This is a genomic window from Actinomadura atramentaria DSM 43919 (assembly GCF_000381885.1).
Taxonomy (GTDB): Bacteria; Actinomycetota; Actinomycetes; order Streptosporangiales; family Streptosporangiaceae; genus Spirillospora; species Spirillospora atramentaria.
The window spans coordinates 56388-166830 of record NZ_KB907212.1; the positions used below are offsets into that span (position 1 = coordinate 56388).

Annotated in this window: 112 protein-coding genes, 2 tRNA genes and 1 other RNA gene (2 of these 115 only partly in view); 64 read left to right on the plus strand and 51 right to left on the minus strand. The window is 74.1% G+C overall.

Annotated features, from left to right (window positions below; all coding sequences use genetic code 11):
• From rpsF to G339_RS39830, 5 genes are all read left to right on the plus strand, one after another.
• Positions 1-262: the 3' portion of a 30S ribosomal protein S6 gene (gene rpsF, locus G339_RS0113595; RefSeq protein WP_026341419.1), read on the plus strand. Its footprint begins 29 nt before the window's first position; only the last 262 of its 291 coding nucleotides appear in the window; its start codon lies beyond the left edge, outside the window; the stop codon is at positions 260-262.
• 37 nt (positions 263-299) lie between these two features.
• Entirely contained in the window at positions 300-878 is a 579-nt protein-coding gene (locus tag G339_RS0113600; protein ID WP_019631632.1) for a single-stranded DNA-binding protein, read from the plus strand.
• Between the two features lie 69 nt (positions 879-947).
• Positions 948-1184, plus strand: a complete 237-nt coding sequence (gene rpsR / locus G339_RS0113605) for a 30S ribosomal protein S18 (protein ID WP_019631633.1) — start codon at positions 948-950, stop codon at positions 1182-1184.
• A gap of 16 nt (positions 1185-1200) precedes the next feature.
• Complete coding sequence (rplI, locus tag G339_RS0113610) at positions 1201-1647, plus strand: 50S ribosomal protein L9 (protein WP_019631634.1); 447 nt, start codon at positions 1201-1203, stop codon at positions 1645-1647.
• Positions 1648-1790: 143 nt separating this feature from the next.
• Positions 1791-2891 carry a peptidoglycan recognition protein family protein gene (locus G339_RS39830; RefSeq protein WP_240489807.1) on the plus strand — a complete coding sequence of 367 codons (1101 nt, stop codon included), beginning with the start codon at positions 1791-1793 and terminating at the stop codon, positions 2889-2891.
• A 371-nt stretch (positions 2892-3262) separates the two neighbouring features.
• Here the strand turns inward: G339_RS39830 and G339_RS38760 are convergent, their stop codons facing one another.
• On the minus strand, positions 3263-3451 hold the full coding sequence (locus G339_RS38760; protein WP_157407646.1) for a hypothetical protein: 189 nt from the start codon (positions 3449-3451) through the stop codon (positions 3263-3265).
• 91 nt (positions 3452-3542) lie between these two features.
• Positions 3543-4877 carry an MATE family efflux transporter gene (locus G339_RS0113625; RefSeq protein WP_019631637.1) on the minus strand — a complete coding sequence of 445 codons (1335 nt, stop codon included), beginning with the start codon at positions 4875-4877 and terminating at the stop codon, positions 3543-3545.
• 333 nt (positions 4878-5210) lie between these two features.
• On the opposite strand from G339_RS0113625, the gene dnaB reads away from it, so the two are divergent.
• Positions 5211-7811, plus strand: a complete 2601-nt coding sequence (gene dnaB / locus G339_RS0113630; protein ID WP_019631638.1) for a replicative DNA helicase — start codon at positions 5211-5213, stop codon at positions 7809-7811.
• 74 nt (positions 7812-7885) lie between these two features.
• Complete coding sequence (locus G339_RS0113635; protein WP_019631639.1) at positions 7886-8365, plus strand: nucleoside deaminase; 480 nt, start codon at positions 7886-7888, stop codon at positions 8363-8365.
• Positions 8366-8443: 78 nt separating this feature from the next.
• Here G339_RS0113635 and G339_RS0113640 read toward each other — a convergent pair whose 3' ends face one another.
• Positions 8444-8899, minus strand: a complete 456-nt coding sequence (locus G339_RS0113640; RefSeq protein ID WP_019631640.1) for a MarR family winged helix-turn-helix transcriptional regulator — start codon at positions 8897-8899, stop codon at positions 8444-8446.
• Positions 8900-9168: 269 nt separating this feature from the next.
• Here G339_RS0113640 and G339_RS0113645 point away from each other — a divergent pair, with 269 nt between their 5' ends.
• Complete coding sequence (locus G339_RS0113645; RefSeq protein ID WP_019631641.1) at positions 9169-10068, plus strand: LysR family transcriptional regulator; 900 nt, start codon at positions 9169-9171, stop codon at positions 10066-10068.
• 350 nt (positions 10069-10418) lie between these two features.
• On the opposite strand, the gene G339_RS37715 is transcribed toward G339_RS0113645, so the two are convergent.
• The 6 genes from G339_RS37715 to G339_RS0113670 form a co-directional block, all read right to left on the minus strand.
• Positions 10419-10877 (minus strand): DUF3515 family protein, encoded by a 459-nt coding sequence (locus G339_RS37715; protein WP_084693235.1) that lies wholly within the window; start codon positions 10875-10877, stop codon positions 10419-10421.
• 25 nt (positions 10878-10902) lie between these two features.
• Positions 10903-11127, minus strand: coding sequence for a helix-turn-helix domain-containing protein (locus tag G339_RS0113650; protein WP_026341420.1), 225 nt, complete (start codon positions 11125-11127; stop codon positions 10903-10905).
• Complete coding sequence (locus G339_RS0113655; protein WP_019631643.1) at positions 11128-11748, minus strand: DUF2975 domain-containing protein; 621 nt, start codon at positions 11746-11748, stop codon at positions 11128-11130.
• Between the two features lie 83 nt (positions 11749-11831).
• Positions 11832-12098: a DUF6295 family protein gene (locus tag G339_RS0113660; protein WP_026341421.1), complete on the minus strand. Its 267-nt coding sequence runs from the start codon at positions 12096-12098 to the stop codon at positions 11832-11834.
• 1 nt (position 12099) lies between these two features.
• On the minus strand, positions 12100-12843 hold the full coding sequence (locus tag G339_RS0113665; protein WP_019631645.1) for a dienelactone hydrolase family protein: 744 nt from the start codon (positions 12841-12843) through the stop codon (positions 12100-12102).
• Positions 12844-13116: 273 nt separating this feature from the next.
• Positions 13117-14070 (minus strand): lytic polysaccharide monooxygenase auxiliary activity family 9 protein, encoded by a 954-nt coding sequence (locus G339_RS0113670; protein ID WP_019631646.1) that lies wholly within the window; start codon positions 14068-14070, stop codon positions 13117-13119.
• A gap of 230 nt (positions 14071-14300) precedes the next feature.
• On the opposite strand from G339_RS0113670, the gene G339_RS0113675 reads away from it, so the two are divergent.
• Complete coding sequence (locus tag G339_RS0113675; RefSeq protein WP_205625552.1) at positions 14301-15659, plus strand: ferric reductase-like transmembrane domain-containing protein; 1359 nt, start codon at positions 14301-14303, stop codon at positions 15657-15659.
• Between the two features lie 2341 nt (positions 15660-18000).
• Here G339_RS0113675 and G339_RS0113680 read toward each other — a convergent pair.
• Positions 18001-19419, minus strand: coding sequence for a sensor histidine kinase (locus tag G339_RS0113680; protein ID WP_019631648.1), 1419 nt, complete (start codon positions 19417-19419; stop codon positions 18001-18003).
• 79 nt (positions 19420-19498) lie between these two features.
• Here G339_RS0113680 and G339_RS0113685 point away from each other — a divergent pair, with 79 nt between their 5' ends.
• Complete coding sequence (locus G339_RS0113685; protein ID WP_019631649.1) at positions 19499-20002, plus strand: hypothetical protein; 504 nt, start codon at positions 19499-19501, stop codon at positions 20000-20002.
• Between the two features lie 4 nt (positions 20003-20006).
• On the opposite strand, the gene G339_RS0113690 is transcribed toward G339_RS0113685, so the two are convergent.
• Positions 20007-20684, minus strand: a complete 678-nt coding sequence (locus tag G339_RS0113690; protein WP_019631650.1) for a response regulator transcription factor — start codon at positions 20682-20684, stop codon at positions 20007-20009.
• Positions 20685-20821: 137 nt separating this feature from the next.
• Positions 20822-21490, minus strand: coding sequence for a TetR/AcrR family transcriptional regulator (locus G339_RS0113695; RefSeq protein ID WP_019631651.1), 669 nt, complete (start codon positions 21488-21490; stop codon positions 20822-20824).
• A 137-nt stretch (positions 21491-21627) separates the two neighbouring features.
• Between G339_RS0113695 and G339_RS39420 the strand changes: the two genes are divergently transcribed.
• Both G339_RS39420 and G339_RS33615 read left to right on the plus strand, forming a co-directional pair.
• Positions 21628-21960: an effector-associated constant component EACC1 gene (locus G339_RS39420; protein ID WP_019631652.1), complete on the plus strand. Its 333-nt coding sequence runs from the start codon at positions 21628-21630 to the stop codon at positions 21958-21960.
• On the plus strand, positions 21960-22931 hold the full coding sequence (locus tag G339_RS33615) for a caspase, EACC1-associated type (RefSeq protein WP_019631653.1): 972 nt from the start codon (positions 21960-21962) through the stop codon (positions 22929-22931). The genes G339_RS39420 and G339_RS33615 overlap by 1 nt, the downstream gene beginning before the upstream one ends.
• Here G339_RS33615 and G339_RS0113710 read toward each other — a convergent pair.
• The 5 genes from G339_RS0113710 to G339_RS0113725 all read right to left on the minus strand — a co-directional run bounded on the left by G339_RS0113710 (position 22887) and on the right by G339_RS0113725 (position 31460).
• Entirely contained in the window at positions 22887-23954 is a 1068-nt protein-coding gene (locus G339_RS0113710) for an ATP-binding protein (RefSeq protein ID WP_019631654.1), read from the minus strand. The genes G339_RS33615 and G339_RS0113710 overlap by 45 nt on opposite strands.
• Positions 23951-28312 carry a hypothetical protein gene (locus G339_RS39425; protein ID WP_169514733.1) on the minus strand — a complete coding sequence of 1454 codons (4362 nt, stop codon included), beginning with the start codon at positions 28310-28312 and terminating at the stop codon, positions 23951-23953. Before G339_RS39425 ends, G339_RS0113710 begins: the two co-directional genes overlap by 4 nt.
• A gap of 407 nt (positions 28313-28719) precedes the next feature.
• On the minus strand, positions 28720-30132 hold the full coding sequence (locus G339_RS0113720) for a sensor histidine kinase (RefSeq protein WP_019631656.1): 1413 nt from the start codon (positions 30130-30132) through the stop codon (positions 28720-28722).
• Positions 30129-30212, minus strand: coding sequence for a helix-turn-helix domain-containing protein (locus tag G339_RS40850; RefSeq protein WP_084693257.1), 84 nt, complete (start codon positions 30210-30212; stop codon positions 30129-30131). Before G339_RS40850 ends, G339_RS0113720 begins: the two co-directional genes overlap by 4 nt.
• A gap of 93 nt (positions 30213-30305) precedes the next feature.
• Positions 30306-31460, minus strand: a complete 1155-nt coding sequence (locus G339_RS0113725) for an RNA-guided endonuclease InsQ/TnpB family protein (RefSeq protein ID WP_019631657.1) — start codon at positions 31458-31460, stop codon at positions 30306-30308.
• A 23-nt stretch (positions 31461-31483) separates the two neighbouring features.
• On the opposite strand from G339_RS0113725, the gene G339_RS33620 reads away from it, so the two are divergent.
• The 3 genes from G339_RS33620 (at position 31484) to G339_RS33625 (ending at position 33696) form a co-directional block, all read left to right on the plus strand.
• Positions 31484-32377 (plus strand): ferredoxin reductase family protein, encoded by an 894-nt coding sequence (locus tag G339_RS33620; RefSeq protein WP_084693238.1) that lies wholly within the window; start codon positions 31484-31486, stop codon positions 32375-32377.
• Between the two features lie 91 nt (positions 32378-32468).
• Entirely contained in the window at positions 32469-32924 is a 456-nt protein-coding gene (locus G339_RS0113735; RefSeq protein WP_019631659.1) for an FMN-binding protein, read from the plus strand.
• Positions 32917-33696, plus strand: coding sequence for an FAD:protein FMN transferase (locus G339_RS33625; protein ID WP_019631660.1), 780 nt, complete (start codon positions 32917-32919; stop codon positions 33694-33696). Before G339_RS0113735 ends, G339_RS33625 begins: the two co-directional genes overlap by 8 nt.
• 344 nt (positions 33697-34040) lie before the next feature.
• On the opposite strand, the gene G339_RS0113745 is transcribed toward G339_RS33625, so the two are convergent.
• Positions 34041-35315: an aspartate kinase gene (locus G339_RS0113745; RefSeq protein WP_026341422.1), complete on the minus strand. Its 1275-nt coding sequence runs from the start codon at positions 35313-35315 to the stop codon at positions 34041-34043.
• 120 nt (positions 35316-35435) lie between these two features.
• Here G339_RS0113745 and G339_RS0113750 point away from each other — a divergent pair, with 120 nt between their 5' ends.
• Positions 35436-35840: an ester cyclase gene (locus tag G339_RS0113750; RefSeq protein ID WP_019631662.1), complete on the plus strand. Its 405-nt coding sequence runs from the start codon at positions 35436-35438 to the stop codon at positions 35838-35840.
• A gap of 4 nt (positions 35841-35844) precedes the next feature.
• Here G339_RS0113750 and G339_RS0113755 read toward each other — a convergent pair whose 3' ends face one another.
• The 5 genes from G339_RS0113755 to ffs all read right to left on the minus strand — a co-directional run bounded on the left by G339_RS0113755 (position 35845) and on the right by ffs (position 40021).
• Positions 35845-36390 carry a DUF5063 domain-containing protein gene (locus tag G339_RS0113755; RefSeq protein ID WP_019631663.1) on the minus strand — a complete coding sequence of 182 codons (546 nt, stop codon included), beginning with the start codon at positions 36388-36390 and terminating at the stop codon, positions 35845-35847.
• A complete protein-coding gene (gene recR / locus G339_RS0113760; protein WP_019631664.1) occupies positions 36383-36982 on the minus strand; it encodes a recombination mediator RecR in 600 nt (199 codons plus the stop codon). The genes G339_RS0113755 and recR overlap by 8 nt, the downstream gene beginning before the upstream one ends.
• A 27-nt stretch (positions 36983-37009) precedes the next feature.
• On the minus strand, positions 37010-37363 hold the full coding sequence (locus G339_RS0113765; protein WP_019631665.1) for a YbaB/EbfC family nucleoid-associated protein: 354 nt from the start codon (positions 37361-37363) through the stop codon (positions 37010-37012).
• Positions 37364-37503: 140 nt separating this feature from the next.
• Positions 37504-39849: a DNA polymerase III subunit gamma and tau gene (locus G339_RS0113770; RefSeq protein ID WP_019631666.1), complete on the minus strand. Its 2346-nt coding sequence runs from the start codon at positions 39847-39849 to the stop codon at positions 37504-37506.
• A gap of 76 nt (positions 39850-39925) precedes the next feature.
• An RNA gene (ffs, locus tag G339_RS37730) (signal recognition particle sRNA small type) lies at positions 39926-40021 on the minus strand.
• Between the two features lie 57 nt (positions 40022-40078).
• Here ffs and G339_RS0113775 point away from each other — a divergent pair.
• Both G339_RS0113775 and G339_RS0113780 read left to right on the plus strand, forming a co-directional pair.
• Entirely contained in the window at positions 40079-40423 is a 345-nt protein-coding gene (locus tag G339_RS0113775; RefSeq protein ID WP_019631667.1) for a DUF952 domain-containing protein, read from the plus strand.
• A gap of 10 nt (positions 40424-40433) precedes the next feature.
• Positions 40434-40521, plus strand: a tRNA-Ser gene (locus tag G339_RS0113780).
• A gap of 103 nt (positions 40522-40624) precedes the next feature.
• Here the strand turns inward: G339_RS0113780 and G339_RS38765 are convergent.
• Both G339_RS38765 and G339_RS39430 read right to left on the minus strand, forming a co-directional pair.
• Positions 40625-41446 carry an NYN domain-containing protein gene (locus G339_RS38765; protein ID WP_157407652.1) on the minus strand — a complete coding sequence of 274 codons (822 nt, stop codon included), beginning with the start codon at positions 41444-41446 and terminating at the stop codon, positions 40625-40627.
• Positions 41447-41835: 389 nt separating this feature from the next.
• Positions 41836-42150: a nucleotide-binding domain-containing protein gene (locus tag G339_RS39430; RefSeq protein ID WP_338028924.1), complete on the minus strand. Its 315-nt coding sequence runs from the start codon at positions 42148-42150 to the stop codon at positions 41836-41838.
• 323 nt (positions 42151-42473) lie between these two features.
• Between G339_RS39430 and G339_RS0113795 the strand changes: the two genes are divergently transcribed.
• Entirely contained in the window at positions 42474-43826 is a 1353-nt protein-coding gene (locus G339_RS0113795; RefSeq protein ID WP_019631669.1) for a hypothetical protein, read from the plus strand.
• Positions 43827-43920: 94 nt separating this feature from the next.
• On the opposite strand, the gene G339_RS33635 is transcribed toward G339_RS0113795, so the two are convergent.
• Positions 43921-44346, minus strand: a complete 426-nt coding sequence (locus G339_RS33635; RefSeq protein ID WP_169514739.1) for a nucleotide-binding domain-containing protein — start codon at positions 44344-44346, stop codon at positions 43921-43923.
• A gap of 727 nt (positions 44347-45073) precedes the next feature.
• Here G339_RS33635 and G339_RS0113805 point away from each other — a divergent pair.
• Both G339_RS0113805 and G339_RS0113810 read left to right on the plus strand, forming a co-directional pair.
• Positions 45074-45343: a type II toxin-antitoxin system prevent-host-death family antitoxin gene (locus G339_RS0113805; RefSeq protein WP_019631671.1), complete on the plus strand. Its 270-nt coding sequence runs from the start codon at positions 45074-45076 to the stop codon at positions 45341-45343.
• The gene (locus G339_RS0113810; protein WP_026341424.1) at positions 45333-45815 is read left to right on the plus strand and encodes a type II toxin-antitoxin system VapC family toxin; all 483 of its coding nucleotides are present in this window, start codon (positions 45333-45335) and stop codon (positions 45813-45815) included. The genes G339_RS0113805 and G339_RS0113810 overlap by 11 nt, the downstream gene beginning before the upstream one ends.
• 230 nt (positions 45816-46045) lie before the next feature.
• On the opposite strand, the gene G339_RS33640 is transcribed toward G339_RS0113810, so the two are convergent.
• Together G339_RS33640 and G339_RS0113820 are read right to left on the minus strand one after the other, a co-directional pair.
• Positions 46046-47503: a glycoside hydrolase gene (locus G339_RS33640; RefSeq protein WP_157407654.1), complete on the minus strand. Its 1458-nt coding sequence runs from the start codon at positions 47501-47503 to the stop codon at positions 46046-46048.
• Between the two features lie 103 nt (positions 47504-47606).
• Positions 47607-48134: a 2TM domain-containing protein gene (locus tag G339_RS0113820; protein WP_019631674.1), complete on the minus strand. Its 528-nt coding sequence runs from the start codon at positions 48132-48134 to the stop codon at positions 47607-47609.
• Between the two features lie 68 nt (positions 48135-48202).
• On the opposite strand from G339_RS0113820, the gene G339_RS0113825 reads away from it, so the two are divergent.
• From G339_RS0113825 to G339_RS0113845, 5 genes are all read left to right on the plus strand, one after another.
• Positions 48203-48802 (plus strand): TetR/AcrR family transcriptional regulator, encoded by a 600-nt coding sequence (locus tag G339_RS0113825; RefSeq protein WP_019631675.1) that lies wholly within the window; start codon positions 48203-48205, stop codon positions 48800-48802.
• Positions 48803-48839: 37 nt separating this feature from the next.
• A complete protein-coding gene (locus G339_RS0113830) occupies positions 48840-49274 on the plus strand; it encodes an RrF2 family transcriptional regulator (protein WP_019631676.1) in 435 nt (144 codons plus the stop codon).
• 69 nt (positions 49275-49343) lie between these two features.
• Positions 49344-50537 carry a globin domain-containing protein gene (locus tag G339_RS0113835; RefSeq protein ID WP_019631677.1) on the plus strand — a complete coding sequence of 398 codons (1194 nt, stop codon included), beginning with the start codon at positions 49344-49346 and terminating at the stop codon, positions 50535-50537.
• Positions 50534-50959: a hypothetical protein gene (locus G339_RS0113840; RefSeq protein ID WP_019631678.1), complete on the plus strand. Its 426-nt coding sequence runs from the start codon at positions 50534-50536 to the stop codon at positions 50957-50959. Before G339_RS0113835 ends, G339_RS0113840 begins: the two co-directional genes overlap by 4 nt.
• Positions 50960-51022: 63 nt before the next feature.
• Positions 51023-51328, plus strand: a complete 306-nt coding sequence (locus G339_RS0113845) for a type II toxin-antitoxin system VapB family antitoxin (RefSeq protein WP_019631679.1) — start codon at positions 51023-51025, stop codon at positions 51326-51328.
• On the opposite strand, the gene G339_RS0113850 is transcribed toward G339_RS0113845, so the two are convergent.
• The 7 genes from G339_RS0113850 to upp all read right to left on the minus strand — a co-directional run bounded on the left by G339_RS0113850 (position 51329) and on the right by upp (position 57412).
• On the minus strand, positions 51329-52582 hold the full coding sequence (locus G339_RS0113850; RefSeq protein ID WP_019631680.1) for a CynX/NimT family MFS transporter: 1254 nt from the start codon (positions 52580-52582) through the stop codon (positions 51329-51331). It lies immediately after the preceding gene.
• A gap of 336 nt (positions 52583-52918) precedes the next feature.
• Positions 52919-53599 carry a FadR/GntR family transcriptional regulator gene (locus tag G339_RS0113855; RefSeq protein ID WP_019631681.1) on the minus strand — a complete coding sequence of 227 codons (681 nt, stop codon included), beginning with the start codon at positions 53597-53599 and terminating at the stop codon, positions 52919-52921.
• 132 nt (positions 53600-53731) lie between these two features.
• Positions 53732-55162 carry a helix-turn-helix domain-containing protein gene (locus G339_RS0113860; protein ID WP_019631682.1) on the minus strand — a complete coding sequence of 477 codons (1431 nt, stop codon included), beginning with the start codon at positions 55160-55162 and terminating at the stop codon, positions 53732-53734.
• Between the two features lie 288 nt (positions 55163-55450).
• Positions 55451-55984, minus strand: a complete 534-nt coding sequence (locus tag G339_RS0113865) for a PH domain-containing protein (protein WP_019631683.1) — start codon at positions 55982-55984, stop codon at positions 55451-55453.
• 10 nt (positions 55985-55994) lie between these two features.
• On the minus strand, positions 55995-56153 hold the full coding sequence (locus tag G339_RS38770) for a hypothetical protein (RefSeq protein ID WP_157407658.1): 159 nt from the start codon (positions 56151-56153) through the stop codon (positions 55995-55997).
• Between the two features lie 74 nt (positions 56154-56227).
• Entirely contained in the window at positions 56228-56488 is a 261-nt protein-coding gene (locus G339_RS0113875; protein ID WP_019631685.1) for a hypothetical protein, read from the minus strand.
• Positions 56489-56773: 285 nt separating this feature from the next.
• Positions 56774-57412, minus strand: a complete 639-nt coding sequence (gene upp / locus G339_RS0113880) for a uracil phosphoribosyltransferase (protein ID WP_019631686.1) — start codon at positions 57410-57412, stop codon at positions 56774-56776.
• A 95-nt stretch (positions 57413-57507) separates the two neighbouring features.
• Between upp and G339_RS0113885 the strand changes: the two genes are divergently transcribed.
• The 5 genes from G339_RS0113885 (at position 57508) to G339_RS0113905 (ending at position 59454) form a co-directional block, all read left to right on the plus strand.
• Positions 57508-57747: a hypothetical protein gene (locus G339_RS0113885; protein ID WP_019631687.1), complete on the plus strand. Its 240-nt coding sequence runs from the start codon at positions 57508-57510 to the stop codon at positions 57745-57747.
• Positions 57748-57897: 150 nt separating this feature from the next.
• Positions 57898-58383, plus strand: a complete 486-nt coding sequence (locus G339_RS0113890; protein WP_019631688.1) for a tRNA adenosine deaminase-associated protein — start codon at positions 57898-57900, stop codon at positions 58381-58383.
• 49 nt (positions 58384-58432) lie between these two features.
• Positions 58433-58876, plus strand: coding sequence for a tRNA adenosine deaminase-associated protein (locus G339_RS0113895; RefSeq protein ID WP_019631689.1), 444 nt, complete (start codon positions 58433-58435; stop codon positions 58874-58876).
• Between the two features lie 45 nt (positions 58877-58921).
• A complete protein-coding gene (locus tag G339_RS0113900) occupies positions 58922-59359 on the plus strand; it encodes a nucleoside deaminase (RefSeq protein ID WP_084693258.1) in 438 nt (145 codons plus the stop codon).
• 10 nt (positions 59360-59369) lie between these two features.
• Positions 59370-59454: transfer RNA gene (locus tag G339_RS0113905), tRNA-Ser, on the plus strand.
• A gap of 184 nt (positions 59455-59638) precedes the next feature.
• On the opposite strand, the gene G339_RS0113910 is transcribed toward G339_RS0113905, so the two are convergent.
• The 3 genes from G339_RS0113910 to G339_RS0113920 all read right to left on the minus strand — a co-directional run bounded on the left by G339_RS0113910 (position 59639) and on the right by G339_RS0113920 (position 61816).
• The gene (locus G339_RS0113910) at positions 59639-60157 is read right to left on the minus strand and encodes a hypothetical protein (RefSeq protein WP_019631691.1); all 519 of its coding nucleotides are present in this window, start codon (positions 60155-60157) and stop codon (positions 59639-59641) included.
• A 115-nt stretch (positions 60158-60272) separates the two neighbouring features.
• Positions 60273-61133: an EamA family transporter gene (locus G339_RS0113915; RefSeq protein ID WP_033323139.1), complete on the minus strand. Its 861-nt coding sequence runs from the start codon at positions 61131-61133 to the stop codon at positions 60273-60275.
• Positions 61133-61816, minus strand: coding sequence for a B3/B4 domain-containing protein (locus G339_RS0113920; RefSeq protein ID WP_033323141.1), 684 nt, complete (start codon positions 61814-61816; stop codon positions 61133-61135). The genes G339_RS0113915 and G339_RS0113920 overlap by 1 nt, the downstream gene beginning before the upstream one ends.
• Before the next feature lie 72 nt (positions 61817-61888).
• On the opposite strand from G339_RS0113920, the gene G339_RS0113925 reads away from it, so the two are divergent.
• Positions 61889-62464: a helix-turn-helix transcriptional regulator gene (locus tag G339_RS0113925; protein ID WP_019631694.1), complete on the plus strand. Its 576-nt coding sequence runs from the start codon at positions 61889-61891 to the stop codon at positions 62462-62464.
• Here G339_RS0113925 and dnaN read toward each other — a convergent pair whose 3' ends face one another.
• From dnaN to G339_RS0113940, 3 genes are all read right to left on the minus strand, one after another.
• Positions 62465-63610: a DNA polymerase III subunit beta gene (dnaN, locus tag G339_RS0113930; protein ID WP_026341427.1), complete on the minus strand. Its 1146-nt coding sequence runs from the start codon at positions 63608-63610 to the stop codon at positions 62465-62467.
• A gap of 62 nt (positions 63611-63672) precedes the next feature.
• The gene (locus G339_RS0113935; protein ID WP_019631696.1) at positions 63673-64161 is read right to left on the minus strand and encodes a methylated-DNA--[protein]-cysteine S-methyltransferase; all 489 of its coding nucleotides are present in this window, start codon (positions 64159-64161) and stop codon (positions 63673-63675) included.
• Positions 64158-65633 (minus strand): AlkA N-terminal domain-containing protein, encoded by a 1476-nt coding sequence (locus G339_RS0113940; protein WP_019631697.1) that lies wholly within the window; start codon positions 65631-65633, stop codon positions 64158-64160. The genes G339_RS0113935 and G339_RS0113940 overlap by 4 nt, the downstream gene beginning before the upstream one ends.
• A 135-nt stretch (positions 65634-65768) precedes the next feature.
• Between G339_RS0113940 and G339_RS0113945 the strand changes: the two genes are divergently transcribed.
• Positions 65769-66128, plus strand: coding sequence for a nuclear transport factor 2 family protein (locus tag G339_RS0113945; protein ID WP_019631698.1), 360 nt, complete (start codon positions 65769-65771; stop codon positions 66126-66128).
• A 34-nt stretch (positions 66129-66162) separates the two neighbouring features.
• Here the strand turns inward: G339_RS0113945 and G339_RS0113950 are convergent, their stop codons facing one another.
• Positions 66163-66534, minus strand: coding sequence for a YrdB family protein (locus G339_RS0113950; protein ID WP_033323075.1), 372 nt, complete (start codon positions 66532-66534; stop codon positions 66163-66165).
• 63 nt (positions 66535-66597) lie between these two features.
• On the opposite strand from G339_RS0113950, the gene G339_RS0113955 reads away from it, so the two are divergent.
• Complete coding sequence (locus tag G339_RS0113955) at positions 66598-67719, plus strand: methyltransferase (protein ID WP_019631700.1); 1122 nt, start codon at positions 66598-66600, stop codon at positions 67717-67719.
• Positions 67720-67727: 8 nt separating this feature from the next.
• Here G339_RS0113955 and G339_RS0113960 read toward each other — a convergent pair whose 3' ends face one another.
• Positions 67728-68459 carry a M15 family metallopeptidase gene (locus G339_RS0113960; protein WP_019631701.1) on the minus strand — a complete coding sequence of 244 codons (732 nt, stop codon included), beginning with the start codon at positions 68457-68459 and terminating at the stop codon, positions 67728-67730.
• Positions 68460-68619: 160 nt separating this feature from the next.
• Here G339_RS0113960 and G339_RS0113965 point away from each other — a divergent pair, with 160 nt between their 5' ends.
• Positions 68620-69834, plus strand: a complete 1215-nt coding sequence (locus tag G339_RS0113965) for an RNA-guided endonuclease InsQ/TnpB family protein (protein WP_019631702.1) — start codon at positions 68620-68622, stop codon at positions 69832-69834.
• A 110-nt stretch (positions 69835-69944) separates the two neighbouring features.
• A complete protein-coding gene (locus tag G339_RS0113970) occupies positions 69945-70346 on the plus strand; it encodes a hypothetical protein (RefSeq protein ID WP_019631703.1) in 402 nt (133 codons plus the stop codon).
• Positions 70347-70350: 4 nt separating this feature from the next.
• Here the strand turns inward: G339_RS0113970 and G339_RS0113975 are convergent, their stop codons facing one another.
• Positions 70351-70809: a MarR family winged helix-turn-helix transcriptional regulator gene (locus tag G339_RS0113975; protein ID WP_019631704.1), complete on the minus strand. Its 459-nt coding sequence runs from the start codon at positions 70807-70809 to the stop codon at positions 70351-70353.
• A gap of 165 nt (positions 70810-70974) precedes the next feature.
• On the opposite strand from G339_RS0113975, the gene G339_RS0113980 reads away from it, so the two are divergent.
• The 5 genes from G339_RS0113980 (at position 70975) to G339_RS0114000 (ending at position 76215) form a co-directional block, all read left to right on the plus strand.
• A complete protein-coding gene (locus G339_RS0113980) occupies positions 70975-71985 on the plus strand; it encodes a pirin family protein (RefSeq protein WP_019631705.1) in 1011 nt (336 codons plus the stop codon).
• A 45-nt stretch (positions 71986-72030) separates the two neighbouring features.
• Positions 72031-72663 carry an NAD(P)H:quinone oxidoreductase gene (wrbA, locus tag G339_RS0113985; protein ID WP_019631706.1) on the plus strand — a complete coding sequence of 211 codons (633 nt, stop codon included), beginning with the start codon at positions 72031-72033 and terminating at the stop codon, positions 72661-72663.
• Positions 72664-72738: 75 nt separating this feature from the next.
• Positions 72739-73893 carry an NAD(P)/FAD-dependent oxidoreductase gene (locus G339_RS0113990; protein ID WP_019631707.1) on the plus strand — a complete coding sequence of 385 codons (1155 nt, stop codon included), beginning with the start codon at positions 72739-72741 and terminating at the stop codon, positions 73891-73893.
• Positions 73894-73912: 19 nt separating this feature from the next.
• Entirely contained in the window at positions 73913-74800 is an 888-nt protein-coding gene (locus G339_RS0113995; RefSeq protein ID WP_019631708.1) for an RNA polymerase sigma-70 factor, read from the plus strand.
• Positions 74801-75021: 221 nt separating this feature from the next.
• Positions 75022-76215, plus strand: coding sequence for an AAA family ATPase (locus tag G339_RS0114000; protein WP_019631709.1), 1194 nt, complete (start codon positions 75022-75024; stop codon positions 76213-76215).
• Positions 76216-76325: 110 nt separating this feature from the next.
• Here the strand turns inward: G339_RS0114000 and G339_RS0114005 are convergent, their stop codons facing one another.
• The gene (locus G339_RS0114005; RefSeq protein ID WP_019631710.1) at positions 76326-77171 is read right to left on the minus strand and encodes a MauE/DoxX family redox-associated membrane protein; all 846 of its coding nucleotides are present in this window, start codon (positions 77169-77171) and stop codon (positions 76326-76328) included.
• Positions 77165-78127: a hypothetical protein gene (locus G339_RS0114010; protein WP_019631711.1), complete on the minus strand. Its 963-nt coding sequence runs from the start codon at positions 78125-78127 to the stop codon at positions 77165-77167. Before G339_RS0114010 ends, G339_RS0114005 begins: the two co-directional genes overlap by 7 nt.
• A 307-nt stretch (positions 78128-78434) precedes the next feature.
• Between G339_RS0114010 and G339_RS0114015 the strand changes: the two genes are divergently transcribed.
• Positions 78435-78938, plus strand: coding sequence for a SigE family RNA polymerase sigma factor (locus G339_RS0114015; protein WP_019631712.1), 504 nt, complete (start codon positions 78435-78437; stop codon positions 78936-78938).
• Positions 78939-79025: 87 nt separating this feature from the next.
• Positions 79026-80648, plus strand: a complete 1623-nt coding sequence (locus tag G339_RS0114020; RefSeq protein WP_019631713.1) for a long-chain fatty acid--CoA ligase — start codon at positions 79026-79028, stop codon at positions 80646-80648.
• Positions 80649-80669: 21 nt separating this feature from the next.
• Here the strand turns inward: G339_RS0114020 and G339_RS40405 are convergent, their stop codons facing one another.
• Positions 80670-80918 (minus strand): GntR family transcriptional regulator, encoded by a 249-nt coding sequence (locus tag G339_RS40405; RefSeq protein ID WP_019631714.1) that lies wholly within the window; start codon positions 80916-80918, stop codon positions 80670-80672.
• Positions 80919-81033: 115 nt separating this feature from the next.
• Here G339_RS40405 and G339_RS0114030 point away from each other — a divergent pair, with 115 nt between their 5' ends.
• Positions 81034-81237 carry a hypothetical protein gene (locus G339_RS0114030; RefSeq protein WP_019631715.1) on the plus strand — a complete coding sequence of 68 codons (204 nt, stop codon included), beginning with the start codon at positions 81034-81036 and terminating at the stop codon, positions 81235-81237.
• Between the two features lie 218 nt (positions 81238-81455).
• Positions 81456-82790, plus strand: coding sequence for an RNA polymerase sigma factor (locus tag G339_RS0114035; protein ID WP_019631716.1), 1335 nt, complete (start codon positions 81456-81458; stop codon positions 82788-82790).
• A 10-nt stretch (positions 82791-82800) separates the two neighbouring features.
• Here the strand turns inward: G339_RS0114035 and G339_RS0114040 are convergent, their stop codons facing one another.
• On the minus strand, positions 82801-83559 hold the full coding sequence (locus G339_RS0114040; RefSeq protein WP_019631717.1) for a MerR family transcriptional regulator: 759 nt from the start codon (positions 83557-83559) through the stop codon (positions 82801-82803).
• 90 nt (positions 83560-83649) lie between these two features.
• Here G339_RS0114040 and G339_RS0114045 point away from each other — a divergent pair, with 90 nt between their 5' ends.
• Entirely contained in the window at positions 83650-84666 is a 1017-nt protein-coding gene (locus G339_RS0114045) for an adenylate/guanylate cyclase domain-containing protein (protein WP_019631718.1), read from the plus strand.
• A 4-nt stretch (positions 84667-84670) separates the two neighbouring features.
• Here G339_RS0114045 and G339_RS36655 read toward each other — a convergent pair whose 3' ends face one another.
• Together G339_RS36655 and G339_RS0114055 are read right to left on the minus strand one after the other, a co-directional pair.
• Positions 84671-85444 (minus strand): class E sortase, encoded by a 774-nt coding sequence (locus G339_RS36655; RefSeq protein ID WP_051107836.1) that lies wholly within the window; start codon positions 85442-85444, stop codon positions 84671-84673.
• A 263-nt stretch (positions 85445-85707) separates the two neighbouring features.
• Entirely contained in the window at positions 85708-85965 is a 258-nt protein-coding gene (locus G339_RS0114055) for a hypothetical protein (protein WP_019631719.1), read from the minus strand.
• Positions 85966-86418: 453 nt separating this feature from the next.
• Here G339_RS0114055 and G339_RS0114060 point away from each other — a divergent pair, with 453 nt between their 5' ends.
• The 12 genes from G339_RS0114060 to G339_RS0114130 all read left to right on the plus strand — a co-directional run bounded on the left by G339_RS0114060 (position 86419) and on the right by G339_RS0114130 (position 102281).
• Positions 86419-86943: a hypothetical protein gene (locus tag G339_RS0114060; RefSeq protein WP_026341429.1), complete on the plus strand. Its 525-nt coding sequence runs from the start codon at positions 86419-86421 to the stop codon at positions 86941-86943.
• Positions 86944-87308: 365 nt separating this feature from the next.
• Positions 87309-88886, plus strand: coding sequence for a sugar transferase (locus tag G339_RS33655; protein ID WP_240489809.1), 1578 nt, complete (start codon positions 87309-87311; stop codon positions 88884-88886).
• Complete coding sequence (locus tag G339_RS0114070) at positions 88883-90277, plus strand: O-antigen ligase family protein (protein ID WP_019631721.1); 1395 nt, start codon at positions 88883-88885, stop codon at positions 90275-90277. The genes G339_RS33655 and G339_RS0114070 overlap by 4 nt, the downstream gene beginning before the upstream one ends.
• A 43-nt stretch (positions 90278-90320) precedes the next feature.
• Positions 90321-92066 (plus strand): lipid II flippase MurJ, encoded by a 1746-nt coding sequence (locus tag G339_RS0114075; protein ID WP_019631722.1) that lies wholly within the window; start codon positions 90321-90323, stop codon positions 92064-92066.
• A complete protein-coding gene (locus G339_RS0114080) occupies positions 92063-92836 on the plus strand; it encodes a polysaccharide deacetylase family protein (protein WP_019631723.1) in 774 nt (257 codons plus the stop codon). The genes G339_RS0114075 and G339_RS0114080 overlap by 4 nt, the downstream gene beginning before the upstream one ends.
• Positions 92836-94029, plus strand: a complete 1194-nt coding sequence (locus G339_RS33660; RefSeq protein ID WP_019631724.1) for a glycosyltransferase — start codon at positions 92836-92838, stop codon at positions 94027-94029. Before G339_RS0114080 ends, G339_RS33660 begins: the two co-directional genes overlap by 1 nt.
• Complete coding sequence (locus G339_RS36660) at positions 93966-96305, plus strand: hypothetical protein (RefSeq protein ID WP_157407660.1); 2340 nt, start codon at positions 93966-93968, stop codon at positions 96303-96305. The genes G339_RS33660 and G339_RS36660 overlap by 64 nt, the downstream gene beginning before the upstream one ends.
• On the plus strand, positions 96302-97696 hold the full coding sequence (locus tag G339_RS33670; protein ID WP_169514734.1) for a glycosyltransferase family 4 protein: 1395 nt from the start codon (positions 96302-96304) through the stop codon (positions 97694-97696). Before G339_RS36660 ends, G339_RS33670 begins: the two co-directional genes overlap by 4 nt.
• A 10-nt stretch (positions 97697-97706) precedes the next feature.
• The gene (locus G339_RS33675) at positions 97707-98939 is read left to right on the plus strand and encodes a carboxylate--amine ligase (RefSeq protein ID WP_019631727.1); all 1233 of its coding nucleotides are present in this window, start codon (positions 97707-97709) and stop codon (positions 98937-98939) included.
• On the plus strand, positions 98936-100174 hold the full coding sequence (locus tag G339_RS0114120) for an FAD-dependent oxidoreductase (protein ID WP_019631728.1): 1239 nt from the start codon (positions 98936-98938) through the stop codon (positions 100172-100174). Before G339_RS33675 ends, G339_RS0114120 begins: the two co-directional genes overlap by 4 nt.
• A 352-nt stretch (positions 100175-100526) precedes the next feature.
• Positions 100527-101006 (plus strand): hypothetical protein, encoded by a 480-nt coding sequence (locus G339_RS0114125; RefSeq protein ID WP_026341433.1) that lies wholly within the window; start codon positions 100527-100529, stop codon positions 101004-101006.
• An 81-nt stretch (positions 101007-101087) separates the two neighbouring features.
• Positions 101088-102281 (plus strand): homogentisate 1,2-dioxygenase, encoded by a 1194-nt coding sequence (locus G339_RS0114130; protein WP_019631730.1) that lies wholly within the window; start codon positions 101088-101090, stop codon positions 102279-102281.
• A 1-nt stretch (position 102282) separates the two neighbouring features.
• On the opposite strand, the gene G339_RS0114135 is transcribed toward G339_RS0114130, so the two are convergent.
• The gene (locus tag G339_RS0114135) at positions 102283-103662 is read right to left on the minus strand and encodes a DUF1266 domain-containing protein (protein WP_019631731.1); all 1380 of its coding nucleotides are present in this window, start codon (positions 103660-103662) and stop codon (positions 102283-102285) included.
• A gap of 246 nt (positions 103663-103908) precedes the next feature.
• On the opposite strand from G339_RS0114135, the gene G339_RS0114140 reads away from it, so the two are divergent.
• From G339_RS0114140 to G339_RS0114165, 6 genes are all read left to right on the plus strand, one after another.
• Entirely contained in the window at positions 103909-105498 is a 1590-nt protein-coding gene (locus G339_RS0114140; RefSeq protein WP_051107837.1) for an N-acyl-D-amino-acid deacylase family protein, read from the plus strand.
• An 80-nt stretch (positions 105499-105578) separates the two neighbouring features.
• Positions 105579-106628, plus strand: coding sequence for an ABC transporter substrate-binding protein (locus G339_RS0114145; RefSeq protein WP_019631733.1), 1050 nt, complete (start codon positions 105579-105581; stop codon positions 106626-106628).
• A 2-nt stretch (positions 106629-106630) separates the two neighbouring features.
• Positions 106631-108139 (plus strand): sugar ABC transporter ATP-binding protein, encoded by a 1509-nt coding sequence (locus G339_RS0114150; RefSeq protein ID WP_019631734.1) that lies wholly within the window; start codon positions 106631-106633, stop codon positions 108137-108139.
• Positions 108132-109076 carry an ABC transporter permease gene (locus G339_RS0114155; RefSeq protein ID WP_019631735.1) on the plus strand — a complete coding sequence of 315 codons (945 nt, stop codon included), beginning with the start codon at positions 108132-108134 and terminating at the stop codon, positions 109074-109076. Before G339_RS0114150 ends, G339_RS0114155 begins: the two co-directional genes overlap by 8 nt.
• Positions 109076-110029: an ABC transporter permease gene (locus G339_RS0114160; protein WP_026341435.1), complete on the plus strand. Its 954-nt coding sequence runs from the start codon at positions 109076-109078 to the stop codon at positions 110027-110029. Before G339_RS0114155 ends, G339_RS0114160 begins: the two co-directional genes overlap by 1 nt.
• Positions 110029-110443, plus strand: partial view of a M20/M25/M40 family metallo-hydrolase gene (locus tag G339_RS0114165; RefSeq protein ID WP_019631737.1) — the 5' portion only. It continues 728 nt past the right edge of the window; only the first 415 of its 1143 coding nucleotides appear in the window; the start codon lies at positions 110029-110031; its stop codon lies off the right edge, out of view. The genes G339_RS0114160 and G339_RS0114165 overlap by 1 nt, the downstream gene beginning before the upstream one ends.

Consider the following 110443-nt stretch of genomic DNA (forward strand, 5'->3'; position numbering starts at 1 on the left):
CGACCCGGCCATCGACGAGCGCACCGCCGGTGCGGCCCTCGACCCGTTCCTGAAGGTCGTCAAGGACGGCGGCGGCAGCGTGGAGAAGGTCGAGATCTGGGGCCGTCGCCGGCTGGCGTACGACATCCAGAAGAAGTCCGAAGGCATCTACGCGGTGGTCGACCTGTCGGCTGAGCCTGCCACGGTCAAGGAGCTCGACCGTCAGCTCAACCTGAGCGAGTCGATCCTCCGCACCAAGGTCATCCGCCCCGAGGTCCACTGAGTCTGGCTCAGCCCTCTCATCAGCCGGAGCGAGCCCCATGGCAGGCGAAACCGTAATCACCATCGTCGGGAACCTCGTCGAGGACCCGAACCTGCGCTTCACCTCGAGCGGCGCGGCGGTCGCGTCGTTCCGCATCGCGTCGACGCCGCGCAGCTTCGACCGCCAGACCAACGAGTGGAAGGACGGCGAGTCGCTGTTCCTGACCTGCAGTGTCTGGCGGCAGGCCGCGGAGAACGTCGCCGAGAGCCTCACCCGCGGGATGCGCGTCATCGTGCAGGGCCGGCTCAAGCAGCGCTCGTACGAGACGCGCGAGGGTGAGAAGCGCACCGTCTTCGAGATCGACGTCGACGAGGTCGGCCCGTCCCTCCGCAACGCGACCGCCAAGGTCAACAAGGCGCAGCGGCAGGGTGGCGGCGGCGGGTTCGGCGGCGGTCCGGGCGGTGGCGGCGGCGGTTTCGGCGGCGACCAGGGCGGCGGCTTCGGCGGCGGTCAGGGCGGTCCGGGCGGCGGCTTCGGCGGGGGCCAGGGCGCTCCCGCGGGCGGCGGCCCGGCGAACGACCCCTGGTCCTCCGGTGGGGGCGGCGGCGGAGGCTACTCCGACGACCCGCCGTTCTAACCGGCGAACCACATTCCAGTAATCACGTCCATTCCCGCGTGAGCGGGGCTCTCCCAAAGGAGCACCACGATGGCGAAGCCACCTCCCCGCAAGCCCAAGAAGAAGGTCTGCGTCTTCTGTCAGGAGAAGATCTCCTACGTCGACTACAAGGACACCGGGCTGCTGCGCAAGTTCATCTCCGACCGCGGCAAGATCCGTGCCCGCCGCGTGACCGGCAACTGCACCCAGCACCAGCGCGACGTCGCCACGGCGATCAAGAACGCTCGCGAGATGGCGCTGCTGCCGTACACCAGCACCGCGCGCTGAGAAAGGAAGACGCGACATGAAGCTCATCCTGACTCAGCAGGTGTCCGGGCTCGGCGAGCCCGGTGACGTGATCGAGGTCCGCGACGGCTACGGCCGCAACTACCTCGTCCCGCGCGGGTTCGCGATCAAGTGGACGCGGGGCGCGGAGTCGCAGGTCGCCTCTATCAAGAAGGCGCGTTCGGCTCGCGAGATCGCGACCGTCGAGCACGCCAAGGAGGTCGCCGGCCGGCTCAAGTCGATCAAGGTGACGCTGCGCACCCGGACGGGCAGCAACGGCCGCCTGTTCGGCGCGGTGACCGCCGCCGACATCGCCGACGCCGTCAAGGCCGCCGACGGGCCCGACCTGGACAAGCGCCGGATCGAGATCGGGAACCCGATCAAGACCGTCGGCACGCACCAGGTCAGCGTCCGGCTGCACGCCGAGGTCAACGCGACGATCGACGTCAACGTCGTCTCCGCCTGACCGCGCTCTCACGGCCGGGCTCCCTTCGGGGGGTCCGGCCGTTTCGCGTTTCCGGGCGCAACGCCCAAGATCATCAATTGCGCGGGGACCGGCCGGGCGCCGGGTTACCGTCCGTAAAGGATCATGACGGACGGGGGGACACCGTGGTCACGCATGGGGAGGAGACCGGCGGAACGCCGACGCGCCGCCTGGTGCTGGGAGGACTCGCGGCGTTCGGCGTGGCCGCCGCGCCGCTGCTGCCGGGCTCGCCGGGGGCGGGCGTCGCGCGGGCGGATTCGGCGCGGGCGGACGGGGCGCGCGGCGGGGCCCGTGGTGGGGCTCGTGGTGGGGCGCGCGGCGGGGTGCGGCGGCCGGTCGTCGCGTCGCGCGAGCTGTGGAAGGCTGTGCCGCCGACCGGGGAGATCCGGGTGCTCGGGCGCGCGCCGGACCGCATCGTCGTCCACCACACCGAGAGCGCGAACGTCGCGGACACGTCCGTCGAGCACGCGTACGAGCTGTCGCGGACCGTGCAGCGGTTCCACATGGACGAGCGCGGCTGGGCCGACATCGGGCAGCAGTTGACGATCAGCCGGGGCGGGCACGTCATGGAGGGCCGCAAGGGCAGTCTCGCGTCGATCCGCGCGGGGCGGCTGACCGTGGGCGCGCAGGCGCTCCACCACAACGAGCACACGATCGGCATCGAGAACGAGGGCACGTACATGACCGCGGACGTGCCCGCCGCGCTGTGGGAATCCCTCGCGGCGACGTGCGCGTGGCTCTGCGCCCGCTACGGCCTGGACCCGGACGAGGCGATCGTCGGCCACCGCGACCTGTGCGAGACCGACTGCCCGGGCGACGTCCTCTACGCCCGCCTGCCCCGCCTGCGCCACCGCGTGTCCCTACTCCTCGCCGGCCTCGCGGACGACCCCGAAGACCTCGCCCGCCGACCGCACGACACGACCGCCCACCTGAAACACGACGCCCCACGGCGCACCCCGAACGACCCACCGCACGGCACGAGGGACCAGCCACCCGCTCGCGGGGCGGACAGCGCGGTGCGCGGCGACCCGCACGGCAGGCCCGGCGACGGGCCGGACGGCCCGCCGCGCGGTGACGCGCGCGGTGAGCGCGGTCCGTGGCGCGATGCGGCGGATGATCCGTCGCGGCGAGGCCGGCGCGGCGGCGGTGCGGACGGGTCGCGGGGGCGCGTTCTGGACGGAACGTCGCGCGATGGCGCGGTGGATGTGCCGATGCGCAGGGATTAGGTGGTGTTCCGAAGTGCGGCCCACGGCCCTCGCCCGACGGCTCCGGCCTTCGCGAGCGCGGTCCGTGGCGCGGTGCGGGGATGATTCCGCGCGCGGTGATCCGCGCGGCAGTCCGCAGCGCGGAGCGGACGGTCCGGGCGGACGGGTCGCGGGGGCGTGTTCTGGGTGGGACGTCGCGCGATGGTGCGGTCGATGCGCAGGGATTAGGGCGCGTTGTCGACGTCCCGTTCGCTTGGCGGCTCGGGCTTCACCGACTTGCTAGGGGTGTGGTGTTTCGCGGTCTGGGTGGGGAGGCTCGCGTCCGCCTGCTTCGCCGGCCGGGCAGCGCACTCGCGCTGGGACTTGGGGCCGGTGAAGCGAACGTTCCAGGTTCAGGTTCGCGGGCCGTCGTAGCGGGTTCGGCGGCGGGCGATGTCGGGGTCGACGGTCTCGACGAGCGTCCACAGGAGGGCGATGCGTTCCGCCAGGACGTCCGGGGGCAGCCCGGCGAGGCTCTCGGCCGCGAGGTCGTCGATCGCCTGGTGGAGCCGGGCCATCCGCTCGCCGTAGCTGGAACACATGTTCGAATCGTAGCGAGAGTGATCGTCGTTGCGTCCGGGTTCGGCGGTGCGCGCGCGACCGGGTCGGGGCAGGGACGCGGCCGGGTCGCCGTCAGTCGCGGACCGCGCCGGTGACCAGCCAGGCCCCGCCGCGCGCCCGCGCGCCGAGCGTGACGAGGCGTGTCGTCATCCACAGGCCGATCGCCGTCCACAGTCCGACGAGCCCGGCGCCGGAACTGTGGACGAGCAGCGCGGCGGGGAGGAAGACGGCGGTGGCGAGGACGGTCGTCCACGCGAGGTACGTCCCGTCGCCCGCGCCGATGAGGATGCCGTCGAGGACGAACACCACGCCCGCGACGGGCTGGAGCAGCGCGACGACGAGCAGGGACGAGAAGAGCAGGTGCCGCACGTCGGCGTCGGCGCTGAACAGGCCGGGCAGCAGCGGCCGGGCCGCGAGCACGAGCAGCGCGAACGCGATCCCGCAGCCGACGCCCCACGCCGCCATCCGCCGCGTCGCGGCGCGCGCCCCGGCGGCGTCGGCCGCGCCGAGGCAGCGCCCGGTGATCGCCTGCCCGGCGATGGCGATGGCGTCGAGGGCGAACGTCAGCAGCGTCCACACCTGGAAGCCGACCTGGTAGGCGGCGAGCTGCGGGTCGCCCATGCGGGCCGCGACGGACGTCCCGACCACGAGGACGACGCGCAGCGCCGCCGTGCGCAGCAGCAGCGCCACCCCGGCGGTCGCGGCGGTGCGCAGCCCGGCGGCGTCGGGCCGGACGGACGCGCCGTGCCGCCGCGCCGCGCGCGCGACGACGGCGACGTACACGGCGGCGCTGGCGTTCTGCGCGACGACCGTCCCCCACGCGGACCCGGCGATGCCCCAGTGCAGTCCGAGGACGAACAGCGCGTTCAGCGCGAGGTTGGCCGAGAAGCCGCCGATCGAGACGAGCAGCGGCGTCCGCGTGTCCTGGAGGCCGCGCAGCACGCCCGTCCCGGCGAGCACGACGAGCATCGCGGGCACGCCGAACAGGCTGACCCGCAGGTACGCGGCGGCGTGCGGCGCGACGTCGGCGGACGCGCCGAACAGCTCGACGAGCCGGGGGACGAGCGGCAGCCCGGCCGCGACGACGACCGCGCCGATGGCGAGCGCGAGCCAGATCCCGTCCACGCCCTGCCGGACGGCGGCGCGCAGGTCGCCCGCGCCGACGCGCCGCGCGACGCCCGCCGTCGTCCCGTAGGCGAGGAACACGCACAGGTAGACGAGCGTGCTGAGGATCTGCCCGGCGACGCCGAGTCCGCCGAGCGGCGCGGTGCCGAGGCGGCCGACGATCGCGGAGTCCGACAGCAGGAAGAGGGGTTCGGCGACGAGCGCGCCGAAGGCGGGGACGGCGAGGCGCAGGATCTCCCGGTCGCGGGCGCCGAGGTGCCGCCGGGGCGGGGCGGCGGCCATGATTCTCCTCACCCGGCGTGACTTGTAACCGACCTTCCCATTTTATCCCTTACCTCACCATGCGCCCGAAGTTTCTTTCGCACACAGCCGGTGGACGAAGTCCGTGCAGGTCAGCCCGGTTCGTGTGGGAGACTCGTCGGACTGTCCACAGCGTCGTCCACAGGTCCTGCACAGCCTGACCGGCGTGTCTGCACAGGTTGTCCCCAGGTTTTCCACAGGGCTCTTTGCCCCGGGGGCGCGGGGGCCCGGAGAATGTCAGACGCTCGGGATAGACGTGGGACGGACGGTAGGGCGACGGCGAACGGGGACGCCGCCGTCCGGTGAGGGGGCGGCATGAGCGTGACCGATCTCGGCTCGCAGGAGCAGGAGTTCGAGCGCACCCCGCCGCACGACATCACCGCCGAGCAGGGCGTGCTCGGCGGCATGCTGCTGTCCCAGGACGCCATCGCCGAGGTGGTGGAGATCCTGCGGACGGCCGACTTCTACCGGCCGGCGCACCAGTTGCTCTTCGACGCCGTCCTGGACCTGTACGGCCGGGGCGAGCCCGCCGACGCGGTGACGGTCGCGGGCGAGCTGACCAAGCGCGGTGAGATCGGGCGGGTCGGCGGCGCGCCGTACCTGCACACGCTGATCTCGTCAGTCCCGACGGCGGCGAACGCGGGCTACTACGCCAAGATCGTCCGCGAGCGGTCGGTGCTGCGCAAACTGGTCGAGACGGGCACCCGGATCGTCCAGATGGGCTACGCGGCGGACGGCGCCGACGCCGACGAGGTCTTGGACCGCGCGCAGGCCGAGGTCTTCGCCATCGCCGAGAAGCGCTCCGGCGAGGATTATCTGCCGCTCAGCGAGATCATGCCCGACGCGCTGGACGAGATCGAGGCGATCGGCAGCCGGGGCGGGCAGATGACCGGCGTCCCCACCGGCTTCGCCGACCTCGACTCGCTGACCAACGGGCTGCACTCCGGGCAGATGATCGTCGTCGCGGCGCGGCCCGCGATGGGCAAGGCCCTCGCGCTGGACACGCCGCTGCCGACGCCCGGCGGCTGGACGACGATGGGCGCGGTCCGCGTCGGGGACCATCTGATCGGCGCGGACGGACGGCCGACGCGGGTCGTCGCGGCGACCGAGGTCATGGCGGGGCGGCCGTGCTACGAGGTCGAGTTCTCCGACGGCGAGCGGATCATCGCGGACGCCGAGCACCAGTGGCGGACGGTCGCGTCCGCCCGCCCGGCCGCGCCGTCGCGGAAAGCCGCGCGCGCGGGCGCGCCGGAACCACGCGGCGACCGCGCCCTCCGGCGGCCCGCACACACAGGCCGCACCGGAAACGCCCACGGCGCCACGCACCACCGCCCGGCCGCGATGACGCCCCTGCGAACCATCGCGACGGACGCGCGGACCAGGCACGCGGAGGTCGACGCGCACTTCCGCGCTGAGTCGGCGGCGCTCATGGGGGTCATCGCGGCGGACGCACAGGCCGAGCGCGCGGGCGCTGGCGCGCATGTCCGCGCGGAACTTGCGCGAACCATCGCGGCGGACGTGTGGGCCAGGCGCGTGGAGGTCGACGCGCATCTTCGGGCAAACGCGGTGACCACCGTGCAAGCCGTCGTGGCGAATCTGCAAGCCGGGCGTGCGGAGGCCGACGCGCATACCCGCGCAAATGCGGTGACCACCGTGCAAGCCGTCGCGGCGGACGTGCGGGCCGGGCGCGTGGAAGTCGGCGCGCACGTCCGCGCGGAATCCGCACGGGCCGGGCGCTTGGAGGTTGGCGGGCGCGTCGGCGTGGAGTCGGTGACCACCACGCGGGCCATCGCGGCGGATCTGCGGGCCGGGGTGCGGCACGCGGTCGTGGACGGGCGGGCGTTCGAGCTGCCGCGCGTCCCGCTGGGCGAGGACCCGTACGCGCTCGGGGTGCGGCTGGCCGCGCGGGCGGCCGGGCGGGTGCCGGTCGAGTGTCTGCGGGCCTCGCGGGAGCAGCGCGCGGCGCTGCTGCGCGGGCTGCTCGGCGGGGCGGACGTGTTCACCTGCGCGGATCGCGCGCTGGCGGAGGACGTCCGGGAGCTGGCGCTGGGTCTTGGTCGCCGCGTCGTCGTGGCCGCCGCGCCCGGCGGGTTCCGGGTGGCGGTCGCGGCGGGGCGCGGCGTGCGGACGATCACGGCGGTGCGGCCCGTCCCGAGCGTGCCGGTGCGCTGCGTCCAGGTCGACAACGCCGACCACATGTACCTTGCGGGCCGCTCCTGCGTCCCGACGCACAATTCCACGCTCGCGCTCGACTTCGCCCGCGCCGCGTCGATCAGGCACGGCCTGACCTCGGCGTTTTTCAGCCTGGAGATGGGCCGCAACGAGATCACGATGCGCCTGCTGTCCGCCGAGGCGCGGGTGGCGCTGCACGCGATGCGGTCCGGCACGATGCAGGACGAGGACTGGACGCGCCTCGCCCGCCGGATGAGCGAGGTCGCCGAGGCGCCGCTGTTCATCGACGACTCCCCGAACATGTCGATGATGGAGATCCGCGCGAAGTGCCGCCGCCTGAAGCAGCAGCACGACCTGCGCCTGGTGATCATCGACTATCTGCAGCTCATGTCGTCGGGCAAGCGGGTGGAGTCGCGGCAGGTCGAGGTATCGGAGTTCTCCCGGTCGCTGAAGCTGCTGGCGAAGGAGCTGGGCGTGCCGGTCATCGCGCTGTCGCAGCTCAACCGCGGCCCCGAGCAGCGGACGGACAAGAAGCCGATGGTGTCGGACCTGCGCGAGTCCGGGTCGATCGAGCAGGACGCGGACATGGTGATCCTGCTGCACCGCGAGGACGCCTACGAGAAGGAGTCGCCGCGCGCGGGCGAGGCGGACCTGATCGTCGCCAAGCACCGCAACGGCCCGACCGCGACGGTGACGGTGGCGTTCCAGGGCCACTACAGCCGTTTCGTGGACATGGCCCAGTAGCCCGTCCGCGGCCGTCCGGAGCATCGCGCCGCGTGGGGCACGATGGGGATGATCAACGGACGAAGGGGGCGGACATGATCGAGGAGTCCGAGCTGCGGCATCTGCGGCGCTGCGTGGAACTGGCGGCGGAGGCGCTGGCGGCGGGCGACGAGCCGTTCGGCTCGGTGCTGGTCGACGCCGACGGGTCCGTCCGCGCGGAGGACCGCAACCGCATCGCCGACGGCGACCGCACCCGCCACCCGGAGTTCGCGCTGGCGCGCTGGGCGGCGGAGAACATGACGCCCGCCGAGCGGGCCGCCGCGACGGTCTACACGTCGGGCGAGCACTGCCCGATGTGCGCGGCGGCGCACGCGTGGGTGGGGTTGCGGCGGATCGTGTACGTCAGCTCGTCGGCGCAGCTCACGGCGTGGCTCGCCGAACTCGGCGCGGCCGCGCCGCCCGTCCGCCCGCTCCCCGTCAACGACGTCGCCCCCGGCATCGTCGTGGAGGGACCGGTGCCGGGCCTGGACGAGGAGGTCCACGCCCTGCACCGCCGCTTCCACAGCGTGGTCTAGCGCCGGACTTTGGCGAGGGCGACATCGCTTCGCCAGTTGACGCACTCGCGCTGTGGCTGGGGCACTTTGCGACGGACCCTAGGAAACGCAGGGTTCCTCGGGGTCGATGATGCGGGCCAGGAGGGCGAGGAGTTGGGCGCGTTCGGCGGGGTCGAGGGCGGCGACCAGGCGTTCGTTCGCCTCGCGGCCGAGCCGTTCGGTCGTGCGGAGCCGCCGCTCGCCCTCCGGGGACAGCGCGATGGAGTTCTTGCGGCGGTCGCGGGGGTCGGGTTCGCGGGTGACGAGTCCAGCCCGCTGGAGGTCGTTGACGGCGGCGACCATGTCCTTCGGGTCGATGCCGAGGCTGCGGCCGAGGTCGGCCTGGGAGACGGGCGCGCGTTCGGCGACGGCGGCGAGGACGGCGTGGTGCGTCATCCGCAGGTCCGCCTCGGCGAGCGCGGCGGCGACGAGGCGGTGGCCGCGCGCGGCGGCGCGGCCGAGCAGCCAGCTCGGCAGGACGCGGATGGACTCGGGCGCGGTGGGAGCGTCGGGCATGGGACGAGGATAGCGATTCATTGGGTTCCCCCATGATATTGTTGGGCAACCCAATGAACTCGGAGGTTCCATGCGACGCATCCGCCACCACGAGCACGGCGGCCCCGGAGGCCTGCGCGTCGAGGAGGCGGACGTCCCCCGGCCCGGCCCCGGCGAGCTGCTGGTCCGTGCGGAGGCGCTGGGGTCACGCTGCCCGCCGTCCGCAAGGTGCGCGACACCGCGCCGAGGCGCGGGGCCCTCGAAAAGGCGGCGGTGGTTGGATCGTCGGCATGGAACTGCGCCGCCTCAGGTACTTCGTGACGGTCGTGGAGGAAGGGGGTTTCACGCGCGCGGCCGAGCGGCTGCACGTCGCGCAGCCGGGCATCAGCGCGCAGATCCGGTTGCTCGAACGCGAACTCGGACAGCCCCTGCTCGACCGGACCGGGCGGACGGTCCGGCCCACGGCGGCGGGCGAGGCGGTGCTGCCCTACGCGCGCGCCGCGCTGGCGGCGGTCGCGGGGGCGAAGGAGGCGGTGGACGAGCTGACGGGGCTCGTCCGGGGGCGCGTCTCCATCGGGATGGTCACCTCCGTGCCGGGCGACGCGCTGCCCGATCTGCTCGCGGGGTTCCACCGCGCGCACCCGAACGTCGAGATCACGCTGGCGGAGGGCGACTCCGCCGGGCTGCTGCGGGACCTGCTCGGCGGCGTGCTCGACCTGGTGCTCGTCGGGCTCGCGGGGGAGCCGCCGCCGGGCGTCGGCGTCCGGGTGATCGCGGACGAGGACCTCGTCGCGGTCGTCGCGCCCGACGACCCGCTGGCCGGGGCCGGGAGCGTGCCGCTGGCGGCGCTGCGCGACCGCGACGTCGCGGCGCTGCCGCGCGGCACGAGCCTGCGCGACATCGTGGAGCGCGGCTTCGCGGCGGCCGGGATCGCGCCGCGCGTCGCGTTCGAGGCCGCCGATCCCTATGTGCTCGCGCGCATCGCGTCGCGGGGCCTCGGCGTCGCGCTCGTCCCGCGCTCGCTCGCGGAGGCGCACCCGGACGCGTGGGCGTCGGTCGCGCTCGACGGCGGGGCGTTGCGCGGCCGCCTCGTCCTGGCCTGGCGCGAGACCGGCCCGCTGAGCCCGGCCGCCCGAGCTTTGACGGCACACGCCCGTGCGGTCTTCGACGCGCCGTCCACGACCCCGTGACCTGCGGGCGGGTTCTGGTGCGACCGCGCTGTTTCGACCCTTGCGGACGGAGTTTGCCGCACGACCATGCCCCCGGGTCCGGTGGCCTGCGTGCGGGTCAGTCGGCGGGCTCCAGGACGAAGACGGGGATCACGCACGACCGCACCGTCCGATTCGCCGCGCACGTTCCATTGGCCGCCGTGACACGGACGCGTGTGCGCGTCCGCGTGAGTCATGGGCACCGCATCGAGCACGCGCCCGGTCCGCATTCGGCATGCTCGGCGAGAATGCCACGGCTTCGCACGCACTCATGTTCGCCGGAACCAATGACCCGCTCACACCACCCCCCGGACCCGGCCGGAAAGGCGGCCTCAATTACCGTTGGGGCATTTTGGGGGTTCGGGGAGGGCGGGCATGGTGGTGGATAGATACCGAAGGATGGCGGATTGATTCTTAAGACGGTTCGAGAGGGTGATTTCTACGGCGGGGGTGCGGGCGTAGGAGAGCAGCGTTCTGTCGCCGTGTTCGGATTTATGTTCGTTCACGATCCAGGCCACGCCGTTCATCGTCGAGCAAGGGGCCGATGGCGGGACGTTCGAGATGTCGCCGCAGCGCAGGATTACGTCGCCGTCGCCCCAGACCGCAGTTCCTTCGGGGCCGGAGGTTTTGCGGGTGCGGCCCGCCAGTTTTGTCGGGGTCTTGGTTATCAGCGTTGTGCAGGCTGGGGTTTCGCCGCCGGGGGCCGCTGAGACGTTGTAGGAGTGGGATGTGGTTCCGCAGGCCGTCAGGCAGACGGCCAGTAGGGCTGTTCGGGCAGGGGCCAGCTTCATGGGGCGTCCTTGGGTGGTCTGCGGGTCAGTCTGTTCGGATGCTGAGTAGGTCGCCGGGCTGGCAGTTCAGTTCTCGGCAGATCGCCGTCAGGGTGGAGAAGCGGATCGCCTTCGCACGGTCGTTCTTCAGGACCGACAGATTCACGACCGTCACGCCCACTCTGGATGCGAGTTCCGCGAGGGTCATGCCTCGTTCGGCCAGTAGGCGGTCCAGATGCACTCGTACTCGGTGTTCTTCTTCCGGTGGCATCTAGATCAGCCCTTCGGTGTCGGCGCGTAGTTTCGTTCCGCGTCGGAAGACTTCGGCCAACGCCAGAATGAGGAAGGCGAGTAGGACGTATCCGCCGGTGAAGGTCACCGAGAACGGGATTTCGTCTGCCAGGGACGTGCCTCGGACGAGCACTTGCGTCGTCAGTGCCGGGAGCGTCGGGGCGAGGACGGCCTGGGCCAGTGCGGTGACGCCGATGATGCTCAGGCGGCGGGCGTTTTCCGGGACGAAGACATCGCCGGTTCGCAGCGTCGCGGCCATCTTGAACAGCAGGAACAGCACCAGGAGTAGGAACAGGCCGCCGACGAGTTCCGGTAGGGCGAGTAGCAGGCGCTGAGACAGGTCGGGGTTCGTGAACGCCAGGTCCGCGTGGTGCGTGCCCGTGAGGGTCATGCCGTGGTCCGTCGCTTCCTGAACGGCGGCGGACGGCGGGCGGGTCGTGGTGTCGAGGGTCACTTCGCGGGTGTCGATCGGGCCGACCGCGCCGACCACGCCGAGCGCCGGGATCAGCACGCCGAAGACGCCGACGAGCACGGCGGCCAGGGCCAGGAGCGCCTCCAGCAGCCGGTTGTCGCCCCGGCTCCACCCGAGCTTCGCGGTCATGAGTCCCCCTCAACGCGCACGAACCGTGCATATCGCTTTTCGATAGTATCGATAAGCGATATGCACGGTGTCAACCGCGAACGTCAGGTGAGCATCTCCTCCGGCACGGCGGCCAGCGCCTCCTGGATCGCGGCGACGAGGCGGCGCGCCGACTCGGCCGTCAGCTCCACCGCGACGCGGGCCGCCGGGTCGCGGGACGGGTCGGTGAAGTCGATGTTCAGCGTGTGCTCGGCCATCGCGTGGACGGGATGGTCGAAGTAGACCGTCGCGTCGGACACGTGCATCCAGGAGCCGCCCGGCCCCTTGGCGCTGCCGTCGATCTCGGCCTTCACCGTCAGATACGTACACATGTCAGGCCCCCAGGTGCTTCGCGAAGAAGGCGGCGATCCGCTCCCAGCCGTCGTTCGCGGCGGCCACGTTGTACGACGGACGGTCCACCGCGAAGAACGCGTGCCCCGCGCCCTCGTAGGAGTGGAACTCGAACTCCTTGCCGTGGTCGCTGAGGATCTGGTCCAGCTCCGCGACCTCGCTCGGACTCGGGAACCTGTCCGCCTCGCCGAACAGGCCGAGCAGCGGCGCGCGCAGTCCGGGCAGTTTGTCGACGAGGTTCGTCATCTTGAGAGGGAACTCGTCCGGCGGCGTGCCGGTGACGAACGCGCCGTAGCAGTCCACGGCCGCGTCCAGGTCCAGCTCGCACGCGGCCAGCACCGACTGGCGGCCGCCGGAGCAGTGGCCGATCACGCCGGCCCGTCCGTTGGACGTCGGCAGCGCGCGCAGGTACGCGGCCGCTCCGGCCACGTCGCCGACCAGGCGCGCGTCCGGGATGCCGCCGTTCGCGCGGGCGACCGCCGCCGCGTCGTCCGGGGCCGCGCCGGGGGCCTCGCGCGAGTACAGGTTCGGGCAGATCGCGTCGTAACCCAGCTCCGCGAACCGGCGGACCATCTCCTTCGTCGCCCGGTCGTAGCCGGGCAGATGGTGGATGACGACGACGCCGCCGCGCCGTCCGTCCTCCTGCGGGCGGGCGAGGTACGCCTCGATCTCGTCGCCGCCGTCTCCGGTGATGCGGACCGTCGTCGCGCACAGGGAATCGCTCATGCAGCAGGTCTATCACCGCGGGTCGGCGCGCGGCGGCCGCGGAACCCGGCGGTCGCGCGCCCCCGAGCTCCGCGACCGCCGGGCCGCACCGCCGCGGCGCACACGGACACGCCGTTCCCCTCGGTGACGGCGTGGTGCGGCGGTGGCCGGCGCGCCGCGTCCGGGACGTCCGCTCCTCGGAGAACGTCCCGGACACGGCGCTCCGGAGTCGCCCCCGACCGTGGGCTCCCCGCGCCAGGAACCGGTCGGCGGCGACGTCTCAGGGCGGGACGGTCAGTCCTCCCGCGCGGGGCGACGGCGGCGGCCGGTCAGCAGCAGGCCGCCGATGCCGCCGAGGGTGAGGCCGAGCGTGCCGGTGAGCAACGTCGTGCCGAGCGGGCCGCCGGAGCCGCGCGGCCCGTTGTCCGCCGCCGTGTTGCGCAGCGCGACGTTCGCGCCCGTCCCGCCGTGCTGGTGCCCGGTGGCGGGCGGCGGGCAGACGGCCGGGACGGGCGTGCCGTGCGAGCCGTGGGCGCGGGACGGCTTCGGCGTCGTCGCGCTCGGCGTGCGCGCCGGGGCCGGGGCGGTGCCGCTCTTGCCGCCGAAGACGACGTCCGAGCAGGAATAGAATGCCTCCGGGCTGTCGGTGCGCTGCCAGATGGCGTAAATGAGGTGGCGCCCCGACTTTCCGGCGGGAAGGCGGCCGCTCATGTTGTAGAAGCCGTTGGAAAGCGCCGGGGACGGGACGGTGAGGAACGGCTTGCCCTCCAGATCCGACCACGCGAGCGGCTTGCGCGGGTCGTAGCCGTCCTTGGTGACGTAGAACTGGAAACCGCCCTGGTGCGGGGCCGTCGCCTTGTAGCGGAACGTGTACGCGGCGCCCGACTTCAGTGCCGTGGCGGGCCAGTCGGCGCGCGCCAGGTCGAGGCCGCGGAACTCGGGATTGCCCGCGCTGCACAGCTTCCCGTCCGGAATGAGCTGGCGGTGGCGCCCGGCCGCGTCGCCGCGCCGGACGCCGTTCCAGTCGTAGAACGGCTGGGTGCCGCCGGCCCGCACGGCGGCCTTGCACGCGGCCGTCCGGGGCGACTCGGGATTCTCCAGGTAGCAGGTGAGCGCCCGGCTGGCGGGCGTCTGCATCGAGCCGTGCGCCAGCGCCGGCGAGGCGGGCACCGTGAGCACCGCCACCGGCGCGGCGGTGAGCGCCACGGCGGCCACGGCGTGCCGGAAGGACGTGGAGCGGGTTTTCATCGGACCCCCATCGGAGACGCATCGCTTGTGAGGGGAGATTAGGGCGGGAACGGGGGCCGAAAATGGGTCTTCAGGTTCCGTTAAGAAACGCATGAGCAACATATAACTTCGGTTGCTGTAGACCTCGGAGGGCATTGACAGCCGGGGGTCCGGCCCACCTTAACCGGCCATAAGCAATGGCCGGAAGAATGGTCGGCCCCCTTTTTCTGGCCCGGTTTGCGAGGTCGTCGTTGAAGTTCACCCATGCGGGCGTGCGCGCCCGGCGGGCCCCGCGCCGCCGCCGCGCGGAGACGCCGCTCGTCCCCGCGCGGACGCTGCTCGCCGCGATCGGCGCGGGCGGCGGCGCGCTCGTCGTGCTGTGGATCGCGCAAGGCGTCCGGCCGTCGTCGGCGGCGGACGCGTTCGGGGCCGGGGCGCGGCTCGCGGGGCTCAGCGCGGGCTACGGGCTGCTCGTCCTGGTGCTGCTGACGGCGCGCGTCCCGGCGATCGAACGCGGCCTCGGCGCGGGGCGGCTCGTGCGGTGGCACGGCCTGGCCGGGGCGTGGGTCCTGCCGCTGCTGGCCGCGCACGCGGCCCTCGCCATCGCGGCGCGCGCCGCGGACGGCGGGGCGGACGCCGTCCGGGCGACGCTGTCCGGGACGGCCGTCGCGGCGGGCGTGTCCGGCGCGCTGCTGCTCGCCCTCGCCGGGGCGGTCGCGCACGACTCCGTCCGCGACCGGGTGCGGCCGTTCGCGTGGCGGACCGCGCACGCCACCGCGTACGCCGGGGTCGCGCTCGGGTTCCCGCACCAGCCGCAGGGGCCGGACGTCGGCGCGCACGCCGCGCTCGCCCTGCTGTGGACGCTGCTGCACGCGCAGGTCGCGGTGGTCGTCCTCTGGTACCGGGTCGCGGTGCCGCTGCGGCAGGGGTTCCGGCACGGGCTGCGGGTCGTCCGCGTCCGCCGGGAGGCCCCGGACGTCGTGTCGGTCGTCATGGCGGGCCGCGACCTGCACCTGCTGCGCGCCGAACCCGGCCAGTACCTGCGCTGGCGGTTCCTCGACCGGGGGCTGTGGTGGTCGGCGCTGCCGTTCTCGCTGTCCGCGCCGCCGGGGGACGGGACGCTGCGGGTCACCGTGCGGATCGTCGGGGAGCGCACCGCGCGCGTCGCCCGGCTGCGGCCCGGCACGCGCGTCCAGGCGAGCGGGCCGTTCGGGGCGATGACGGCGCGGCGGCGGACGCGCCGCCGGGTGCTGCTCATCGCGGGCGGCACCGGCATCGCGCCGCTGCGCGCGCTGTTCGAGACGCTGCCGGGCGGGCCCGGCGACGTCACGCTGCTCTACCGGGCGTCGGACGCGTCGGGCCTGCTGCTGCGCGGCGAGCTGGAACGCATCGCCACGCGCCGCCGCGCCCGGCTGCACTACCTGCTGGACCCGCCGGACCGCGCGCCCGGCGACCCGCTGTCGCCGGAGCGGCTGCGCGCGCTCGTGCCGGTGATCCACCGCCACGACGTGTACGTGTGCGGGCCGCCCGGGATGACGGAGCACGCGGTGCGCGCGCTCGTCCGCGCCGGGGTCGCCCGGCACCACATCCACACCGAGAGCCTAACGTGAACGGAGGTCCGGACATGCCGCACTCGGCGCCCACGGAACGAACGGCCCAGTTCGGGGGACGGCACGCGGGACAGCACGCGCGTCGGCACGCCGGGCAGGACGCGGACCGACCCGCGAGCGCGCTCACAAGTCCGCCCGCGAGCCGGGCCTCGGACGAGGCCCGCCACGCGGATCACTCCGCCGGCCGCCCTGCGAGCGAGCAGACGGGCGAGAACGCCGCCCGGCCGATGAGCCGCGCCGCGGACGAGCCCGCGCACCGCCGCCCGAACCCCCGGACGGACCGACCCACGGACCAGCCCGCCAACCGGCGGGCGGACCAGCCCGCGAGTACGGGCACGCCCCGGCCCGCGCGCGGACGCATGCCCCGAAAGACCCACCGCACCGCACGCGAACGCGCACGCCGGATCGCCGGCAGGGTCGCGCGCCGGGCCGCCGACCAGAACAAGCGCGCGGACGCCCGCCTATCCGCAGGCGGACCCTCGCCCCGGCCCGCCGCCAGCGACGCCCGCAGCAAAGCACGCCGATCCGCCGACCAGGACGCGCGCGGCGGCACACGCGGGGCCGTGGTCCAAGCCGCACGCCGGGCGGTCGGCCGCGAACGGTGTGGGGACGCACGCCGGCCCGCCGACCAGAACGAGCGCGGGGACGCACGCCGGAGCGCGGGCCAGGCCGCACACCGGGCCGCCGACCAGAACGAGCGCGGGGGCGTACGCCGGATCGTGGGCGGGGACTCGCCCCGGCCCGCCGACCGCGTCGCGCGCGGCGAAACACGCCGGACTGCCGACCAAGACGCGCGCGGCGCCGCACGTAGGGCCGTGGGCCGGGCCGCACGCCGGGTCGCCGGCCGCGAACGGCGTGGGGACGCACGCCGGACCGCCGACCAAGACGCGCACGGGGACGCGCACGGGAGCGCGCATGGGGACGTGGGCGGGGCCTCGCCTCGGCCCGCCGACCGCTACGGACGCGGGGGCACGCGCCGAATCGTGGGCTGGGCCGCACGCCGGGCCGCCGGCCGCCACGAGCGTGGGAACGCACGCCGATCCGCCGACCAGGACGCGCGCGGGGACGCGCGCCGAGTCGTGGGCCGGGCCGCAGGTTGGCCCGCTGACCGCGACATGCGCGGCGATGCACGCCCGATCACGGGCCGGGCCGCACGCCGGGCCGTCGACCAGAGCGAGCGCGGGGGCGTACGCCGGATCGTGGGCGGGGACTCGCCCCGGCCCGCCGACCGCGTCGCGCGCGGGGGCGCGCGCCGAATCGTGGGCCGGACCGCACGTCGCAGCACCCGCGACGCGCGCGGGGACGCACGTCGGAGCGTGGGCCGGGGCGCGGGCCGCGCCGCCGGGCGGGGTGCGCGCGGAGGGATGCGTGGGGCCGCGCGCTGGTCTGCCGATCGGGACGTGCGTCGGGTCGTGGGGCGGGCCGTGGGGCGGGCCTCGGGTGGGGGCGCGGGCGGGCGTGTGCGCGGCGTCGGTTGGGGTGGGGGCCGGGGTGCAGGTCGAGTCGGGCGTCGGGGAACGCGCTGGGTCGTGCCGGGCGCGGGCTGGGGTGTGCGCGCGGTCGTAGGCGTGATGGGTTTGCTCGCGGGGCGGGCGGGGGCGTTGCGGCGTTGGGCTGTCGCGGTCTGGCTGGTGGACGCGGCGCTCGTCCTGGTGTGGTTGCTGCTGGAGACCGGGGTGGCTCGGCCGCCGTCGCGGCATGACGCTCCGGTGCCCGTTCCCGCGTCGTCGCCGGCGTCGTCCGGGCTGGTGCGGACGGAGCACGCGCGGCGGGAGCCGGTGCCGGTGGAGTTCGGGGCACGCGGGTCCGCGCCGCGTGCGTCGTCCGGCGGGGCGGCGCGCGGGGCCGGACGCGACGGCGCGGCGCGGCGGGGGGCGGGGCCGCGTGTCTCCGCGCCGACCGAGCCCACGCGCCCCGATACGCCGTCGCGCGGCCCGACCCGGCACGGCCCCCCGGCGCCGGGGCCGGACGATTCCCGGCCGGGCGGCCCCTGGCCCGGCGGCGGAGGGCCGTGGCCCGGCGGATCGCCGGGTCCGTGGACGAGGTGCCCGTGGTGCTGATCAGACACGCCTCGGCGATGGCCCAAGGCGAAGCCCCCACCGGCCGCGTTGTCCGCGCCGCCGCAGGCGGCCGTGCGGCCGCGCGCCTCCCTGGAACCCAGCCCGGCGGCCGGTCCGTAACCCTTGCGGGAGCCCGGTTCGGCGGCCAGTCGGGAACCTGGCTCGAAGGCCGCGCCGGAGCCGTTGCGGGAACCCAGTTCGGCGGCTGGCCCGGAGTTCCCACGGACACCCGGCCCGGCGGTCGCGTCGGAGTCTCTGCGGGAGCTTCCGCCAGAGTCCGGCTAGGTGGCCGGGCCGGAGTTCCCGTCGGGATTCGGTGCGGTGTGGGTGCGGTGGCGGGGGCGGCGGTGGCGGAAGGGGCCCGGGGCGCGGCGGGAGCGGCGGGGGCCCGTGGTGCGCAGCCATACCTGGACCTGCGCGCCGCCGAGTGTGGAGCCGCCGATCCGCAGCGACCCGCCGGTGGACTCCGCGAGCCGCCGGGCGATGTCGAGCCCGAGGCCGGTGGAGCCGGACCCGCTCGTCCCCCGGCTCAGCGCCGCGTCCGCGTCGCCGATGCCCGGTCCCGCGTCGCCGAACAGCAGCCCCACCGCCTGCCCGCCCCGGTGGACGGTCACCGAGAACGCCGTGCCGTGCGGCGTGTGCCGGAAGATGTTGCCGAGCAGCGCGTCCACGACGGCCGCGAGTTCTCCGGCGGGCACCGGGACGGGCGCGGGCCCGTCCGGCAGGACGGTGTGGACCGCGCGCCCCTGGTCGCCCGCGAGCGCCGACCAGAACTCCAGCCGCCGCCGCACGACCTCGGCGGCGTCGCACCCGGCGAACTCGGCGGACGAGCCCGAGGGCGCCGGGTCGTCCGCCGACCGCCGCGCCGTCTCGATGATCTCGTCGACGGCCTGTTCGAGCCGCCCGAGCGTGTCCTGGCTCTGCGCGAGCCGCGCCGGGTCGGCCGGGTTGGCGGCGAGCCCGTCGAGGTTGAGCCGCAGCGCGGTCAGCGGCGTCCGCAGCCGGTGCGACAGGTCCGCGGCGGCCTCGCGTTCGGCGGCGAGGAGCCGGACGAGCTGGTCGGTCATGTGGTTGAACGCCTCCCCGGCGGCGCGCAGTTCGGCGGGCCCGCCGGGTGCGACGCGGGTCGTCAGGTCCCCGCCCGCGACGCCGGTGACGGCCTGCGCGAGCCGGTCGGCGGCGCGGACGACGCGGACCGCGAGCCGGTCGGCCATCGCGACGGACACCAGCACGAGCGCGAGCGCCACCAGCGCGAGGATCGTCCAGGACCGCGCGACGCCCCGGCTCAGCTCCGCGTCGGTGACGTACACCTCGATCACCGCGACCCGCCCGGCGGACAGCGCGACGGGCCGGAGCTGCGCGCTGCCGCCGGGCGCGGCGACGGTGCGGGACCGCCGCCCGTCGCGTACGGCCGCGAGGTCGCGCGCCGCCGCGCGCGGGACGCCGATCGTCGTCCCGCCGGGCAGGTGCAGCGCGAGCCGCCCGGCGGTCCCGGCGGGGGTCGAGCCGATCGCGACGGCGAGCGCGGCCGGGTTCGTCGTGACCGCCAGGACGGGTCCGAGCGACGCGGCCTGCCGTTCGGCGGCGGTCAGCGCGCGGTCGCGGGCCATCTGCCCGCCGAGCAGTCCGAGCGGGACGACGAACGACAGCGCGACCATCGCCGTGACGGCGGCCGCGATCCGCGCCAGCGCACCCCTCATCCGTGCCCCCTCGTACGCCGCGGAATTCCCGCTCGGCCAAGTGTTGGAACCATTCACGATAACGGAGATAATAGGCCCCATGCGGATCAAGTTCCGATTCATCGCCGTCTGGACGTGCGTGACGGCCGCCGGGATGGCGATCAGTTGGGCGGGCGTCGGAAACGCGATCCGCGGCACCGGGCTTTCGGCGCTCGACCTGGCCGCGGAAGCGCCCGGCGTCCAGGGCGGCGCGGCCGTCGCGCCGAGCGCGACGGTGCCCGTGACGTCGCCTTCTGCCCGGACGCCGCCGCCCGTGCGGACGTCCCCGACGGCGACCCGCGCCCCGCGCGAACGGCGCACGCACGCCCCTACGAGACCCGCCGAGGACCTCCGCACGTACACCGTGAAATCAGGCCGCGTCGTGCTCGCGTTCAATTCGAGAACGGCGCGCTACGTTTCCGCGACGCCGAACGGGAATTTCGAGGTGAAGGTCTGGCGGCAATCCACCTGGCTCCGCGTCGACATCACCGACGGCACCCACGGATCGGCCGTTTTCGCGACCTGGAACGGCCATCCCCCGATCGCCGAGACCTACGAGTACTGACCCGTCATTCCGGCGCGGTGAGCATCACGCCGACGCCCCGCACCGTGTGCAGGTAGCGGGGCGCGGCGGCGCTCTCCCCGAGTTTGCGGCGCAGCCAGGAGACGTGGACGTCGATGGTCTGGTCGTCGCCGTAGGACTGCCGCCACACCTCGCTGAGCAGGTCGCGGCGGCGGACGACGCGCCCGGCGTTCTCCGCGAGGTGCGCCAGCAGGTCGAACTCGCGGCGGGACAGGCGCAGCGCGGTCCCGTCCAGGTCGGCGCGGCGGCGGTCGAGGTCGATGCGGAGCCCGCCGACGACGAGCGCGTCCCGCCGGATGCGGGCCCGCGTCCGCCGCAGGACGGCCTCGATCCGCGCGTGCAGGTGCGCGGCGGAGAACGGTTTGACGACGTAGTCGTCGGCGCCCGCGCCGAGCAGCCGGATGATCTCGGTCTCGCCGTCGCGCGCGGTCGCCACGACGACGGGCACGTCGGACACGGCGCGGAGCATCTTCAGCGCCTCGCCGCCGTCGAGGTCGGGGAGGCCGAGGTCGAGCACGACGACCTCGGGCGGGTTTCCGGTGGCCTCGCGCAGCGCGTCGAGGGCGGCCCCGACGCTGCGGACGGTGTCGCCGAGGTCGGTCAGCTCGCGGATCAGCGCGCGCCGGACGTGCTCGTCGTCCTCGACCAGCAGGACCCTCGCCACCAGCGGCTCCCTTCGCGGCGGGCCGGTCTCCGCCGACCTGGGCTCGGTTGAGCGGTTGACGCGACGAATTTAGCAGTGGAGTACGAGTTTTCGCCCGAAAATAGAGGAATGCCGTCCTGGCTAGCAGGACCGGCGTGTCAGTCGCGGACCTCGCGGATGATCCCGACGAGCTGCCGCGTCACCGACTTGAACCCCGGCAGCCGCGACATCGACACCATGCGGTCCACGAGCGGGACCGTCCGGTCCACCAGCAGGTACGTCTTCGCGCAGCCCGGCGACGAGTCGTGGACCCAGTACAGGACGATGCCCATCGAGTAGATCCACAGCAGCTCGGGCAGCTCCCGCCGGAACTCGCCGTCGATCCGGAGCGTGGAGCCGTCCACGACCTCGCGGTAGATCGCGACGGCCGCCGCCCGCGACGGCCCCGCGTCGGCGCTGAACGGGTTGAGCGGGCTCGTCGGCTCGGCCGCGAACTTGAAGAACTTCCCGGCGAACGCGTGGTACGGGACCATCGTGTCGACGCGGGCGCGCAGCACGCCGAGCAGCCGGGGCGCGAAGTCGCGCTCGCGCGCCAGCACGTCCCGGCAGGCGCGGGCGTGCTCCTCCTGCAGCTCGTCGAAGTACGCCTGGATCAGCTCTTCCTTCGACGCGAAGTAGTAGTAGGCGTTGCCGACCGAGACGCCCGCCTCCTTGGCGATGACCCGCATCGTCGTCGCCTCGTAGCCGCGCTCGCGGAACAGGCGCAGGGCCGTCTCCACGATGAGCGCGCGCGTCTGCTCGGACTTCACCGCCTTCTCCTCGGTCACGTCTGCCACCTTAAACGCCCGGCTCCCGGCGCTCCCGCGGGCGGCCGGAACCGGCGATCGGTGTTCTTACGGCATCCGTACATGGAGCGGGAATACTGGTATCAACCCGCTCGACCCCCCGGAGACAGGGAGCAGGCATGGAACTGACCGTCCGGATCGACGAGGAACTGGGCGCGGAGCTGTACGAGTGGCTCGTCGGCGATCCGGGCGTCGGCGGGACCGTGAAGATCTCCCCGGCCGACGCCGGCGCCGGGACGATGGGGACCGGGTTCGACGTCCTCAACCTGGTGATCCCCAACCTGATCGCGCTCAGCTCCCTCGGCGTCTCGATCGCGCAGTTCGTCGACGGCCGCCGCCGGAGCACCGGGTCCGCGCCGGAGATCCGCGCCGAGGCCGGGAGCACGGTCGTCGTCCTCGGCGCGGACGCGGAGGACGTGCTGCGCCGCCTCGCGGAGGAAGGCGGTTCCTGATGCCCTCCCTGCCCGACCCCGCCGGGTCGCGCGCCGTGCTCGTCGGCGCGTCCCGCTATCCGCGCATGGCCGACGACCGGCAGCTCCCGGCCGTCGAGGCGAACCTGGCCGACCTCGCCGCCGCGCTCACCGACGCGCGGGTCTGGGGGCTGCCGGACGGGAACGTCGAGGTGCTGCACCAGCCCGCCGACGAGGACACGGTGCTCGTCGCGCTGCGCCGGGCCGCCGAGGCGGCGACCGACACGCTCGTCGTCTACTACGCCGGGCACGGCCTGGTCGACCCGGTCGCGGGGAGCGAACTCGGCCTCGCGCTGCCGGACGCGTACGAGCCCGGCGGCGCGCACATGTCCGTCGGGTACGACCGGGTGCGGCGGGAACTGCTCGTCACGGCCCGGCACGTCCCGCGCAAGGTCGTCGTCGTGGACTGCTGCTGGAGCGGCCGAGCCGTGCGCGGCGCGTTCGGCGAGAGCGGCCTGCCCGGCACGGCGATCGAGGGGACGGCCGTGCTCGCCGCGTCGGCGGCGACCCGGCAGGCGCTCGCGCCGCCCGGCGCGCGGCACACCGCGTTCACCGGCGCGCTGCTCGACGTCCTGACCGGCGGGGTGCCGGGCGGGCCGCCGCTGCTGGACGTCGGCGCGGTGTACGCGGCGGTGAAGGCGCGGATCGGGGAGCGGAGTCCGGTGCCGCAGTTCGGCGGCGCGGGCGAGGGCGCGCGGATCGTCCTGGCCCGCAACAACGCGGCACCGCGGGTCGCCGCCGTCCCGGCGTCGCCCGAGACGCGGCTGCGGCTGCGCCGCGCCGGGCGGTACGCCGAGGCGCACGACCTGCGCGCGGCCGTGGTCGTCGACGATCCGGCGGCGCTGGCGGCGCGCCGCGCGGAGCTGCGCCGCCTCGGCTACTACGCGCAGGCCGCCGAGCTGGACGCGCTAATCGACCAGCCCGGACAGGAGGTACCGTCCGAACTCGGCTGAGAACAGGCGCGGCCGGTCCGCCGGGCCGGTGAGGACGCCCATCAGCCGCAGCGACTGCACGACGCCGGGCATCTCCTGCATCGCGGGAAGCCCGGCCGCGACGCGCCGCAGCGTCTCCACGCCCCGGCCACCGGTGTCGGCGTCGATGTTCTTGAGGAGCCGGTCGAACTGGGCGTGGAACTCCAGGACGGTCATGTCGTAGGCGGCGTCCACGTCGAGTTCACCGGTGTCCGCGTGGTGCTGCACGACCTCCCCGCACAGCATTTCCAGCAGGAACGGGTGCAGGCCGGCCCGGTCCACGATCCGGTCCCGTACCGCCGCGAGCCCGACCCCGACCGACGCGGCCCGCGCCAGCATCAGGTCCGCCTCCGCGTCGGTGAACAGCCCGACGTACAGCGGTTTGATGACGACCGCGCCGAGGATCGACCCGGCCTGCGACGCGGCCTCCGCCGCCTCGATGACCTCGATGGGGCGGCGCGACACCGTCACGAGCCCGAGCGAGAACTCCGGTTCGCTGGCCAGGTCGCGCAGGAGCTGGAAGTCGGCGAGCCCGGCGACGCTCGACGCGCGGTCGAACTCGTCCAGGACCAGCAGCACGTTGAGGCCCGCGTCCGCGACGGCCGCGAAGAAGTCGCGCACCGACTCCTTGAGGTCGTACCACTCGGCGGCCTCCTGCACGGCCGCGCCGATCGGCTCCAGGTTCGGCACCCGCGTCCGCGCGCGGGCGAGGACGCGCCGCGCCAGCGAGCGGAACAGGTCCTCGCCGGTCTTGCAGTCGCCCACGTTCAGCAGCACGCTGATCAGGTCGGGCCGCTCCTGCGGCGACGTGCTGAGCGCGCGCCGCACCAGGCTGCTCTTGCCGACGCGGTGGTGCCCGAGGACGCGCAGGTTCGCGGGCCGGTCCGACCCGACCCAGACCGACTGCAGCCGGCGCAGCAGCGCCGCCCGGCCGATGAACCGGTCCCCCTGCGCGATCTTCCCGACGAGCCGGTACGGGTTGACGGCCTCCCCGACGCCCGTCACCGGCCGCCGCCCTGGGCCTTCTCGCCGAAGTGCTGGAGCAGCCAGTCCTGGTACAGGCGAACGACGATCCGGTACGAGCCGGACTCGCGGCGGATCACGTCGCGCTGCACGAGGTCCGCGAGCAGCTCGTCCTGGCGCGGCCCCTGGTACTCGGCGCGGATCGCGCTGCTCGTCGCGGGCTGCGTCCGCGACGCGCGCGCGATGGCCAGCAGCACGCGCTGGTACTCCTGCGAGCTGAACTCCGGATCGGTGTAGCCGGGGGACTCCAGGTTGTCGAAGTCCTTCGGGCCGAGCGTGCCGAGGAACTCGTCGCGGACCCGCTCGATGTCGGCCTCGGTCACGACGGGCGCGCGCTCGTCGTTCATGTAGCCGACGAGATGGTCGCAGAACCGCTGGATGTAGAACGCGCTGCCGCCCGTCAGCTCCAGGACCCGGTCGACGGCGCGCTCGCGGTAGCGGCTGATCCGCCGCTCGGCGCCGCCGATCCAGATCGGCTCGACGACGAGGCGTTTCGCCTCCGCCACGTCCAGGTACGTCACCCACTCCACCGAGAAGACGCCGAAGACGTTCGGGTCTGCCTGGATGAGCCGGTTCAGCGCGGCCTGCCCGACGATGACGAGGTGGAACAGGCGGCGCTCGATGAGGGCCTTGAACGCCTGCATGAACGAACCGGGCAGCAGACCGTCCCTGATCCACTCGTCGATGTACTGGAACTCGTCGATCAGCACGACGAGCGGCGGCGACCCGGCGGGCATCCGCGCCCGGTGGTCCTCGATCAGCGCCGCGCAGTCGTAGACGGGCTCGGGGCTCTCCAGGAACGCGGCGCGGTTCAGGTCCGGCGGGAGCAGCGGGACCGACGGGTCCAGTTTGCGCAGCGCCACGTCCGCCTTGTCGAGGATCCGCCACATCAGCAGGCCGAGCACGCGCGCGCCCTGCCGGTTGCGGATCTCGGGGCTCGCCTCGTCCACCGTCCCGACGGTCAGGTCGCCGATGTTGCCGACGTCCACGACCGGCAGGCCGTCCCGCTCCGCCAACTGCTCGGTCAGCCGGTGCCGGATCGACGTCTTGCCCGCGCGCTTCTGCCCGAACACCGCGACGCCCACGCCCGGCGTCGTCGCCTCGCGCAGCTTCGCGCGGATGCGCTGGATCAGCTTCTCCCGGCCGTAGAACATGTTCGGGTCGCGGACCGGCCGCCCGCTCGCCCCGTCCTTGAACGGGTTGTGGATCGCGCGGAACTCCTCCTCGCGGGCGAGCCGCACCGGCAGCGCGTCCGCGTACACCTCGACGGACTCGCTCGACCGCGGCTGGTAGCGCAGCTCGACCGGCAGCGAGAACGCGCCGGCCTGCAGACCCCGCGGCGTCATCCGCAGCCGGACCCGCTCGATGCGGTGGTCCCCGCCGCGGACGGCCGTGGAGAGCTGGATCGTCGGATCGTCCACCGCGAACAGGTGCGGGTCCGACTTGACGGTCAGCTCCGCCGACTCCAGCGGCGCGCGCCCGAACAGGTTCGCCACCTTGATCTGGACGGTCACCGCGCCGTTCTGCGGGCCGCTGCTCTCGTCCAGCGCCAGCGTCAGCTCGGGGGACGGCGGCTGGTTGGCCTCCAACTGCTCCTGCGTCGCCAGCGCCAGCTCGGTGATGTGGACGGCGATCGGGTCGATCAGCTCGACGGCCAGGCCGGTCGGGCCGCGCCGGACCTCGGCGCGCAGGCCGTCCGCCATCTGCCGGGCCCGCCGCAGGCACGTCTCGCGGTCCTCGAACGACTGCTCGTTGACGTAGCGGCGCAGCTCCACCAGGCACTCGCGGACCTGGTTGAGCGCGACCCGCAGCGGCTCGGTGACGAGCTGCTCGTGGTCCGCGAGCCGGTTCAACGCCGCCTCCAGGTCCGCCTCCGACAGCGTGACGCGGCCCAGCTCCGACAGCCCGTGCGTCACCTTGCGGCGGGCGCGGCTCCACTGCTCGCCCGTCGCCTGCCAGCCCTCGCGGACCTTCTGCGGGTCGGCGGGCAGCTCCAGCCCGTACTCGGCGGCCAGGAACTCCACGCTCATCGCCAGCAGCGCGGTGTGCCCGCAGATCGCGTTGAGGACGAGGTCGCGGGCCAGGCTCGTCTCCGCGATGAGCTGCGGGATCAGCTTGAACGGGACCTGGCCGTGCCGCCGCCGCTCGTCCATCAGCACCCGCGCGACGGCCTCGGCGGTCAGCGGCGACGTGCCCTCGCGGTCGCGGCGGCGGTTCATCGCGGTCGTCCGGCCGTGCGGGGAGCGCAGGTAGCCGATGAGCGCCGACCGGATGTCGGTGACGTCGTCGCTGTCCTCGCGCTCGTCGGCGGCGGCGAGCGCCACGCAATACAGGTCGCGGGCCGCCTCGTGCTCCTGCCGGTCCAGGACGATGTCGGCGTACGTCGTCAGGCCCAGGTACAGGTACTCCTGCGCGCGGCGGTCGCCGTTGCCGCGCGCGATGTCGGCGGCGGTGATGTAGAAGCGGGCGCTGTTCTCCGGCTGCTTGCCCGCGAACTGCCGCGCGGACTCGGCGATGACGTTCAGCTCCCGCTGGCTGAACGGCGACCCGGCCGCGTCCGTCGCCGCGAACGTCCGCGTCAGGTACACCACCAGCGGCGGCCGGGGGTCGCTCGGCGCGGGCAGCTCCAGTTGCAGCAGCTTCTCCACGCGCGCCGACGAGCTGGCCGGGTTCCCGCCGTGCCGCAGCGCCTCGATCTGGCGGCGGATGTCGGCGGCCCGCACGTCGGTGAGCCCCTCGATCGCGCGCTCGGCCTCCGCCAGCCGCTCCGCGCCGCCGCGCTGGATCAGCGCCAGCGCCAGGCCGCGCTGCGCGGCCGGGTTGTCGGGGACCTGGTCGAGCATCTGCCGCCACTCGTGCGTCGAGTCGACGCCCGCCGCGAGTTTGACGTACGCGATCTGGTGCAGGAGGTGGTCGCGCCTGCTGCTCGTCAGGTTCGGTCGGCTGTACTGGCGTTTCAGGACCTTCAGCGCCTCGTCGTGGCGGCCCGCGCCGCTGAGGAAGTCGATGAGGATGTTGTCCAGGCTGTCGCCCGGCCGGACCATCCCCGCGCACTCGTGCTCGATCACCTTCAGCGCGGCCTCGGGGCCGTTGACGCGCCGCGTCAGCCAGGCGAGGTCCTTGACGGCGCTCTCCCGCTTGGGGCCGCCCTGCTCGATCGCCTTGCGGTAGGCGGCCTTCGCGCCCTCCAGGTCCTTGATCTGGAGTTCGAGGATCTTCGCGCGCTGGTACGGGTCGCGGGGCAGGACGGGCCGCGCCGCGCGCTTGGGGGCGGGCGGCGGCGTCTTGCGGACGGGCTCGGCGACGGGCTCGCGCGGCGGCGGCGCGAACGCGGCGAGCAGGCCGGGCGACGCGCCGGGCGGCCGCTCCATCGGCTCGTCGGCGGGCTCGGTGTCCCCGAGTGCGGCGCGGACCGCCTCCTGCGCGGCGGCGTCGTGCGCCTCGGAGTCGAGCAGGCCGCCGAGCCGGTCGCGGCGGCCGTAGGCGTCGAGCAGGCCGAGCAGCGCGGCCCAGCCGGGCGGGTCGTTGTCCGGCGCGACCGCGCGGAAGTACCGCAGCAGCGCCCACTGCGCGGACTCGGCGTCGCCGAGGTGCGCGGCGGCGACGGCCAGCAGCCGGAACGCGGGGATGTCCCCGGCGTCGGCGGCGAACGCCAGCCGCCGCCGCGCCGTCTCGTGGTCGCGTTTGAGCAGGGCCAGCGCGCCGAGCAGGCGGGTCAGCTCGGCGTTCTCCTGGTCGCCGTTCCACAGGTGCAGGACGCGTTCGTAGATCTTGCCGACGCGGTTGAACTTGAGGTCCAGCTCATTGACGTTCTGCGCGTAATTGTAGGAATTGCGAATATTAAGGAGGACGGTGCGCTCGGCGGGCGCGACGTACACGTCGAAGTCCACCGGCGTCGTCGTCAGCGCGGCGACGCCCGCGAGCATCGCGCCCGCGTCCGGGCGGGGCGGCGGCGGGGGCTCCGGCGGCGGCGCGGGCGCGGGGACGGGCGCGGGCGGCGCGGCCGGGGGCGCGGCGGGCTCCGGCTCGGGCTCGGGGACGGGCTCCGGCGGAGCCTCCCGCACGGGTGCCGGCACGGCGACGGCGGGCGCGGCGACGGCGGGCTGCGGCGCGGGGGCCCGGACGGGCGCGGGCGGCGGCACGGCGGCCGGGGGCTCCTTGCCCGCGACCGTGACGACCATCGAGAGCGCGATCGTCACCGGCTGCGTCCCCGGCCGGTTCAGTTTGAGCCGGGAGAGGGTGAGCTCCTCCAGGACCCCCTCGTAGGAGACCCCGTTCGCCAGGGACAGCTCGATGTAATCACCGACGCGCGCCGCCGACTGGATGAACTCCGCGTCCATCACGCTCCCCATCGCCTACCGAGGCGGCGCCCGATCACCGCATCCTTCCACCCTAAACACACATCGTTCGCGCTACGCCGTTTCCCCGGAGGGACCGCTCCACCACCCAGAAACCGCACCAAAGCCATTTCCACCCCGACCAGCGAAAACACGGGAACACCCCACGAAAGCCCCCACCGCTTCCCACCAGGCGGGAGCCGACCCGCACCCGCCGCGCCGCCCGGCCCGCGCGTCCGCACGTCCGAGTCCGAGGCAGTCCGGCCCGCGCGGCGGCCGGCCCGCGCGTCCGCGCCGCGCCGCTCAGCGCGGCAGCACGCCGGGCCGACGGCAGTCCCGTCCGGCGGCACGCCGGAGTGAAGCCGGCCCCCGCCCACCGGCCCGGCACCCGCCGCGTGCCCGTGTGCGGTTCAGCGCGGCAGTACGACGCGGAAGACCGTCCGGCCCGGTTCGGCGGCGAGTTCGGCGCGGCCGCCGTGGGCGGCGGCGACGCCGTGGACGATCGCGAGGCCCAGCCCCGCCCCGCCCGCGCGCCGCGACCGGGACGGGTCGGCGCGGACGAACCGCTCGAACACCTCGCCGCGCAGCTCGTCCGGCACCCCCGGCCCGTCGTCCTCGACCTCCACGGCGACCTCGCCGGGCCGCTCCACGACCCGCGCCGTCACCGACGTGCCCGGCGGCGTGTGGACGCGCGCGTTGCCGAGCAGGTTCGCGACGGCCTGGTGCAACCGGTGCTCGTCCCCGGTGATCTCCACGGGTTCGCCGGGCAGTTCGAGCGTCCACCGGTGGTCGGGCCCGGCGGCGCGCGCGTCGTCCACGGCGTCCAGCACGAGCCGGGTGAGGTCGACGGGCTCGGCGGCGAGCGGGCGGCCGGTGTCCAGGCGCGCGAGCAGCAGCAGATCCTCGACCAGGTCGCCCATCCGCGCGGACTCGGCGTGGATGCGCCGCAGCGCGTGCCGGACGTGCTCGGGCGCGTCCCCGGGGCGGCGCAGCGCGAACTCGGCGTGCCCGCGGATCGCGGTGACGGGCGTCCGCAGCTCGTGGCTGGCGTCCGCCGCGAACGTCCGCAGCCGCTCCTGGGACCGCTGCCGCCGCACCAGGGACGTCTCGATGTGCCCGAGCATCCGGTCGAACGCCGCGCTGAGCCGCGCGACCTCCGTGCCGGACCCCGTCGCGGGCACGCGGCCGGGCAGCGCGACGTCCCCGCCCGACAGCGGCAGCTCCGCCACGTGCGACGCGACGGCGGTGACGCGCCGCAGCGGCGACAGCGCGACCCGCACCCACACGGCCGCGCCCGCGCCCGCCGCGAGCAGCACGACCGCGAACACCACGCCCTCGATCGCCAGCAGCCGCCGGACGGTGCTCTCCACGGGCTCCATCGGCAGGCCGGTGATCAGGACGTCCCCGTCGCGGCCGCGCACGGCCAGCATCCGGTACTCGCCGAGCCTCGCGAGCCGGACCGTCCGCGGGTGCCCGACGGCGAGCGCGACGATGGTCCGGCGGTCGTCGGCGGCGAGGTCGGTCACGACGGTCGCGCGGCCGCGCACGACCCAGCCGCCCGTCACGCGGCCGTCCGCGACGCGCGCGCAGAACGTCCCCTCGGCCTGGCCGCGCGCGTCCGGCTCCGCGTGGGCGGCGTCGTCCGGCCACCGGTCGTGCTCCAGGCTCGCCGGGAACCGGCCGCCGGACTCGGTGAGCTGCTGGTCGAGCCGTCCCACCAGGAACCGGTCCATCTCCACCCAGGTCGCCGCCCCGACGCCGAGACAGCTCAACGCCAGCAGCAGCACCAGACCGGCGGTGAGCCGGACCCACAGCGACCTCATCCGGCCGGCCGCAGCACGTACCCGACGCCCCGGACGGTCTGGATCATCGGCGCGCGGTCCCGGTCGATCTTCTTGCGCAGTTGACGTGCTCACCGGCGTGAGAGCCGGGGGTTCAGCCTGTGCCGCAGTGCGGCACTTCTGTGGCTTCCTGTTTCACCGGGTCCTGCCCTCCGCTAAGCGGCGGGTCTTACGGTCCCTCCGCAGGCGTTTACCCTGTCCGCCCGCCCGGCGGCCAGCACGTTCCTCGCAGCATTGACGTCGCGGTCATGGGTCGTTCCGCACGCCAAGCACGTCCACTCCCGGACGCTCAGCGGTTTAGGGCCGTCCTTGTTGCCGCACACCGAGCAGGTCTGTGATGTCGGTTCGAACCGTCCGACCCGAGCGAACGTCCGTCCGTACCGGGCGGCCTTGTACTCCAGCATCGCCGTGAACTGTGACCAACCCGCGTCATGGACCGATTTGGCCAGTCGGGTGCGTCCGAGGCCGGTGACGTTCATGTCCTCCACGTAGACCGCTTGGTTATCGCGGACCAGCAGAGTTGAGAGCTTGTGCGCGTGGTCACGGCGTGTGTCGGCGACACGGGCGTGAAGTTTCGCGAGGCGCGCCTTGGCCTTGACCCGGTTCGCGGACCCCTTTTCCCTGCGGGATATCGCCTGCTGCGCTCTGCGCAACCGACGTTCGGCGCGGCGCAGGGCACGGGGGTTGGTGACCTTCCGGCCGTCGGAAAGGACCGCGAAGTGCGTCAGCCCAAGGTCGATCCCGACCTCGTTCCGGGTCTCGATCAGCGGGGTGTCGGCGGTCTCGACCATGAACGAGGCGAAGTACCGGCCCGCCGCGTCCCGGATCACCGTAACCGACGACGGTTCCGACGGGAGGTCCCGCGACCATCTCACCCCTACGTCACCGATCTTCGGCAGCCGCAGTTTGCGGCTCGCCGTGATCTGGAAGCGGGCGTTGCGGGTGAACCGGACCGCCTGCCGGGAATCCTTGCGGGACCGAAACCTCGGCGGTGCGACCCTGCGGCCCTTCCGCTTCCCGGCGACGGAGGCGAAGAAGTTCCGGTATGCGGTGTTCAGGTCCGCCAACGCCTGCTGCAACACCACCGCCGACACCTCACCGAGCCATACACGGCCCGGAGTTTTCTTCGCCTCAGTGATCACCAGCTTGGACAGATCCCCGTCCGAAAGGTATGGCAACCCCGCCGCACGGGCGTCCTCCCGGGCGCGAAGCCCGTCGTTGAACACCACACGGGCACACCCGAACGCCTTCGCCAGCGCTTCCCGCTGACCGGGCGTCGGATAGACGCGGTACTGGTACCGGAGCCGCATGACCTCGATCCTACTCTCCGTGCATGAGCGATCACGTCGAAACCAGGACCAGTGGGCGGCGGCTGCCGTACGAGGTGTGGCACGCGCTGCACCTCGGCGTGTACGTCGCGCTGTTCCTGGCGCTCTTCCACCAGCTCGCGAACGGCGCGCAGTTCGCCGCGAGTCCGCTCGCCCGGACGTTCTGGTACGTCCTGTATCTGGGGGCGGCGGCGCTGGTGCTGTGGTTCCGCGTCCTGACGCCGGTCTTCCAGGCCCGGCGGCACCGGATGCGCGTCGCGGCGGTCGTGCCCGAGGCGCCCGGCGTCTGGTCGGTCCACGTGACGGGCCGCCGCCTCGACCGGCTCGGCGCGGAACCCGGGCAGTTCCTGCGCTGGCGGTTCGCCGCGCCCGGACTGTGGTGGGCCGCGAACCCGTACTCGCTGTCCGCGCCGCCGCTGCCGGACCGGCTCCGGATCACCGTGAAGGCGGCGGGCGGGCACAGCGCGGCGCTCGCCCGGCTCCGGCCGGGGACGCGGGTGTTCACCGAGGGGCCGTCCGGCGCGCTCACCGGACGCTCCGGCGCACCGCGGTCGCTCCTGCTCGCGGGCGGGGTGGGGATCACGCCGCTGCGGACGCTGTTCGAGACGCTGCCCGGCGACGTGGTCCTGATCTACACCGCGCGGCGGGAGCAGGACCTCGCGCTGCGCGCCGAACTCGACGCGGTCGCGGCCGCGCGCGGCGCGCGGGTCCTCTACTTCACCGACGACCCGGTCTCGCACCGCCTGGACCTCGGCTCGCTGCGCCGCCTGGTCCCGGACGTCGCCGCGCGCGAGGTCTACCTGTGCGGGCCGCCCGGCCTGACGGCCGCCGCGCGCACGGCGCTGCGCGCGGCGGGCGTCCCGCGCGGCCGCGTCCACGCGGAGTCCTTCGAGCTGTGACCCGCCCCGCGCGCCCACGATCCACCCGCGCCCCGCCCGCGCGGCGACCGCCGTCCCTGTCCCGACCCGTTCGACCTCCGAGGAGCCGCCCGTGCGCCGCATCCTGTTGTCCACCGGTACGACCGCCGCCGGAATCGCCGCGCTCGTCGCGCTGAAGCCCGGCCACACCGCCGCGCCCGCCGCGACTCCGACCGCGTCCGGCGCCGCGTCCGGCGCCGCGTCCGGCCCCGCCGCGAGCCCGACGACGAGCGCCGCGTCGGGGAGCGGGGTGAGCGGGACGTTCACCGGCGATCCGGCGGAGACGCCCTACGGCCCCGTCCAGGTCCAGATCACGATGAAGGACGGAAAGCTCACGAAGGCGACGGTCCTCCAGGTCCCGTCGGAACACGGCCCGGAGCGCGAGATCGTCGAGTTCGACGTCCCCCGGCTGAACGCGGCGGCGGTCGCGGCGGGCAGTGCCCGCATCGACACGATCTCCGGCGCGACGTACACGAGCGAGGGCTACCGCACGTCCCTCCAGAGCGCCCTGGACCGCGCCGGTGCCTGACGCGGGGCTGCGGCACGTCGAGCACGTGATGGGGACCGTGTTCTCGTTCGACGTCCGGACGCCGCCGACGCCCGAGATCCGCGCCGCGCTGACCGCCGCCGTCGCGTGGCTGCACCGCGTGGACGCCGTGTTCTCCCCCTACCGTCCCGACAGCCAGATCAGCCGCCTGCGCGACGGAACCCTCACCCTCGCGGACTGCGACCGGGACGTGCGGGACGTCCTGGACCGCTGCGCGGCCCTGGGGGCGGAGACCGGCGGCCGGTTCACCGCGTCGCCCGGCGGCCGCCTCGACCCGTCCGGCCTGGTCAAGGGCTGGGCCGTGGAGCACGCGTCCGCCCTGCTGCACCGGGCGGGCGCGCCGGACCACTGCGTGAACGGCGGCGGCGACGTGCGGGCGCGCGGCGGCCCCGCTCCGGACCAGCCGTGGCGTGTCGGCATCACCGACCCCGCCGACCGGACGCGCCTCGCGGCGGTCGTGGAAGGCCGCGACCTGGCCGTGGCCACGTCCGGCACAGCGGAACGCGGCCTCCACATCGTCGACCCCGCCACCGGCCGCCCCGCCACGGCCCTGCGCTCCATCACCGTCGTCGGCCGCGACCTGACCAGGACCGACGCCCTGGCCACCGCCCTCTTCGCGATGGGCGACGAGGCCCGCCCCTGGCTCGCCGCCCGCCCCGCCCCGCACGCCTACGCGCTCACCGCCTCCGGCCGCGCCTGGGCGACCCCCGGATGGCACCTCGAGAACGGCGTCCCCCACCTGCGCCTCACCTGACGACCACGCGCGCCCGGACGGCGCCCGGAACGGGCCGGCCGACGAGCAGCGCGGACGACGCCCGGCTCCCGCCCAGACGACGACCGCCCGAACACAACCGACTCCCCACCTGGTCAGCGCGGACGACGCCCGGCTCCCGTCCAGACGACGACCGCCCGAACACAACCGACTCCCCACCTGGTCAGCGCGGACGACGCCCGGCTCCCGTCCAGACGACGGCCGCCAGAACGCAGCCGACCCACGTTGGCGCGGACACTGCCCGGCGGCGCGCACTCGCGCCCGGACGGCGCCCCGACGCGAACGGGCCGCCCCGCGCCAAGCGGAACGGCCCGTCCGAACGAGGATCAGCGGCCCGTGCCGCCGTAGACGACCGCCTCGACCTGCTCGGCGTCCAGGTCGAACGCGCGGTGCGCCGCCGCGACGGCCGTGTCGATGTCGTCCTGCGCGACCACGACGGAGATGCGGATCTCCGACGTCGAGATCATCTCGATGTTCACGCCCGCGTCCGCGATGGCCGCGAAGAACGTCGCCGTGACGCCCGGGTGCGACCGCATCCCCGCGCCGATCAGCGACACCTTCCCGATGCGGTCGTCGTAGCGCAGCGACTCGAACCCGATCCGCTCCTTGAGCTTGTTGAGCGCGGCGAGGGCCGTCTGCCCGTCGCTGGCCGGGAGCGTGAACGAGATGTCGGTGCGGCCGGTCGACGCCGCCGACACGTTCTGGACGATCATGTCGATGTTGATCTCGGCCTCGGACAGCACCGTGAAGATCGTGGCGGCCTCGCCGACCTTGTCGGGCACCCCCACCACGGTGATCTTGGCCTCGCTCCGGTCGTGCGCGACGCCGGAGATGATCGCCTGCTCCATCTCGTGCCCTTCGATGTCACTGCTGTCGACGACCCACGTCCCCTCCTTCTGACTGAAGGACGAGCGCACGTGGATGGGGATGTTGTAGCGCCGCGCGTACTCCACGCACCGCAGGTGCAGGATCTTCGCGCCGCTCGCCGCCATCTCCAGCATCTCCTCGTAGGAGATGCGCGGGATGCGGCGGGCGGGCGGGACGATGCGCGGGTCCGCGGTGAACACGCCGTCCACGTCGGTGTAGATCTCGCAGCAGTCGCCCTCCAGGGCGGCGGCGAGCGCGACGGCGGTGGTGTCGGAGCCGCCCCGGCCGAGCGTGGTGATGTCCTTGGTGCCCTGCGAGACGCCCTGGAACCCGGCGACGATGCAGATCGACCCCTCGTCGAGCGCCGCGCGGATGCGCCCCGGCGTCACGTCGATGATCTTGGCTTTGCCGTGGGCGCCGTCGGTGATGACACCGGCCTGCGAGCCGGTGAACGAACGGGCCTCGTGGCCCAGGTTGGCGATGGCCATCGCGAGCAGCGCCATCGAGATCCGCTCGCCGGCGGTGAGCAGCATGTCCAGCTCACGGGCGGGCGGCAGGGGGCTGACCTGCTCGGCCATGTCGATGAGATCATCCGTCGTGTCGCCCATGGCGGAGACCACGACGACGACGTCGTTGCCCGCCTTCTTCGTCGCGACGATGCGCTGGGCGACCCGCTTGACGCACTCGGCGTCGGCGACGGAGGAGCCACCGTACTTCTGCACGATAAGGGCCACGAGTGGGCGCTCCTCGGATCGGGGTCAGGCGTACCGCCACGAGTCTACCGATGCCTCCGTCATCGGTTACGGGGAGGTAACTCCCCAGTTGGCGGCCCGTCCGGTGGGCAGGCTGTACCCATGACCGATCTCGACGCGCTGTACCGGCGCTGGCTGTTCGACCTGTGGGGCGGCGACCCGTCCGCCGCCGACGACCTGCTCACGCCCGGCTTCGTCGGGCACTGGCCGGGCCTGGACGTCCACGGCCCGGCCGGGGCCGCCGAGCAGATCCGGCGCTCCCGCGCGCTGTTCACCGGCGTGCGCCTGACCCTCGACGTCGGCCCGCTCGTGTCCGGGGACCTCGTCGCGGCCCGCTGGACGTTCCGCGGCGACTACGCGGGCGGCCTGCCGGACGCCGCCGCGCCGCCCGGCACGCCCGTCGCGTTCGCCGGGCACGACATCCTGCGCGCGTCCGGCGACCGGTTCGCCGAGTACTGGGTCGTGTCGGACGGCCTCGGGCTGATGACCGCGCTCGGCGCGGTGTGACGCGTCAGGCCGTCGCGGCGGGCTCGGCGACGTCCAGCCGGGCGCCCGCGATCGTCGCGTGCAGCGCCCGCAGCGCCGCGCCCGCGTGGTTCCCCCAGTGGTTGAAGTAGGAGTACTGCCACCACCACAGGGCTTCGAGCGGGCGGTCCTGCCCGTAGTGCCGCAGGCCGTGGACGAGGTCGCTGGCGACGTCCACCAGGTCGTCCGACAGCCGGTACGCGGTCGCCTCGGTGTCCTTGTACGGGTCGAAGACCTCGGTGTACTCGTCCACCGACGCGAGGCGCTCGGCGAGGCCCTGCCGCAGCGAGTCCAGGTCGGGGTCGTCGCCGATCTCCGGCTCCCAGTTGTCGGGCAGGATCACGTCGGCGGACGCGCCGAGCTGCGCCCCCGCCAGGATCACCTGCGACACCTGCAGCAGCAGGAGCGGGACCGTGCGCGGGCCGCCGTCGCCGCGGGCGACCGCGTCCAGCCCGTCCAGGTAGTCCTGGACGTGGGACGCGACGCGCTCGGCGAGGGCGTTCCAGTCCTGCGGGCTGTTGGCGTCAGACATCGAGCAGCCTCCGTCCTTCGAATGCGCGGCCGAGCGTGACCTCGTCGGCGTACTCCAGGTCGCCGCCGACCGGGAGTCCGCTGGCGAGTCGGGTGACGGTGAGGCCCATCGGCTTCACCAGCCGGGCGAGGTACGTCGCGGTCGCCTCGCCCTCCAGGTTCGGGTCGGTCGCGAGGATCAGCTCGGTGACGGCGCCGTCCGCGAGCCGCCGCATCAGCTCCCGGATGCGCAGGTCGTCGGGGCCGACGCCCTCGATCGGGCTGATCGCACCGCCGAGGACGTGGTAGCGGCCCCGGAACTCGCGCGTCTTCTCGATCGCGACGACGTCCTTGGACTCCTCCACCACGCAGATCACGGCCGGGTCGCGGCGCGGGTCGCGGCAGATCCGGCACTCCTCCTCCTCCGCGACGTTCCCGCACGTGCCGCAGAAGCGGACCTTGTCCTTGACCTCCTTCAGCGCCCGGCCGAGCCGCTCGACGTCCGCCGGGTCCGCCGCGAGCAGGTGGAAGGCGATCCGCTGCGCGCTCTTGGGGCCGACGCCGGGCAGCCTGCCCAGTTCGTCGATGAGGTTCTGGACGACCCCTTCGTACAACGGTCCCCCTCTTCGGTCGTGGCCGACTCAGGCCCCGCCGGGCAGACCCGGCAGGCCCGGCATGCCGGGAATTCCACCGCCGCCGCCGAGACCGGCCGCGAGCGGGCCCATCTTCTCCGCCGCGAGCTGCTCCGCGGCGCGGCGCGCGTCCCGGATGGCGGCGACGACGAGGTCCGCGATCGTCTCGGCCGTGTCGGCCGGGTCGTCGGCGTCGATCGCCTTCGGGTCGATCGTCAGGGCCGTCAGCTCGCCGTCCCCGTTCATCGTCGCGGCCACCAGCCCGCCGCCCGCGGTCCCCGTGACCTGGGTCTCCGCCAGCTCCTGCTGCGCGGAGACGAGCTGCTCCTGCATGCGCTGCGCCTGCTGGAGAAGGTCCTGCATGTTGAACTGACCACCGGGTTCCACGGTGCGCTCCGTTCCGTCTCGCCCGACCACCGGACATGTGCTTTCCCGAGACTACGGGTTTACACCACCGACCGACACCGGCCCCGTCCGCCGCCCGCTCGCGCGGTCCGGGCGGGTCAGAAGTCGTCGAGTTCGCGGATGACCTGGCCGCCGAGTTCGCGCTGGATGAGCTCCATGCTGTCGACGTAGGTCTCGGCGGAGTCGGCGTCGAGGTCGCCGTCGAAGTCGACCTCGTCTTCCGCGGGCTCGGGTTCCGGCGGGGGCGGCGGCTCGTCGGGCGGCGGCGGGACGGGCTCGGGCTCCCGCCGGACGGGCTGGGCGGCCTGCGGCGGCGCGGCCTGCGGGGGCGGCGGCGCGCTCGGGGCGCTTGGGGCACTCGGCGTGCTCGGACGGGGCGGGGGCGGCGCGTCCGCGGGCGGGGCGGCCGGGGGCACGGCGGGCGCCCCGTACCCGGACGGCGCGGCGGGCGGTCCGCCGCCGAACCCCGAGCCGTTGGCGGGCGGGGGACTCTGGCGCGGCGGGGCGAACCCGCCGCCACCGCCGCCGCCGTTCCCGAGGACGGTGTCGATGCGCCAGTCGACGTTCAGCCGCTCCTTGAGGACCTCGCGGATCACGGTGTCGCGGCCGCCGTTGGTGAAGTTCGTCCGCTTGCCCTCGGCGTCGAACGCGAGGGTGAGCAGGTTGCGGTCGAGCGAGACGGGCTCGACCCCGGACATGATCACCATCCAGGCGACCTTGCTCCGCTGCTTGACCGCCTCGACGATGTCGGGCCAGAGCCGCTGCACGGCGCCGATGTCCATGCCGCCGGGCTGTGCCTGGGATGCGGCTCCGCCGGGGGCGCCCTGAGTCTGCGGCGCGCCGTGGCCCTGGGCGGCTTGGCGTGCGCCTCGGGCTTCGTACGAGCCCTGGGGGGCGCCGGACGGCTGCGGGTCGGGCGCAGGCGCTGCGCTGGATGCTGCAGCGTGCGCCGGGGTTCGGGGCGCGCTGGAGGCGTCGGCGGCAGGGCCGTCGTGGGTCGGTGGAAGCCCGGCGGAGTCTCCCCGGGCGTCGGGGACCGGAACCGGTGTCGGCGCCGAGTTATCCACAGAACCGGTTTCGGTTGTGGGGGGGTTGCTTGGGCGCTGGACACTGGAAGTGGGGTCGCCCCCCTGGGCGGGCGGGGGTTGGTTCACAGGCGCGCGACCCGCGCCACCGCCCCCCGCGTAAGCTCCACCGCCCTGCCCAGCCCCGACCGCGCCATGACCACCAGCAGCCCCGAGCCCGACCCCACCGCCGAACCCGCCGCCGCCACCGAGACCGCCCTGCCCCGCCTGCCGCTCCAACCGATCCAGCCGCGCATACAGCGACGCCTCGTCCTGGTAAGCCCCCGGCAGCAGAATCCGCGCGCAGATCAGTTCCAGCAGCAGCCGCGGCGACGTCGCGCCGCGCATCTCGGTCAGTCCGGTGTGCAGCAGGTCGGCGGCGCGCGCGAGGTCCCCGGGCCCCATCGACGCGGCCTGCGCCCGCATGCCCTCCAGTTCGTCGGGCGGGACGTTGAACAGCCCGGACGACGCCGCGTCCGGCACGTTCGCGAGGATCACCAGGTCGCGGAGGCGTTCGAGGAGGTCGGCGGCGAACCGGCGCGGGTCCTGCCCGCTCTCGATGACGCGGTCGATCGCGGCGAACACGGCCGCCCCGTCCCGCCGCGCGAACGCCCCGACGACCTCGTCGAGCAGCGCCGCGTCGGTGTAGCCGAGCAGCGACACGGCCCGCGCGTAGGTGATGCCGTTCTCGTCGGACCCGGCGAGGAGCTGGTCGAGGATCGACAGGGTGTCGCGCGCGGACCCGGCCCCGGCGCGGACGGCGAGCGGCAGCGCGGCGTCCTCGTACGGGACGTCCTCGGACTTCAGGATCTCCTCGACGAGCTGCGTCAGCACGCCCGGCGGGATCAGCCGGAACGGGTAGTGGTGCGTCCGCGACCGGATCGTCCCGATGACCTTCTCGGGCTCCGTCGTCGCGAACACGAACTTCAGGTGCGGCGGGGGTTCCTCGACGAGTTTCAGCAGCGCGTTGAAACCCTCGCGGGTCACCATGTGCGCCTCGTCGATGATGTAGACCTTGAAGCGCGCGGAGACGGGCGCGAAGAACGCGCGTTCCCGCAGGTCGCGGGCGTCGTCGACACCGCCGTGGGACGCGGCGTCGATCTCGATGACGTCGATGTGCCCGGTGCCGGTCGGCCCGAGCGCGACGCACGAGTCGCAGTCGCCGCAGGGGTCGGGCGTGGGGCCCCGCTCGCAGTTCAGGGAGCGGGCGAGGATGCGCGCGCTGGACGTCTTCCCGCACCCGCGCGGCCCGCTGAACAGGTACGCGTGGTTGATGCGGCCGTTGCGGAGCGCCTGCTGGAGCGGTTCGGCGACGTGTTCCTGCCCCTTGAGTTCAGCGAACGTCGCCGGTCGGTACTTGCGGTACAGAGCCAGACTCATGGGGTTGTCCGCCCTCCTCGGGAGCAGAGCGTTCGACGGGGCCGCCCGACGGCGGTCCCCTCCGACGGCCCGTCAAGCAAAGGACCCCCCGCGCACCCGCCAGAGCCTGCTTATCCTTGCTGCCTTCCGGCCCTGGGGAGGTTCACAGGATGACGCCACGCGAGGGGCTGGGAGTGAGTCTATGTCATCCCCGGCCCGCTCTTCACATCTTCCGCCTAAGCTCCGGGGCATGACCGTCTTCCCCTCCGCGACGCTGCTCCACGTCGCCGAGCGCCGCCACTGGGACGAGGCCCGCGCGGCCGGCGGCCCGTACGCGATGTCGACGCGCGGCCGCACGCTCGCGGACGAGGGTTTCGTCCACTGCTCCTCCACCGAGGCCCAGGCCGCGACCGTCCTCGACCGCTTCTACGCGGACGTGCCCCGCGACGACCTCGTCCTCCTGGTCATCGACCGCACGGCCCTCCCCGCCGAGGTCCGCTACGCCTCCGTGGACGGCGACCTCTTCCCCCACGTCCACGGCCCGATCCCCCTCGCGGCGGTAATCGAGGTTCGCCCAGTCCCCGAGACCCGGTAGGATCTGCGGCGGAGGATTCGCCTAGTGGCCTAGGGCGCACGCTTGGAAAGCGTGTTGGGGGCAACCCCTCACGAGTTCGAATCTCGTATCCTCCGCCACGCCTGACCAGGCAAAACACCGAGGCCGGTACCCAGGGGTACCGGCCTCGCGTGCTTCACGGTCTCAGTTAGCTGGGCGATGCGCCATCGAGTGGCAGGGAAACTACGCCCGGCGCCTACGCCTCAAGCTCACGGGCTCCGTGCGCCGCCCTCCTTCTACGAAGGTGACCTGGCGATAGAACTGGTCAAGAGGAACGAAAACGCCCACTTTGGTCGCCCACTCCCGAAGCGCCCAGCTACAAGCCGACTGCCAGGAAATGACTTCGATCTTCCATCCCTTGCGATGCATGCGCTCAAGGTCTCGATGAAAGCCGATTCCATCGTCATATCCCGCCCCGTCGCCCGTCAGTAGCACAGCGACCCCAGGAGCCTCGGAGTCGATCACCGTTCGGAGCATCCGAGTTTGAAGGGCTTGGTCGACTGCCTGCTCTTTGCCCGATTGCGCTCCACGTTCGAACGTCTCCACGTCGATCCCCAGCGCTTGCAGCTTGCTCCAGAGCCCACCGAGGTCGGGAGGCACGCTCCCGACGCAGTAGGCACTCGCCACTGGCCGACCGGCACGAGCCAGATCATAAACGTTTTCAAACTGAAGCCGGACACTGTTGGCCACAGATACCTCATTGTGCTTTGCTGCGGCAAAACGGACAGGGGTGAAGAGGTTCGAGTTGTCCCAGAACAAGTGAACTTCATCTTTTGCTTGAATCATGCAGAGAATCGTATCTGCTGCGAATACGATGTTTGTAACAATTTTACAACCGCTGGGGGCTGGTACCGCGCGGCGCCAGCCCACCGGTTTCCTCTTAGATCTCCACCCATCCGCCCACAAGAGCCCGCCAACCTGGTTGGCCACGTCGCGACGGATCGCGTCGACCATGTGCTGGTAGCGCTTGGCCATCGATGCGCTCGACCAACCCGTGATCGCCATCGCCGTAGCGGTGGGACGCCGAGGATGAGCAGGACTGTCGCGGCGGTGTGGCGCGCGTCATGAAGGCGGGTCTCGCGTAGGCATGCTGGCACCTACCGAGCTTTGCAGCGTTGCCGATGCTCGACAGGCTGGAGCGTGGCGCTGCGTGTCAGGCATCCGTCGCGCACGTGTCCTCGAGCGGGGTGGCAGACCGCGTGGGCTGCGGCGATCTACTGTCTGCGGCTAACCACACGGCATGGAGTGCTGGCCATAGTTGATGTTCCCGCTCGTACGGGGACTGGTCGCCGAGAGGAGACCATGCTCACTCCCGCAGCCTTCCAAGACAGACTTATGAGACCCGACCATCGGCATGAACCCGGCGGTCGGGTCTCATCTTGCAAAGGAGATTTCTACGAGGGGCCCGCCGGCCTGGCTCTGTTGTTGCTGATCGGGACGTCGATACGGTCCCGAGCGACGACAATCCCGTCCTTGACGACGTAGCACTCCACGACGTGCTGTCCTTTAAAGTCGGAGTCCTCCACCCGCGTGTTAGGACTGGTCGAGCCGACAATCTGACCCCGGACCATGTCCCGGCGCTCGGCTTCCGGGCCGCGGTTGAGTACCTTCCACTTCAGTGTGTACGGCTCCTCGACCGTGCAGCTCGTCACTTGACGTACTGCGGGAACCGTCGCCGACGCTGCGACGCGGCACTCGGCAGCGGCCACTGAGAGCGCTCGCAACTTGGGCCGGATTTTGTCAGTGGTACGCCGGTTTCCTCTGCCGATCGGGCTCTCGGGTCAAGAGCGAACAGCTGTGGCGGGAGAGCGCCACGTCGAACACAACGTCCGGAGGTGAACGACCCGGCGGCCAGCGCGGCGAAAGACCATAAGGCGGCCAAGGCCGCCGAGCCCGCCGCTGCAGGCGGCCAGGTCAGAGGCATATTTCCGCAGGTAGACCCTACGCTGCTCTCTTGAGTTCTTGCATGGGTTTCAGGGCCGACGGCTCTGCTCCGCCCGGAGCAGGCAGAGACGAATGAGAGAATCGTCCCATGCCTGATGATCACGTGAACGCCGTCGACTCGACCGAGCGGCACTCGGCACTGGACACCGACGTCGTCCCCCTCGGTGAGCGCGTCCTGCGAAGCGTCCTCGACCACGTGATCGCAGTCGGCGACGAGGCGGAGACGACCTACCTCGAGGTCAAGAGCACCCTCGACATGAGCAGCAAGGCCTCCGCCGCCAAGATCGCGAAGTTCCTCCTGGGCGTGGCCAATCGGCGTCCGGACGAGGCCGCCAGGCACTTCCACGGCTACGCCGTGCTGGTGGTCGGTGCGCAAAAGGGCTGTGCTCCAGGCGTGCCCCGCGGAACCGAGGCCCACGAACTCGAGGATCGGCTCCGCCCCTACCTCGGGCCGCAGTTCCCGGCCTTCGAGTTCGGGCGGATCGGCGTGGACGCCGAGAACGAGGTGCTGTTCGTCATCGCTCAGCCGCCGAAGGAAGGGCAGACGATCTTCCCGTGCCACAAGAGCTTCCAAGGAGACGACCGCCGCGACAACCTTGAGGACGGCGCGATCTACGTGCGGGGCACCAGCAACACGCGGCCGGCTCGCTCCGGAGAGGTCTTGGCCCTCGTCGAACGCGCCCGCAGCGGCGGGAAGCCGCCGATCAAGCTCGAAGTGGAGGTGCTCGGCCCGATCCATAGGGTCGACCGCGTGGAAGAGGTCCTAGAAAGCCTTCGCGAGTACGAAGAGGAGCAGTTCAGCAAGGATCCGGAACTCGCAGAGGACGCCTTCGCATCGACGTCGATCCGTCTGGCGGCAAGCGTCTTCGGCGGAACTGCGCACCTGACCGCAGAAGACCGCAAGAACGCCCTGGCAAGGTGGCGGAACGGGAAGGTCGAGCACATCGCGAAGGGCCGCGAGCACCTACTGGGCGTCGGTCTGTCGGGGGCGGGGATCCGCGTGGTCAGCCGCGAAAGGTTCGTCTCGAAGCCGCATCTCATCGTGACCTTCCACGGCTGCGAACTGGTCGATCACCTCGATCCGGACGACGCCGACTACGAGAAGGCCGTCGAACCCGTACTGCGATCGCAGGGTCCCCTCCTCAACTACTCCGACCTCCGGCTCGTTCCCCGGGACTACCCCGTAGCTTGGAGCAACCGTGGCGATGACGCGGAGGTCGTGCTCACTCCGGAGTCGTTCCGCCCGAACGTGCCGTGGACGAGTGACCAAGACGACTACGTGATCGTCGCGAGGGACCCCCAGACCCGTTCAATTGAGGTCTCCTGGATCCTCACCGAGGACGGCAACGACGCTGTGACCAGCGGCGGTTTCCGTTTGCCGACTGCAGACCTCGTCGACGCCGCCGAGCTGTTCGCATCGGCGTTCCTTAGCGAGGACTGACGGTACTCCGAGATGTTGCTTGCGGCCCCGCCTTCCAAGACAGTCTTGTGAGAACCGACCACCGGCATGAACCCGGAGGTCGGGGCTCGTCCCATCAGGGAGATGTCCACGAGCCGCTCGCCGACCTTACTCTGGTGTTGCTGATCGGGACGTCGATGCGGTCGCGAGCGACGACGATCCCGTCCTTGACGACGTAGCACTCGACGACGTGCTGTCCCTTGAAGCCGGAGTGCCCGATCCGCGTGATCAGACTGGTCGAGTCGACGATCTGGCCCCGGACCATGTCCCGACGCTCGATCTCCGGGCCGCGGTTGAGCACCTTCCACTTCAACTTGTACGGCTCCTCGGCCGTGCAGCTGGTGACACGGAACTTCAGGCTCTTGTCCGCCTTCAGCAGCGCTCCGGTGTGGAGCATCTCTCGGAGCCTCGTCGCCTTCCAGCCATCCTGGTCGGTGGTGAACACCGTAGGAGCCGAGGCCGGAGGGAATGTAGTCGGCGACGTGGACGGCCTGGTCTTCATCGTCGGGGGGAAGACTACGGCGACGGGGCCGAAGTGTGCGTTCCACGGCCCATCTGCGCGGCAGCGGGGTGAAGCCTTTCTGGTCTGGAGGTTCACGGACGATGCCGAGCGTGGTCCGCAAGGTTGTGGCGGCCCACGTGGCCAGGCGCCCGGCGGCGGCAGCCAGGGCTCTACCAGGGCCTATTCGTCATCGGTCAGGTCCGAGGAATACCGCGACACCCGAGAGCAGGGCGAGAATATCTCCTGAAGAGAGCCTCTACCGGCACCTGCTGCGGCTCGGACCTGCCTGCGTCGCGCCGCAGCCGTCCCGGATGGGCCTGCCGGGTCTGGTCGATAGGTCGAGGCGCTCGACCGACACGTGACGATGTTCCCGCCTCAAGCGCCCGGTGCCTCGCGTTATTTCGTTGTTCGGACGCCATGCGTCCGTGTCCGTGACGTAGATGGCGAGGAAACGGAGGTCGCCTGCGGCGACCGAGCGTCTCGTCCTTCTCGGAGCGCTCTCGTGTGGTGGCCGGGAAGGGGATGGACGGCCGTGTACGAGGGATTGACGGAACCCTCGCCTATGGGTCGGCAGAGTCGCCCCGTGGGCTTGAGGGTGAGCGTCTCTAACGTGAGACCCCGGGAAGCCACGTGCGGACCGCTGGGTCACGGCATCTCTGGGCCGATTCGGGACGATGTCGCGTCACAGCGCGGCACCACGTGACACAACCGGTCTATCCTGGCCGGTATGAGCGCTCAGCCTGAGGTCACCCAGCGGGACCTGCGCAGTCGGTCCAAGGAGATCATGGATGCGGTCGAGCGTGGTCAGGCGTTCACCGTGACGCGTGACGGCCACAAGATCGGTGAGTTGGTCCCCTTGCGGCGCCGTCGCCGGTTCGTCCCGCGTGCGGAGTTCGCGGCCATGTCCGCCAACGCGCCGGCCATCGCGCTGGAGGCGTTCCGGGCAGACCAGGACGCGGTCGTCGACCAGGACCTGAGTGACCCCTATGAACGCTGAACAGCCCGTGCAGGGACTACTCGACACCAACATCATGATCCTGCGCAGTTGGATTGATCCGGCGGAACTGCCCGAAGAAATGGCGATCAGCGCTATCACGCTCGCCGAGTTGTCGGCCGGTCCGCACGAGGTTCGACGCAATGAGGAGCAGGCGGTCTATGACGAGCACGTCGAACGGGCGCGGCGCCTGGACGTGCTGCAGCGGGCCGAGAACGAGTTCGATCCGATCCCGTTCGACGTCGAGGCCGCCCGGATCTACGGGCGGGTGTGCGCAGCCGTCGTCGCGGCGGGCCGCAAACCACGGCGCCGGATTGCCGACCTGATGATCGCCTCCGTTGCCATCGCCGAGGGGTTGCCTCTCTACACGACCAATCCGCAGGACTTTCACGGGTTGGAAGACTTGCTGACCATCGTTCCCGTCACCAGGCCCGACACTCCACACGAACCGCGACGCGCATCCCGGACATCCTGATCACTCGAAGAGCGGTGCGGTGGCTGTTCAAGTCCCCGCGCGGCCGCTCGTCGGTTCTCAGCCGTCCGATTCAGCCTCAGCCGCGCGAAACGGTTCAGTGCCACCCACGGTGACGAACGACAGGAAGCCTTTCCGGCGGCGGTGCGACGCCGAAGCCATGCAGCCGACCTTCGACGGGCTGGTGACGCGCCTCCTCTTTGCCGCCTTGCGGCGGGGCGGGATCCGCGGTGTCAAGGCTCCACGTCGTCGATCTCCATCGTCGTGACCGTGTTCGGTGCCTGGGTCGTCGTGAGCAGCCGGTCGACCACGCGGGCGTCGCGGTCGCGGGTGTAGGTGCGGGCCGGTGCGTCGGTCGCGTCGGTGACCCACACGCGGACGGTGTGACCGTCGCCGTGGCCCGCCGCCCTGGAGAAGCGCCGCAGGTCGTAGACGACGGTGCGGGCGCCGCCGCCGTTCGCCGTGACCAGCGCCAGCCGCCGGGCGGCGTCGTCGTAGGCCGCGACGGTGTCCGGATGGCCGGAGTCGAGGAGCCGCATCCCGGGCCTGACGTGCCGCGTGTACTGGGCCAGGACGTAGTACTTGGCGTTGACTCCCGTGACCGCGGCGCGGAGCGTCCCCGGCGCGCCGCCGTCCGGATTCGGCGTCGTGTCGTCGTACGCGCCGCCGAGGAGTCCCCAGCCGGCCCCGTCGACCGGTTGCCAGTAGACCCAGGCGCGGGGTCGCAGGCTGCGCAGGTCGCGGCCGATGTTCAGCGCGGTCGTGAGTCCGCTGGGCTCACCGTCGCAGTACTCGCTCTGCCAGACGGGCGTGGTCGCGCCGACCGCCGCGCGCAGCGCCGCGCGGCCGCGGGAGTCGTCGTCGCGTTCGTATCCGTGGACGTTGACGCGTCCGACGATCCGCCGGACGTCCGCGGGCAGGCCGCGCCAGGTGTTCGCCGCCTGCGAGTAGAAGCATTCGTCGGACGCGGCGACCCGCACGTCGCCGAGGCCCCGTTCGTCCAGCGCGCGGCGCAGTGGGGCGAGCACCGCCGCCTGCGCGTCGACGGTGAAGTGGCAGCCCTCCTGGTTCTGGCTCGCGTGCCACGCCTGCAGCGACGGCTCGTTGAACGGCTCCACCGACGCGAACCGCACGCCCCAGTGGTCGCGGGCGTGCCGCGCGACGACGGCGATGTACCGCGCGAACGTCTCGCGGTGCGCCGGAGCGAGGTTGTCCTGGTCGGGCCGTTCGGCTCCGGACGGGTTCCCGTTCACGGTCATCCACCACGGCGGCGACACCGAGAACATCTCGAACCGGTCCGCGCCGATGTCGCGGGCCTTCAGCAGCATGCTCCGCTGGTTCGCGTCGGCGGCCCAGTCCCAGCCCGTGCCGCGCCAGTAGCCTTCGATCTGCTTGCGACGTACGATCCGGGGCGATTCGACCATCCTCGCCGAGCCGTCCCCGGGGTGCGGCCAGGTACAGGCGCCGAGGTCGTACCGGACGACGGTGAGGCCCAGCCCGGGGAGCGCGACCTCCTGGTCGACGAGCCGCACCCGCTCCCGGCCGCGGCCGAACAGCGCGCGGGCGATGTCGTCGCGGCGGCCCAGTTCGGTGCCCGCCCACCAGGACAGGCAGGCTCCCCACCCCTCCCACGCGGACGTGGCGCAGTGCGGATCGACCATCCGTCCGACCATGATCAAGCTACCGTTCACCAGCTTCCTTGGTGTAGTCGTCCATACCTCGTCGCATCGACCGCTCGCCGTGGGCTTTGCGCATCATTGACCGAGGTGGATCACTGCGGGCACCGGCCCGGCGTCAGTTCTTGCGGGGGGAGAGGGTGTAGCTGAAGGAGATCAGGAAGTCGATCGCGAGGATTACTGACCAGGGGGCCATGACGGTCCAGGCGCCTTTGGCGCGGGTCGGGTCGCCGGCCAGGAGGGTGAAGAGGGCCAGGACCGCCGCCGCGATCGTGTAGGCGAGCAGGTGGCGGTACCACTGGGTGCGTTCGCGGGCGGCGTGGGCTCGGCCGGTGCGGGGCGGGCGCGTGGGGGGCGGGCCGTGGTGGAGGCGGTGGGCGACGCGCTCGTCGGCCCAGCGGATCATCTGCGGGCCGAACACGAGGGACGTTCCGAGGTAGACGGCGGCCAGGCCGTGGGCGGGTTCGGCGGTCGCGCCGCCGCGGAGGTCCGCGACGGACGCCGCGAGCAGGACGACGTCGGCGGCGGGCACGCCGAGGAGCAGGACGCGGCTCAGGCCCGACGCGCGCAGGGCGTAGCGGGCGAGGAGCCCCAGGGCGAGCAGCACCCAGAACGCGATCTCGCACCCGACGATCACCACGATCACGGCGGCCTCCCAGACGTTCCAGCACGGTCGTGTGAAATAAATTAGCACGTCTGTGCGAGAATGTCCCGGTGCCGAAGGTCGTCGATCACGCAGCCCGCCGCGCCGAACTCGCCGAAGCCGTCTGGCGCGTCATCGACCGCGACGGCGTGGACGCCGTCTCGATCCGGTCCGTGGCCGCCGAGGCGGGCTGGTCGTCCGGCGCGCTCCGCCACTACTTCGCGACCCGCGCCGAGCTGCTGGCGTTCGCGTGCGAGCAGGTCGTCGAGCGCGTCGCCGCCCGTATCGGGGGACGCGGCGGGACGGGCGCGCCGCGCGAGGCCGTCCGCGCGATCCTGCTGGAGACGATGCCGGTGGACGCGGCCCGCACGACCGAGGCGGCGGTCGCGTTCGCGTTCCTCGCGCTCGGCCGCGGCGACCCGGCCCTAGCGCGGGTGCAGCGCGCGCACTTCGACGGGATGGCCGGACTGTGCCGCGACCTCGTCGAAGGACTCGGCGCGGCCGGGCTGCTCGCCGCGGACGCCGCGCCGCCCGGCGTCCTCGCCGGACGCCTGCACGCACTGGTGGACGGCCTGTCCGTCCAGTGCCTGGCCGGACACCTGGAACCCGACGAGATGACCGGCCGCCTCGACGCCTACCTGGCCGAGATCATCCCCGAACCGGCACCCTGAATACGACTCTCGGATACCGCTTTGTAGGCTTTGTCCCGTGCGGTTGACGAAGTTCACCGACCTCGCCCTGCGGGCCGTCATGCGGCTCGCGGTCGTCGAGGAGGACCGGTCGTTGACGACCCGCGAGGTCGCCGACGCGCTCGACGTGCCCTACGCCCACATGGCCAAGGCGATCACCCGGCTGCGGCAGCTCGGCGTGCTCGACGCGCGGCGCGGGCGCGGCGGCGGGCTCGGGCTGACGCCGTCCGGCCGCACCGCGTCCGTCGGCTGGCTGGTCCGCCGCCTGGAGGGGGAGGAGGAGGTCGCCGCGTGCGAGGGGGACCCGCCCTGCCCGCTGCGCGGCGCCTGCCGGCTGCGGCACGCGCTGCGCGAGGCGCAGGAGGCGTTCTACGCGTCGCTCGACCCGCTCACGGTGGCCGACCTGGTCGCCTCGCCCACCGGCCTGGTGCTGGTCGGGCTGTCCCGCCGCTGATCCGTCCCCCGGTCCGAACCCCGACGATGCCTTAAATACGCATCTTAGATACCAATTTGAGGAGTGACGATGCTCTCCCCCGAGGCCGCCCCCGTCGTCCAGGCGACGCTGCCCGTCGTCGGCGGCGCGATCGACGAGATCGCCGCCGTGTTCTACCGCCGTCTGTTCACCGCCCGCCCCGAGCTGCTGCGCGACCTGTTCAACCGCGGCAACCAGGCCAACGGGGAGCAGCGCCGGGCGCTCGCCGGGTCCATCGCGGCGTTCGCGACGCTGCTCGTCGAACGCCCCGACGAGCGGCCGGACGCGATGCTCGCGCGCATCGCGGGCAAGCACGCGTCCCTCGGCGTCACCGCCGACCAGTACCCGGTCGTCCACGAGCACCTGTTCGCCGCGATCGGCGAAGTCCTCGGCGACGCCGTCACCCCGCAGGTCGCGGCGGCGTGGGACGAGGTCTACTGGCTCATGGCCAACGCGCTCATCGCGCTGGAGAACCGGCTGTACGCGGAGGCGGGCGTCGCGCCGGGCGACGTGTGGCGCACGATGGAGGTCGCGGAGCGGCGCGAGGAGACGCCCGACGTCGCCTCGCTCGTCCTCCGCGAGCCAGACGGGACGCCGGTCCCGGCCGCGCGGCCCGGCCAGTACGTCAGCGTCCGCGTCGGGCTGCCCGACGGCGCGCGCCAGATCCGGCAGTACAGCCTGTCCTCGGTGCCCGGCGACACGGCCGCGTGGCGGATCACCGTCAAGCGCGTCCGCGACGGCGGCGGGCCGGACGGCGAGGTCTCGACCCGGCTGCACGAGCACGCGCGCCCCGGCGACCTGCTGGAGGTGTCGGTCCCGTTCGGCGACCTCGTCCTGGAGGACGGCGACCGCCCGCTGGTCCTCGCGTCCGCCGGGATCGGCGTCACCCCGATGATCTCGATGCTCGACCACCTCGCGGCGCACGGCGCGGACCGGCGCGTCATCGTCGTCCACGCCGACCGGTCGCCCGACCGGCACGCGCTGCGCGCCGACCAGCGGCGGCTCGTCCGCGCGCTACCCGGCGCGGAACTGCACCTGTGGTACGAGGACCCCGCGGACGAGCCCGACGCCGCGCCCGGCTACGCCGACCTGTCCCGGCTGGACGTCCCCGCCGACGCCGACGCCTACCTGTGCGGGCCGCTGCCGTTCATGCGCAACGCCCGCGCCGACCTGCTGCGCCGCGGGCTGGCCCCCGCCGCGATCCGGTACGAGGTGTTCGGCCCCGACCTGTGGCTCGCGCGGTGAGCGCCGGGGCGTCCGTCGCCGTCGCGGCGGTGTTCGTGTGGTTCGGGATGGTCCTGGCGATCTCGTTCGTCGAGGCGCCGCTGAAGTTCCGCGCGCCGGGCGTGACCGTGCCGATCGGGCTGGGCATCGGGCGGCTGGTGTTCCGCGCGCTGAACCTGGCGGAGGCCGTCCTGGCGGTCGCGGTCGTCGTCGCGGTGGCGGCGTGGGGGCCGCCGGTCGCGGTGGCGGTGCTCACCGGCGTCGCGGCGGCCGTGCTCGCCGTGCAGCTCGGCGCGGTGCGGCCGGTGCTGAACCGCAGGTCGGACCGCGTCTTGGCCGGGGAGGACCCGCCGCGGTCCCGCGCGCACCTGGTCTACGTCGTGCTGGAGACGGTCAAGGCGGCGGTGCTGCTCGCGCTCGGCGTGGCGGTCCTCGCGTCCTGACCGCTGGTGGCCCGGCGGCGTCCGCGCCGCCGGGCCGGCGGGCCGACACCGTAGACTCCAAGGGTGATCTTCAAGGCGGTAGGTGACGGAAGGCCCTATCCCGACCACGGGCTCTCGTCGGGGGACTGGGCCCGCATTCCGCCGCGCCAGGTACGGCTCGACCAGCTCATCAGCACCAAACGGGAACTCGACCTGCAGTCCCTGCTCGCCAAGGACTCGACGTTCTACGGCGACCTGTTCCCGCACGTCGTGCAGTGGCACGGCGACCTCTACCTGGAGGACGGGCTGCACCGCGCGCTGCGGGCCGCGCTGCACCAGCGGCTCGTGCTGCACGCCCGCGTCCTCGACCTGGACGCGGTCGGGGGCTGATCAGGCCGTCCGGACGAGCCCGGGGCGCGCCGCCAGCAGCCCGAACACGATCTCGGGGACGACCAGCGCGAGCAGCAGGACGAGCGAGACCGTCCAGCCGCCCGTCGCGTCCCGCAGCACGCCGACCGCGAGCGGGCCGAACCCCGCGACGAGGTACCCGCCGGTCTGCGCCATCCCCGACAGCCGCGCGGCGACGGCCGGGCTCGGCGAGCGCAGGCTGAGCAGCGTGTACGCGAGCGGGAACGCGCTGCCGGTCGCGAGGCCGAGCAGCGCCACCCACGCCCAGCCGGCCTGCGGCGCGACGAGCAGCCCGGCGACGCCCGCGGCCATCGCCGCGCCGACCGCGACGACGACGGGCCGCTGGTCGCGCAGCCGCGCGGACAATACCGGCACGACGTACCCGAGCGGGATGCCGATGATCAGCATCGCGGACATCATCAGCCCGGCCGTCGCCGCGCTGACGCCGCCCTCCCGCATGATCTGCGGCATCCACGACATCAGCACGTAGAACATCAGCGACGCCAGGCCCATGAACGCCGCGACGCACCAGGCGAGCGGGCTGCGCAGCAGCGAGCCCTCGACCGGCTGTGGAACGTTCCCGGACGGGCGGCGGTCCTTCGCCCGCGCCGCCAGCGGCGCCCACACCAGCGCGGCGACCAGTGACGGCACCGCCCACACGGCCAGCGCGAGCCGCCAGCCGCCCGCGTCGTCCAGCGGGACGGCCAGCGCCGCCGCGAGCGCGCCGCTGCACGCCATCAGCATCATCGCGACGCCGGTCAGCGACCCGACGCGGTCGGGGAACGCGCGCTTGATGACGGCGGGCATCAGCACGTTGCCCATCGCGATGCCCGCGCCCGCCAGGACCGTCCCCGCGAACAGCGCCGCGCTCGCCGGGACGAGCCGCAGCGCGATCCCGGCCGTGATCAGCACGAGCGACCCGGCGATGGCCCGCTCCGTCCCGAACCGCCGCGAGGCGATCGGCGCGACGGACGCGAACGCGCCGAGGCACAGCACCGGCAGCGTCGTGAGCACGCTCACCGCGACGCCGGACAGCCCGAACGCGACGCGCAGGTCCGCGAGCACCGGCGCGACGCCGGTGATCGCCGCCCGCAGGTTGACGGTCAGCAGGATCAGCCCGACGAGCGTCCACACCGAGGCGACCGCCCGCACCCGCCCGGACGGTCCCGCCCCGGCGCGCCCGGCGCCCGCGCCGGACTCCCGCGACACGACCGCAACCGCCGCCCCGCCGGACACGCCGCCCCGCCTCGCCCCGCCCGCCCGCGCACCCCCCGACGCGGCCGTCGACCCGTTCACGGGCGCACGGCCGTGCGCGGCGGCCGAGCCGGTCGCGGACGGCCCGCCGGGCGCAAGCGCACCCCCCGACGCGGACGTCGACCCGGTTGCGGGCGCTGAGCCGGATGCGGGTGCAGGCGTGCGGTCGGGTGTGCTTTGGGTGGGGTGGGGGCGGGTGGAGTGGGCGCGGTGGCGGGTCTGGGCGTGGCGGGAGAGGGACATGGGCCTTGATCTGCGCCGTGGGGCGCGGTCGGGGACGGCTGGTTCAAGTGAAGGGGGATTTGCGCGGGCGCGCGGTCAGGTGCCGCGTTTGCCCACGGACCGCAGGATGTGGTCGAGGCACGCCTGGGCGGCGTTCGCTGCGGCGGCCGCGTCGCCGTCGCGCACGGCGTCGGCGATGGGCCCGTGCGGGACGTCGGCGTGGTCGAGTTCGACGCCGACCGCCCCGATGCTCTGCCGCAGCGCCGCGCTGAAGTCCAGGTAGAGATCGGTGAGCACCCGGTTGTGGGTGGCCTCGACGACGGCGGTGTGGAAGGCGAGGTCGGCGTCCACGAACGCGTCGTGGTCGCGGGCGGCCCACGCCAGGTCGCGGCGCGCGAGCGCGTCGGCGATGGCGGCGACGTCGGCGTCCGTGCGGCGCGCCGCGGCGAGCCGCGCGGCCTCGACCTCCAGGCCGCGCCGGACCTCCAGGATCTCGATCAGCTCGGCCGTCTCCAGCCGCCGCCGGACCGCGCCGGACAGCTCGCTGGTGGCGATGACGTACGTGCCGTCGCCCTGGCGGCCTTCGAGGAGCCCGGCGTGGGTGAGGGCGCGGACGGCCTCGCGGACGGTGTTGCGGCCGACGCCGAGCTGCTCCGCCAGCACCGGCTCGGGCGGGATCTTGCCGCCGAGCGGCCACGCCGCCGACGCGATCTCGGCGCGGAGCTGGTCGATGACCTGCTCGACGAGCGACGATCGTCGCGCGGTCCGCAGCGTCATGACCCTCCCCTCGTCAGCCGAACACCCAGTCATCCCATGTTTGCACGACCAAAACAGAACAAACACCCGCACACAGGGTGACACTGCTCTCAACGCGACACCCCGCCGCCCGCGGGCGGCGGGGCGGAGACGTCAGACGACGGGCAGGTCGCAGTTGCTCGGCACGGGCCGCGTGGCCCGCAGCCCCGCCGCCTCCATCGCCCGCCGGTACGCGCCGGCCGCGGCGGCCGGGTCGCCCGCCGCCTCGAACAGCTCGCCCAGCTCCCGCCAGAGCGCCGCCGCCGGACGGCCGGCGGGCAGCGACTCGATCGGCCCGGTCGCCGCGCGCAGCACGACCAGCGCCGCCGCCGCGTCGCCGCGGACGATGCGCGCGCGGGCCAGCACGAGCCGCGCCTGGACGGTGGTGCGGACGCGCTCGGCGCCGTCCTCGCCCGGCCGGGGCGCGGGCGCGGCGGCGCGGTCGGGCGCGGCCAGGGCGCTGCCGGTGTCCAGGAACTCCTCCAGGACGCCGATCGCGTCGGTGACGTCCCCGGCGAGGACGAGCCCGCGGGCCCGCTCGATCGTCGCGTCCGCGGCCTCGGGGCCGGTCAGCGTCCCGGTCCCGGCCAGCAGGTCGAGCGCGGCGCGGGCGGCGCGGGGACCGGCGGCGGCGCGCGGCGCGCCCGGGTCGCGCGGCGCGGGCGGGGCGTCGTCGTCGAACGGGGGGACGCCGCGCAGCAGCGCCCGCGCGGCGGCGAGCCGCAGCCGGGCGTCGGCCCGGTCGGGCGTGCTGACGTCGCGGACGCCGAGCGCCTGGTCGGCGAAGTACAGCGCGTCGCCGATGGCCCCGTCCGCCAGGGCGCGGCGGCTGGCGCGCTGGTAGTGGACGCCGAGCGGCGCGTCGTCGGCCGGGGCCGCCAGCAGGCGGCGGCCGAGGGCGTGCGCGCGCACGACGTCGGACCGGTCGAGGTAGCCGGTGAGCAGGACGCGGCCCGCCTCGGCGTGCTCGGCGCCGACGGTGAGGCCGAGCGCGGCGAGCCGTTCCAGGGCGCGTTCGGCGAGCGCGATGGCCTGGCCGAGGTCGCCGACGGCGTGGTAGCAGCGGGCGAGCGCGATGACGGCGGGCAGCCGGCTGGCGCGGCCCGGGTCGCGGTCGGCCTGCTCGCGCAGGTCCTCGAAGAGGGCGATGGCCTCCTCGACGCGGCCGAGCTCCTCCAGCGCGCGGGCGCGGCCCCAGCGGGCGCGGGCGGTGAGGTCGGCGTCGTCGCCGCGGGCCAGGACGTCGGCGAAGGCGGCCTCGGCGGCCGCGGCGTCCCCGGCGAGCAGGGCGAGGTGCGCGTGGCGTTCACGCACCTCCAGATGGGCGCGCTGCTCGGGCTCGACGCCCTCGGCGAGGTACTCGGGGGTGCAGCCGAGGCGTTCGGCGAGCATGCGCAGGACGGTCGGGGTGGGAGTCCGCTTCCCGGACTCGATCAACGAGATGTAGCTGTCGGAGAGGTCGTGCCCGGCGAGCTGAGCCTGCGACAGGCGTCTGGTCAGCCGCAGGTTGCGGACGCGTTCTCCGACATTGCCTGGACCCGGCATGTGGACTCACTTAGCGGAAGTATTCAGGCGGCTGGGGTGCCGACATGATTGCACATAGCCGGTTTTCGCACATCGAAAGTCACGAAGCGGCACGAGATCAGATCACCCGTTCGGTCCCCGCCCGCCGTCGCTCGGCAGGTCGACGCGCGGCCGGAACGCCCGGCCGGACCGTTCGTCGTTCCGGTCCCGGCGCCCACGAAACCACGCTGTACCCGACATTATCGGACGTTCAACAGGAGACCAGCCACCACGCCGGAATGCCGGGGGAACCGGTCGGCGGCGCCCGGCTCAATCGTCGGCGGTGGCGTTCTTGTTCGGGAAGATCATTTCGCAGACCTCCAGGTAGAGCTGTTCCGGATAGGGCAGGTATGGGACGCGGTCGAGCGCCTGGTCCTGACCCGCCGACTCCATGATGAACTCGCCGTAGCCGAGCATCCGGCCCGCCAGCGAGCGCTTGAACCCCATGTCGGTGACCTTGGCCAGCGGCATCATCGCGACGTTGCGCGTGATGAGCCCGGTGGTCAGCAGCATCCGCTGGTTGGTGATGACGAAGTAGTCCACCGACCACTCCGCGACGCGCCACACGAACCAGGCCAGCAGCGCCAGCCACGCCCACCAGATGTAGCTGATCGCGCCGCCCGCGCCCGCCCCGGCGCCGATGTTGCTGAGGACGCCCGCGACGATCAGCCCGCCGAGCACCAGCCCGACCGGCACCATGAGGACGGCCGGATGCCGCCGCACCGTGATCACCTGGGTCTCGTGCGGCAGCAGGTACTTGTTGACGGACGCGGGGGCGGAGTCGCCGGGGGTCACGAGTCGCATGGCGTCGTCCTCAGCCGAGTTCTTCCACGAAGGCGGCGACCGACCCGGCGGCCCTGGACAGCCCGCTCGCGGCGTCGTTCAGGGCCTGCGCCGCCTGGTCCGGCCGCCGCAGGACGGCGATGGCGACGAGGGCCGCGGCGGCCCACGTCAGGTACTTCATGGCGGGCACGTCTGCCTCCCGGAGCGCGATGACACAGACCCCTCGTCAGTCTCGCACAGCCGGGAGACGCCGCAAAGCGCCCGTCACGGCGCGTTGCCGAGCGTACTGCGCGGCCGTCTGCGGCGGCGCTCGGCGGCGACCAGCGCCAGCACCTCCAGATGTTTGCGGGCGATCCGCTCCACCAGGCCGGGTTCCGCCGCGCCGACGACCTCCAGCGCGCCGTACCGCGCCGCCGCCACGCACCGCGTCACCGTCTCCGGCGGGTGGACCGCCGCGAACTCGGCGGCCAGCCGCCGGTCGATCTCCTCGTACGGCTGACGTTCGCCGTCCCCGTGGTGAGCCATTGAGCATCCCCTGAGAACTCGTTCGCGCGCCCCGGTCCGAAACCGTCCCCTGTGCGCCGGAGCGACGGACGGAACGATCCTGACGTTCCGCTATTCGCTATTACCCACGGTGACACGTCGGCGAACATCCGCAGACGCCGCGCAAAGCAGTGTTCTGCGGGACGGATGGTGACGACTGGACTGCCGGGAAGTCAGGGAAGTCTCTCTTCATCGTGCGATCCCCGGAAGAATCCGGCCGTTATTGGACGAAGAGTGAAATTGTGGGTCGTGAAATGACCGGCTGCGTCAGACGACGCCGTACAGCCGGTCTCCCGCGTCGCCGAGGCCGGGGAGGATGAACCCGCGCTCGTCCAGCCGCTCGTCGATCGCCGCCGTCACCACGCGGACCGGCGCGTCCGTGCCCGCGAACGCGTCCTCCAGGTGCCGCAGGCCCTCCGGCGCGGCGAGCAGGCACAGCGCGGTGACGTCGTCGGCGCCCCGGTCGAACAGCAGCTTGATCGCGGCGGCGAGGGTGCCGCCCGTCGCGAGCATCGGGTCGAGCACGTAGCACTGGCGGCCGGACAGGTCGTCGGGGAGCCGCGACGCGTACGTCTGCGCCTGCAGCGTGCCCTCGTCGCGGACCATGCCGAGGAAGCCGACCTCGGCGGTCGGCAGCAGCCGCGTCATCCCGTCGAGCATCCCGAGGCCCGCCCGCAGGATCGGCACGACGAGCGGCTTCGGGCTGGCGAGCTGCGCGCCGCGCGTCTCGGTGACGGGCGTCCGGATTCGGACGTCGGCGACCCGGACGTCCCGCGTCGCCTCGTAGGCGAGAAGCGTGACCAGCTCGTCCGCGAGCCGCCGGAACGTCGGCGAATCGGTGCGGACGTCCCGCAACGTGGTCAGCTTGTGCGCGACGAGCGGATGATCGACGGCCAGGGTCTCCATGTGCTCACCGTACCGGCACGTTCCAGCGCGAACTGCCACGTGAACAGCTCCGACGGGACAGGATAGGACCGGGTCAAGTCGGGCACTATGGCGATATGACCAGCGATCGGGAACAGGAGAATCCGCAGGTCGGACGCGCCCGCCCGGCCGCCCCCGACCGGGGCCGCGCCGCCGACCCGACCCCCGAGGAGGTCCGCGACCACCTCCGGCGGCGGGCGGTGTTCCTCCGCGAGCTCGCCGAGGCGCGGGAGCTGCGCCGCCGCGTCACGCCGCACCGGTCGCGGCGCGCCCGCATCCACGCCGCGCTGCGCCGGCGAACATTCCGCCTGAATTAACACCATCGGGTAGGTTCGATCGGCGGCGTCGACCTGGACGCCGCCGCACCGCCGCCGCTCCCGGGGTTCCGCGAGTTTGGCGGTGCTGGACGCGAGGGCGCGCTGCATCTGCGACCATGCCCTGGCAGCAGACACGCCGGTGGGGTGGAGATGACGGATGTTGACGCGACGGACTTCGCCGTCGTCGTGTACCGCGAGGACGAGCGCTGGGAGGCCGAGATCCTCCCGGTCGCGCTGACCGAGGACCTCGACGGCCTCATCCACGCCCTGCGCCAGCAGCCCAGCCTCGGCGGGACCATCGGGCTCGTCGCCGTCGGCGACGACTTCTTCGTCGCGATCCGGCTCCTCGGCGAGGACACGATGGTGTTCCTCTCCGACGTCACCGCCTCCGTGGACTGGCCGCTCGCCCGGCAGGTCCTCGACCACCTCGACATCCCCGTCCCCGACGACGAGGAACTGGACCAGGTCCTCCCCGTCGGCGACATGTCGATCTTCGCCGACCTCGGGCTCGACGAGATGGAGATCGGCGCGATCTCCGGCGACCTGGAGCTGTACCCCGACGAGATGCTGCTCAGCATCTCCGAACGGCTCGGCTTCGCCCCCGCGTTCGAACGCGCCCTCGACGCCCTGGGCTGACCGGCGGGCTGACCGGCCCGACCCCGTGACGGTTTGTCACAATGGGGACGTGGAAACGTTCGCGGCCGTCTTCGCCCGCGCCCCCGAAGGCTGGACGGGCGCCGACGCCCCGCTCGACGAGGCCGAGGACGTCGCCGACGTCACCGACCTGCTGCGCGGCGTCGCCGCCGAGACGACCGGCGACCCCGTCCTGCTGCTCGTCGAGGAGGACGACGACTGGTTCGGCGTCCTGCGCGCCGGGGCCGACCCGGGCGGGCCGCCGCGCGCCTACGTCTCCGCCGTCCGCGACGACGGGCTCGGCGCGCTCCTGCGGCCCCTCTTCGACGACGTCCCCAGCGGCTCCGCCGGCGGCGACCCCGCCGTCCTGCGCGACCTCGGCGTCGAACCCGGCCGCCTCGGCGACCTCGCCGACCGCGCGCTGCCCGGCGACGCCCTCGCCGCCCTCGCCGAACTCGTCGGATTCGCCGACGAGTACGACCGGCTGCGCGGCTGACCCGTGCCCGACACCGCCGACGCGCGGCCCGAATACGTCCCCGCCATGCGCCTCGCCCTCACCGAGGCGCGCGCCGCCGGCGCCGCCGGAGACATCCCCGTCGGCGCCGTCGTCCTCGACCCCGACCGCGCCGTCCTCGGCACCGGCCGCAACGACCGCGAACACACCGCCGACCCCACCGGCCACGCCGAGATCGTCGCCCTCCGCGCCGCCGCCGCCCGCCTCCGCACCTGGCGGCTCACCGGCTGCACCCTCGTCGTCACCCTCGAACCCTGCACCATGTGCGCCGGAGCCGCCGTCCAAGCCCGCCTCGACCGCATCGTCTACGGCGCCGCCGACCCCAAAGCCGGCGCCATCGGCTCCCTCTGGGACGTCGCCCGCGACCGCCGCCTCAACCACCGCCCCGAAGTCCTCGCCGAATACCTCGCCCCCGACTGCGCCCAACCCCTAACCGAGTTCTTCACCCACCGCAGAGTCCGGTAAGCTCTCCCGCGGTGGTGTCGCCTAGTGGACGAGGGCGCACGCCTCGAAAGCGTGTGAAGTGCAAGCTTCCGTGGGTTCGAATCCCACCACCACCGCTCGCCTGGGAGCCCCCTGCTCGCCGCTTGTCGCGGCTTCGCCGGGGGCTCGCTCCTTTCGCCCAGGGGGACGACCCCCTGGAACCCCCGGGCGGGGGCTCCGCCCCCGCACCCCCTTTGGGGCTTCGCCCCTTGCCCCCTTGTGGTTTCCGTTGTTGGTTGGGTTTTTGGCCTCTTCGCTTCTTTATTCTGCGCAGAGGCCCTCTGACTTGTTCTTGGCCACTGCCTTGCGGACGCCCTGCTTGAGGTTGCGGAGGGACGCCTTGTCGGGGACGTAGTGCCAGGCGCCGTCCTCGTAGAGGAAGTGGAAGGACAGGAGGGCTATGGAGCGTTCCGCTCGGACGACGCCCTTGTCGCCCGCCACTCGGGCCGCCTTGATTTTGAAGGGGATGCCCTCGGCCAGGGGGGTGCAGAGTTCGAAGGTCTTCTCGTAGTCGGCTCGGGAGATGACCTTCTTCGCCGCCGTCGTCCACAGGTCGTAGGCCGCGCCGTAGTCGCCGCTGGAGTAGGCGTCGAACTCCTCCTTCGCCGCCTTGCGGAGGGCGGTGACCGTGCGGGGCTGCGCCGGGGGCTTCGAGGTCGTCGCCTCGGCCGCCGGGGTCGTCGGGGGCTTGTCGGCGGCCTTCGGGTCGTTGTCGCCGCCGCCGCAGGCGGACAGGGCCAGGGGGGCCAGTAGGACGAAGGACAGATGGCGTGCGCGCATGGCTTGCTCCTGGGGATGGGAGTGCGGGGCGTGCGGACGCTATCCGGACATTCGACTCAGGGAATAGCGGATACCTGGAAAGTGGGCCGATTGCGGCAACCGGCGGTGATCTTGGTCACCCGACGGTTACCAGCGCCACGCCCGCCGCCGCCAGGGCCATTCCCACACGCTGTACGGCGCGCAGTCGCTCGCTGTACGCGAATCTCGCCATCAGGACCGTGATCGCCGGATACAGCGATGTCAGGACCGCCGCGAGGCTGAGCATCCCCGACCGCGCGGCGACGAAGTACAGCGTGTTCGCGGCCGCGTCCAGGACGCCCGACGCGACGGCGAGCGCGATCAGCGGGCGGCCCCGCACCGCCGGGCCGGGCAGGGCGCCGTGCCGCCGGACCAGGTACGCGGCGGCGAGGACGGCGACGGCCAGGTTCGCCGTCCGGGACGCGGCGATCGGCCACAGCCCGCCGTGCCCGCCCGCCTCCTTCAGCAGGATGAAGAAGACCCCGAAGCAGACGCCCGCCAGGCCCGCCACCAGCGGCCCGCTGTCCTGCGGGCGGCGCGCCGCCGCGACCCGCGCGCCGTCGTCCTTCTCCATGCTGACCAGCCCGATGGCGACCAGGCACAGCACGACGCCGACGACGACCGGCGCGTCGAGCCGTTCGCCGCGCAGCACGCCCGCCGCGACCGGCAGGACGGCGGCGGCCAGCGCCGAGACGGGCGCGACGACGCTCATCGGCCCCCGCGCCAGCGCCCGGTAGAACGCGAGCATCCCCGCGCCGCCCGCGACGCCCGCGCCGAAGCCCCACGCGAGGCCGTCCGCGCTCGGCGCGCCGCCGAACGCCGCGCCGGCGACGATGAGCGCGAGCCCGGCGGGCAGGCCGAGCAGCAGCGCGCGGACGGCCGTCGCGCGGCGCGACACCGTCCCGCCGAGGAAGTCCGAGACCCCGTAGACGACCGCCGACGTCAGCGCGAGCAGCATCACCACGCGGAATCACCCTCGTCGGGCGTGACGAGCCGGCTCTCGATCCGCGCGTCCGGGCTGATCTCGCGGAGCCGCGCGGTGAGGACGTCGCCCGCCTCGGCGAGGCGCTCGCGCGAGTAGGGCGCGAGGGTCTCCAGCAGGAACAGGGCGTCCGTCGTGTCCTCGGTGATGCGGGTCCGGACGCACTGCCGCCAGTTCCAGCGGCGGCAGGTGACGCCCTCGTCGTCGCGCCACACGACCTCGCCGGGCGCGGGGTGCTCGACGGCGGGCTCCCCGGCCGCGACGGTGTCGAACGTCTCCTCGCCGGTCGCGCGGACGAGCCGCGCCGGGCCCCGGTAGGCGGCCAGGTCCTCGCCGCCGACCGGCAGCGCGTACTCGACGCTGACCGCGTTGTAGGCGTCCACGACCCGGTTGACCTCGGGGAGCGCGTCGAGGCGGCGCAGCAGCGCGTCCATCGAGGGCCGCGTCCGCTGGGGCTTCGCGCCGAACGCCCGGTACGCGTCGCGCCAGGCGTCCAGGTGCGGGTCGCCGGGGGAAGCCTTGGCCGCGGCGGCGGCGAGCCGGGAGCGGGATTCGTCGTCGCTGGGGCCGCCGGTGAGGCCGGTGGCGGCGACGGCGAGGACGGCGAAGTCGGGACGCAGCGCGCCGACCTCGGCGCTGACGGCGATGCGGTCGAGCATGGCGAATCCCCCGGTCATTTGAGTGCAATGCCGATGTCACTATAACGACCGGCGGTCGGTACGCTGAGCCGGATGAGCGACCACGACGCGGTCGGCGAGGCCGTCGCACGCACCGTCCGGTCCCTGCGCGCGCTGCACGGGTGGAGCCTGGACGACCTCGCGGGCCGCTCGGGCGTCAGCAAGGGCGTCCTCGTCGGGCTCGAACAGGGGCGCGGCAACCCCAACCTCACGACGCTGATCCGGATCTCCGAGGCGCTGGGGGTTCCGCTGACCCGGCTCGTCCAGGTCGAGGAGGACCCGCCCGTCCGCGTGTTCCCGCCGCACCGGCACGCCGTCCTGTGGCGCGGAGCGGACGGCGGCACCGGCACGCTGCTCGCGGGCAGCGACCCGCGACCCGCGCTGGAACTGTGGCGGTGGCGTCTGCGGCCCGGCGAGAACCGCGAGAGCGAAGCGCACGCGCCCGGCACCAAAGAGGCCCTGTACGTGCTGGAGGGCGAGCTGACGCTGGCCGTGGACGGCCGGTCCGACCGGATCGCGGCGGGCGGCGCGGCCGTGTTCGCGGGCGACCGCCCGCACGGCTACGCCAACGACGCCGCCAACGACTCGAGCGGCGACGTCGTGTTCGTCCTCGCGGTGCTCGACCCCTGATCAGGACGCCAGGCGGATCGGCATCACCAGGTAGCGGAAGCCGGTGTCGGCGTCCTCGTCGGGCTCGGCGTCGCCCTCCGGGTCGGGGATGCCGGTGAGCAGCGCGGCCTTCGTCGGCGTCGTGCATTCCAGGCGCGCGTAGCGGCCGGGGACGCCCGCGAGGCCGTCCAGCAGGTACTGCGGGCTGAACGCGATGTCGATGTCGTCGCCGTCCAGGCGCGCGTCGATGGTCTCGTTGGCGCGCGCCGCGTCGCCGGCCGCCGCGCGGACCCGCACCCGCCCGTCGGTGAACGCCAGCCGGACGGGCGTCCCCCGGTCCGCGACGAGCGCGACGCGCTTGATCGCCTCGGTGAACGGCCCGGTCTCGACGCGGGCGATGGACGACCACGTGCCGGTCAGCCGCGAGCGGTAGTCGATGAACTGGTCGTCCAGCAGCCGAGTCGTCATGCTGCGGTCGCCCCCGGAGACGCCGATCAGCGTCGCGCCCTGCCCCGCCAGCCCGATCTCCACCTCCGCGCCCGGCCGGATCGCCTTCGCCGTGTCCGCGAGGGTGCGCGCCGGGACGACGACGCCCGCCGAGAACCCCGGCTCGACCGGCTTCCACTCGACCTCGCGGGCCGCGATGCGGTACCGGTCGGTGCAGGCCATTCGCAGCACCGGCCCGTCGAAGTCGAGCCGGACGCCGGTCAGCATCGGCAGCGTGTCGTCGCGCCCCGCCGCCGGGGCGACCTGCGCGACGGCGGCGGCGAACGCGTCGGCGGAGATCGTCCCCGCGGCGGCGGGCGGCTCCGGCAGCGCCGGGTAGTCCTCGACGGGCATGAGCTGGATGCCGAACTCGGCGCTGCCGCAGCGGACGACGATCTCCGACCCCGCCTCGGCGATCTCCACGGGCCGCGCCGGAAGGCTCCGGACGATCTCCGTCAGCAGCCGCCCCGGCACCAGCGCCCGGCCCGGCCGCGCGACGTCCGCGTCCACGACCGCGCGCGCCGAGACCTCGTGGTCGAACCCGGCGAGCACCACGCGCCCGTCGGCGTCCGCCTCGATCAGCAGCCCGGCGAGCACCGGCAGCGCCGGGCGCGACGGCACCGTCCGCACCGCCCACGCGACGCCCTCGGCGAGGGCCTGCCGGTCCACCCGGAACTCCACCATCGACTGCCTCCTCGCTCGTCAGCGCTCCGCACGTTACGCGCCGCCACCGACAGAACCGGTCAGAAGAGGGCGGCCCCGCGCTCGAAGTCGAGCAGCGCGCGCTTGCGCTCCAGCCCGCCGCCGTAGCCGGTGAGGCCGCCGGACGCGCCGATCACCCGGTGGCACGGGACGATGATCCCGACCGGGTTGCGGCCGTTGGCCAGGCCGACCGCGCGGGCCGCGCCGGGGCTGCCGATCTTGTCCGCGAGCTGGCCGTAGCTCCACGTCTGCCCGTACGGGATCGTGAGCAGCCCGGCCCAGACGCGCCGCTGGAAGTCCGTCCCGCGCAGGGCGAGCGGGACGTCGAACTCGGTGCGGTCGCCCGCGAAGTACTCGTCGAGCTGGGCGCGGACCGCCTCGAACGGGCCGTCGTCGTCGCGGACGCCGAAGGTCGCGTTCTCCGGGCGGTGGCGCTGCGCGTCCATGTAGAGGCCGCGCAGCCCGTCGTCGTCGGCCACGAGCGTGAGCGGCCCGACCGGGCTGTCCACGACGGTGTGGACGGTTGTCATGCGACATCCTTTCCTGGGAGGTGGTTGATGGCATGGTCCCCCGCCGCCCACAGGTACTGGACGGCGTAGGCCCGCCACGGCCGCCAGGCCGCCGCGCGCCGGGTCAGCGCGCCGGGCGTCGCCGGCAGCCCGAGTCCGCGGGCCGCCAGGCGGACGCCGAGGTCGCCGGGCAGGAACGCGTCCGGGTCGCCGAGCGCGCGCATCGCGACGGTCTCGACCGTCCACGGCCCGATGCCGGGGAGCCGCGCGAGGTCCGCGCGGGCCTTCTCCCAGTCGCTGCCGACGCCGAGGTCGAGGCCGGGCAGCGCCGCGACGAGGCCGGTCAGGGCCGTGCGGCGGGCGTTCGGGACGGCGAGCGCGGCGGGGTCGAGGCCCGCCAGCGCCTCGGGGGTGGGGAACAGGTGGGTGAGGCCGCCCGCCGGGTCCGCGACGGGCTCGCCGTGCGCGGCGACGAGCCGGGCGGCGAGCGTCCGCGCGGCGGCCGTCGACACCTGCTGGCCGAGGACGGCGCGGACGGCGAACTCCGGCCCGTCCACGGTGCGCGGCACGCGGCGGCCGGGGGCCTTGTCGACGAGCGGCGCGAGGTCGGGGTCGGCGCGCAGCAGCTCGTCCACGGCGACCGGGTCGGCGTCGAGGTCGAGCAGGCGGCGGCAGCGGGCGATGGCGACGCCGAGGTCGCGGTGGTCGGTGAGGGTCAGCGTCAGCGCGACGTGCTCGGGCGTCGGGCGGAGCGCGGCGACGCCGGGGCCGTGCGGGAGCCGCAGCGTCCGCCGGTACGCGCCGTCGCGCCACTCCTCGACGCCCGGCACGGCCGTCGCGACGAGGTGCCCGAACAGGTTGTCGGGGTTGAGCGGCCGCCGGAACGGGAGCCGGAGCGCGATCGTCCCGGACGCGGCGGCGGGATGGCCGCGCGCGACGCGCTGCCGCAGCTCGGTCGGGGTCAGCGCGAACACGGTCCGGATCGTCTCGTTGAACGCGCGGATGCTGGCGAACCCGGCGGCGAACGCGATGTCGGACATCGGCAGCGCGGTCGTCTCGATCAGGACCCGCGCGGTCTGCGACCGCTGGGCGCGGGCGAGGGCGCGCGGGCCCGCGCCGAGTTCGGCGGTGAGCTGCCGTTCGATCTGGCGGGTGCTGTAGCCGAGCCGCGCCGCGAGGCCGGGCAGGCCCTCGCGGTCCATGACGCCGTCGGCGATGAGCCGCATCGCGCGGGCGACGGCGTCGGCGCGGTGGTTCCACTCGGGGGAGCCGGGGCTGGTGTCGGGGCGGCAGCGCTTGCAGGCGCGGAATCCGGCCTCCTCGGCGGCGGCCGCGCTCGGGTAGAAGCGCATGTTCCGTGGTTTGGGCGGGACGGCGGGGCAGCTCGGCCGGCAGTAGATCCCGGTGGTGACGACGCCGGTGAAGAACCAGCCGTCGAACCGGGCGTCCCTGGCCTGGACCGCCCGCACGCATCGTTCCGCGTCCTCGTGCATGTCCTCCAGCATCACCGATGGTCAGCGGTGCCCACTAGCCGGAAACCGACATGGACGTTCGCTCATGACCTCCCAGGTCATCGCCTTGCCGCCGGGCGGCCCGCCAAGCTGGGGCCAGTCGAGAGGAGAACGGACATGAGCGACATCCGTGAGCTGGTGGAACGTTACCTGGCGGTCTGGAACGAGACGGACGCGGCGGCGCGCCGGGCGGCGGTCGACGCGGTGTGGGCCGCCGACGCCCGGTACGTCGACCCGCTGGGCGAGGCCGCGGGCCGGGACGCGTTCGACGCGATGATCGGCGCGGTGCAGAGCCAGTTCCCCGGCCTGGTCTTCCGCCTTCTGGGCGACGTGGACGCCCACCACGACGTGGCCCGGTTCCGCTGGGGCCTCGGCCCGGCGGGCGGTGACCCGGTCGTGGAGGGCTTCGACGTGGTCGAGGTCGCGGACGGGACTCTCACCCGCGTGACGGGCTTCCTGGACAAGGTCCCGGCCTGACCGCGTCCCCGCCTGACCGCGCCGCCCGGCGCGGTCAGGCGCGGTCCGCTCTGAAGTGCGCGGCGCGGTCGGCGGTCGCCAGGGCGGTGTTGACGAGCGCCACGGCCGCGAACGCGACGGCCCAGGCCGTGTGGTCCACGCCCCGCAACGCCAGGGCGGCCGCGCCGAACACGATCGCCTTCACCAGCAGCACGCCGGGCAGCGGCGCCTTGACGCGGGCCTTCGGCGCGGCGAGCGTCCCCCACAGCACGGCGGCGGCGAGCGGCGTCCCGAGGCCGAGCAGGATGTGGACGACGACGTTCCCGCCCGTCGTGAAGCCCCACCAGCAGAGCGCGGCGAGGGCGGCCAGCTCCAAGACGAACGCCAGCCCCTCGTTGACGACGTGCAACGGACCAGGCAGACGCATCGGAACCCCATTTCGGAACGCCCGATTCTGCCATCCGGCACCGCCGACTGGAAAGATCGGCGTGTGGACGACGTCATCACCTGGAACGAGGACGGGGCCGAGCGCTCCGCGCGCTGGCGGTCGGCGGGCGGCGCGCCCGCGCCCCGCCGGGTCGTCCCCGCCGACGACACCATGCGAGCCGACGACGCGTACCGGCTGGTGTCCCAGGGCACCGCGCTGCTGTGGCGCGGCGACTACCGGAACGCGCGGACGCTGCTCCAGGCCCTCGCGCGCCGCGTGGACCGGCCGAGGCGGCGGCCCAGGGCGGTGCCGGAGGGCGTGCAGGCGTTCCACCTCTTCCGCCAGGCGCGGGCGCAGCGGGCGCGGACGCTGGGGCTGCTGCTCGTCCCGTTCGCGCCGGGGCACGTGCTGGATCTGCGGCACGCGCCGGACGTCCGGGACGCTTCCACCGAGGTCCACGGGCCCGCCGACGAGCCGTACGCCGCCTCGCTGCGGGACGTCCTCGGGCTCGTCGGCGCGCACGAGTGGCGGGTGAAGGGCGTGCCGGTCCCGGCGCTCGGCGGCGACCGCGTCCACCCGCACCACGGCGTGTTCTCGCCGGTGCGGGGCGAGTACGTCGATCTCGTCGCCCGCGCGCCGCTGCCCTCGACGGCGCGCGCGTTCGACGTCGGGACGGGCACGGGCGTGCTGGCGGCCGTCCTCGCCCGGCGCGGCGTCGCCGACATCGTCGCGACCGACGCCGAACCGCGCGCCCTCGCGTGCGCCCGCGAGAACCTGGACCGGCTCGGCTACGCGCGGACCGTGCGGGTCGTGCGCGCGGACCTCTTTCCCGCGGGCCGCGCGCCGCTGATCGTCTGCAATCCGCCGTGGCTTCCGGGCAAACCCGCGTCCCCGCTGGAACACGCCGTCTACGATCCCGACAGCCGAATGCTCCGCGGATTCCTCGCGGGCCTCCCCGACCATCTCGAACCGGGCGGCGAAGGCTGGCTGATCCTGTCCGACCTGGCCGAGCACCTGGGCCTGCGCACCCGCGAAGAACTGCTGGCACTGTTCCGCGAATCGGGCCTGAAAGTCGTGGACCGCGACGACGTCCGCCCCCGCCACCCGAAGGCGCTGGACCCCGCCGATCCCCTGCACGCGGCACGCGCGGCGGAGGTCACCTCACTCTGGCGACTGACTGTTTGAGCGACCGCTCAACGGCCGTTGCTGGAGAAGTGCTGGTAGTCCTTGGCGCCCGTCCAGACGCCGCCCCAACCCCACCCGATCGACCGGAACGCCTTCACTGTCCTGTCGTTGTCGTGGATGACGCCCGGCTCGTCGAGTTCGCGGTTCTTGAAGCGCGCGCAGTTCTTGTGCGCGACCTCTCCGCCCGCCGTCACATAAGGGTTCTCGCACGTGTTGAGATCGACGGCGAGGCCGTACGCGTGCTGCGACCAGGAACCCGACCCGGTGGCATTGCGGCAGTTGAACGCCGACGTGTTGCCCGCCTCGATCGAGTCGAAGTCGCTGCCCTTGTAGACGTCCACCGGTTCCATCCGGCGGATCGGATAGCGGTCGTCGTACAGCTTGCGGAAGACCTTCACCAGGTCGTCGGCCGCGCGGGCGTTCACGACGAGCTGCCCGCCGGTGTGCGTCCGGTGGTCCATGCCCCAGAACGTCATCTCGATCATGCGCAGCCCGGACGGCGCGACCGGGCAGCCCTTGTGCCACGAGTGCGGCAGGTCGGCGGCGGTGACGCGTTTGATCGACGCGCGGAATCCCTCCGGCGCGGTGCTCTGCGTCGTCGGCGAAGGCGCGCCGGACGCGGTCGGCGGCGTCGCCGTGGCGCTCTCCCCGGACCCGCCCGACCCCTGTCCGCATCCGGCCGCCGCGATGAGCGCGACCCCGGCCGCCGCAACGCGCAGCAGCGTTCTCGTCCCTGGCATTTCAGCAGGATGACACGGCGAAGCGCCTAGGTGTCGGACCTCCGGTTCGCAACCGAGTCGTCGGCCAATGTTCCGGTCTGTCGGCGAGGAGCGGCAACGCGCATGCGTGTTCTCGCGTGAGCGTCGGAATGTCGTCAGGCCTCGCCGATAGCGTGAGGGCGTGCAGCTCCGGTACAACTTTCGCGTCTACCCGACGCCCGGCCAGCGGCAAGCGCTGGCCAAGGCGTTCGGGTGCGCGCGGACGGTGTTCAATGACGCGCTGCGGGCTCGGGAGGCCGCTCGCGCTGCCGGGCTGCCGTACCTTTCGGACGCCGAGCTGTCCAAGCTGGTGATCACGCAGGCGAAGCGGACTCCGGACCGGGCCTGGCTCGCCGAAGTCTCCGCGGTGGTCCTGCAGCAGGCATTGGCTGACCTGAACACCGCATATCGAAACTTCTTCGCCTCCGCTATGGGCAGGCGCAAGGGCCGGAAGGTCGCCGCGCCGAAGTTCCGGTCGCGTAAGGATTCCCGGCAGGCGGTCCGGTTCACCCGGAACGCGCGCTTCCAGGTCACGGCGGGCCGCAGACTTCGGCTCCCGAAGGTCGGCGACCTCCGAGTGCGATGGTCGCGGGCCCTGCCGTCCGAACCGTCATCGGTCACGGTGATCCGAGACGCGGCGGGCCGCTATTTCGCCTCGTTCGTGGTCGAAGCCACCGACACCCCGCTGCCGGAGACGACCGGCGAGGTCGGGATCGACCTGGGGCTGACGCACTTCGCGGTCCTGTCCGACGGCCGAAAGATCGCCGATCCCCGCATCCTGCGCCGCGCCGAACGACGCCTCCGCAAGGCCCAGCGGGTCCTGTCCCGCAAGCAGCGGGGCAGCGCCAACCGCGCGAAGGCCAGGGCCCGCGTCGCGAAACTCCACGCCCGTGTCGCCGACACCCGGCGGGATCACGCGCACAAGCTCTCCACCATGTTGATCCGCGACAACCAAGCGGTCTACGTGGAGGACCTGAACGTGGCCGGTCTCGGCGGGACCCGGCTGGCCAAGAGCGTCCATGACGCGGCGTGGGCTCAGTTCACGGCGATGCTGGAGTACAAGGCCGCCCGGTACGGACGCACCTTCGCGAAGATCGGCCGGTTCGAGCCGACCTCGCAGATCTGCTCGGTCTGCGGAGTGAAGGACGGGCCCAAACCGCTGAACGTCCGCATCTGGACCTGCGGAGCGTGCGGGACCATCCACGACCGCGACGTGAACGCGGCGAAGAACGTGCTGGCCGCCGGACGGGCGGACAGCTTGAACGCCTGTGGAGCGCAGGTAAGACCGGGGTCCGTCCCGGCACCGCGCGGCGAAGCAGGAACCCGCTCCAAACCCGCGCCGACCGGTGTGCGGTAGGGGAGATTTCCCGCCGTCCACGGCGGGAAGGACGTCAAGGTGCGTCTTAGGAAGTGATTTTCGCGGTGGATGTGGGATGAACGGCGAATCGGTGATCTTGAGGAGCCGGAATGGTGAATCCCGAGGGCGTGGAGCCGCCCAGCCTGGAGGACGAGATCTTCGCCGTGGCGGGCGAGGTCGAGACCGTGGACCGGCCGCCGCGGCTGCCGCTGCGCGTCGATCCGCCGAAACTCCCGCCCGGCCGTGACCTGTGGCCCGCCGTCGCCGGGGCGGGGACGTTCCTGTTCGTGGACCTCGTCGTCATGTGGGCGCCGCTGATGAACTCGGTGCGCGCGACGATGGTGCCGCAGATGGTGGTGCTGCTGCTGGTCGCGTTCGGCGTCGGCGGCCTGCTGCGGTGGCGGGTCGGCGGGGCGTGGCGGCCGTTCGGCCTCGGGATGATGGCCGCCTGGGTGTTCCTGACGCTGGTGTCGGTGGGGTTCCTGACGGGCCTCGGCCCGCTGATCCCCTAGCCGCTCAGCCCCGGTCGAGGCGGGCGCGGACGGCGTCGAACGCGCGCCCGATCGCGGCCAGGTCGTCGGGCGAGACGACGTCCACGAGGTAGGTCCGCACGACCTCGACGTGGTCGCGCGCGGCCCGGTCGAGCTTGGCGAACCCCTCGTCGGTCAGGTTGCAGAACACGCCGCGCTTGTCGCTGGGGCAGTGGTCGCGCTGCACGAAGCCCTTGGACTCCAGCCGCGCGCACGTGTGGGACAGGCGGCTGCGGGACTGGCTGGCGTGCTCGGCGAGTTCGGCCATGCGCAGGCGGCGGCCGGGGGCTTCCGACAGGCGGACGAGGATCTCGTACTCCGAGACGGACAGGCCGTGCCTGGTCTTCAGGTCGCGGTCCATCAGCTCGGTGAGCTTGGCGCTGCCGTCCACGTAGGCGCGCCAGGCGCGTTGCTGGGTGGCGTCCAGCCAGCGTGGTTCGGTCATGGTCCCGAGTATAGGCGACGATTGAAGATTCAATCACTGGTCGGATACGGTCGGACGACCACCGTACGCGATCTTCCGCGTCCGGGAATAGTTTAGATTTCAACCACGTTGCGGCGGGCACGAGCCCCGGTCCGCGGGGCCGCACCCCGACCGCGAGGAGTCCCGATGCCCGCCGTCACCGCCGACCCGCTGACCCTGCCCCGCCTGCCCGAGCCGGCCGCGGCCGCCACCGACTGGCGCCGCGTCGCCAAGGTCGTCACCGCGAGCAAGCACCTGGAGGGCGAGGGCTTCCAGGTCCGCCGCCTGTTCCCCGGCACGTCCCTGGCGATGGCCGACCCGTTCCTGCTCCTGGACCACATGGGCGCCGTCGAGTACGCGCCGGGCGAGGCGAAGGGTACGCCGTGGCATCCGCACCGGGGGTTCGAGACCGTCACCTACATCGTCGACGGAGCCTTCCAGCACCGCGACACCACCGGCGGCGGCGGGCTCATCGCCGACGGCGCGACGCAGTGGATGACGGCCGCCGCCGGTATCCAGCACATCGAGCAGCCCCCGCCTGAGCTCGTCGCCAAGGGCGGGCTGTTCCACGGCGTCCAGCTCTGGGTCAACCTGCCGCGCGCCCAGAAGTGGGTGAACCCCCGCTACCAGGACATCCGGGCGCGGGACGTGACGCTGCTGTCGTCCGCCGACGGGTCCTCGCTCGTCCGCGTCATCGCGGGCTCGGTCGGCGGCCACGACGGCCCCGGCGCGACGTACACGCCGATCAACTACCTGCACGCGACCGTCGCGCCCGGCGCGCGGCTGGCGCTGCCGTGGCCGCGCGACTTCAACGCGCTCGTGTACGTCCTGTCCGGGCGCGGCACGGCGGGCGTCGAGGAGGTCGCGCTGGAGGAGGGGCGGCTCGCGGCGTTCGCGGGCTCGCACCACCACGGGGAGCAGGACGGCCTGGTCGTCCGCGCCGCCGACGCGCAGCCGCTGAGCAGCAAGGACGGCTGGGAGATCCTGGTCCTCGGCGGGCTGCCGATCCGCGAGCCCGTCGCCCGGTACGGCCCGTTCGTCATGAACACCCGCGACGAGATCGTCCAGGCGTTCGAGGACTTCCAGGCCGGGAAGATGGGAACGATCCCGGCAGAACAGGTCCCGCACCTGTCCGCCGCGGACGAGCCGCTGTCCTGACGGGGTGACGGGGCCTCCATCGTTCCTTTCGGGGGGAAGGACCACATGGACTTCGAGACCCAGGTGAAGGTCGCCGTCATCTACTACTCCGCGACCGGCTCGGTCTTCAAGCTCGCCAAGGCCGCCGCGACCGCCGCCGAGAAGTGCGGCGCGGAGGTGCGGCTGCGGAAGGTGCGCGAGCTGGCCCCGGACGAGGCCGTCGCCTCGAACCAGGGCTGGGCCGCGCACGCCGAGCAGACGCAGCACGTCGTGGAGGCCGCGCCGGACGACCTGGAGTGGGCCGACGTCGTGCTGTTCGGGACGCCCACCCGGTTCGGACTGCCCGCCGCGCAGCTCAAGCAGTTCATCGACACCAACGGGCCGCTGTGGGCGCAGGGCCTGCTGGCCGACAAGGTGGCGAGCGCGTTCACGTCGGCGTCCACGTCGCACGGCGGGCACGAGTCGACGCTGCTGGCGCTGGCGAACACCTTCTACCACTGGGGGATGGTGATCGTCCCGCCCGGCTACACCGACGAGATCCAGTTCCAGTCCGGGAACCCGTACGGGACGAGCCACACGTCCAACAACGGCGAGGACCCGCCCGGCGACGTCGAGGTGGACGCGGTCGCGTACCAGGCGCGGCGCGCGGTGTCGGTCGCGCAGGCGCTCGCCCGCGGCCGGGCGGCGCCCGGGATGTGATCCGGGGCACAGTCCGTCACAGCGCGCGGGGCCGCCGTGTCTTGAGGTCGAATCCCGGAGAGCGGAGGAGATCTCATGAACGAGAACGTGGTCGTGGTCGGCGGCGGGTACGCGGGCGTCATGGCGGCGAACCGCCTGACGCGGCGCGCGGACGTGACCGTGACGCTCGTCAACCCGCGCCCGTCCTTCGTCGCGCGGCCCCGCCTGCACCAGGTCGCCGCCGGAACCCGTGACGCGGTCGTGGAGTACCGCGAGGTCCTGGCCGGCCGGGTCCGGCCGCTGGTGGGCGAGGTCGCGCGGATCGACGCGGCGGGCCGCGCGGTCGAGCTGGCGGACGGCGGTGCGCTGCGCTACGACCGGCTCGTCTACGCGGTCGGCAGCGGCGCGGCCGAGCCGCGCGTCCCGGGCGCGGCCCGGTTCGCGCATCCGCTCGCGACGCTGGAGGACGCGCGCCGGCTGCGGTCGGTGCTCGACGCCGCGCCCGCCGCGCCGGTGACGGTCGTCGGCGGCGGGCCGACCGGTGTCGAGGCCGCTACCGAACTGGCCGGGCGGGGCCGCCGGGTGACGCTCGTCCTCGGCGGGGAGCTGGTCCCGTTCCTGCACCCGAGCGCGCGGCGTTCGGTGCTGCGGCGGTTCGCCGCGCTCGGGATCACCGTGCTGGACGGCCGTGTCGCGGAGGTGGCCGCCGGCGCCGTGCGCCTCGCGGACGGCCGCGAGCTGCCGGGCGGCGTCACCGTCTGGACGGCCGGGTTCGGCGTCCCCGACCTGGCCGCGCGGAGCGGGCTCAGCACCGACGCGGCGGGCCGCCTGCTCACCGACGAGACCCTGACCAGCGTCGACGACGACCGCATCGTCGCGGCGGGCGACGCGGCCGCGCCCTCGGGCGTCCCGTTCCGGATGAGCGCGTACGCCGCCGGGTGCCTGGGCGCGCACGCCGCCGACACCGTCCTCGCGCGGCTCGCCGGCGAGCGGCCCGCGCCCGTCGACCTGTCGCTGGCCGCGATGTGCCTCAGCCTGGGGCCGGGCGCGGGCGTGTTCCAGCTCGCGCGCAAGGATGAGGTCGCCCTGCGCGTCCACATCGGCGGGCGCGCGGGCGCGAAGGTCAAGGAGATGACCCACCGTGCGGGACTCGGGCACCTCGTGAAGGAGGCCGCCGCGCCGGGCTCGCACCGCTGGATCGGCGGCGACCGGGCGCGGAGGCCGCTCCTGGCCGAGCAGGTCACGGCCTAGACGCTGAGAAGGGAGCCCCGTGAGCGCCGACGCGGCGACCGAGACGTTCGTCGCCCACCGCAACCTGCTGTTCACCGTCGCCTACGAGATGCTGGGCTCGGCCGCCGACGCCGAGGACGTGCTGCAGGAGACGTGGCTGCGCTGGGTGCGGGTCGAGCTGGAGCACGTGCGCGACCCGCGCGCCTACCTCGTGCGGATCACCACGCGCCAGTCGCTGAACCGGTTGCGCACGCTGAAACAGCGCCGGGAGGCGTACGTCGGGCCGTGGCTGCCCGAGCCGCTGATCACCGCGCCGGACGTGGCGGAGGACGTCGAACTCGCCGAAAGCGTCTCGATGGCGATGATGCTCGTCCTGGAACGCCTCGCGCCGACCGAGCGGGCGGTGTTCGTGCTGCGCGAGGTGTTCGGCGTGGAGTACGACGAGATCGCGGAGGCCGTCGGCCGGACGCCCGCCGCCGTCCGGCAGATCCTCCACCGCGCGCGGCGGCACGTGGAGGCGCACCGGCCGCGCCGGGCGGTGTCGGCGCGGGAGACGCGCGCGGCGGTGGAGGCGTTCCGCCGCGCGCTGGAGACCCGCGACCCGCAGGGGCTCCTGGACGTGCTCGCGCCGGACGTCGTCCTGGTGAACGACGGCGGCGGCGTGAAGCGCGCCGGGTTGTACCCGGTCGTCGGCGCGGACCGGCTGGTCCGCTACTACCTGGGCGGCACCGCGCGGCACGGCGCGGCGATCACCTTCGAGATGACGACGGCGAACGGGTTCCCGGCGCTGGAGCTGCGGCTGGACGGCGAGCTGGACGGGGTCATCGCGCTGCGCGTCGAGGACGGCCGGATCGCGGGCGTCTACCACGTCCGCAACCCCGCGAAGCTGACGCGCGCCGGGACCGAGACGCCGCTGACGCTCCGCTAGCCGAGGGCGCGGAATGCGGGACACCGGACAGTCCATGCGCTACTGTCTCGAACAACTGTTCGACCTATCGGCGCGGGAGGTGCGCGATGGCGACCGTCCGCAGCCGCACGCGCGGCCAGCATGGCGGGTGCGCGGCCCCGCGCGCGACACGCCGCACGGGTTTCTACGCAAATCTACGGCCTCAGCTATACCGGCTCATAGAGTCCGAGACCGTGGACCCCGTGCGCAATCCCTACGCCCCGGGCGCCGGGCAGCGCCCCCCGGAGCTGGCCGGCCGCGACCGCGAGCTGAAGCAGTTCGAGGTCGTCCTCGAACGCGTGGCGCGCGGCCGCCCCGAACGCAGCATGATCATCACCGGGCTGCGCGGCGTCGGCAAGACCGTCCTGCTCAACACGTTCCGCTCGATGGCGATCCAGCGGCTCTGGGGGACGGGCAAGATCGAGGCGCGGCCGGACCAGTCGATCCGGCGGCCCGTCGCGTCCGCGCTGCACGTCGCCGTCCGCGAGCTGGCGCCCCGGCACCGCGCGCCGGACCGGATCGAGGAGTTCCTCGGCGTCCTCAAGGCGTTCGCGCAGGCGGGCGAGGACGACGGCAAGGGCGGCCGCACCGCGACGGCCCGCGCCCACCGCTGGCAGCCCGGCATCGACGTGCCCGCCACGCGCGGCCGCGCCGACTCCGGCGACCTGGAGATCGACCTCACCGAGCTGTTCGTGGACGCCGCGTCCGTCGCGACCGACGTCGGCGCGGGCATCGCGCTGTTCGTGGACGAGATGCAGGACGTCCCCGCCGACGACGTGTCCGCGCTGTGCGCCGCGTGCCACGAGCTGTCGCAGAGCGGCGGCCCGCTGATCGTCGTCGGCGCGGGCCTGCCGCACCTGCCCGCCGTCCTGTCGGCCAGCAAGTCCTACTCCGAGCGGCTGTTCCGGTACGCGCGCATCGACCGGCTCGACCGCGAGTCCGCCGACCTCGCGCTGCTGCTGCCCGCCGAGCGCGAGGAGGTGACGTTCACGCCCGAGGCGCTGGACGCCCTGTACGGCGCGGCGGACGGCTACCCGTACTTCGTGCAGGCGTACGCGAAGGTCGTGTGGGACGTCGCGCCGGACACGCCGATCACCGCCGAGGACATCCGCGTCGCCGCGCCGGAGGCCGAGAGCGAGCTGGCGGTCGGGTTCTTCGGCAGCCGGTACGAGCGCGCGACGCCCGCCGAGCGCGACTACATGCGCGCGATGGCGGCGCTCGGCGACGAGCCGGTGTCGACGGCGGCCGTCGCGGGCGAGCTGGAGCGCAAGCCGTCGAGCCTGTCCCCGGCGCGGGACGGCCTGATCAAGAAGGGCCTGATCTACAGCGCGGAGCGCGGGCTCGTCGCCTTCACCGTGCCCCACTTCGGGAAGTTCCTCCGGACCCAACCCGCGTGACGTCGGCTCGTCAGGTCTTTATCGGGGACTCTTGGGTTTTCGCTAGAGGCGGCTAGAGAACGCGATGCGGCGCGCGTCATCGGCGAGTATTCGATGATCTACGCTCCCGGCTAGACGGTCGTAGATTTCCCGATGGCCGGGCTCGGCTCGTCCTCCGCCGGGACCATCGCGACCCGCACCCGGCGCGACTTCGCCGCCGTCGAGACCGCGAAGACCAGCTCCACCGGGCGGCCGTCCGACACCGCGCGGTACGCCAGCAGCCGCCAGCAGCCCTCCCGCCACACGTCCAGCGGGACGGCGCTGACCAGGCTCTCCTCGTGGCCCGTCCACGCCGCGCTCGCGCGCAGCGTCCGCATCGTCTCCTCCAGCGGGCTGTGCCGCCGCTCGCACGGCTCGCCCGCCCGCCGCAGCCCGCCGCGCTCCAGCAGCGCCGGGATCTCCGGCGACAGCAGGCAGAACAGCGCCAGCTCGACCACCAGCAGCCCCAGCCACGCCGTCGCGTGCCCGTCGCGGAGCACCGCGAACCCGGCGCGCGGCGCGCCGAGCGCCGCCAGCGCCGCCGCCGTGAACAGCAGCGCCCGCGCGACGCTGCGCCGGTCCACGTGCTGGACGCTGAGGCCGCCGAAGCAGCCGCAGCCCGCGTCCGGGCGGCGCACGCGCAGCTCGCTCACCACCCACGTCGCGCCCGCGAACGCCAGCGCCGTCGCCAGCCGCACCGAGAACTGCGACGTCACCAGCAGCGCGACGCCCAGGCCGCCCTCGACCAGCGCGACCGTCACCGACATCGTCCGGCTGTGCCGCAGCGCCGTCGCCTGCCGCAGCCGCCCCGGCAGCGGCACGCCGTGGACGTGGTCGGGCGCGGGCGCGGGCGCGCGGATCGCCAGCTTGGCGAGGCACGCCGCCAGCAGCACGCCGGACAGCAGCAGGACCTGGGTGTTCTGGAAGGCGGTCACCATCGTCGGGTTCCTCGGTCGTGGCGCAGGATGGCGTTGAAGCAGCCCTTGTCGAGATCGCCGCCGAGCGCGGCGAACGCGACCGGCGTCAGCTCGATCAGCCGGCCGCGCGGCGACGTCCCGCACTGGACGCAGCGGTCGCAGTAGCGGGCGGCGACGCAGCCGCACTCGGTGACGGGCACCCGGGCCGTGCGGCCCGTGCAGGAGTTGTGGACGGTGACCGCGCTGCCGATCGACAGCACCGGCAGCGGCACGCAGCCGCGCGGCGCGTCCGCGCAGCCGCCCGCGTCGCCCTCGGCGTCCACCGCCGGGTAGGCCGCGCCGGGCGCGTCGCCGCCGTCGAACCAGGTCGCGGTGCCGTGCGACTCGGTCGGGACGGCCGCGTCGGGTTCGAGGTCGGTGCGCGCGTCCGCGCGGTGGCCCGGCTGGGACGTGCCGGGCGCGACGGCGACCGGGCCGCCCGGCGACCGGACGCACACGGCGTCGAACAGGTAGCCCGGCTCCAGCCGCGGGTGCCGGACGCGGATCTGCGCGTAGACGTGCGGCGGGACCGCGACCTGCACGACGCCCCGGTGCGGGCCGAGGTCGACGTCCACGGCGGTCGGCGCGGCGGACAGGATCGTCCCCGACACCCGGACCGGGTCGATCCACACCCGGTCGGTGCCCGGCCGCCCCCGGTGCGGCCGGGCGACCGCCGTGCGCCCCGGGCGCAGCGCGGCGGAGTCCCCGTCCCCGCCGTGCCACACCGAGGTCCGGTCGCTGAGCGGCAGCCGGACCTCGCCGTCCGGGGTGGCCAGGACGAGCAGGTGCGGACTGGCGTCGAGCACGGTCCCGGCGTACGCGCCGGGCCGCACGGCGGACGGCGGGTCGGCGGCCGGGTCCGGCGCGGGGTCGGGGAGGGCGCCGAGCACCGCGTCGCGGCGGCGGCGCCGGGCGGATTCCCGGCGGTTCGGTGGCATCGGGCGGGGCTCCGGCTTCGGTGCGGGGGCGGTCCGGCGCGGGCCGCATTGCAGGGCCGCCCACCGCCGGTAGTGGTGTGAGTCAAGGTTTACGCCACGTGACCCGACTGTCGACGGATTTGTCGGCATACGTCTTGTGCGGGATAAGGATTACTCACCCCGGGGCAAGCATTCTCCACCGGTTGACCCGAATATGCCGTTTCGCTTGGACCGATATGGCGGTTCCCGTGCGACGCTCACAGAAGACCCGGCGCGTCCCCGCGCCCCGGGACGGAACCGGCCGCCGTGCGACCCGACGCGAGGTGACGTGAGCGACGACAGGGACGACGAGTTCCGCGAGTACGTCGCGGCCCGCGGCCCCGCCCTGCTGCGCGCCGCCGCCCAGCTCACCGGCGACCGCGCCGAGGCCGAGGACCTGCTGCAGGCCGCGCTGGCCAAGACGTACCTCGCCTGGGACCGCATCGCCGACCGGGCGGCGGTGGACGGCTACGTCCGCCGCGCGATGGCGAACACGCACATTTCGGCATGGCGCCGCCGCAAATTCGAGGTCTATCCCACCGACGATCTGCCGGATCGCCCGGTGGACGACACGACGGGCCGCACCGACCTCACCGACGCGCTCGGCCGCGCGCTGCGCCGCCTCCCCGAAAGGCAGCGGACCGCGCTTTTCCTCCGCTATTACGAGGATATGTCGGAAAGCGAGATCGCGGACCGCCTCGGCGTCAGCGTCGGCACGGTCAAGAGCACGGTCTCGCGCGCCGTCGCGCGGCTCCGCGACGACGCGGCCATCGCCGGCCTCTCCGCGCCGTAGCCGCCGGTGCGGAAGTGACTGCTGACATTTCCCCGCCAATTGGACAGAATCCAGGTCAGGCACCCGCCCTGAGCTGGAGGTCCACCGATGTTGAGCACCATGCAGGACGTCCCGTTGACGATCGGCTCGATCATGCGCCACGCCACGCGGATCTTCGCGGGCGCGGAGGTCGCCACCTGGACCGGCGACGGCGTCCGCCGCCGGACGTACGCGGAGGTCGGCGAGCGCGCGGCGCGGCTCGCCAACGCGCTGCGCGGGCTCGGCGTGGACGGCGACCAGCGCGTCGGCACGTTCATGTGGAACAACGCCGAGCACCTGGAGGCGTACCTGGCGGTCCCGTCGATGGGCGCGGTGCTGCACACGCTGAACCTGCGGCTGTTCCCCGAGCAGCTCGTCTACATCGCGAACCACGCCGAGGACGAGGTCGTCATCGCGGACGGGTCGCTGATCGGCGTGCTCGCGCCCGTCCTGCCGCGCCTGGAGACGGTCCGGCACGTGGTCGTCGTCGGGGAGGGCGACCGGACCCCGCTCGAAGCGGCGGGCAAGGAGCTTCACGACTACGAGGAACTTCTGGCCGCCGCGTCCCCCGACTTCGACTGGCCCGAGCTGGACGAGCGGTCCGCCGCCGCGATGTGCTACACGAGCGGCACGACCGGCAACCCCAAGGGCGTCGTGTACTCGCACCGGTCCGCGTACCTCCACGCGGTGCTCGGCTGCACCGGTAACGCGTTCGGGATGTCGGCGGCGGACCGGGTGCTGCCCGTCGTGCCGATGTTCCACGCCAACGCGTGGGGGCTGCCGTACCAGGCGGTGCTCGCGGGCGCGTCGCTCGTCATGCCGGACCGGTTCCTCCAGGCCGAGCCGCTGGTGCGGCTGATCGAGGCGGAGCGGCCGACGATCGCCGGGGCCGTCCCGACGATCTGGGCGGACGTGCTCCGGCACGTCCGCGAGCACGGCTCGGACCTGTCGTCGCTGCGGCTCGTCCCGTGCGGCGGGTCGGCGGTGCCCGAGTCGCTGATCCGGGGGTTCGACGAGATCGGCGTCCGGATCGTCCAGGCGTGGGGCATGACCGAGACGTCGCCGCTCGCGACGATCGCGCACCCGCCGCTCGGCGCGAGCTCCGACGACGCGCTGCGGCACCGCGTCTCGCAGGGGCGGATCGTCGCGGGCGTCGAGCTGCGCGTCGTCGGGGACGACGAGGCGGTGCTGCCGCACGACGGGACGTCCGTCGGCGAGATCGAGGTGCGCGGCCCGTGGATCACCGGCGCCTACCACCGCGACCCGGACCCGTCGAAGTTCCACGACGGCTGGCTGCGCACCGGCGACGTCGGCACGGTCTCGCCGGAGGGTTACCTGATCCTCACCGACCGGGCGAAGGACGTCATCAAGTCCGGCGGCGAGTGGATCTCGTCCGTCGAGCTGGAGAACCACCTGATGGGCCATCCGGACGTGCTGGAGGCGGCCGTCGTCGGCGTCCCCGACGAGCGCTGGCAGGAGCGCCCGCTCGCGTCGGTGGTGCTGCGCGAGGGCGCGACGACCGCTCCCGAGGAACTGCGCGCGTTCCTCGCGGAGCGCGTCCCCAAGTGGCAGCTCCCCGAGCGCTGGACGTTCATCGACCAGGTGCCGCGCACGAGCGTCGGCAAGTTCGACAAGAAGGTCCTGCGCCGCCGGTACGCCGACGACGAGCTGACGGTCGTCACCGTCGGCTGACGCGCTCCGGGCGGGGGCGCGTCAGGACGAGGGCGGGTTCGGCGGCAGCACGTACGAGCCTTTGCCGCGGACCGTCCGGACGCGCCCCGCCTCCGCGAGTTTGCGCACCGCCGCACGGACCGTGTTCCGCGAGACGTCGAACTCCTCGCAGAGAGCGGCCTCGGAGGGGATCGCGCGCTGTGGGACGTACACGCCCTCGTCTATACGGCGCGCGATCTCTTCGGCGATCTGCGTGTAAAGCGGGTCGGGTCCCAGCAGATCTATGCTCACTCTTTGGACCCTAGGTCTGCTCAAATGTCGCTCGACGTCCTGGCCTGGCGTGGTACAGGCTGAGACAGGTAGGTACAGACCAAGATCATAGAGCGGCTGCGGAGAAGGGGGACCGGTGGGCGATCTGGTGTTGGAGGCGGCGGCCGACAGCGGCTTCGTGGCGTTCGACGCGGCGACGGGCGCGGCGGTCATGACCGCGCTGGACGAGGGCGGCGGCTGGTGGCGGGTGCGGACGCCGTCCGGCGCGGTGCGGTCGTTCTGGCTGCCGGGCGACACCGCCGAGACGTGGTGGGCGGTCGTCGAGCGCGCGGCCCGGTGAGACCGCCGCCGGTCCGGTGTTCTGTGGTGAGAAGTCTTGTTCTCATCGGCTAACCGATGACGCACGCCATGTCAGGGCATCGTCCGAAGTGGCCGATTTCAGCGCATCATGTGGTGCGAGAGGGGTTCGACGGTGTATCCAGGGTGAATTCACTGTCCTGACGCGTCCCGCCAGGCCGTCCAACGCGGGGCGCGTCGCGGTGCCCAGGGGAGCGCGACATGCCGAGGTGGTCCCCCTTCGACGCGGCGGCCGACCGGCGCTTGGTCCACGGCCTGCACGAGGGTGACGAACGCGCGCTCGGCGACCTCTACGACGCCTACGCCGAGCGCGTCTACGACTACGCCCGGTCGCTCACCGGCGACGACCGCGCCGCCGCCGACGTCGTCCACGACACGTTCGTCGACGCGTGCCGCCGCGCGCCCCGGCTGCGCGGCCGCGTCGGGCTCGGCGCGTGGCTGTACGGGGCGGCGCGGCGGCGGTGCCTGCAGCGCGTCCGCGGCGGCGAGCCGACGATCGGGGAGACCGCGCTCGGCGACGCGGACGGCGCGCCGGCCGTCCTGGCGGACCTGACCCCCGCCGACCGCGAACTCGTCCTGCTCGCGGACCGGCACGGGCTCGGCCCGGCGGACGCGGCGGCGGTGACGGGGCTCGGCGTCCGGCGCGTCCGGACGCGCACGGACCGCGCCCGGCTCCGGCTGGACGCCGCCGAGGAACCGGAACCCGAGGACGCCGGGAGCACCGTCGCCGTCGCGGCCGCCCGCACCCCCGACGCGGGCCTCGCCGCCCCGCCGCCCGTGCTGCCCGCCGCGCTGCGGCACCGCGTCATGCACACCGCGACGGACCCGGAACTCGCCGGGTACCGCGCCGACATCGCCGCGCGCGGCGGCGTCCTCACGCCCGCGGGCATGCCGACGCAGCCGGACCAGACGTCGCCGTTCACCCGCCGCTGGCTGTTCGCGGGCGGCGGCATGGCCGGGGTGCTGGTCACGGCCGTCGTCGCGGTGCTGCTGATCGGCCCGGGCGGGATGGGCACGACGCTGTACTGGCCGCCGGGCCGGGACCGGCACGCCCCGCCGACGAGCGCGGGCCCGTCCGGCGGGACGAGCGGCGGCGGCCGGACCGCGCCCGCGCCGGGCCAGGGCGACCCGCGGGCGCTGCCCGGCCCGTCGTCGTCGTCGAACGTGCCCGGCCGGACGGCGCCGCCCGCGTCGCGGCCCGGCACGCGCCCGTCGTCGCCCGGCGGGTCCTCGCCGTCGCCGCGCGTCGGCACGCTGAGCGTGGAGGAGTCGACGGTCAAGCTGTACGGGACGAAGGTCGGCCGCATCACCCTGCACGCCGCGGGCGGCCCGGTGACGTGGCGCGGCGTCGCGTCGTCGGACCAGGTGACGCTGTCCCCGGCGGCGGGCACGCTCGCGCCGGGCGGCACCGGCGCGCTGACCGTCACGCTGAAGGCGGGCCTGCTGAACCTGCCGGGCCGGGCGACGGTGACGTTCGCGGACGAGAACGGCGCGCTGCACCAGGTCGCGGTGGAGTGGGGGGCGTCGCTGCTGTGAGCGCCGCGGGTCAGCGCTCCGCGGCGAGGTGGTCGCGGATCAGCTCCAGCCGGTCCCCCAGGGACGCCTCGACGCGGGCCTCCATCGCGCGCGCGATGAACGGGTCCACGACCATCCGGACGAGCGGCCGCATCCGCTGCACGACGGCGGCGATCTCGGAGACCTCGTCGCCGGACGGGTTGTCGCCCGTCGCGAACCCGGCGAAGACGTGCTCCTCGACGAGCGTCACGAACCGGCCCGCGATGACGGCGCAGTCGTCGCGGATCTGCGCGGCGATGTCGAGCACGGCGTCCACCGGGATGCCCGCCGCGACCAGTTCCTCCCCGACGTGGACGAGCCGCGGGCTGGGCACCCGGTAGTGGTCGCCCTCCGGTTCGAGGAACCCCAGCTCGCGGGCGCGCGCGAGGACGCGGGCGACGTCGCGCTCGGACAGGCCCTCGCCGAACCGCGCGAGCAGTTCGTCGAGCGTGACGGTGCCGGGCAGCTCGTCGGACCACGGATCGGTGAGGACCTTCTCCAGGCCCAGGATCTCCCCGACGTCCTTGCCGGTCTCCCACGCGCCGACCAGGTCCTTGATCACGGCGGCGGTGTAGCCGCGGCCGAGGAGCGCGCCGATGAGCCGCAGCCGCGCGAGGTGGGAGTCGTCGTAGATCCCGACGCGCCCCTCCAGCCGGGGCGGCGGGAGCAGCCCGCGGTCCTGGTAGGCGCGGATGTTGCGCACGGTGCTTCCGGCCGTGTGGGCCAGTTCGTCGATTCGATACTCGGCCATGCCCTGCCCGCCGCACTCGTGTCCTTGACCGCCTGGATCTTACTTCGGCACAATCATTACATCGAACGATGACACATTAAGGACTGTCGCATGACGGAATCCCCCGTGTCCAGGGACGGCGAGCCGGTCGGCGTCGTGGAGACGCTGCTCGGCGGTCCCCTGCGCTACACGCGCAAGGAGGTCGAAACGCTCGCCGGGGTGGACGAGGACTGGGCCCGGCGGATCTGGCAGGCCCTCGGCTTCCCCACCCCGCCCGACGAGGAGGTCGCCTTCACCGACGGCGACGTCGACGCGCTGCGCGACATCAGCCGCCTGCTGTCCAACGACCTCGTGGACGAGGACATGGTCGTCCAGCTCTCCCGCGCGGTCGGGCAGACGATGGGCCGCCTCGCGAGCTGGCTCGCCGACGTCTGGCTGCGGCGGCTCAGCGAGCGCTGGCCCGCCGACGAGCCCGTCACGCCGGAGATCGTCGGCGCGGCCCTGGCGGCGACCGAGGAGCTGCGGCCCGTCTTCGAGAAGCTGATGCTGCACGGCTGGCGGCGGCAGCTCGCCGAGGCGGGCCTGCGCACCGCCGCCGCGACCAGCGCCGCCGAGGCCGACCCGTCCGTGGGCGTCTCCCGGCTGACGGTCGGGTTCGCCGACGTCGTGTCGTTCACCCGGATGAGCCGCCGCATGGACGGCTCCGAGCTGGCCGAGTTCGTCGAGCGGTTCGAGCGCGTCGCGGCCGAGGAGGTCGCCGAGCGCGGCGGCCGCGTCATCAAGACGCTCGGCGACGAGATCCTGTACGCCGCCGCCGACCCGCGCGCCGGGGTCGAGATCGGGCTGCGGATCGCGGAGCTGTGCGACACCGACCCGTCGTTCCCGCGCGTCCGGGTCGGCATCGCGTCCGGCGAGGTCCTGCAGCGGCTCGGCGACGTGTTCGGCACGCCCGTCAACCTCGCCGCGCGGCTCACCGCCATCGCCTATCCGGGGACGGTGCTCGTCGACCCGGACCTGGCGCGGGAGCTGGACGGCGCGCCCGGCTACGACGTGTCGTCGCTGCGGGCGCGCCCGCTCCAGGGCCTCGGCAAGGTCCGGCCGCGCGTCGTGCGCCGGGCCCGCGCCTAGACGGTCAGCGGCGCTCCAGCGTCGCGACCACGACGAGCCGCCGCAGGTTCGAGCCCTTCGGCGTGCAGGTGATCAGCGTCAGGTAGGAGCCGCTGCGGCGGTCGCTTCCGAACGGCGTCGCGTTGAGGACGTCGGTGCGGTTCGGGGTGACGACGCGGCTCGTCCGGACGCGGTACCGGTAGCGCGCGCCGCCGGACCGGACGTCCACGACGTCGCCGCGCCGCAGCTTGTCGAGGTCGGCGAACGGCGCGGCGCCCATCGTGCGGTGCCCGAACAGGACGGCGTTGCCGGGGCGGCCGGGGAGCTGCGTGCCGGGGTAGTGGCCGACGGCCCGCTCCAGCACCTCGGCCGAGACGCCCTCGCGGATGGCGCTGCTCTTGCCGCCGCGCGGCAGCGACACCGTGCCGATCCGCTCGCCCGCGGTGGGGGCGGCGGGGGCGGCGGGGGCGGCGGCGGCGGGAGCGGCGGCGGGCAGCGCGAGGGTGACGGCCAGGGCGCGGGCGGCGGTGAGGGTCGCGGTGCCGGTCGCGGCGCTGGTCGCCGCGCCGGTGGTGAGCGCGCCGGCCGTCAGCGCGGCGGCGGTGAGGGTGCCCGTGGTCAGGAAGCGCGTGGTCAGGAAGCGCGCGGTGAGGAAGCGCGCGGTGAGGAAGCGCGCGGTGAGGAAGCGCGCGGTGAGGAAGCGCGCGGTGAGGAAGCGCGCGGTGAAGAAGCGTGTGGTGAGTCCGGCGCGCGGGACGCGCGAGGGGCGGACGGGGCGGGCGGATCGGCTGCGGAACATGGCGCTCCCGGCGGTGACGGCGGCCCGCCGGAACCGGGCGCGCGGTCGCGCGGTCGCCCGGTCGCGTCACGGGCCGCGGAAAAGGGACGCCTGAGCGTAACGCCCGCGCGGAATGGCGCACCGGCCGTTGCCGTAAAGCCGGAATAAAGGCTCGCCCGGATGTCGGGAACGCGAATTATCGCGGCTTTGTTCCGAGGTTTCCGGGCAGAAAAGGGCGAAGCCGCCCGGACCAGGTCCGGGCGGCTTCGCCGAGGGTGCGAGACTCAGTGGTCCCAGCCGTGCACGTCGGTGACGTGAACGTGCTTGCTGTTGCCGGCCACGCCGTTGCCGCAGTTGCCCTGCTGGTTCTTGATCGCGAGGATGTCCGAGATGATCGGAAGAACGTCGCGGCAGGTCTGCAGGTTCAGCAGCTGCTGGTTCTGGGGGTCGTCGCCGCCCACGCCCGCGAGGGCCGGCGTCGCGGCGACGCCCGAGAAACCGGCGCCGACGATGAGGCCGGTGACGATCGCACGCTTGAACATGGAGACTCCATTCGATGAAGTGTGTCCGGATTGTGTCCCCAGTGGCGGGTGTTCGCCGTCCGGGACACGTGAGAATGGCACCTCAGATGTGACCTCAGCGCAACCGAAGGAAACGTACTTTAATCAAACTTGACATTTTGGCGACGTTGCGTCGGCATCGGTATGCACGGAATGTCGCACAATGTTTGGATATGTCGTCCTGGTGGTTTGCCGTGAATGGTGCGGCGCGGGGTCGATTAGCGTTCTTGGTGGTACGGCGGATATCGGGGATATCCACGGGTGGGTCCGGGATGTGCGGCCCGGCGCGAGGCGGCCGGGCGGCCGCCGACGCTCCGCCCGGCGTTCCGGCGACGGAGAGTACGTGACTGCTACTCTCCGTGACTCGGCGGACGCGGGGCGCCTCGCCCGCGCGTCGGCCCGGAACCCTCACCCGACATCCGCGAAGGAACGACCATGCGCACCTGGATGAAGAAGACCGGCCGCACCGTCCTGCTCGCCGCCGGGGTCGCGGCGCTCGGCGTCGGCGCCGGCGGCGTCGCGAACGCCGCCCCGAGCCTGCCCGTCCCGTCCGGCGGCGCGCAGGGCGACGAGCCGCAGCCGACGCTGCGCGACCTGCCGCTGTGGGGCCAGCTCTCCACGCTGCTCGGCGTCGCCCCGCAGAACGCCCCGCAGAACACGTCGCAGGGCGGGCAGCAGGGCGCGCAGGCCCCGGCCGCCGAGGCGGGCCCGGCGCAGCGCCGCGCCGACGTGCCCGGCGCGCACGGCGGTCCGGGCGCGCTCGCGGCCGACGCGCCCGGCGAGATGCCCGCCGACGCGTCCCCGGGCATCCGCGCGCACCTGCCGGGCGGCCAGCTCCGCGACACGGTCTTCGGGCTGATCCGGACGCTCGGCGTCCAGCCGGACAAGGGCGCGGAGGCGGCGCAGGCCGCCGCCAAGCCGGTCCTGCAGAAGGCGGCTCCCAAGCACGCGGGGCGCTGACCGGCGGGCTCACCGGACCGGGGAAAAGGGGCGGCGCGCGGTGCGCCGCCCCTTTCTCATGCGCGGCGTCCGGCCGTTCCGCGGACCGCTGCGCGGGGAAATGGAAGGTATTTCCCGGTACGGGATCAAAGTCGGTGTGATCTCCTCTGGAGTCGTTAAAGAAGGCGCAGTCATCGCCGAAAAATGCGGGTGTCGGGGTTCTGTCGCCTGCCATGCTGTCGTTTGCTTCAGGCGGTTCATCCGCCCTTCACCGCAGTAACGCCACCTCGGTGAAGGGGGTCATCGGGCGCCATCGGACGCCGTCGCCGGGCCGCCGGTTCGCCGATGAGGCTGTTTTCTTTCTTCTCGCGCAAGGGGCAGTCGGGATGGGTACGCACAGGCCGGTCGCCAAGACGCCGCCGGGCGATGCCGTCCGGTGCGCGCCGGAATTCTCCGGTACCGGGGAATCGCCGCGCATTCCCCTTCCGCCGCGCCGGGGGCGGGCGGTGCCCGTGCTGGTGCCCGTGCTGATGCCCGCCGTGCTGCTGATCGCCGGGGACGCCGCGTGCGCGTTCGCGGTCGGCCGCGCGATGCTCGGCGGTGCGGAGCAGGCCGCGGCGGCGGCGAGCGGCGCGCTCGTCCTGCTGAACCTGTCCGGCGGGCTGTACCGGCTGCGGCGGCTGCCCGGCCCCGCCCCCGACCTTCGGCCGCTCGCCACCCGAGCGCTCGCCGTCGTCGCGGGGCTCGCGGTGCTCACCCCGGCGTTCTCGGGGCCGCGCGGCACGGGGGCGCTGACGCGTCCGCTCACCGGGCCCGCCGTCGGCGCGGGTTCCGGCGCGGTGGAGTGGCTGGCGGGCTGGCTGGCGGAGGCGGCGCTGTTCGTCCTCGCGCCGTGGGCGCTGCGCTGCGCGGCGCACCGGGCGCTGCGGCTGTGCGCGCGGTTCGGCCGGGACGGGACGCGGGGCCGCCCGCCCGCGCTCGTCGTCGGCACCGGTGTGCTCAGCGACTACCTCGTCTGGTCGCTGCGGCGGCGGCCGGAGATCGGGCTGCTGCCGCTGGGGCGGCTCGCGATGGGCAGTCCGGACGGCGCGGGCGGCACGCCCGTCCTGGGCGGGCCGTTCGACCTGCGGCGCGTCATCGAGAGCCACGGGATCGAGACGGCCGTCGTGGTGCTCGACGAGATCGAGCACGAGTACGTCGAGCCCGCCGTCCGGCAGTGCGTCGAGGCGGGCTGCGAGACGCTGGTCGTGCCGCTGTCCTGGGCGCCGTCGCCGCCCGGCGCGCCGATCCGCGCCGCCGCGCCGGGGCTCCCGTCCGGCACCGGGCGGGTGCGGCGGCTCGCGGGCGTGCCGTGCGTCCCGCTGACGCGCCGCCCGTACGGTCCGGCCGCGCGGTTCCTCAAGCGCGCCTTCGACCTGGCGGTCGCGCTGCTGCTGCTCGCCGTGCTGTGGCCGCTGCTGCTGGCGTGCGCGCTCGCCGTCCGGTGGGAGTCCGGGCCGGGCGTGCTGTTCCGGCAGTCGCGGATCGGCCTGGAGGGGCGGCCGTTCGTCCTGCTGAAGTTCCGGACGCTGCGGCCCGCCGACGCGACCGAGGCGGACACGCGCTGGTCCGTCCACGGCGACGACCGGATCGGGCCGGTCGGCGGGTTCCTGCGGCGCACCTCGCTGGACGAGCTGCCGCAGCTCTGGAACGTCGTGCGCGGCGACATGAGCCTCGTCGGGCCGCGCCCCGAGCGGCCCCACTTCGTGCGGCGGTTCTCCGAGACGTGCCCCGGCTACGTCCTGCGGCACCGGGTGCCGGTCGGGATGACGGGGTGGGCGCAGGTCCACGGGCTGCGCGGCGACACCTCCATCGAGATGCGCGCCCGGTTCGACAACCACTACATCGACCACTGGTCGTTCGCGACGGACCTGAAGATCCTGCTGCTGACCGCGAACGCGATGATCCCGCGGCGGCGCGCGTGAGGCACCGGTTCGCGGTTCCGCGCGCCGTCCGCCGCGCGCGGGCGGCGCTGCGCCGCCGGGTCGGGGCGGCGCGGCCGAGCTGGCTCGTGGCCGCGACGGTGCTGGCGGTCGCGGTGCCGCCGGGGCCGCAGGACCCGGACGGGGGCGTGAACCCGACCGTCGCGGACGGGGTGAGCGCCGTGCTCGTCCTCGTCGTCTTGGCGTTCGCGGTCGCGCGGCGGTGGACGCTGCCCGCGCGGGCGCTCCCCGCGTTCGCGCCGCTGCTCGTCGCGCTCGGCGCGACCACGGTCGCGTCGCGGGACGTCGCGGCGAGCCTGCCGGGGTTCGTGCGGAACGCGCAGATCTTCGTGCTGGTGCCGCTGGCGGTCGTCCTCGCGCTCCGCGAGCGGAGGGACACCGCCGTCGTGGGCGGCGCGGTGCTGGCGGTCGCCGTCGTCGAGTCGGCGTACGGGCTGTGGCAGTCGGCGACGGGGCACGGCGCGTCCTACGACGGCGCGCCGGTCCGCGCGGTGGGGACGTTCGGGTCGCTGGACGTCATGGCGCTGTCCACGGTCGCCTCGTTCGGGGTGCTCGCGGCGCTGGCGTTCGCGCTCGCCGGGTCGCGGCGGGCGCGGTTCGCGCTCGTCCCGGCGTTCGCCGTGCTCGCGGCGGCGCTCGGCGCGGCGCTGAGCCGGGGGAGCTGGATCGCGCTCGCCGTCGCCGTCGCGGCCGTGCTGCTCGTGGTGAACCGGCGGCTGCTCGTCGTCGCGGTCGCGTGCGGAGCGGCGCTCGGCGTCGTCGTGGTCGGCGGGTTCGGGATCGGCGCGGACACCGTCGCGCAGCGCGTCCGGTCGATCGCGTCCACGGCCGACACGCCGGACCAGTCCGTCAGCGACCGGTACGCGCTGTGGCGGACGGCCGAGGACATCTGGGGCGCGCACCCGGTCGCGGGCGTCGGCGTGAAGAACTTCCCGGCGTTCCGCGACGCGCACGCGCCGCTGGAGCTGTCGTCGGGCGGCGAGACGGCCGACGCCGTCAACGGCTACCACCGGCAGCCGCTCCTCTCCCCGCACAACGAGTACCTGCTGCTGCTCAGCGAACAGGGCCTGCTGGGTTTCGGCGGTCTCGCCGTGCTCGCGGGGACGCTCGCGCACGGCCTGTGGCAGCGACGTCCGGACGGCGGGGCCGACGCGGCGTGGACGCTCGCGGCCGGGTTCCTGTGCTGGCTGCTCGTGGACTTCCTGTACTCCGACCAGGGCGGCCCGACGTGCGTGCTCGTCGCGGTGCTCCTGGGCGTCGTCGCCCACCGGGCCCTCGCGACCCGGCGGCCCGTCCCCGGGCCCCGGCCGGGCGACTTCCGGACGGCCGACGGCTCGTTCGGCCAGCTTCGGACCGCGGGAGTCCGCGCGTGAGCGCGGCGGAGACGCGCGGTCCGGCCGCCGTGGGGAGTCCGGTGTGAAGACGGCGGTGACGTTGCGGGCGGTGCCCGACGCGGCGGACGAGACGGCCGGTGCGGCGCGCGGCCGGATGCGGTCGGCGGTTCGGCGGCTCGTCTGGGGCGCGCTGTGGAACGCGCGCGGCGCCCTGTGGCGGATCTGGGTGGTGACGTGCGGCGTCGCGGGGTTCAAGCGTGCGATGGCGGGACGGCGCATCGCCGCGAGTGGCGTCCGGCGGGTCTCGGTCCGGCGGGCGGCGGCGCTCAGCGCCGTGCTCGTCGGAGCCGGGACCGCGCTCGGGTTCGTCCGGGACCTGCTCATGGCGCACACGTTCGGGGCCGGGCGCGACACCGACGCGTTCCTGATCGGCTGGATGATCCCCGAGACCGCGTCGCCGCTGCTCATCGAGGACGCGATGGCGCTGCTGGCCGTCCCGCTGGTGACGCGGGCGCTGCGCGGCGCGGGCAGCGCGCGGCCGCTCGCCGCCGCCGTGCTGCCCCGGCTCGTCGCGGTGCTCGCCGTCGTGGCGGGGGCGCTCGCGGTCGGTGCGCCGCTGCTCGTCGCGGGCGTCGCGCCCGGCCTCGCCGATCCGCACGACGCCGTCCGCTGCGTGCGGATCGCGGCGGTGACGGTCGTGATGTTCGGCGTCGCGGGCTTCATGAGCGCGACGCTGCGCGCGCACGGCCGGTTCGGGCCGCCCGCCGCGATCTACCTGGCGTACAACGCGGGCATCGTCGCGTCGATCGTCCTGCTGCAGCACCGGTGGGGCGTGATGAGCGCGGCGGCGGGCGTCGCGGTCGGCAGCGTGCTGATGGTCGCGGTGCAGGCGCCCGCGTTCGCGCGCTGCCTCGGCCCGGCGCGGCGGATCGCGCCGGACGGCCCGCCGGTGGAACTGCTGACGGCTGCGGCGCTGCTGCCCGTCGTCGCGTTCACGCTGGCCCGGCAGGCGCAGGTGTTCGTCGAGCGGTTCCTCGGGTCCGGGCTCGCCGCCGGGTCGATCTCCGAGCTGAACTACGCGCAGAAGGTCGCGCAGGTGCCGATGGTGCTGTCCCTGCTCGTCGTCACCGTGACGTTCCCGCGGCTCGCGCGGGCGTCCGCCGACGCCGACGTGCGGCGGTTCCGCGACGGCGTGGAGCGCGACGTCCTGGCGGTCAGCGCGCTGATCCTCGCCGCGACCGCGTTCCTCGTCGCGTGCGGGGAGGACGTCGTCACCGTCCTGTTCCGGCACGGCGCGTTCGGCGCGGCAGACACCGAGGGCACCGCCCGCATCATGCGCGTGTACGCGTTCGGGCTGTGGGGCCAGACGATGGTCGGCGTCGCGGCGCGCGCGTTCTTCGCCCGGCGCGGCCCGATGTGGCGGCCCGCGCTCGCGACGGCGCTCGGCCTGGCGCTGACCGTCGCGGTCGGCGCGCTCGGCGTCGCGTCGTTCGGCGCGCCCGCGCTCGCCGCCGCCAACGCCGCCGGGATCACCGCCGGGGCGCTGGTCATGCTCGCCGGGGTGCGGTCGCGGGTCGTGCCGATCCGCGTCCGGGTGCTCGGCGCGGGCCTGGCGCGGCTCGGGCTCGCGGCCGGCGCGGCCGGCGCGGCGGGACTCGCCGTCCGGCACCTGCTGCATCCCGCGCTGCCGCCCGTCGCGGCGCTCCCCGTCTGCGGACTCGCCGTCGCGGGCGTGTACGCGGCGCTCCTCATGCTTCCCCCGGCGGCCGGAATCCGGCCGCTCGCCCCTGTCGTCCCGTTCGCCCGACGACCGGAAGGACCACGATGACCCCGCAGTCGCCGCTCATACCGAGACCCGTCGCCGAGCCGGAGCCCGTGCCGGAGCCCGCGGAATCGGGCGGGCCGATGCCCTATGTCCTCATGTACCACTCGGTGGACTTCTACGACGCCGACCCGCACCTCGTCACCGTCAGCCCGCCGCGCTTCGAGCGGCAGCTCCGCTGGCTGGCCGCGCGCGGGCTGCGCGGCGTCGCCGTCCGCGAGCTGCTCGCGGCGCGGCGGACGGGTTCGGCGCGCGGTCTCGTCGGCCTCACCTTCGACGACGGGTACGCCGACTTCGCGACCCGCGTCCTGCCCGCGCTCGTCCGGTTCGGGTTCACCGCGACGGTGTTCGCCGTCTCCGACCGGCTCGGCGGCGACAACGCCTGGGACACCGGGCCGCGCAAGAAGCTGCTGACGCCCGCGCAGCTCCGCGTCGCCCACGACCACGGGATGGAGGTCGCCTCGCACGGGCGGCGGCACGTCTCGTCGACCGGGCTCGCCGACGCGGACCTCGCGGACGAGCTGACCGCCAGCCGCGCCGCGCTGGCGGACGTCGTCGGCGCGCCCGTCACCGGGTTCGCCTACCCGTACGGGCACGTCGGGGAGCGGGAGGCCGACGCCGTGCGCGCCGCCGGGTACGACTACGCGTGCGCGATCCGGCCGCGGGCCGCGTCCCGGCACGCGCTGCCGCGCACGTACGTGGGCGAGCGCGACGGGCGGCTGCGGCTGCACGCCAAGCTGAGGCGGCACGAGCTGCGTTGGCGGGGCCGCGTCTGATGCGGGTCCTGCACGTCATCACCGGGCTCGGCCGGGGCGGCGCGGAGCGGCAGCTCGCGGCGCTGCTCGCGCGGCGCGCCGAGCCCGTGGTGTCCGAAGTCGCCGTGCTGACCGGGTGCGGGCCGCTCGCGGCGGAGATCCGCGCGCTCGGCGTGCCCGTCCACGAGATCGGGATGCGCGGGAACCGGGACTTCGCGGCGCTGCCCCGGCTCGTCCGGCTGATGCGGGACGGACGGTACGACGTGGTCCACACCCACCTGTACCGGGCGTGCGTGTACGGGCGCATCGCGGCGCGGATCGCGGGCGTCCGGCGGATCATCGCGACCGAGCACTCGCTCGGCGACGGCGAGATCGAAGGGCGGCGCGCGGGGATCGGCGTCCGGCTGCTGTACCGGGCGACGGAACGTCTCGGGACGCTGACCGTCGCCGTGTCCCCGACCGTCGCGGCGCGGCTGCGCGGCTGGGGCGTGCCGGACTCGCGGATCGTCACCGTCCCCAACGGCGTGGACGCGGCCGCGTTCGCGTTCGACCCGGCGCGGCGGGCGGAGATCCGGGCGGCGCTCGGCGTCGCCGCGACCGAGACCGTCGTCGGCTGCGTCGGGCGGCTCGTGCCGGGCAAGCGCACCGACCTGCTCGTCCGGGCGTTCGCCGGGGCGGCCGTGCCCGGCGCGTGGCTCGTCGTCGCCGGGGACGGGCCCGAGCGCGGCGCGCTGGAACGGCTCGCGCGGCGGCTCGGCGTCGCGTCCCGCGTCCGGTTCCTCGGCGACACCGCCGACGTGCCCGGCGTGCTCGCCGCGCTCGACGTGTACGCCGCGCCGTCCCGGCAGGAGACGTTCGGGCTCGGCGTCGTCGAGGCGATGGCCGCCGGGCTGCCCGTCCTCTACACGACCTGCCCGGCGCTGGACGACGTGCCCGCGAGCCTCGCGCCGCACGCCCGGCGGCTCCGCGCCGACCTCGTCGAGTGGGCCGCCGCGCTCGCCCGGTTCCCCGCACCCGACCCGGTGCGGCTGCCCGTCGCGCCCGTCGTCGGCGGCTACGACCTCGGCGCGACGGCCCGCGCGCTGCACGACCTGTACGGGCCCGCCGCGCACGACCCTCGAACCCACCCAGCGAAAGACGGACCACGCACATGGAGCACAACCGGCGCACCCTCGGAAGTCTCATGCGGCGGGCGGGCGTCGCGGGCTCGCTGATCGCGGCGGGCGCCGCGGGCGGCACGGGCTACGCGCTGCTGCGCGCGCCCGAGTACACCGCGACCGCGCACGTCATCGTCGTCGCCGCGCGCGGCGGGCCCGCGCCGGTCGACCTCGCCCAGGTGTACGGGCGGCTCGCGGCGCTGCCCGAGACGCTGCGGTGGGCGAACCTGCCGTGGCCGGACGGGTCGGCGGGGCTCGCCGCGCCGCACGTCCGCGCGGCGACGTCGCCGGACGCGCCGCTCATCCGCGTCACCGGGACCGGGCCGTCGCCGGAGCGCGCGGCGGACTACGCCAACGCCGGGGCGGACGCGCTGCTGCGGTTCGGGTACGCGCGGCGCGCGCAGACGGGGGTGCGGCTGGCGCTGATGGACGACGCGGTGCCGCCGGTCGCGCCGTCCGCACCGAACGCGCCGCTCGACATCGCGGTCGGGACGGCGACGGGCGTGCTGCTCGCGGGGCTGCTGACGCTGACGCGGCGCCGCCCGTCCCGCCGCCCGGCGCCCGCCCGGACCGGCGCCCCGGCGGCGGCCGGTCCGCCGAACCCGGAGCCCGCGATGCTGCCCGCGCCGACGTGGCCGGAGCCCGCTTCGGGTGCGGCGGTGCCGGAGCCTGCTTGGGGTGCGGCTGATCAGGCTTGGCCTGCGGGGACGCCTGATCCCGCGCGTCCCGGGTGGCCTGAGTCCGCGGTCGTGTCGGAGCCGAGCCGGCGCGAGTCCTCCGGGGCCTCGCCGGATTCCGCGTGGAGCGGCGTTTCCGTCGCGCCGGATCTGGGGCGGTCGGAGTCCGGGACGGGAGAGCTTGAGCGGAACGAGCCTTCCGGTGCGGACGCCGCGTGGGTTGAGTCCGCCGGGCCGGAGGCGACGCGGCGGGAAGCGTCCGCCGCGTCGCCTGATCTGGTGTGGCCGGAGCCCGCTGCCGGGCCGGAGTCCGTGTGGTTGGACTCGGTGCGGTCTGACCCTGCCGGGGCGACGCTGGATCTTGCGCGCGCGGAAAGTGCCGGCGCGTCGCCTGATCTGGTGTGGCCGGAGAGTTCTGGCATTACGCGTCCGGCTGACCCGCTGCTCGGGGATTTCGCGCCGCGTGCGGAGTCCGCGCTGCACGGGGACTCGGCGCCGACCGATCCGGGGGCGGCGTTCGGCGCTGGCGTGTCCGCCGCGCCGCCTGCGGCGGGTCCGGCCGTTGCCGGGTCGCCGGAGTGGCCGGACGCTCCCGGCGGATGGTCGGGCTCCGCCGCCGGGACGACGGACCCCGGACGGCCGGGCTCGTCCGTCCCGACGCCGGACACCGCGTGGGCGGACTCCTCCGGCGCGGCGACGGAGCCCGCATGGGCCGAGCCCACGGGCACACCGCCCACTGCGTCGGTGCCGCCGCCCGCGTCGCCCCCGCCGGTCGGCGACTTCGCGTCCCGCCCGGAGTACGCAATGCGCCCCGACACCGCGCCCTGCCCAGAGGCCGAGACGTGGCCGGGGCCTGCGCCGCACCCGGAACCCGGGTCGCATTCGGGTTCCGCGCTGCACACCGAAGCCGCGCCGCACGCCGAAGCCGCGCCGCACGCGGAGGCCGCGTCGCGTGCCGAGGTTGAGTCGTGGCCGGGGGCTGCGCCGCACCCGGAGTCCGTGCCGCGTTCGGGTTCCGCGCCGGGTGCCGAAGCCGCGCCGCGCGCGGAGGCCGAGACATGGCCGGGCGCTGCGCCGCACGCGGAATCTGGGCCGCTTTTGGGTTCCGCGCCGCGTGCCGAACCCGCGCCGCGTGCCGAGGCCGAGTCGTGGTCGGAGGCCGCGCCGTGTGCCGACGCCGGGGCGCGTGCCGAGAGCGAGGTGTGGCCGGGGGCTGCGGCGCACCCGGAGTCCGGGCCGGGTTCGAGGTCCGTGCCGCATACGGAGTTCGCGATGCAGCCCGAGGCCGGGCCGCGCGCGGGGGCTGGGCCGCTCGCGGAGGCCGAGTCGTGGGGGGAAGCCGTGCCGCGCGCGGAGGCTGAGGCGTGGCCGGAGGCCGGGCCGCGCGCGGAGGCCGGGTCGCGTTTGGGGTTCCCGCCTGCCGAAGCTGCGCCGCGTGCCGAGGCCGAGTCGTGGTCGGAGGGCGGGGCGCGTGCGGAAGGGGAAGTGCGGTCGGGGGCTGGGGAGAGTGGGGATGACCCGGTGGGGGGCGGGCGGCGGGGGTCGTCGTCCGCGACGATGCCGATCGTCGCGCCCGCGCTGTCGGACCCCGCGCCGTCCGGGTGGGCGGGGGAGCAGGGGCCGCGCGGCGGGAACGACGGGGCGGTGTGGCCGTGAGCGCGGTCCGGGTCCTGCACGTCGCGCAGCCGACGTGCGGCGGGGTCGGCGGGTACGTCGCCGACGCCGCCGCTGACCAGGCGGCGCGCGGGTTCGAGGTCGTCGTCGCGTGCCCGGCCGGGCCGCTCGCGGAGCGGGTCGGGGACGCGCACGTGCCGTGGGCGGCGGGGCGCGCGCCGTCCGCCGCGACGGTGCGGGAGGCGCGGGCGCTGCGGCGGATCGTCGCGGACGTCGCGCCCGACGTCGTCCACCTGCACTCGTCCAAGGCCGGGCTGGCCGGGCGGCTCGGAGACGGGCTCGGCAGGCCCGTGCTGTTCCAGCCGCACGGCTGGTCGTGGCTGGCGGCGCGCGGGGCGCGGGCGCTGGCCGCGCGGGCGTGGGAGCGCCGCGCCGCGCGCCGGACCGACGCGATCGTGTGCGTCGGGGAGGGCGAGCTGGCGCAGGGTCGCGCGTGCGGGATCGACGCGCGGTTCGAGCTGGTCCGCAACGGCGTGGACCTGGCGCGGTTCACCGTCGCGGACGCCGGGCGCCGCGCCGCCGCGCGCGCCGCGCTCGGCCTGGACGCCGCCGTCCCGCTCGCGCTGTGCCTCGGCCGGATCACCCGGCAGAAGGGGCAGGACGTGCTGCTGCGCGCGTGGCCGCACGTCCGCGACCACCGCCCGGACGCGCTGCTGGCGCTCGTCGGCGACGGGTGCCCGCCGCGCGGGACCGGCCCCGGCGTGCTCACCGTGCCCGCCGTCCCCGACCCGCGCGCGTGGCTCGTTGCGGCGGACGTCGTCGTGCTCCCGTCCCGCTGGGAGGGCCTGCCGCTGACGGCGCTGGAGGCGCTGGCGACGGGCCGTCCGCTCGTGGCCAGCGACGTGCCGGGCCTCCGCGAGGTCGTGCCGCCGGACGCGGGCGCGCTCGTCCCCCCGCAGGACCCGGCGGCGCTCGCCCGCGCGCTCGCGGACCGCCTCGCGCCGGGCTCGCCGCTCGCCGCCGCCGAGGCCACCGCCGCCGCCCGCGCCGCGCGCGCCCACGACGCGGCGGCGACGTTCACCGCGCTCGCCGCCCTCACCGCCGACCTCGCCGGCACCGCGCGGAACGCCCAGGACGACGCCCGCGCCGAAACCCCCGCCACGCCCGCCCCCGCTCGGGCCGTCGCGCCCGCCGCGCGGGCGCACGACGCCGCCGAGCCGCCCGCCGAGCCGCCCGTCGTGCCGCCCGCCGAGCCGCCCGTCGTGCCGTCCGCCGAGCCGTCCATCGTGCCGTCCGCCGTGCCGTCCGCCGTGCCGTCCGTCGAGTCGCCCGTCGAGTCGCCCGTCGAGTCGCCCGTCGAGTCGCCCGTCGAGTCGTCCGGTGGGCGGTCCCCCGTTTCCGGAGGGCGCGTCGGCTCCCTCCCCGTGGAGTGAAGAAGGCCAGATGCCGATCGAACTGGACCCCGGGCTGCCGGTGCTGCTCGTGCGCACCGATCCCAACCCGTTCCACCACGGGACGCTCGCGGCGATCCGGTCGCTCGGGCGGCGCGGGGTCGCCGTCCACGCGGATCTCGCCGGGCGGCCCGAGCCCGCCGCCGCGTCGCGGTACCTGCGCGCGCGGCGCCCCGGCATCCCGACCGCCAGCGCGACCGCCGGCCCGACCACCGACCCGGCCGCCGGCCCGGACGCGCTGCTGGACCGGCTGGCCGAGACCTCGCGGCGGATCGGGCGGCGGGCGCTGCTCGTCCCCCTCGACGACGCCACCGCGATCTTCGCGGCGGAGCGGTCCGCCGATCTGGCCGACCGGTACGCGCTCGCGCCGCAGGCCCCGGACGCGCCGCGCCGCGTCGCGGACAAGACCGCGCTGACCGCCGAGTGCGAGCGGCGCGGCATCGCGGTCCCCGAGACGCACGTGCCGACGTCCCACGAGCACGTCGCGGAACTCGTCGCCAAGCTGGGCCTGCCGCTCGTCGCCAAGTGGGCGCGGCCGTGGCTGCAACCCTTCGGGACGAGGAGCACGACGCTCGTCCGCACCCGGCAAGAGGCCGAGACCCTGTACGACGCGGCGGGCGGCGGGCGCGGCCCGCTGCTGCTCCAGCGGCTCGTCCCGCCGGACGGCGGCGACTGGTTCTACCAGGCGTACTTCGACCGCGACGCGCGGCGGCTGTTCAGCGCGACGGGCCGCAAGCACGTCGCCTACCCCGCCGACACCGGTCACACCGTCGCGGGCGAGTGGGTCGCGAACCCGCGCCTGGAGGAACTGGCGACCGACGTCGTGCGCGCCCTCGGCTGCACCGGTGTCGTGGACCTGGACTTCCGGTACGACGCCGCCGCCGGCGTGTACCGGCTGCTGGACTTCAACCCCCGGCTCGGCGCGCAGTTCCGGCTGTTCACCGACCGGGCGGGCCTCGACCTGGCGGCCGTCCTGCACCTGGACGCGTCCGGCCGCGCGGTGCCGGAGACGGTCCCGCGCCTCGGCCGCACGCTCGTCGTGGAGAACCAGTACCTGCGGCGCGCGCTGCGCTCGCCGGGCGCGCTGCGCCGGTTCGCGCGGCTCGCCGCGACCGGCGAGACCGCCTGGTTCGACGCCGCCGACCCCCGCCCGTTCCTCGCGCTGGGACGGGCCCTGCTCGGCCGCGCGCTGCACCGCGCGCTCCAACGGAAGGAAAGAACATGACCGCAGCGGAGATCGGCGCGCTCGTCGTCGGCGCCGGGCCGTACGGGCTCGCGACGGCGGCGCACCTGCGCGGCCTCGGGGTGGAGACCCGGCTCGTCGGGACGCCGATGGAGTTCTGGGAGCGGCGGATGCCGCGCGGGATGTGCCTGAAGTCCGAACCGTTCGCGTCGAGCATCGGCGCGCCGGAACCGGGCCTGGCGTTCCCCGACTTCGCGCCGGGCGTCGGCGTCGGCGACCCGGTGCCGCTGGACGCGTTCGTCGCGTACGGCCGCTGGTTCGCGGGCCGCGCCGCGCCGGTCGCGGAGGAGACGCGCGTCGAGCGGATCGAGCCCGCCGGGGACGGCTACCGGGCCGCGCTGGCGACGGGCGAGGCGGTGCGGGCGGCGGCGGTGGTCGTCGCGGTCGGCGTCGGCCCGTTCGCGCACGTCCCCGCCGAGCTGGCGGGCCTCGCGCCGGACCTGCTGACGCACAGCGCCGACCACGGGGACCTGACGGGCTTCGCGGGCCGGGACGTCGCGGTGGTCGGCGCGGGCCAGTCGGCGCTGGAGACGGCGGTGCTGCTCGCGGAGCTGGGCGCGCGCCCGACCGTCGTCGCGCGGCGGCCCGAGCTGGACTGGAACCGGGTTCCCGTCGAGGCGGGCGGCCGCGGCCCGACCGCGCCGCTGCACGGCCTCGGCCGGGGCTGGCGGACGTGGGTGTACTCCGAGCGGCCCGCCGCGACGCGCCTGCTGCCGTACCGGACGCGCCGCCGGATCGTCGCGACGACGCTCGGCCCGGCGGGCTCCTGGTGGCTGCGGGACCGCTTCGACGAGCGCGTCCGCGTCCTGGCGGGCCGCCGCGTCGCGGGCGCGGACGAGGTCGGGGGCCGCGCGGTCCTGCGCCTGGACGGCCCGGACGGCACCGAGCGCCTGGCGGCGGACCACGTCATCGCCGCGACCGGCTTCGTCCCCGACCTGGACCGGCTGCCGCTGCTCGACGCCGACCTGCGCGCGCGCCTGGCCCGCTGGGACGGTTCGCCGCGCCTGGACCGCGACTTCCAGTCGTCGGCGCCCGGCCTGTTCTTCACCGGCCTCGCGGCCGCCGCGTCGTTCGGCCCGGTGCTGCGGTTCGTCCACGGGACGGACTTCGCGGCGCGGCGCACGGCGCGCGGCGTGGCGCGGCGGGTCGCGGGCCGTCCGGGGGGCGGCGCGGCGGACACGGGAACGGCCGGGCGGCTGGCCGGGGCCGGACGGTGAGCGTGCGACGAGCGGTCGCGGACCGTCCGTTCGTCGCCGAATATCGACCGTCCGTCGCACGACCGTGACAACACGTGAACTTACCGAGGGGTAGGGCCTACGTTTCACAGAGTCGGTGCCGGCGGCCGTCTCGGGGGGAGCGGCCGCCGGGCCCGGTTCGCCGGAGCGCATCGCGGACGGGTCGTTCAGGGGCTGGCCCGTCCCGCGCTCCGCGACGACGAGAGCGCACGTGGCGCCACCCGGGACGGTGGCACCACGTGCGCTTTTCGGCGTCCCCGGCCCCGTTGCGCCACTCTCGGTACTGATCATGTCACCATGAGTACATGATCTTCGTTTCGGGAGGACGACGATGATGGGGTTCCCGTCCGCGCGCCGGGTCGCCCCGGCGCTGCTCGCCGCGCTCGCGCTCGCCGCGCCGCACACGACCGTCCCGCGCGCGCTCGCCGCCGACCGGGCGCGCGGCACCGTCCCGTGCGACGGCGGGGACGGCGGGGCCGCCGGGCTCGCGGCGGCCGTCCGCGCGGGCGGCGCGGTCCGGCTGAAGGCGCACTGCGTCTACACGATCACGCACCCGGCGGGCGAGCGGGCCGCGCTGCCCCGCGTCACGCGCGACGTGGAGCTGGACGGCTCCGGCTCGACGATCCGGTGGAACCGCGACCGCCGCCTGTTCTCGATCGCGCCCGGCGCGCGGGTCGTGCTCAGGGACGTCCGCTTCCAGGTCGTCGCGGACGACGGCGGCCGTCCGGTCGCGAACATCCAGGTCGGGCCGCAGTCGGAGGTGACGCTGCGCGGCGGGGCCCCGACGCCCTGGCTGCTCGGCTACGTCGCCTGACGCGCGGGCTTCCCGGCCCCGGCGGGCCGTCGTAGTGTCGGCCGGGAAGGTCGATCCACGACGGCTCCCCGGGGAGGGACCTTGGCCCACTACCGCAGCGTCGGCGCGGTGCCGCCGAAGCGCCACACCCAGCACCGGGACGCGTCCGGCCGCCTGTTCTACGAAGAGCTGATGGGCGAGGAGGGCTTCAGCTCCGACTCGTCGCTGCTGTACCACCGGGGGCTGCCGTCGGCGGTCGTGGACTCGCGCGTCTGGGAGATCCCACCGGTGGCGACGTCGCCGAACCATCCGCTGCGGCCCCGTCACCTGCGGCTGCACGAGCTGTTCCCGGCGGGCGCGGCGGGCGACGCGGTCACCGGCCGCCGCCTGGTGCTCGGCAACGCCGACGTGCGGCTGTCGTACGTCGTCGCGGCGGAGCCGTCGCCGCTGTACCGGAACGCGACCGGCGACGAGGTCGTGTACGTCGAGTCGGGTTCGGCGACGGTCGAGACGGTGTTCGGCGCGCTGGCCGCCGAGCAGGGCGACTACGTCGTGCTGCCCGCCTCGACCACGCACCGGTGGGTGCCGTCCGGCGACGCGCCGCTGCGCGCGTACGCGATCGAGGCGGCCGGGCACGTCGCGCCGCCGAAGCGGTACCTGTCCCGGTTCGGGCAGTTCCTGGAGAGCGCGCCGTACTGCGAGCGGGACCTGCGCGGCCCCGCCGAGCCGCTGGAGCGCGCCGGCTCGGACGTGGACGTGCTGGTCAAGCACCGCACGTCCGCCGGGATCGTCGGCAGCCGCGTCACCTACGCGGCGCATCCGTTCGACGTGGTCGGCTGGGACGGCTGCCTGTACCCGTACACGTTCAACGTCCGGGACTTCGAGCCGATCACCGGCCGCGTCCACCAGCCGCCGCCCGTCCACCAGGTGTTCGAGGGACCGAACTTCGTGGTGTGCAACTTCGTGCCGCGCAAGGTGGACTACCACCCGCTGTCCATCCCGGTCCCCTACTACCACTCGAACGTGGACAGCGACGAGGTGATGTTCTACTGCGGCGGCGACTACGAGGCCCGGCGCGGATCGGGCATCGGGCAGGGTTCCGTCTCGCTGCATCCCGGCGGGCATGCGCACGGGCCGCAGCCGGGCGCGTACGAGCGCAGCGTCGGCGTGGAGTTCTTCGACGAGCTGGCCGTCATGGTCGACACGTTCCGTCCGCTGGAACTCGGCGAAGGCGGCCTGGCCTGCGAGGACCCCGGCTACGCGTGGACGTGGGCGGGGCGCGGCCCGGCGGAGTAGATCACCAGTCGCGGCGCAGCGGGAGGTCCCACGGGACGGTCCACGGCCCGGCCGGATCGGCGGCCAGGTCCCGCACGACGTCCTCGTAGCGGGCCTGGTCGCCGGGCGCGCGGCCCGCCCACAGGTAGCGGGCCTGGAGGTAGCAGGCGGCCATGTCGCGCCACGACACGTACCGGCGCTGCACGGACCGGGCGGCGGGCAGGACGCGGTCCCAGCACTCCTCGGCGTCCAGCCAGCCGACCATGTGGGCCCAGCGCAGCACCATGAACGCGCGGGCCGCGTCCCACACCAGGTAGCGGCCGCGGTTCGCCTGGAAGGCCAGGTCGCGGTTCAGCTCCAGCCGGTCGATCTCGCGTTCGGCGAAGTCGGGGTCGTCCAGGGCCTGGGCGAGGAACCAGTGCAGTTCGGCGGCGGCGGGGCTCGCCTCGGGGGCGCGCTCGCCGGTCAGCAGCGGGACGAGGTGCGGGAGCAGGTCCACCGACGCCGTGCCGTAGCGGAGTTCGACGAGCCGGGACAGCGCCCGGACGTCCTCGCGGCACGGCTCGGCGCCGAACCGGTCGGCGGCGGACGCGTCGCGCGCGAACCGCAGCAGCCGCGCGTACTCGTCGCTCTCGCGGTCCGACAGCGACGCCGCGACGGTCGCCGCCTCCTCGAACTGGGCGCGCATCCCGTGCTGGAGGAGGAACGTGACCTGCTCGTCCAGCAGTTCCGGGTCGTAGGCGCCCCACGCCTGGAAAAGCGTGCGCAGCGCGCCGATCCGGTCGGCGGCGGGGCGGTCGGGCGACGGGCCGAGCCGGTCCACCGGGTAGCCGTTCATCCGGGCGAAGTGGGCGCACAGGCCGAGCAGCCAGCGCTGGACGTCGGTGACGTCGGAGCCGCGCGCGTCGTCGGGGCGCGCGGGCGAGTGCCAGGGCGCGACGCCCGCCGCGTCGAGGCCGTGGACGACGGGCGCGTACACGTCGGGCTCGTCGGGGTCGAAGTGGTCGCGGACGACGTCGGTGGGGTCGAGCGTGCGGGTCCGGCCGTCCAGCCCGGTGACGGCCAGCACGAACGAGCTCTGCGTCGGCTCGCCGGGGACGCCCTCCACGGTCCAGCGCGCGCCGTGCGAGCGGATGAGGACGTCCGCGACGTACGCCGACAGCGCGACCTGGAGCGCGATCCACGGGTCGTCGGCGTCGTCGGCGGCCGGGTCGGGGTCCTCGTCGCCGAGGTCGCCGACGTAGCGTTCGAGCGGTTCGAGCAGGCCCAGCGGGCGGCGCTCGTAGTCGTCGTGGTCGAAGCCGACCTCGTCCACGAGCCAGGCGACGTGCGTCCAGGCGTCCTCGGCGAACTCGGCCAGCATCGCGCGGGCGCGTTCGACGTCCATGTCCTCGCTGATCATCAGTACGCCCCTGACGCTCTCGCGGGTCCGCCCCGGCGACGGTCGGGACATGTTACCGACCGGTCGCAGAGTGTCCAGGGCGGCGGTTTCCGGCCGATGGGGCGATCTCCGCAGGTCAGCGCATAGGTTGTGCAATGCAAAATCATGTGTTGCAAAACTGGCCGTCGGCCGCCGTCGCCGCCTAATCTCCTCGTCAACCGGGTGATAGCGACCGGATTGTCACGGTATGTGGTGATTGGACGGCTGATGTTTGATGTCGTGATCCGCGGCGGCACGGTGCTCGACGGCACCGGTGCCCCCCGCCGCCGCGCCGACGTCGGCGTGACCGGCGACCGGATCGCCGCCGTCGCCGAACCGGGCGCGCTCGACGCCGCCGGTGCGGCGGCCGTGCTCGACGCCGCCGGCCGCCACGTCATGCCCGGCTTCATCGACACCCACGTCCACGGCGACGCCGCGGTCTTCGAGCCGGAGGTCCAGCTCGCCGCGCTCCGCCAGGGCGTCACGACGTTCGTGCTCGGCCAGGACGGCGTGTCGTACGCGCCCGCCGGACCCGCGACCGTCCGCTACGTCGGCCGCTACTTCGCACCGGTCAACGGCCGCCACCCCGCGCTGCCCGCGGACGGCGGGACCGGGTACCTGTCCGTCGAGGACCTGCTGGCGACCTACGACCGGCGCACGCCGCTCAACACCGTCTACCTGCTCCCGCACGGCACGATCCGGCACGACGTGCTCGGCACCGAGCGCCGCGCGCCCGACGCCGCCGAGCTGGCCGCGCTGCGCGCCCGCGTCGAGCGGGGCCTGGCGGACGGCGCGGCGGGACTGTCCACCGGACTGGAGTACGTGCCCGGCGCGTACGCCGACGCGGCCGAGATCGCCGCGCTCTGCGCGCCCGTCGCCGCCGCCGGGCTCCCGTACGTCACGCACATGCGCGGCTACGAGGACCGCGCCTCGCACGGCATGGCCGAAGTGCTCGACATCGCCCGCGCGTCCGGCGCCGCCCCGCACGTGTCCCACTACCACGGCCCGGCGGACGAGCTGATCGCCCTCGTGGACGGCGCGCGCGCCGAGGGCGTCGACCTGACCTTCGACAACTACCCCTACCTGCGCGGGGCGAGCACGCTGACGCTCGTCACGCTGCCGGAGTGGCTGCCGATCGCCGACCTGGACGCCACCCTCGCCGCGCTCGCCGACCCCGCCGTCCGCGCCCGGCTGGAGACCGAGTGGTGGGCGCGCCGGCCGGAGGTCTGGCCCCGGATCACCCTGTCCCACGTGCCGGCCGACCGCCTGCGCTGGGCCGAGGGCATGACGCTGCCGGCCGCCGCCGAGCGCGCGGGGACGACCCCCGGCGCGTTCTGCTGCGACCTGCTCGTCGCGACGCGGCTGGAGGCGGGCTGCGTGTTCGGCCAGCCGCCGACCAACAGCGAGGCGTCGGTGCGGGCGCTGCTGCGGCACCCCGCGCAGACGACCGGCTCCGACGCCATCTACCAGGGCGGCCGCCCGCACCCGCGCGGCTGGGGCGCGTTCGCCCGGATGCTCGCCCGGCACGTCCGGGAGCTGGGCGACTGGACGTGGGAGCAGGCCGCCGTCCATCTGGCGGGCCGCGCGGCCGAGCGGTTCCGGCTCCCCGACCGGGGGCGGGTCCGCGCGGGGGCCGCCGCCGATCTGGCGGTCGTCGATCCCGACGCCGTCGTGGACCGGTCCACCTACGAAGCGCCGAAGGCGCCCGCCGACGGCGTCGACCACGTCCTCGTCAACGGCGTGCCCGTCCTGCGCGGCGGGGCGCTCACCGAGGCCGCCGCGCGCCGTCCCCCCGGACGGGCGCTCACCCCGGGCTGACCCGCCCGGCACCGAACTCCTCCCACCCCCACTTCGCCGGACCCCGCGAGGGCTCCGGGCAGCACAAGGAGACACCCCCGATGAACGGAAGGTTCACGCGAGCCGTCGTGGCGCTCACCGCGATCGGCGCGCTGGCGGCCACGGGCGCGTGCGGCGTCGAGTCCGACGACGGCGACGGCGGCGGCGCGGGCAAGGCCAAGGGCCTCAAGGTCGGCTGGTCCACGATCTACCTGACCCCGTCGTGGATGCAGCAGACGCAGAAGATGCTCCAGGCCGACATCGCCAAGCTCAAGTCCGAGGGCGCCGTCGCCAGCTACCAGACGTTCAACGCCAACGGCGACACCTCGCAGCAGATCGCCCAGATCCGCGCGATGATCCAGCAGAAGTACGACGTCATCCTGGTGGACGCGGGCAGCTCCACGGCGCTGAACCCGGCGCTGGAGCAGGCCGTGAACGCGGGCATCGCCGTCGCGAACTTCGACAGCCTCGTCACCAGCGACAAGGTCGTCCGGGTCGGCACCGACCAGAAGGAGTGGGGCCGGATGACGGCCCAGTGGCTCGCCGACAAGCTCGGCGGCAAGGGCGACATCATCGCGTTCAACGGCCCGGCGGGCGTCGCGACGAGCGAGGACCGGTGGAAGGGCGCCGAGGAGGCGCTGAAGAAGTACCCCGGCATCAAGGTCGTCGCGAACCTGCACAGCGAGTACAACCTGGCCCCGGCCGCGCAGGCGTTCGCGTCCGCGTACTCCGCGCACCCCGACATCGACGGCGTGTTCTCGCAGGGCGGCGCGCTGTCGGCCGCCGCGCTCCAGACGATCGTCAAGCAGAACAAGAAGCTCGTCCCGATCACGGGCGAGAACTACAACGGCTTCCTGAAGATGTGGCAGGCGAACAAGGCCAAGGGCTTCTCGTCGCTGTCCACCGCGCAGCCGAACTACCTCGGCGTGATCGCCCTGCGCGCCGCCGTCGCGAAGGCGGGCGGCAAGACGGTCCCGAACCAGATCACCGTCCCGCTGCCCAAGATCACCGACGACAACCTCGCCGAGTACGCCAAGGCCGACCAGCCCGACGACTCCTACCCGATCACCGACCTCCCGCAGGCCGAGATCGACAAGCTGATCGGGCAGTAGCCGTGGCGCTCCTGACCGTCGACCGGGTCTCGAAGTCGTTCGCGGGCAACCGCGTGCTGCACGAGGTGAGCTTCGACGTCCGCGCCGGGGAGGTGCTCGCCCTCGTCGGCGAGAACGGCGCGGGCAAGAGCACCGTGCTGTCGCTCATCACCGGGATGCAGGCGCCCGACGCGGGCGAGCTGCGCCTGGACGGCGAGCCGCTGCGGGCGTGGTCCCCGCTCCGCGCCCGCGCGGCCGGGATCAGTTCGGTGCATCAGGAGCTGAGCCTCAACCCCCACCAGACGGTGGCGGAGAACGTGTTCCTCGGGCAGTGGCCCGCGCGGCGCGGCCTGGTCCTCGGCCGGGACCTGGCGCGCCGCGCGCGGCCGCTGCTGGAGCGGGTCGGCCTGGACGTCGACCCGCGCACCCGGGCGGGCCGGCTCTCGCTCGGCCAGCAGCAGCTCGTGGAACTGGCCAAGGCGCTCGTCTGCGCGCCGCGCCTGCTGATCCTGGACGAGGCGACGTCCGCGCTGGACGACGACCAGGTGCAGGCGGTGTTCCGCGTCGTGCGGGAACTGCGCGCGGCGGGCTCCTCGGTGGTGACCGTCAGCCACCGGATGGCGGAGCTGTTCGCGATCTCCGACCGGCTGACGGTCCTGAAGGACGGCGCGGTCATGGCGACCCGCGACCGCGCCGGGACCGACCACGACGACATCGTCCGCCTGATGATCGGACGCGAGCTGTCCGACCTGTTCCCCGCCAAGGCGGCGCCGACCAAGGCCGCCACGGCTCCCGCGCTGCGCGCCCGGGGGCTGACCGTCCCCGGCGGGTGCGCGGGCGTGGACCTGGAGCTGACGCCGGGGCGCATCCTCGGCCTCGGCGGGCTCCAGGGCCAGGGGCAGCGGGCGGTGCTGCGGGCGCTGTTCGGCCTCGCCCGGCACGGCGGCGAGATCGAACTGGCCGGACGTCCCGCGAAACTGTCCTCGCCGCGCGAGGCGATCCGCGCCCGGATCGCGTACGTGCCCGAGGACCGCAAGGTCGAGGGGCTGCACGTGGCGCAGAGCGTCCGCGCGAACCTCGCCCTCACCAACCTCGACACGGTGGCGCCCGCGCGGCGGCTCACCACGGTCGACCGGAACGCCGAGGCCGGGCTCGTCGCCGATCTCATCGACCGGATGCGGATCAAGGCGGCGAGTCCTTCGCAGGAGGCCCGGCGGCTGTCGGGCGGCAACCAGCAGAAGGTCGCACTGGCCCGCTGGCTGCCGTCCGAACCGCGGGTCCTGCTGCTGGCCGAGCCGACGCGCGGCATCGACGTCGGCACCAAGCGGGAGATCTACCACCTGCTGCGCCGACTCGCCGACGACGGCGTCGCGGTGCTCGTGACCTCGGGAGACACCATGGAACTCGTCGGCCTCTGCGACGAGGTCGCCGTCATGTACGAGGGGGCCGTCGTGGAGCGCCTCGCGGGCGGCGACCTGACCGAGGAGCGGCTGGTCCGCGCCTCGGTGAACCCGGCGGTGACCCATGCCTGACGCGCTGGCCGGGCGGCTGCGCGGCAACCTCGACGTCGTCGGGCTCGGCGCGCTGATCGTCGTGCTGCTCGCCGCCTACAGCCACTACGACTCGACGCTGTTCACGCCCGCGTCGATCACGATCCTGTCCGCGCAGTTCCTGCCGCTGATCCTCGCCGCGATGGGGCAGAGCGCGGTCATGCTGACGGGCGGCATCGACCTGTCGCTCGGCTCGGTGCTCGCGCTGGCGATGGCGGTGTTCGCCGTCACCGCCGACCACGGCGTGCCGCTCGCCGCCGTGTGCGCGCTGGCCGTCGCGGCGGCGACCGGCGCGGTCAACGGGACGCTCGTCGCGTTCGCCGGGCTGCCGCCGATCATCGTGACGCTCGCCGCGTCGTTCCTGTGGGGCGGCGTGACGCTGATCGTCCTGCCGCAGCCGGGCGGCAGCGTCCCGAGCGGCCTGGTCAAGGCGTACAACGACGGGTGGAACGGCGTCGCGCTGCCGCTCGTGGTGGTCGTCGCGGTGCTCGTCGTGTGGAAACTCGTCAAGACGACGCGGTTCGGGCTGTCGCTGTACGCCGTCGGCGGCAACGAGCACGGCGCGTACGCCAGCGGCGTCAAGACCCGCACCGTGAAGATCTCCGCGTACGCCCTCGCCGGGGTGTTCGTCGGCCTCGCCGGGATCGGCCTGGCCGTCCAGACCGGCTCCGGGGACGCGACGATCGGCGCGCCCTACACGCTCAACTCCATCGCCGCGTCGGTGCTCGCGGGCGTCAGCTTCTTCGGCGGCGTCGGGCAGATGCGCGCCGCCGTGCTCGCCGCCCTGGTGATCGGGCTGCTGACGAACCTGCTGCTGTTCACCGGGCTGTCACCCTTCTACCAGCTCATCCTCCAGGGCGTCGTGCTGATCGTCGCGATCACCGTGAAGACGTTCGCGACCCGCGAGAGGACCGAATGATGACCGCGCTCCCCCGCACCGCAGGGCTCCGCGCCCTGCGCGACCACCGCGCCGCGTGGGCGTTCGGCGTCCTGCTGGTGACCTGGGCCGCCGCGATCCTGTTCGCGAACGGGTTCGACAGCGTCTCCAGCGTCCGCTACCTGACGCAGACCGCGTCGTTCCTCGGGATCATCGCGATCGGGCAGACGCTCGTGGTGATGATGAGCGGCATCGACCTGTCGGTGTCGTCGGTCGTCGCGCTGTCGGCGGTCGTGTGCGCGCAGGTCTCGGCGGGGCACGGCGGGGCGGCGGGCATCCTCGTCGGGCTGGCGGTGAGCCTGCTCGTCGGGCTCGTCAACGCGGTCGGCGTCCTGTGGCTGCGCGTCCCGCCGATGGTGATGACGCTCGCGACGGGCACGATCGTCGCCGGGTCGCTGCTCGTCTACACCAACGGATCGCCCAAGTCCGCGAAGATCGGGCTGCTGGACTCCCTCGCCAACGACCGCGTCGCGGGGATTCCGCTGGCGTTCGTGCTGTGGCTCGCGATCACCGCCGTCGCGGTGTGGCTGCTGCACGCCTCGCGCGTCGGACGGTACGTGTTCGCGCTCGGGACGAGCCAGGAGGCGTCCCGCGCGTCCGGCGTCCCGCTCGGCGTCACGACGTTCATCGCCTACGGCGCGTGCGCGCTGCTCGCCGGGGTCGCGGGCCTGGTGCTGCTCGGCTTCACCGCCACCAGCTCGCTGACGATGGGCAACCCGTACCAGCTCCTGTCGATCGCGTCGGTCGTGCTCGGCGGGACGTCGATCCTCGGCGGGCGCGGGCACGTCCTCGGGACGGTCGCGGGCGCGCTGCTGCTCACCCTGCTCACCGCGCTGCTGACCGCGTGGAACCTGTCCGAGGGCGTCCGGCAGATGACGCTCGGGCTGCTGATCATCGCGCTGCTGCTCGCCTACGCCCGGGAACGGAGGACCTGATGGCGGCCACGGGGGACGTGGAGGACCTGCTGCGGTCGCTCGTGCGGACCGCCAGCGTCAACCCGCGCGGCGGGCCCGTCGCGCCGGGGCTCGGGGAGGCCGCCGTCGCGGAGGTCGTCCGGGACTGGCTCGCGGCGCGCGGCATCAAGGCGGAGCTGCGCGAGGTCGAGCCGGGACGGCCGAACGTCGTCGCGACCGTGCCGGGCCGCGACCCGCGCGCGGTCCTGCTCGAATCGCACCTCGACACCGTCGAGACCGACGGCATGACCGTCGACCCGTTCGCGGGCGCGGTCCGCGACGGCCGCCTGTACGGGCGCGGCGCGTGCGACGCCAAGGGGCCGCTCGCCGCGTTCATGCTGGCCGCCGCCGAGCTCGCGGCGGGCGACCCGCCGCCGTTCGGCGTCGTCCTGGCCG

Excerpts from the sequence above, each read along its gene's own strand:
- G339_RS0113600 (WP_019631632.1), top strand. The coding sequence starts at position 300 with ATGGCAGGCGAAACCGTAATCACCATCGTCGGGAACCTCGTCGAGGAC.
- rpsR (WP_019631633.1), top strand. The coding sequence starts at position 948 with ATGGCGAAGCCACCTCCCCGCAAGCCCAAGAAGAAGGTCTGCGTCTTC.
- rplI (WP_019631634.1), top strand. The coding sequence starts at position 1,201 with ATGAAGCTCATCCTGACTCAGCAGGTGTCCGGGCTCGGCGAGCCCGGT.
- G339_RS38760 (WP_157407646.1), bottom strand. The coding sequence starts at position 3,451 with ATGTGTTCCAGCTACGGCGAGCGGATGGCCCGGCTCCACCAGGCGATC.
- G339_RS0113625 (WP_019631637.1), bottom strand. The coding sequence starts at position 4,877 with ATGGCCGCCGCCCCGCCCCGGCGGCACCTCGGCGCCCGCGACCGGGAG.
- dnaB (WP_019631638.1), top strand. The coding sequence starts at position 5,211 with ATGAGCGTGACCGATCTCGGCTCGCAGGAGCAGGAGTTCGAGCGCACC.
- G339_RS0113635 (WP_019631639.1), top strand. The coding sequence starts at position 7,886 with ATGATCGAGGAGTCCGAGCTGCGGCATCTGCGGCGCTGCGTGGAACTG.
- G339_RS0113640 (WP_019631640.1), bottom strand. The coding sequence starts at position 8,899 with ATGCCCGACGCTCCCACCGCGCCCGAGTCCATCCGCGTCCTGCCGAGC.
- G339_RS0113645 (WP_019631641.1), top strand. The coding sequence starts at position 9,169 with ATGGAACTGCGCCGCCTCAGGTACTTCGTGACGGTCGTGGAGGAAGGG.
- G339_RS37715 (WP_084693235.1), bottom strand. The coding sequence starts at position 10,877 with ATGAAGCTGGCCCCTGCCCGAACAGCCCTACTGGCCGTCTGCCTGACG.
- G339_RS0113650 (WP_026341420.1), bottom strand. The coding sequence starts at position 11,127 with ATGCCACCGGAAGAAGAACACCGAGTACGAGTGCATCTGGACCGCCTA.
- G339_RS0113655 (WP_019631643.1), bottom strand. The coding sequence starts at position 11,748 with ATGACCGCGAAGCTCGGGTGGAGCCGGGGCGACAACCGGCTGCTGGAG.
- G339_RS0113660 (WP_026341421.1), bottom strand. The coding sequence starts at position 12,098 with ATGTGTACGTATCTGACGGTGAAGGCCGAGATCGACGGCAGCGCCAAG.
- G339_RS0113665 (WP_019631645.1), bottom strand. The coding sequence starts at position 12,843 with ATGAGCGATTCCCTGTGCGCGACGACGGTCCGCATCACCGGAGACGGC.
- G339_RS0113670 (WP_019631646.1), bottom strand. The coding sequence starts at position 14,070 with ATGAAAACCCGCTCCACGTCCTTCCGGCACGCCGTGGCCGCCGTGGCG.
- G339_RS0113680 (WP_019631648.1), bottom strand. The coding sequence starts at position 19,419 with ATGAGGGGTGCGCTGGCGCGGATCGCGGCCGCCGTCACGGCGATGGTC.
- G339_RS0113685 (WP_019631649.1), top strand. The coding sequence starts at position 19,499 with ATGCGGATCAAGTTCCGATTCATCGCCGTCTGGACGTGCGTGACGGCC.
- G339_RS39420 (WP_019631652.1), top strand. The coding sequence starts at position 21,628 with ATGGAACTGACCGTCCGGATCGACGAGGAACTGGGCGCGGAGCTGTAC.
- G339_RS33615 (WP_019631653.1), top strand. The coding sequence starts at position 21,960 with ATGCCCTCCCTGCCCGACCCCGCCGGGTCGCGCGCCGTGCTCGTCGGC.
- G339_RS39425 (WP_169514733.1), bottom strand. The coding sequence starts at position 28,312 with ATGGACGCGGAGTTCATCCAGTCGGCGGCGCGCGTCGGTGATTACATC.
- G339_RS0113720 (WP_019631656.1), bottom strand. The coding sequence starts at position 30,132 with ATGAGGTCGCTGTGGGTCCGGCTCACCGCCGGTCTGGTGCTGCTGCTG.
- G339_RS0113725 (WP_019631657.1), bottom strand. The coding sequence starts at position 31,460 with ATGCGGCTCCGGTACCAGTACCGCGTCTATCCGACGCCCGGTCAGCGG.
- G339_RS33620 (WP_084693238.1), top strand. The coding sequence starts at position 31,484 with ATGAGCGATCACGTCGAAACCAGGACCAGTGGGCGGCGGCTGCCGTAC.
- G339_RS0113750 (WP_019631662.1), top strand. The coding sequence starts at position 35,436 with ATGACCGATCTCGACGCGCTGTACCGGCGCTGGCTGTTCGACCTGTGG.
- G339_RS0113755 (WP_019631663.1), bottom strand. The coding sequence starts at position 36,390 with ATGTCTGACGCCAACAGCCCGCAGGACTGGAACGCCCTCGCCGAGCGC.
- G339_RS0113765 (WP_019631665.1), bottom strand. The coding sequence starts at position 37,363 with ATGCAGGACCTTCTCCAGCAGGCGCAGCGCATGCAGGAGCAGCTCGTC.
- G339_RS0113770 (WP_019631666.1), bottom strand. The coding sequence starts at position 39,849 with ATGAGTCTGGCTCTGTACCGCAAGTACCGACCGGCGACGTTCGCTGAA.
- G339_RS0113775 (WP_019631667.1), top strand. The coding sequence starts at position 40,079 with ATGACCGTCTTCCCCTCCGCGACGCTGCTCCACGTCGCCGAGCGCCGC.
- G339_RS38765 (WP_157407652.1), bottom strand. The coding sequence starts at position 41,446 with ATGGCGATCACGGGTTGGTCGAGCGCATCGATGGCCAAGCGCTACCAG.
- G339_RS0113795 (WP_019631669.1), top strand. The coding sequence starts at position 42,474 with ATGCCTGATGATCACGTGAACGCCGTCGACTCGACCGAGCGGCACTCG.
- G339_RS33635 (WP_169514739.1), bottom strand. The coding sequence starts at position 44,346 with ATGAAGACCAGGCCGTCCACGTCGCCGACTACATTCCCTCCGGCCTCG.
- G339_RS0113805 (WP_019631671.1), top strand. The coding sequence starts at position 45,074 with ATGAGCGCTCAGCCTGAGGTCACCCAGCGGGACCTGCGCAGTCGGTCC.
- G339_RS0113810 (WP_026341424.1), top strand. The coding sequence starts at position 45,333 with ATGAACGCTGAACAGCCCGTGCAGGGACTACTCGACACCAACATCATG.
- G339_RS0113835 (WP_019631677.1), top strand. The coding sequence starts at position 49,344 with ATGCTCTCCCCCGAGGCCGCCCCCGTCGTCCAGGCGACGCTGCCCGTC.
- G339_RS0113855 (WP_019631681.1), bottom strand. The coding sequence starts at position 53,599 with ATGACGCTGCGGACCGCGCGACGATCGTCGCTCGTCGAGCAGGTCATC.
- G339_RS0113860 (WP_019631682.1), bottom strand. The coding sequence starts at position 55,162 with ATGCCGGGTCCAGGCAATGTCGGAGAACGCGTCCGCAACCTGCGGCTG.
- G339_RS0113865 (WP_019631683.1), bottom strand. The coding sequence starts at position 55,984 with ATGCGACTCGTGACCCCCGGCGACTCCGCCCCCGCGTCCGTCAACAAG.
- G339_RS0113875 (WP_019631685.1), bottom strand. The coding sequence starts at position 56,488 with ATGGCTCACCACGGGGACGGCGAACGTCAGCCGTACGAGGAGATCGAC.
- upp (WP_019631686.1), bottom strand. The coding sequence starts at position 57,412 with ATGGAGACCCTGGCCGTCGATCATCCGCTCGTCGCGCACAAGCTGACC.
- G339_RS0113885 (WP_019631687.1), top strand. The coding sequence starts at position 57,508 with ATGACCAGCGATCGGGAACAGGAGAATCCGCAGGTCGGACGCGCCCGC.
- G339_RS0113890 (WP_019631688.1), top strand. The coding sequence starts at position 57,898 with ATGACGGATGTTGACGCGACGGACTTCGCCGTCGTCGTGTACCGCGAG.
- G339_RS0113900 (WP_084693258.1), top strand. The coding sequence starts at position 58,922 with ATGCGCCTCGCCCTCACCGAGGCGCGCGCCGCCGGCGCCGCCGGAGAC.
- G339_RS0113910 (WP_019631691.1), bottom strand. The coding sequence starts at position 60,157 with ATGCGCGCACGCCATCTGTCCTTCGTCCTACTGGCCCCCCTGGCCCTG.
- G339_RS0113915 (WP_033323139.1), bottom strand. The coding sequence starts at position 61,133 with ATGCTGCTCGCGCTGACGTCGGCGGTCGTCTACGGGGTCTCGGACTTC.
- G339_RS0113920 (WP_033323141.1), bottom strand. The coding sequence starts at position 61,816 with ATGCTCGACCGCATCGCCGTCAGCGCCGAGGTCGGCGCGCTGCGTCCC.
- G339_RS0113925 (WP_019631694.1), top strand. The coding sequence starts at position 61,889 with ATGAGCGACCACGACGCGGTCGGCGAGGCCGTCGCACGCACCGTCCGG.
- G339_RS0113935 (WP_019631696.1), bottom strand. The coding sequence starts at position 64,161 with ATGACAACCGTCCACACCGTCGTGGACAGCCCGGTCGGGCCGCTCACG.
- G339_RS0113940 (WP_019631697.1), bottom strand. The coding sequence starts at position 65,633 with ATGCACGAGGACGCGGAACGATGCGTGCGGGCGGTCCAGGCCAGGGAC.
- G339_RS0113945 (WP_019631698.1), top strand. The coding sequence starts at position 65,769 with ATGAGCGACATCCGTGAGCTGGTGGAACGTTACCTGGCGGTCTGGAAC.
- G339_RS0113950 (WP_033323075.1), bottom strand. The coding sequence starts at position 66,534 with ATGCGTCTGCCTGGTCCGTTGCACGTCGTCAACGAGGGGCTGGCGTTC.
- G339_RS0113960 (WP_019631701.1), bottom strand. The coding sequence starts at position 68,459 with ATGCCAGGGACGAGAACGCTGCTGCGCGTTGCGGCGGCCGGGGTCGCG.
- G339_RS0113970 (WP_019631703.1), top strand. The coding sequence starts at position 69,945 with ATGGTGAATCCCGAGGGCGTGGAGCCGCCCAGCCTGGAGGACGAGATC.
- G339_RS0113975 (WP_019631704.1), bottom strand. The coding sequence starts at position 70,809 with ATGACCGAACCACGCTGGCTGGACGCCACCCAGCAACGCGCCTGGCGC.
- G339_RS0113980 (WP_019631705.1), top strand. The coding sequence starts at position 70,975 with ATGCCCGCCGTCACCGCCGACCCGCTGACCCTGCCCCGCCTGCCCGAG.
- wrbA (WP_019631706.1), top strand. The coding sequence starts at position 72,031 with ATGGACTTCGAGACCCAGGTGAAGGTCGCCGTCATCTACTACTCCGCG.
- G339_RS0113990 (WP_019631707.1), top strand. The coding sequence starts at position 72,739 with ATGAACGAGAACGTGGTCGTGGTCGGCGGCGGGTACGCGGGCGTCATG.
- G339_RS0114005 (WP_019631710.1), bottom strand. The coding sequence starts at position 77,171 with ATGGTGACCGCCTTCCAGAACACCCAGGTCCTGCTGCTGTCCGGCGTG.
- G339_RS0114010 (WP_019631711.1), bottom strand. The coding sequence starts at position 78,127 with ATGCCACCGAACCGCCGGGAATCCGCCCGGCGCCGCCGCCGCGACGCG.
- G339_RS0114020 (WP_019631713.1), top strand. The coding sequence starts at position 79,026 with ATGTTGAGCACCATGCAGGACGTCCCGTTGACGATCGGCTCGATCATG.
- G339_RS0114035 (WP_019631716.1), top strand. The coding sequence starts at position 81,456 with ATGCCGAGGTGGTCCCCCTTCGACGCGGCGGCCGACCGGCGCTTGGTC.
- G339_RS0114040 (WP_019631717.1), bottom strand. The coding sequence starts at position 83,559 with ATGGCCGAGTATCGAATCGACGAACTGGCCCACACGGCCGGAAGCACC.
- G339_RS0114045 (WP_019631718.1), top strand. The coding sequence starts at position 83,650 with ATGACGGAATCCCCCGTGTCCAGGGACGGCGAGCCGGTCGGCGTCGTG.
- G339_RS36655 (WP_051107836.1), bottom strand. The coding sequence starts at position 85,444 with ATGTTCCGCAGCCGATCCGCCCGCCCCGTCCGCCCCTCGCGCGTCCCG.
- G339_RS0114055 (WP_019631719.1), bottom strand. The coding sequence starts at position 85,965 with ATGTTCAAGCGTGCGATCGTCACCGGCCTCATCGTCGGCGCCGGTTTC.
- G339_RS0114060 (WP_026341429.1), top strand. The coding sequence starts at position 86,419 with ATGCGCACCTGGATGAAGAAGACCGGCCGCACCGTCCTGCTCGCCGCC.
- G339_RS33655 (WP_240489809.1), top strand. The coding sequence starts at position 87,309 with ATGGGTACGCACAGGCCGGTCGCCAAGACGCCGCCGGGCGATGCCGTC.
- G339_RS0114080 (WP_019631723.1), top strand. The coding sequence starts at position 92,063 with ATGACCCCGCAGTCGCCGCTCATACCGAGACCCGTCGCCGAGCCGGAG.
- G339_RS33660 (WP_019631724.1), top strand. The coding sequence starts at position 92,836 with ATGCGGGTCCTGCACGTCATCACCGGGCTCGGCCGGGGCGGCGCGGAG.
- G339_RS36660 (WP_157407660.1), top strand. The coding sequence starts at position 93,966 with ATGGAGCACAACCGGCGCACCCTCGGAAGTCTCATGCGGCGGGCGGGC.
- G339_RS33675 (WP_019631727.1), top strand. The coding sequence starts at position 97,707 with ATGCCGATCGAACTGGACCCCGGGCTGCCGGTGCTGCTCGTGCGCACC.
- G339_RS0114120 (WP_019631728.1), top strand. The coding sequence starts at position 98,936 with ATGACCGCAGCGGAGATCGGCGCGCTCGTCGTCGGCGCCGGGCCGTAC.
- G339_RS0114125 (WP_026341433.1), top strand. The coding sequence starts at position 100,527 with ATGGGGTTCCCGTCCGCGCGCCGGGTCGCCCCGGCGCTGCTCGCCGCG.
- G339_RS0114135 (WP_019631731.1), bottom strand. The coding sequence starts at position 103,662 with ATGATCAGCGAGGACATGGACGTCGAACGCGCCCGCGCGATGCTGGCC.
- G339_RS0114140 (WP_051107837.1), top strand. The coding sequence starts at position 103,909 with ATGTTTGATGTCGTGATCCGCGGCGGCACGGTGCTCGACGGCACCGGT.
- G339_RS0114145 (WP_019631733.1), top strand. The coding sequence starts at position 105,579 with ATGAACGGAAGGTTCACGCGAGCCGTCGTGGCGCTCACCGCGATCGGC.
- G339_RS0114155 (WP_019631735.1), top strand. The coding sequence starts at position 108,132 with ATGCCTGACGCGCTGGCCGGGCGGCTGCGCGGCAACCTCGACGTCGTC.
- G339_RS0114160 (WP_026341435.1), top strand. The coding sequence starts at position 109,076 with ATGACCGCGCTCCCCCGCACCGCAGGGCTCCGCGCCCTGCGCGACCAC.